At 48.5% G+C, this 115,343-nt stretch carries 95 protein-coding genes (2 of these 95 running past the window's edge); 61 read left to right on the plus strand and 34 right to left on the minus strand.

The window, feature by feature from the left end; translation table 11 throughout:
- Nucleotides 1-126, minus strand: partial view of an NACHT domain-containing protein gene (locus FPG75_RS21055; RefSeq protein WP_143309628.1) — the beginning only. The gene continues 2,334 nt to the left of window position 1, outside the view; only the first 126 of its 2,460 coding nucleotides appear in the window; its start codon is at nt 124-126; its stop codon lies off the left edge, out of view.
- A gap of 751 nt (nt 127-877) precedes the next feature.
- Between FPG75_RS21055 and FPG75_RS21060 the strand changes: the two genes are divergently transcribed.
- The 3 genes from FPG75_RS21060 to FPG75_RS21070 all read left to right on the plus strand — a co-directional run bounded on the left by FPG75_RS21060 (nt 878) and on the right by FPG75_RS21070 (nt 19,889).
- The gene (locus FPG75_RS21060) at nt 878-16,687 is read left to right on the plus strand and encodes an Ig-like domain-containing protein (protein ID WP_143309630.1); all 15,810 of its coding nucleotides are present in this window, start codon (nt 878-880) and stop codon (nt 16,685-16,687) included.
- Nucleotides 16,688-16,768: 81 nt separating this feature from the next.
- Nucleotides 16,769-17,773: a PorP/SprF family type IX secretion system membrane protein gene (locus tag FPG75_RS21065; protein ID WP_143309632.1), complete on the plus strand. Its 1,005-nt coding sequence runs from the start codon at nt 16,769-16,771 to the stop codon at nt 17,771-17,773.
- Between the two features lie 58 nt (nt 17,774-17,831).
- On the plus strand, nt 17,832-19,889 hold the full coding sequence (locus tag FPG75_RS21070) for an OmpA family protein (RefSeq protein WP_143309634.1): 2,058 nt from the start codon (nt 17,832-17,834) through the stop codon (nt 19,887-19,889).
- Nucleotides 19,890-20,046: 157 nt separating this feature from the next.
- Here the strand turns inward: FPG75_RS21070 and FPG75_RS21075 are convergent, their stop codons facing one another.
- A complete protein-coding gene (locus tag FPG75_RS21075; protein WP_161596869.1) occupies nt 20,047-20,544 on the minus strand; it encodes a hypothetical protein in 498 nt (165 codons plus the stop codon).
- A 463-nt stretch (nt 20,545-21,007) separates the two neighbouring features.
- Here FPG75_RS21075 and FPG75_RS21080 point away from each other — a divergent pair, with 463 nt between their 5' ends.
- Nucleotides 21,008-22,423, plus strand: a complete 1,416-nt coding sequence (locus FPG75_RS21080; RefSeq protein ID WP_236652864.1) for an MATE family efflux transporter — start codon at nt 21,008-21,010, stop codon at nt 22,421-22,423.
- An 86-nt stretch (nt 22,424-22,509) separates the two neighbouring features.
- Nucleotides 22,510-23,433: a PfkB family carbohydrate kinase gene (locus tag FPG75_RS21085; protein ID WP_143309638.1), complete on the plus strand. Its 924-nt coding sequence runs from the start codon at nt 22,510-22,512 to the stop codon at nt 23,431-23,433.
- A gap of 84 nt (nt 23,434-23,517) precedes the next feature.
- Here FPG75_RS21085 and FPG75_RS21090 read toward each other — a convergent pair whose 3' ends face one another.
- On the minus strand, nt 23,518-24,309 hold the full coding sequence (locus tag FPG75_RS21090) for a S1/P1 nuclease (protein ID WP_143309640.1): 792 nt from the start codon (nt 24,307-24,309) through the stop codon (nt 23,518-23,520).
- Between the two features lie 100 nt (nt 24,310-24,409).
- On the opposite strand from FPG75_RS21090, the gene uvrB reads away from it, so the two are divergent.
- The 4 genes from uvrB to FPG75_RS21110 all read left to right on the plus strand — a co-directional run bounded on the left by uvrB (nt 24,410) and on the right by FPG75_RS21110 (nt 30,335).
- Nucleotides 24,410-26,464: an excinuclease ABC subunit UvrB gene (gene uvrB, locus FPG75_RS21095; protein ID WP_143309642.1), complete on the plus strand. Its 2,055-nt coding sequence runs from the start codon at nt 24,410-24,412 to the stop codon at nt 26,462-26,464.
- A gap of 399 nt (nt 26,465-26,863) precedes the next feature.
- Nucleotides 26,864-28,252, plus strand: coding sequence for an ammonium transporter (locus FPG75_RS21100; protein ID WP_143309644.1), 1,389 nt, complete (start codon nt 26,864-26,866; stop codon nt 28,250-28,252).
- Between the two features lie 284 nt (nt 28,253-28,536).
- Nucleotides 28,537-29,622 carry a porin gene (locus tag FPG75_RS21105; RefSeq protein ID WP_143309646.1) on the plus strand — a complete coding sequence of 362 codons (1,086 nt, stop codon included), beginning with the start codon at nt 28,537-28,539 and terminating at the stop codon, nt 29,620-29,622.
- A gap of 53 nt (nt 29,623-29,675) precedes the next feature.
- Nucleotides 29,676-30,335 (plus strand): DUF2461 domain-containing protein, encoded by a 660-nt coding sequence (locus FPG75_RS21110; protein ID WP_143309648.1) that lies wholly within the window; start codon nt 29,676-29,678, stop codon nt 30,333-30,335.
- 82 nt (nt 30,336-30,417) lie between these two features.
- On the opposite strand, the gene FPG75_RS21115 is transcribed toward FPG75_RS21110, so the two are convergent.
- Entirely contained in the window at nt 30,418-30,636 is a 219-nt protein-coding gene (locus FPG75_RS21115; protein ID WP_143309650.1) for a hypothetical protein, read from the minus strand.
- A 348-nt stretch (nt 30,637-30,984) separates the two neighbouring features.
- Nucleotides 30,985-31,974 (minus strand): aspartate-semialdehyde dehydrogenase, encoded by a 990-nt coding sequence (locus FPG75_RS21120; protein WP_143309652.1) that lies wholly within the window; start codon nt 31,972-31,974, stop codon nt 30,985-30,987.
- A 368-nt stretch (nt 31,975-32,342) separates the two neighbouring features.
- Here FPG75_RS21120 and FPG75_RS21125 point away from each other — a divergent pair, with 368 nt between their 5' ends.
- Both FPG75_RS21125 and FPG75_RS21130 read left to right on the plus strand, forming a co-directional pair.
- On the plus strand, nt 32,343-33,020 hold the full coding sequence (locus tag FPG75_RS21125; RefSeq protein WP_143309654.1) for a DUF5606 family protein: 678 nt from the start codon (nt 32,343-32,345) through the stop codon (nt 33,018-33,020).
- A 113-nt stretch (nt 33,021-33,133) separates the two neighbouring features.
- Complete coding sequence (locus FPG75_RS21130) at nt 33,134-34,855, plus strand: M3 family oligoendopeptidase (RefSeq protein WP_143309656.1); 1,722 nt, start codon at nt 33,134-33,136, stop codon at nt 34,853-34,855.
- Between the two features lie 73 nt (nt 34,856-34,928).
- Here FPG75_RS21130 and FPG75_RS21135 read toward each other — a convergent pair whose 3' ends face one another.
- Nucleotides 34,929-35,363, minus strand: a complete 435-nt coding sequence (locus FPG75_RS21135; RefSeq protein ID WP_143309658.1) for a Fur family transcriptional regulator — start codon at nt 35,361-35,363, stop codon at nt 34,929-34,931.
- 16 nt (nt 35,364-35,379) lie between these two features.
- On the minus strand, nt 35,380-36,006 hold the full coding sequence (locus FPG75_RS21140; protein WP_143309660.1) for an SCO family protein: 627 nt from the start codon (nt 36,004-36,006) through the stop codon (nt 35,380-35,382).
- A 214-nt stretch (nt 36,007-36,220) separates the two neighbouring features.
- Between FPG75_RS21140 and FPG75_RS21145 the strand changes: the two genes are divergently transcribed.
- The 3 genes from FPG75_RS21145 (at nt 36,221) to FPG75_RS21155 (ending at nt 40,402) form a co-directional block, all read left to right on the plus strand.
- Nucleotides 36,221-36,622: a MerC domain-containing protein gene (locus FPG75_RS21145; RefSeq protein WP_161596870.1), complete on the plus strand. Its 402-nt coding sequence runs from the start codon at nt 36,221-36,223 to the stop codon at nt 36,620-36,622.
- A gap of 12 nt (nt 36,623-36,634) precedes the next feature.
- Nucleotides 36,635-37,819, plus strand: a complete 1,185-nt coding sequence (locus tag FPG75_RS21150; protein WP_143309664.1) for a GTP-binding protein — start codon at nt 36,635-36,637, stop codon at nt 37,817-37,819.
- 132 nt (nt 37,820-37,951) lie between these two features.
- Nucleotides 37,952-40,402 carry a TonB-dependent receptor gene (locus FPG75_RS21155; RefSeq protein WP_143309665.1) on the plus strand — a complete coding sequence of 817 codons (2,451 nt, stop codon included), beginning with the start codon at nt 37,952-37,954 and terminating at the stop codon, nt 40,400-40,402.
- On the opposite strand, the gene FPG75_RS21160 is transcribed toward FPG75_RS21155, so the two are convergent.
- Genes FPG75_RS21160 through FPG75_RS21170 form a run of 3 tightly spaced genes read right to left on the minus strand, consistent with a single transcriptional unit; the run spans nt 40,399 to nt 42,465 of the window.
- Entirely contained in the window at nt 40,399-41,061 is a 663-nt protein-coding gene (locus FPG75_RS21160) for a hypothetical protein (RefSeq protein WP_143309667.1), read from the minus strand. The two genes, FPG75_RS21155 and FPG75_RS21160, sit on opposite strands and share 4 nt — an antisense overlap.
- A gap of 44 nt (nt 41,062-41,105) precedes the next feature.
- Nucleotides 41,106-41,675, minus strand: coding sequence for a phosphoribosylglycinamide formyltransferase (gene purN, locus FPG75_RS21165; RefSeq protein WP_143309669.1), 570 nt, complete (start codon nt 41,673-41,675; stop codon nt 41,106-41,108).
- A 34-nt stretch (nt 41,676-41,709) separates the two neighbouring features.
- Nucleotides 41,710-42,465: a copper resistance protein NlpE N-terminal domain-containing protein gene (locus tag FPG75_RS21170; protein ID WP_161596871.1), complete on the minus strand. Its 756-nt coding sequence runs from the start codon at nt 42,463-42,465 to the stop codon at nt 41,710-41,712.
- Between the two features lie 495 nt (nt 42,466-42,960).
- Between FPG75_RS21170 and FPG75_RS21175 the strand changes: the two genes are divergently transcribed.
- The 16 genes from FPG75_RS21175 to FPG75_RS21250 all read left to right on the plus strand — a co-directional run bounded on the left by FPG75_RS21175 (nt 42,961) and on the right by FPG75_RS21250 (nt 59,504).
- Entirely contained in the window at nt 42,961-44,187 is a 1,227-nt protein-coding gene (locus tag FPG75_RS21175) for a c-type cytochrome (protein ID WP_236652921.1), read from the plus strand.
- Nucleotides 44,188-44,313: 126 nt separating this feature from the next.
- Nucleotides 44,314-47,370 carry a TAT-variant-translocated molybdopterin oxidoreductase gene (locus FPG75_RS21180; RefSeq protein WP_143309673.1) on the plus strand — a complete coding sequence of 1,019 codons (3,057 nt, stop codon included), beginning with the start codon at nt 44,314-44,316 and terminating at the stop codon, nt 47,368-47,370.
- Nucleotides 47,371-47,485: 115 nt separating this feature from the next.
- Nucleotides 47,486-48,922, plus strand: coding sequence for an NrfD/PsrC family molybdoenzyme membrane anchor subunit (gene nrfD / locus FPG75_RS21185; protein WP_143309676.1), 1,437 nt, complete (start codon nt 47,486-47,488; stop codon nt 48,920-48,922).
- Nucleotides 48,923-48,970: 48 nt separating this feature from the next.
- Entirely contained in the window at nt 48,971-49,564 is a 594-nt protein-coding gene (locus tag FPG75_RS21190; RefSeq protein WP_143309678.1) for a DUF3341 domain-containing protein, read from the plus strand.
- An 84-nt stretch (nt 49,565-49,648) separates the two neighbouring features.
- Nucleotides 49,649-50,266, plus strand: a complete 618-nt coding sequence (locus tag FPG75_RS21195) for a c-type cytochrome (RefSeq protein ID WP_143309680.1) — start codon at nt 49,649-49,651, stop codon at nt 50,264-50,266.
- Between the two features lie 43 nt (nt 50,267-50,309).
- Nucleotides 50,310-51,515: a quinol:cytochrome C oxidoreductase gene (locus tag FPG75_RS21200; protein ID WP_143309682.1), complete on the plus strand. Its 1,206-nt coding sequence runs from the start codon at nt 50,310-50,312 to the stop codon at nt 51,513-51,515.
- A gap of 141 nt (nt 51,516-51,656) precedes the next feature.
- Nucleotides 51,657-52,616, plus strand: coding sequence for a cytochrome c oxidase subunit II (locus FPG75_RS21205; protein ID WP_236652866.1), 960 nt, complete (start codon nt 51,657-51,659; stop codon nt 52,614-52,616).
- A gap of 112 nt (nt 52,617-52,728) precedes the next feature.
- Complete coding sequence (locus tag FPG75_RS21210) at nt 52,729-54,543, plus strand: cytochrome c oxidase subunit I (RefSeq protein ID WP_143309686.1); 1,815 nt, start codon at nt 52,729-52,731, stop codon at nt 54,541-54,543.
- A 131-nt stretch (nt 54,544-54,674) separates the two neighbouring features.
- Entirely contained in the window at nt 54,675-55,556 is an 882-nt protein-coding gene (gene cyoE, locus FPG75_RS21215) for a heme o synthase (protein WP_236652868.1), read from the plus strand.
- Between the two features lie 17 nt (nt 55,557-55,573).
- Nucleotides 55,574-56,137: a cytochrome c oxidase subunit 3 gene (locus tag FPG75_RS21220; protein ID WP_143309688.1), complete on the plus strand. Its 564-nt coding sequence runs from the start codon at nt 55,574-55,576 to the stop codon at nt 56,135-56,137.
- A gap of 27 nt (nt 56,138-56,164) precedes the next feature.
- On the plus strand, nt 56,165-56,839 hold the full coding sequence (locus tag FPG75_RS21225) for a cytochrome c oxidase subunit 3 (protein ID WP_143309690.1): 675 nt from the start codon (nt 56,165-56,167) through the stop codon (nt 56,837-56,839).
- A gap of 74 nt (nt 56,840-56,913) precedes the next feature.
- Nucleotides 56,914-57,321 carry a cytochrome C oxidase subunit IV family protein gene (locus tag FPG75_RS21230; RefSeq protein ID WP_143309692.1) on the plus strand — a complete coding sequence of 136 codons (408 nt, stop codon included), beginning with the start codon at nt 56,914-56,916 and terminating at the stop codon, nt 57,319-57,321.
- A 117-nt stretch (nt 57,322-57,438) separates the two neighbouring features.
- Entirely contained in the window at nt 57,439-58,068 is a 630-nt protein-coding gene (locus tag FPG75_RS21235; protein ID WP_161596872.1) for an SCO family protein, read from the plus strand.
- Nucleotides 58,069-58,146: 78 nt separating this feature from the next.
- The gene (locus tag FPG75_RS21240) at nt 58,147-58,719 is read left to right on the plus strand and encodes a DUF420 domain-containing protein (RefSeq protein WP_143309696.1); all 573 of its coding nucleotides are present in this window, start codon (nt 58,147-58,149) and stop codon (nt 58,717-58,719) included.
- Nucleotides 58,720-58,780: 61 nt separating this feature from the next.
- Complete coding sequence (locus FPG75_RS21245) at nt 58,781-58,996, plus strand: hypothetical protein (RefSeq protein ID WP_143309697.1); 216 nt, start codon at nt 58,781-58,783, stop codon at nt 58,994-58,996.
- A 34-nt stretch (nt 58,997-59,030) separates the two neighbouring features.
- Nucleotides 59,031-59,504, plus strand: coding sequence for a GNAT family N-acetyltransferase (locus FPG75_RS21250; RefSeq protein ID WP_143309699.1), 474 nt, complete (start codon nt 59,031-59,033; stop codon nt 59,502-59,504).
- 26 nt (nt 59,505-59,530) lie between these two features.
- Here FPG75_RS21250 and FPG75_RS21255 read toward each other — a convergent pair whose 3' ends face one another.
- The 3 genes from FPG75_RS21255 to FPG75_RS21265 all read right to left on the minus strand — a co-directional run bounded on the left by FPG75_RS21255 (nt 59,531) and on the right by FPG75_RS21265 (nt 61,067).
- A complete protein-coding gene (locus FPG75_RS21255; RefSeq protein ID WP_143309701.1) occupies nt 59,531-60,145 on the minus strand; it encodes a MarR family winged helix-turn-helix transcriptional regulator in 615 nt (204 codons plus the stop codon).
- 70 nt (nt 60,146-60,215) lie between these two features.
- Nucleotides 60,216-60,473 (minus strand): DUF2024 family protein, encoded by a 258-nt coding sequence (locus tag FPG75_RS21260; RefSeq protein WP_143309702.1) that lies wholly within the window; start codon nt 60,471-60,473, stop codon nt 60,216-60,218.
- A 36-nt stretch (nt 60,474-60,509) separates the two neighbouring features.
- Complete coding sequence (locus FPG75_RS21265; protein WP_143309704.1) at nt 60,510-61,067, minus strand: protoglobin domain-containing protein; 558 nt, start codon at nt 61,065-61,067, stop codon at nt 60,510-60,512.
- A gap of 144 nt (nt 61,068-61,211) precedes the next feature.
- On the opposite strand from FPG75_RS21265, the gene FPG75_RS21270 reads away from it, so the two are divergent.
- On the plus strand, nt 61,212-62,474 hold the full coding sequence (locus FPG75_RS21270) for a chloride channel protein (protein ID WP_143309706.1): 1,263 nt from the start codon (nt 61,212-61,214) through the stop codon (nt 62,472-62,474).
- Nucleotides 62,475-62,606: 132 nt separating this feature from the next.
- Here the strand turns inward: FPG75_RS21270 and FPG75_RS21275 are convergent, their stop codons facing one another.
- From FPG75_RS21275 to FPG75_RS21290, 4 genes are all read right to left on the minus strand, one after another.
- Nucleotides 62,607-62,933 (minus strand): DMT family transporter, encoded by a 327-nt coding sequence (locus FPG75_RS21275; RefSeq protein ID WP_143309708.1) that lies wholly within the window; start codon nt 62,931-62,933, stop codon nt 62,607-62,609.
- Nucleotides 62,934-63,102: 169 nt separating this feature from the next.
- Nucleotides 63,103-63,765: a DNA alkylation repair protein gene (locus FPG75_RS21280; protein ID WP_143309710.1), complete on the minus strand. Its 663-nt coding sequence runs from the start codon at nt 63,763-63,765 to the stop codon at nt 63,103-63,105.
- A gap of 1 nt (nt 63,766) precedes the next feature.
- Nucleotides 63,767-64,669, minus strand: coding sequence for a methylmalonyl Co-A mutase-associated GTPase MeaB (gene meaB / locus FPG75_RS21285; protein WP_143309712.1), 903 nt, complete (start codon nt 64,667-64,669; stop codon nt 63,767-63,769).
- Nucleotides 64,670-64,715: 46 nt separating this feature from the next.
- Entirely contained in the window at nt 64,716-65,765 is a 1,050-nt protein-coding gene (locus tag FPG75_RS21290; protein WP_143309714.1) for a glycosyltransferase family 4 protein, read from the minus strand.
- Between the two features lie 145 nt (nt 65,766-65,910).
- Between FPG75_RS21290 and FPG75_RS21295 the strand changes: the two genes are divergently transcribed.
- The 4 genes from FPG75_RS21295 to FPG75_RS21310 all read left to right on the plus strand — a co-directional run bounded on the left by FPG75_RS21295 (nt 65,911) and on the right by FPG75_RS21310 (nt 69,198).
- Nucleotides 65,911-66,546 (plus strand): LON peptidase substrate-binding domain-containing protein, encoded by a 636-nt coding sequence (locus tag FPG75_RS21295; RefSeq protein WP_143309716.1) that lies wholly within the window; start codon nt 65,911-65,913, stop codon nt 66,544-66,546.
- Nucleotides 66,547-66,712: 166 nt separating this feature from the next.
- A complete protein-coding gene (locus FPG75_RS21300) occupies nt 66,713-68,008 on the plus strand; it encodes a hypothetical protein (RefSeq protein WP_143309718.1) in 1,296 nt (431 codons plus the stop codon).
- 87 nt (nt 68,009-68,095) lie between these two features.
- Nucleotides 68,096-68,707, plus strand: coding sequence for an LPS export ABC transporter periplasmic protein LptC (gene lptC / locus FPG75_RS21305; RefSeq protein ID WP_161596873.1), 612 nt, complete (start codon nt 68,096-68,098; stop codon nt 68,705-68,707).
- A gap of 152 nt (nt 68,708-68,859) precedes the next feature.
- The gene (locus FPG75_RS21310; RefSeq protein ID WP_143309722.1) at nt 68,860-69,198 is read left to right on the plus strand and encodes a tRNA-binding protein; all 339 of its coding nucleotides are present in this window, start codon (nt 68,860-68,862) and stop codon (nt 69,196-69,198) included.
- 649 nt (nt 69,199-69,847) lie between these two features.
- Here the strand turns inward: FPG75_RS21310 and FPG75_RS21315 are convergent.
- Nucleotides 69,848-71,986 carry a S9 family peptidase gene (locus FPG75_RS21315; RefSeq protein ID WP_143309724.1) on the minus strand — a complete coding sequence of 713 codons (2,139 nt, stop codon included), beginning with the start codon at nt 71,984-71,986 and terminating at the stop codon, nt 69,848-69,850.
- Nucleotides 71,987-72,291: 305 nt separating this feature from the next.
- Between FPG75_RS21315 and lysS the strand changes: the two genes are divergently transcribed.
- The 3 genes from lysS to FPG75_RS21330 all read left to right on the plus strand — a co-directional run bounded on the left by lysS (nt 72,292) and on the right by FPG75_RS21330 (nt 75,560).
- Complete coding sequence (gene lysS, locus FPG75_RS21320) at nt 72,292-73,800, plus strand: lysine--tRNA ligase (RefSeq protein WP_143309726.1); 1,509 nt, start codon at nt 72,292-72,294, stop codon at nt 73,798-73,800.
- Nucleotides 73,801-73,943: 143 nt separating this feature from the next.
- A complete protein-coding gene (locus FPG75_RS21325; RefSeq protein ID WP_143309728.1) occupies nt 73,944-74,777 on the plus strand; it encodes a universal stress protein in 834 nt (277 codons plus the stop codon).
- A gap of 39 nt (nt 74,778-74,816) precedes the next feature.
- A complete protein-coding gene (locus FPG75_RS21330; protein WP_143309730.1) occupies nt 74,817-75,560 on the plus strand; it encodes a DUF4197 domain-containing protein in 744 nt (247 codons plus the stop codon).
- 75 nt (nt 75,561-75,635) lie between these two features.
- Here FPG75_RS21330 and FPG75_RS21335 read toward each other — a convergent pair whose 3' ends face one another.
- Together FPG75_RS21335 and FPG75_RS21340 are read right to left on the minus strand one after the other, a co-directional pair.
- On the minus strand, nt 75,636-76,520 hold the full coding sequence (locus tag FPG75_RS21335; protein WP_143309732.1) for a flavin reductase family protein: 885 nt from the start codon (nt 76,518-76,520) through the stop codon (nt 75,636-75,638).
- A 3-nt stretch (nt 76,521-76,523) separates the two neighbouring features.
- On the minus strand, nt 76,524-77,537 hold the full coding sequence (locus FPG75_RS21340) for a fumarylacetoacetate hydrolase family protein (protein WP_143309734.1): 1,014 nt from the start codon (nt 77,535-77,537) through the stop codon (nt 76,524-76,526).
- A 109-nt stretch (nt 77,538-77,646) separates the two neighbouring features.
- Between FPG75_RS21340 and FPG75_RS21345 the strand changes: the two genes are divergently transcribed.
- Nucleotides 77,647-78,891, plus strand: coding sequence for a serine hydrolase (locus FPG75_RS21345; protein ID WP_143309736.1), 1,245 nt, complete (start codon nt 77,647-77,649; stop codon nt 78,889-78,891).
- Nucleotides 78,892-79,040: 149 nt separating this feature from the next.
- Nucleotides 79,041-79,700: a sterol desaturase family protein gene (locus FPG75_RS21350; protein ID WP_143309738.1), complete on the plus strand. Its 660-nt coding sequence runs from the start codon at nt 79,041-79,043 to the stop codon at nt 79,698-79,700.
- A 25-nt stretch (nt 79,701-79,725) separates the two neighbouring features.
- Here the strand turns inward: FPG75_RS21350 and FPG75_RS21355 are convergent, their stop codons facing one another.
- The 6 genes from FPG75_RS21355 to FPG75_RS21380 all read right to left on the minus strand — a co-directional run bounded on the left by FPG75_RS21355 (nt 79,726) and on the right by FPG75_RS21380 (nt 84,707).
- A complete protein-coding gene (locus FPG75_RS21355) occupies nt 79,726-80,070 on the minus strand; it encodes a hypothetical protein (protein ID WP_143309740.1) in 345 nt (114 codons plus the stop codon).
- Nucleotides 80,070-81,011: a DUF6263 family protein gene (locus tag FPG75_RS21360; protein ID WP_143309742.1), complete on the minus strand. Its 942-nt coding sequence runs from the start codon at nt 81,009-81,011 to the stop codon at nt 80,070-80,072. The genes FPG75_RS21355 and FPG75_RS21360 overlap by 1 nt, the downstream gene beginning before the upstream one ends.
- 18 nt (nt 81,012-81,029) lie before the next feature.
- A complete protein-coding gene (locus tag FPG75_RS21365; protein WP_143309744.1) occupies nt 81,030-81,803 on the minus strand; it encodes a TIGR02757 family protein in 774 nt (257 codons plus the stop codon).
- 171 nt (nt 81,804-81,974) lie between these two features.
- The gene (locus tag FPG75_RS21370) at nt 81,975-83,114 is read right to left on the minus strand and encodes a cystathionine gamma-synthase (RefSeq protein ID WP_143309745.1); all 1,140 of its coding nucleotides are present in this window, start codon (nt 83,112-83,114) and stop codon (nt 81,975-81,977) included.
- A gap of 297 nt (nt 83,115-83,411) precedes the next feature.
- Nucleotides 83,412-84,017, minus strand: a complete 606-nt coding sequence (locus FPG75_RS21375) for a DUF2911 domain-containing protein (RefSeq protein ID WP_143309747.1) — start codon at nt 84,015-84,017, stop codon at nt 83,412-83,414.
- A 96-nt stretch (nt 84,018-84,113) separates the two neighbouring features.
- Nucleotides 84,114-84,707 (minus strand): acyl carrier protein phosphodiesterase, encoded by a 594-nt coding sequence (locus tag FPG75_RS21380; protein ID WP_143309749.1) that lies wholly within the window; start codon nt 84,705-84,707, stop codon nt 84,114-84,116.
- A gap of 308 nt (nt 84,708-85,015) precedes the next feature.
- Between FPG75_RS21380 and FPG75_RS21385 the strand changes: the two genes are divergently transcribed.
- Nucleotides 85,016-85,468, plus strand: coding sequence for a hypothetical protein (locus FPG75_RS21385; RefSeq protein WP_143309751.1), 453 nt, complete (start codon nt 85,016-85,018; stop codon nt 85,466-85,468).
- Nucleotides 85,469-85,564: 96 nt separating this feature from the next.
- Nucleotides 85,565-86,539 carry a deoxyhypusine synthase family protein gene (locus tag FPG75_RS21390; protein WP_143309753.1) on the plus strand — a complete coding sequence of 325 codons (975 nt, stop codon included), beginning with the start codon at nt 85,565-85,567 and terminating at the stop codon, nt 86,537-86,539.
- A gap of 58 nt (nt 86,540-86,597) precedes the next feature.
- Here the strand turns inward: FPG75_RS21390 and hemW are convergent, their stop codons facing one another.
- On the minus strand, nt 86,598-87,722 hold the full coding sequence (hemW, locus tag FPG75_RS21395) for a radical SAM family heme chaperone HemW (RefSeq protein WP_143309755.1): 1,125 nt from the start codon (nt 87,720-87,722) through the stop codon (nt 86,598-86,600).
- Between the two features lie 106 nt (nt 87,723-87,828).
- On the opposite strand from hemW, the gene FPG75_RS21400 reads away from it, so the two are divergent.
- From FPG75_RS21400 to FPG75_RS21440, 9 genes are all read left to right on the plus strand, one after another.
- Nucleotides 87,829-88,899 carry a DUF4271 domain-containing protein gene (locus tag FPG75_RS21400; protein WP_143309757.1) on the plus strand — a complete coding sequence of 357 codons (1,071 nt, stop codon included), beginning with the start codon at nt 87,829-87,831 and terminating at the stop codon, nt 88,897-88,899.
- 36 nt (nt 88,900-88,935) lie between these two features.
- Nucleotides 88,936-89,727 carry a uroporphyrinogen-III synthase gene (locus FPG75_RS21405; RefSeq protein WP_143309759.1) on the plus strand — a complete coding sequence of 264 codons (792 nt, stop codon included), beginning with the start codon at nt 88,936-88,938 and terminating at the stop codon, nt 89,725-89,727.
- A 183-nt stretch (nt 89,728-89,910) separates the two neighbouring features.
- On the plus strand, nt 89,911-91,956 hold the full coding sequence (locus FPG75_RS21410; RefSeq protein WP_143309761.1) for a thioredoxin domain-containing protein: 2,046 nt from the start codon (nt 89,911-89,913) through the stop codon (nt 91,954-91,956).
- Between the two features lie 267 nt (nt 91,957-92,223).
- Nucleotides 92,224-93,510, plus strand: coding sequence for a T9SS ring complex lipoprotein PorK/GldK (gene porK, locus FPG75_RS21415; RefSeq protein ID WP_236652869.1), 1,287 nt, complete (start codon nt 92,224-92,226; stop codon nt 93,508-93,510).
- 144 nt (nt 93,511-93,654) lie between these two features.
- Nucleotides 93,655-94,401, plus strand: coding sequence for a type IX secretion system motor protein PorL/GldL (gene porL / locus FPG75_RS21420; protein WP_143309763.1), 747 nt, complete (start codon nt 93,655-93,657; stop codon nt 94,399-94,401).
- A gap of 54 nt (nt 94,402-94,455) precedes the next feature.
- Nucleotides 94,456-95,997, plus strand: a complete 1,542-nt coding sequence (porM, locus tag FPG75_RS21425) for a type IX secretion system motor protein PorM/GldM (RefSeq protein ID WP_143309765.1) — start codon at nt 94,456-94,458, stop codon at nt 95,995-95,997.
- A 230-nt stretch (nt 95,998-96,227) separates the two neighbouring features.
- The gene (gene porN, locus FPG75_RS21430; RefSeq protein ID WP_143309767.1) at nt 96,228-97,043 is read left to right on the plus strand and encodes a type IX secretion system ring subunit PorN/GldN; all 816 of its coding nucleotides are present in this window, start codon (nt 96,228-96,230) and stop codon (nt 97,041-97,043) included.
- 75 nt (nt 97,044-97,118) lie between these two features.
- On the plus strand, nt 97,119-97,694 hold the full coding sequence (locus tag FPG75_RS21435; RefSeq protein ID WP_143309769.1) for a Crp/Fnr family transcriptional regulator: 576 nt from the start codon (nt 97,119-97,121) through the stop codon (nt 97,692-97,694).
- Nucleotides 97,695-97,759: 65 nt separating this feature from the next.
- Nucleotides 97,760-98,350, plus strand: a complete 591-nt coding sequence (locus tag FPG75_RS21440) for a DinB family protein (protein WP_143309772.1) — start codon at nt 97,760-97,762, stop codon at nt 98,348-98,350.
- Between the two features lie 9 nt (nt 98,351-98,359).
- Here the strand turns inward: FPG75_RS21440 and uvrC are convergent, their stop codons facing one another.
- The 3 genes from uvrC to gpmI form a co-directional block, all read right to left on the minus strand.
- The gene (gene uvrC, locus FPG75_RS21445; protein WP_143309921.1) at nt 98,360-100,177 is read right to left on the minus strand and encodes an excinuclease ABC subunit UvrC; all 1,818 of its coding nucleotides are present in this window, start codon (nt 100,175-100,177) and stop codon (nt 98,360-98,362) included.
- Nucleotides 100,178-100,179: 2 nt separating this feature from the next.
- On the minus strand, nt 100,180-100,755 hold the full coding sequence (locus FPG75_RS21450) for a hypothetical protein (RefSeq protein WP_143309774.1): 576 nt from the start codon (nt 100,753-100,755) through the stop codon (nt 100,180-100,182).
- Nucleotides 100,756-101,038: 283 nt separating this feature from the next.
- Nucleotides 101,039-102,562 carry a 2,3-bisphosphoglycerate-independent phosphoglycerate mutase gene (gene gpmI / locus FPG75_RS21455; RefSeq protein ID WP_143309776.1) on the minus strand — a complete coding sequence of 508 codons (1,524 nt, stop codon included), beginning with the start codon at nt 102,560-102,562 and terminating at the stop codon, nt 101,039-101,041.
- Between the two features lie 290 nt (nt 102,563-102,852).
- Between gpmI and FPG75_RS21460 the strand changes: the two genes are divergently transcribed.
- From FPG75_RS21460 to FPG75_RS21475, 4 genes are all read left to right on the plus strand, one after another.
- Nucleotides 102,853-103,263 (plus strand): DUF4783 domain-containing protein, encoded by a 411-nt coding sequence (locus FPG75_RS21460; protein WP_143309778.1) that lies wholly within the window; start codon nt 102,853-102,855, stop codon nt 103,261-103,263.
- 117 nt (nt 103,264-103,380) lie between these two features.
- Nucleotides 103,381-104,232: a carboxylating nicotinate-nucleotide diphosphorylase gene (gene nadC, locus FPG75_RS21465; RefSeq protein ID WP_143309780.1), complete on the plus strand. Its 852-nt coding sequence runs from the start codon at nt 103,381-103,383 to the stop codon at nt 104,230-104,232.
- A gap of 9 nt (nt 104,233-104,241) precedes the next feature.
- A complete protein-coding gene (locus FPG75_RS21470) occupies nt 104,242-105,123 on the plus strand; it encodes a diacylglycerol/lipid kinase family protein (RefSeq protein WP_161596875.1) in 882 nt (293 codons plus the stop codon).
- Between the two features lie 18 nt (nt 105,124-105,141).
- On the plus strand, nt 105,142-105,477 hold the full coding sequence (locus FPG75_RS21475; RefSeq protein ID WP_143309784.1) for a translation initiation factor: 336 nt from the start codon (nt 105,142-105,144) through the stop codon (nt 105,475-105,477).
- 39 nt (nt 105,478-105,516) lie between these two features.
- On the opposite strand, the gene FPG75_RS21480 is transcribed toward FPG75_RS21475, so the two are convergent.
- Both FPG75_RS21480 and FPG75_RS21485 read right to left on the minus strand, forming a co-directional pair.
- A complete protein-coding gene (locus FPG75_RS21480; RefSeq protein WP_143309786.1) occupies nt 105,517-106,509 on the minus strand; it encodes an aldo/keto reductase in 993 nt (330 codons plus the stop codon).
- A gap of 82 nt (nt 106,510-106,591) precedes the next feature.
- Nucleotides 106,592-107,533, minus strand: a complete 942-nt coding sequence (locus tag FPG75_RS21485) for a helix-turn-helix domain-containing protein (RefSeq protein ID WP_143309788.1) — start codon at nt 107,531-107,533, stop codon at nt 106,592-106,594.
- A 326-nt stretch (nt 107,534-107,859) separates the two neighbouring features.
- On the opposite strand from FPG75_RS21485, the gene FPG75_RS21490 reads away from it, so the two are divergent.
- Entirely contained in the window at nt 107,860-109,404 is a 1,545-nt protein-coding gene (locus FPG75_RS21490; protein WP_143309790.1) for a glycosyltransferase family 39 protein, read from the plus strand.
- On the opposite strand, the gene FPG75_RS21495 is transcribed toward FPG75_RS21490, so the two are convergent.
- Nucleotides 109,405-110,148 (minus strand): biotin--[acetyl-CoA-carboxylase] ligase, encoded by a 744-nt coding sequence (locus FPG75_RS21495; protein ID WP_143309792.1) that lies wholly within the window; start codon nt 110,146-110,148, stop codon nt 109,405-109,407. It lies immediately after the preceding gene.
- Between the two features lie 201 nt (nt 110,149-110,349).
- Between FPG75_RS21495 and rsfS the strand changes: the two genes are divergently transcribed.
- The 4 genes from rsfS to FPG75_RS21515 all read left to right on the plus strand — a co-directional run bounded on the left by rsfS (nt 110,350) and on the right by FPG75_RS21515 (nt 114,346).
- Nucleotides 110,350-110,712, plus strand: a complete 363-nt coding sequence (gene rsfS / locus FPG75_RS21500; RefSeq protein WP_236652871.1) for a ribosome silencing factor — start codon at nt 110,350-110,352, stop codon at nt 110,710-110,712.
- Between the two features lie 74 nt (nt 110,713-110,786).
- A complete protein-coding gene (ftsH, locus tag FPG75_RS21505) occupies nt 110,787-112,814 on the plus strand; it encodes an ATP-dependent zinc metalloprotease FtsH (protein ID WP_143309795.1) in 2,028 nt (675 codons plus the stop codon).
- An 8-nt stretch (nt 112,815-112,822) separates the two neighbouring features.
- Complete coding sequence (locus tag FPG75_RS21510; RefSeq protein ID WP_143309797.1) at nt 112,823-113,458, plus strand: LutC/YkgG family protein; 636 nt, start codon at nt 112,823-112,825, stop codon at nt 113,456-113,458.
- Nucleotides 113,459-113,536: 78 nt separating this feature from the next.
- Nucleotides 113,537-114,346: a UDP-2,3-diacylglucosamine diphosphatase gene (locus FPG75_RS21515; protein WP_143309799.1), complete on the plus strand. Its 810-nt coding sequence runs from the start codon at nt 113,537-113,539 to the stop codon at nt 114,344-114,346.
- Here the strand turns inward: FPG75_RS21515 and recO are convergent.
- On the minus strand, nt 114,325-115,062 hold the full coding sequence (gene recO, locus FPG75_RS21520) for a DNA repair protein RecO (RefSeq protein WP_143309801.1): 738 nt from the start codon (nt 115,060-115,062) through the stop codon (nt 114,325-114,327). The two genes, FPG75_RS21515 and recO, sit on opposite strands and share 22 nt — an antisense overlap.
- A 128-nt stretch (nt 115,063-115,190) precedes the next feature.
- Here recO and FPG75_RS21525 point away from each other — a divergent pair, with 128 nt between their 5' ends.
- On the plus strand, nt 115,191-115,343 hold the beginning of the coding sequence (locus FPG75_RS21525) for an efflux RND transporter permease subunit (RefSeq protein ID WP_143309803.1). It continues 2,256 nt past the right edge of the window; 153 of the gene's 2,409 nt are visible here — the first part of the coding sequence; it begins with the start codon at nt 115,191-115,193; its stop codon lies off the right edge, out of view.

The following is a 115,343-nucleotide window of genomic DNA, read 5'->3' on the forward strand; positions in this document are numbered from 1 at the left end:
GTCTTTATATTGACAGTACTGGGACAAGGTATTGAGGGTATACCTTGAAAAGCTGTGCTGTGCCACGGCAAATCCGAACACTCGTTTGAGCGTCGTTTCGCTGACCAGCTTAGTGGTATCGTCCAATATGGACTGAGAGAGATGTTTGCAATCTCCCGGCAACATGACTTCAACACCAAATCTGCGTAAGACTTCTTTCTGCAGAGTTATGATAAAGTCATAGGATAGATCTATCATAGGGGACAATAATGGATTATGGAATTTTACGGTACAAGGTTAATTACGTAGTGGTCAGGGGTTTAGATTTTACAAAGGCAAAATGAACAAAATGAACAGGGGATATTAAATTGAATTACATATGTTGTATTTTTTAATGTAATAGAATATTTTATAGATAGATATCATATATAAATATGAGATAGGCAGTAAGATGCCAGAATAAAGTCCAACAATCACCCTAGCCCTCACATCTCCTGTATTCAGGCTTGGCGCTGCCAGAAAAAAAATGAAAATTTTTTTCAATTGCTTGTTTTTCCTGCCACAACAGTTTATTCATTTTTTCAGGGTAATCCACACGCTAAATTGAACAAACTGAACGGAAAAAAGACAAACTGAACAAGATGGTTGTGCTGAATCAAATGAACAAAAAGAACCTTTCGATAACGCCAGTATCCATTTACTTTCGTACTCGCTGTAACAATATTTTAACATTTTTCCAGAGAAGAAAAAGTCGCCAGATAGTGGACAACACGAATGGGTAATACTGTACTGAACGGTGAAAATATCTTTCTCGCTTGTTGCACCTCATAACCTCCTGCCTGCCTAAGAGTTCTTGAAACAAGGACATTAAGAATGCTTTATAAAACCCACTATTGCTATGCATCCTATCTTTACTCCTAAGGGGTCATCAAGGGCTTTCTCTTTATTATTTATCTTCCTCTCGCTGATTATTTCAGCAAGCGGAGCGATCTACGCCCTGGGAACAAAAACTGTTCCTGTTGCACATGGCAATCTGAACAACGGAGGGTTTAACTTCCTGGGAACTTATCTCAGGCAGCACCCTAACGCACCACTGAATCCCAACAGGATGGCCACTGGCCAACTGGCTGCAGGGCCCTTGTGGAGCTTCGCTTCCGGACAGAGCCAGGTTACTACTGGCGGCTGTTTGTTGTGCACCATCAATAACCCGCAACTGGCAATAGATGGGGATACAACTACCGCATCTACCCTCGTATTGGCTGCAGGCGTAGTAGGCAGCATAGGGCAGAAATTGCAATTCTCCGGCTCGTACCTGGCCGGCGACCAGGTAGCAATAGACCTGGAAATCCCTAACCAGATCTACACCAAACAATTATTATCTGCGGTACAAATACAGACATTCAATGCCGGTGTTGCCAATAATGATCCGGTTACACTGGACAATGCATTGGTGAGAGTACAGGTGTTGGGCATCGGCTTGGGCACTACCAATAAATTCCGTGTAGTAGTGCCGATCGCAAAAGATTTTGATGCCGTGCAAGTGAGCCTGTCGGCCCTGTTTGCCGAATTTGGCTCTTTGAGAATATATGAGGCCGCTGCTATCATTCCGGTAACAGTGCCCACACCACCAGTGATCCCCGTAGGCGGTAGCACCACGCTGAATGCCTCTATGCCGCGTATACCCGGCGCCACATTCAAATGGTACAGCACACCGGCAGGTGGCACGCCACTATCCACCAGCAGCTCATTTACTACACCGGCACTGAGCAGAAGCACCACCTATTATGTAGAAGCATCTACCGGCACACCCGGGTTACAAAGTTATGTACGCACACCGGTGCATGTAACAGTGAGCGGCGGAAACGGCGCACTGTGGAGCTTTGCATCGGATCAGCAAAGTCCGATCACCAGCGGCCTGGCCTGTGCATTGTGTTTTGTGGACTATCCGGAACTGGCAGTCGATACCGACACCAGTACTGCATCCAGGATTGTGTTGCCCGCAGGTATTGCAACTTCTGCCGGTCAGCGCCTGATCTTCTCCGGTTCATATAAAGCAGGCGATAATATCGCGCTTGATCTGGAAATTCCGAATAAATTTTACACTAAACAAGCGCTCTCCGGTATTCAGATAGAAACATTCAATAACGGAGTTTCCAATGGCGACGCCACCAATATAGGTACTGCATTGCTACGCTTGCAGGCGCTCGGTATAGGGCCTGGAGGTATCAGTAAATTCAGAGTGATATTTCCTGTAACGAAAGATTTCAATGCTGTGCAAGTGAGCCTCTCTGCGTTATTCGCAGAGTTTGGCGCATTAAAGATCTATGATGCTGCCGCATTTATTCCGGTGAAAGTATCGCAGGATACTGTTAGTATCACTTCAGGTCAAACCGCTAATCTCACAGCATCCATCGATCCGCGTATGGCCGGCGCTACCTTCGCCTGGTACGCCGATTCTGTTGGCGGTACCCCGCTTGCTACCGGGCCGTCTTTCACCACACCTGCGCTCACCACTTCTACCAATTATTATGTTGAGGCCACCACCCCGGATGGCCTGCACAGTTTTGTGCGTACACCCGTGAACGTTAGTGTTAGCGGTGGCGCCGGCGCTATCTGGAGTTTTGCCAATAGCCAAACAAGCCCCATCACTGGCGGTATTGCCTGCGCATTGTGCTTTGTAGACAGCGCTGCCCTGGCGGTGGATGGCGATACCACTACTGCATCTAAACTGGTGCTGCCAGTGGGCGCCGTTACGTCTATCGGTCAGTTGCTGAAGTTCCCCGGCAGCTATAAAGCGGGCGACAATATCGCGCTTGATCTCCAGATACCGAATGCGATCTATACCAAACAATTGTTATCTGCCGTGAAGGTGCATACCTTCAACGGTGGCGTAGATAATGCCGATCCCGTTACATTGAACAGTGCATTGATACGTTTGCAGGCACTGGGCATTGGTATCGGCGGCACACCCAAGTTCCGGGTGATCATCCCTGTACAGAAAGATTTTGATGCCGTGCAGGTAGACCTTTCTGCGCTCTTCGCAGAATTTGGTTCCCTGCGCATCTATGAAGCATCTGCCTTTATTCCTGTCACAGTTACACCTGATTCCGCCATGGTAGTGCGTGGCGGCACCACCACGCTCAATGCGGCCATCGCCCGTGTGCCGGGAGCTACCTTCCAGTGGTTCAGCACTCCCAGTGGCGGCACGCCGCTGGGCAATGGAGCCAGCTTCACAACACCGGCATTGACTAACACTACTACCTATTATGTACAGGCAACCAGCCCTACCGGCAAATCCAGCTATGTTCGTACGCCCGTTACCGTTAATGTGGTGAATGGCGCCGGCGCTATCTGGAGCTATGCCGATCAGGAACAAAGTCCTATCACCAGCGGTGTAGCTTGTGCATTGTGCTTTGTAGACAGCGCTGCCCTGGCGGTGGATGGCGATACCACTACTGCATCTAAACTGGTGCTGCCCGTAGGCGCGCTCACCTCTGTTGGACAGTTATTGAAATTCCCTGGTAATTATAAAGCGGGTAATAGCATCGCGCTTGATCTTCAAATACCCAATACGATCTATACCAAACAGTTGTTATCTGCTGTGAAGGTGCATACCTTCAATGGTGGCGTCGACAATGCGGATCCCGTTACCTTGAACAGCGCTTTGATACGTTTGCAGGCATTGGGCATTGGTATTGGCGGTACGCCCAAGTTCCGCGTGATCATCCCTGTCCAGAAAGATTTTGATGCCGTGCAGGTAGACCTTTCTGCGCTCTTCGCAGAATTTGGTTCGCTGCGCATTTATGATGCAACGGCATTTATACCAGTAAAAGTTTCTCCGGATACCGCCAACGTGGTACGTGGCGGCAGCGTTACATTTGCTGCCAGCATCAACCAGATACCTGGTGCTACTATTCAATGGTTCAGCACTCCTACTGGCGGTACGCCGTTGAGCAGCGGCCCCAGTTTTACTACTCCTGCATTGAGCCGGAGCATCACCTATTATGCAGAAGCCACCAGCCCCGACGGCAAGAAGAGCTACGTGCGCACTGCTGTGCCAGTAACCGTTTCCGGTGGCGTAGGCCCGCTCTGGAGCTATGCTGATCAGGAACAAAGCCCGATCACCAGCGGCGTAGCATGCGCATTGTGCTTTGTAGACAGCGCCAACCTGGCCATTGATGGCGATACCACTACTGCATCAAAACTGGTGTTGCCAGTAGGCGCACTCACATCAGTAGGACAGTTACTGAAGTTCCCCGGAAGTTATAAAGCGGGCGACAATATCGCACTCGATCTCCAGATACCTAATACCATCTATACCAAACAGCTGTTGTCTGCTGTGAAGGTGCATACCTTCAATGGCAGTGTTGATAATGCCGATCCGGTTACGTTGAACAGTTCGTTGATACGTTTACAGCTATTGGGCATAGGTATAGGCGGCACGCCGAAATTCCGTGTGATCATTCCTGTGCAGAAAGACTTCGACGCCGTGCAGGTAGACCTCTCTGCTCTCTTTGCAGAATTTGGTTCACTGCGCATTTATGAAGCTACCGCGTTCATACCTGTTACCGTTACACCACCAGCGCCTACTACTACGGCTGGCGGCACGGTTGCGTTAACGGCAGGTATCGATCAAACAAGGATCAGTAATCCATCTTTCAACTGGTATACAACGCCAACCGGCGGCACACCTGTATTTACAGGCACTAACTTTACCACACCGCCACTGGCTCGTAATCAGACCTATTATCTGTCAGCTACCTCACCTGTTGATGGCCTGAACAGTTATGTTCGTACGCCGGTTTCGATTAAAGTGGCCGGTGGACCGGGCACCATCTGGAGCTTTGGCCAGGATCAGGTAAGTCCGATCACATCCGGTATTGCATGCGCGGCCTGCGTGGTCACCAATCCGCAACTCGCTGCAGATGGCGATACTACTACTGCATCTACCTTTACTACAGGCATAGGCGTAGGTACTACGCTCAGCCAGCAAGTAATAATGCCAGGCGTTTATCAACCTGGCGACAGTATTGTGCTTTTCATGGACCTGCCTGCAGATCCTATTCTGAATGCTCAATTGCTGCCAAATATCTCCGTACAAACTTTCAATAATGCCATCGCTGGCCCTGCAGTACCTAACAATGACCAGGTGTTCCTCAATAACACCGGGCTGGTAAGGTTACAGGCGCTGGGTCTTGGATTGAACGGCACTAATAAATTCCGCGTAACCATTCCGGCTACTAAAACATTTGATGCGGTACAGGTAGGACAAGGATCGCTGGCAGCATTGTCATCTTCCTTACATCTGTATGAAGTAGCAGCTGCTATTCCTGTAACGGTAACGCCTTCTCCTGCGACGGTTAATTACAACAAACCCGCTACGCTGAATGCGGCGATACGCGTGCCTAACGCCACCTTCCAATGGTTCACCACTCCAACGGGCGGTGCTCCGATCCCTGGTGGCGGCGCAACATTTACAACGCCTAATCTCACCCGGAATACTACTTACTTTGTAGAAGCAACCGATCCTGCCGGTACAAAGAGCTTTACTCGTACAGCCGTTACCGTTAAGGTGAGCGGCGGCAATGGCCCGCTGTGGTCATATGGTACTGACCAGGTAAGCCCCATCACCGGTGGTATAGCCTGTGCGCTTTGTACTGTTCAGGATTCGCTGAAGGCGATAGATGGCGATACTACTACTGCTTCCAAACTGATTGCACCAATCGGCCTGTTGGGATCTGTTAGCCAGAAGATCATCTTCCCTGGCGCTTACCAGGCTGGCGACAGTATTATCCTCTTCCTGGGATCTCCTGTTGATCTGCTTGCACAGGCAAGTGTGCTGAAGAGTATCTCTGTACAAACTTCCAAAGCTGGCGTAGAGAATGGTGATATTACGCCGCTTAACCAAAATGTTATAGGCCTTAATGTGCTGGGATTGGGAACAGACGGTTCGCACAAATATCGTGTGGCAATACCTGCAACGAAACCGTTTGATGCCGCGCAGGTGAACCTGGGCGGACTGGCCACTGTGAGCAATTCATTGAATGTTTATGAAGTGGCTGCCAGCATCCCGGTTACAGTAGCAGTTACACCAACTGATACCACCGTGAATGTAGGACAAACAGCTACTTTCAATGCATCTATACCGAGAATACCGGATGCTACTTTCACCTGGTATGAAACCCCGACAGGCGGTACTGCGTTGGCTACCACCAACAGCTTCACCACTCCGCCGCTCACACAGGGCAAAACATATTATGTAGAAGCTACTTCTCCATCTGATGGACTGGTTAGCTTCCAGCGTACAGCCGTTACCGTTAGAGTTAACAATGCGCCTACAAATGCCAGTCTGGCCTGCGGTGCTGCGAAAACCCAAACGTGGGGGCCAACAGGTATTTGCTTGCTCTGTTCCGTGGATTCTGCTGCCAATGCAGTAGATAATTCCATTTACACCGCATCTGCTATCCACACTGTGATAGGTGTACTTGGCGGAGAACAACAAACGCTCAGCTTCGGAAAAACCGGAAAAGGAACAGACAGCATCCGCATCAAGATCGGTATCCCTGCTTCCCTGATCGATGCCGGTATATTGAGTAATATATCCATTACTACCTATAACGCTGGTGTTGCCAAAGTCACCACCCCATTGAGCGGCGGCTTGCTGACGCTTACGCTGTTAGGAACAGAACAGGTGGGAACCTTGACGATACCGGCCGGTCAACCTTTTGACGCTGTACAAGTAGGCGTAACAGGACTGGCCTCTGTTGCCACTACCGTGAAGATATACTATGCCAGCATTGTTACGCCAAATGCGGCTGTTACCAATAGTAATGTGAATGTTTGTACCGGCGCTACCGCTACGCTTACCACCAGTGGTCCTGCCGGGTACTCCTTCCGTTGGTATAACCAGGCCGTTGGCGGCACGCCGATCGGCTTTGGTCCTTCCTTTACAACGCCTGCCCTGACTGCCGATGCGAACTACTATGTAGAAGCGATCACACAGGATGCAGATAGCTGTGCCAGCAGTGTTCGTACACTCGTTTCCGTTAGGATCGGTCAGCCAACAGTAGCTGTTACGCCAGCTTCTGCACAGGTAGCACAGGGCGCTACTCCAACCTTCAACGTAGTAAGCCCGGTAGCTACCAATAAATACAACTGGTATACAACGCCAACCGGCGGAACACCTGTGTTTGTAGGGCCTACCTTCAGTGTACCGCCTGTAACAGGCAATATCACTTATTATGTTGAATCCACAGATGCTACCGGTACTTGTAAGAGTCTGAGAACACCGGTGGCTATCACCCTTACCGGTGGTGGAGGACCATCATCACCTGGAGATATTGATTGCGGTGGCGCTACCAGCCAGCTCAGTTACGCGAGTGGTTTGTGCGTAGGATGTTATGTTGAAAAACAAGATTCTTCTGTAGATAACAGTACTGCTACAGCATCGGTGTTACATACCATCCTGGGCGTGCTGGGTGCTTATACTCAGCAGACGCTGATCTTCCCAACACCTGGTAACGCTGGCGACAGCGTGCGGGTGGGATTGTCTGTAAACACCGGATTGCTCGATGCAAGTGTATTGGGCAGCATAGTGATCGGCTCTTACAATGGTTCAACATCTAACAACGACAGTATTGCACTCAATAGCGCACTGATTAAACTGAACCTGCTGAGTGGCAGCCAGCGTGCTACCATCGCCTTCAAGCCTGCCGGTAATTTCGACAGGATATTTGTAAGGCTCAACTCAGGCGTGGCTACAGCGCTTACTTCGCTGAACCTGCACTATGCACAGATATTCACCGGTACGCCTACTGTTGAAAAAGACACTGTGTATGTATGCTCCGGTCAGACCGCAACACTCAAAGCAACCGGCCCGGGCAGCAGCTTCCGCTGGTACAACCAGATAACTGGCGGTACGCCGCTGGCAACTACTGCTACTTATACGGTTCCTAACGTTACCGCAAATGCAGTATACTATGTAGAATCTGTATCCGGACCGGGTTGTACCAGCCCTGCCCGTAAAGCAGTGAATATAATAGTAGGATTACCAACAGTGATCGTTGCTCCGCAAACAGTTAGTGTAAACAGCGGCAGTACGGCTACCTTCACCATCACCAATCCTAACCCGGCTTATCAGTATAACTGGTATGATGCACCGGCGGGAGGTACACAGGTAGCTGCCAATAAAACATCATTCACTACTCCACCGCTTACCGCTGCGAAGATCTACTACGTGGAAGCATTTGATCCGGTAGCAAGTTGCGCCAGCTCTCAACGTACGAAGGTGATTGCGAATATTAACATGTCGCCTGAACCAACACCATGCAGCTATGCAAACCAGCAACAGAGCCCGATCATCTCCGGCGTATGTGTGCTGTGCGGGGTTAGCAATCCTGGTTTGGCAGTAGATACCAACGCCAACTCTGCCTCCACGATCAGCGCTACACTCGGCGCGCTGGGCTATGTGGGTCAGTTACTGCAATTCCAGAATACGTATGCAGCCGGCGACAGTGTATCCGTTGATATGGAAATACCAGGACAGTTGGTGACAGCAGCATTGCTGGGTGGCATCAGGTTGCAGACATACAACGGCGCTACTCCGAACAATGATATGATCACACTGAACAGTGGCCTTGTTCATCTCTCCTTGCTGAGTACAGGTAACAGGTTCAGGGTAACGATACCAACAACCAATGCATTCAATGGTGTGCTGGTGAGCATCAATGGAACGGTTTCCTTGCTCACCGACCTCAATGTATACTTTGCAGCCGCCTTCCCGCCAAGGCCAACATTGTCACAAACCAGCTTCAGTACTTGCGCAGGCAAGCCGGATACCCTCACGGTAACTGCTCCTGCCAACGCTGACATCAAATGGTTTGATGCAGCCATCGGCGGTAACCAGGTGGGCAGTGGTTACACATTCATCACACCTGCGCTTACTACTACCACTACCTACTATGCCGAATCCGGCAAGTTTGGTTGTGCGAATCCTGTAAGAGTGCCGGCCATTGTAAACGTAGGCGCGGGCCCTGCTGCGCCAACAGCGCCAGGCGTTAGCCTCTGCGCAGGTGGTAAGGCTACATTGGTAGCTTCCGCTCCGGCAGGCGTACAGTTCCACTGGTATAGGAGCGCTACCGATACCGCAGTTCTGGCTACAGGTACCTCATTTGTAACGCCAGTGCTGACAGCCGATACCGCTTACTATGTGGCATCTGATAACAATGGCTGTATCAGTACGCGCACAAGGGTGCCAGTAACATTAGGCGCTGTACCGGGAGCATTCACCGTAACGCCTCAAAATACTACAGTAAGCAGAGGCCAGGGTGCTATCATTAACGCTACTGCCACCGGCGCCGGCGTTGTGTTCAAGTGGTATACCGCCACTGGCGACAGCATCTTTGTAGGCCCGAGCTTTAATACGGGACCATTACAATCAACATCCACCTATCTTGTAGAAGCAGTAGGGCCTAATGGTTGCGCTACTGCACGGCAAACAGTTACTGTAACCGTTCTTAACAGCAACGGCAATGACGTACCTTGCGACGCTGCTAATGATCAAACTAATACCGTCAACGGTATCTGCGTAGGTTGCTATGTAGACAATCCGGCACTCGCGGTAGACAGTTCTGTTTCTACTTCTTCAACGCTTCATGTAATAGCCGGCCTGCTTGGCGGTTATGTACAACAAACCCTGATATTCCCATCACCCAGCATTGCCGGTGATAGTGTGAATATCCTGCTCAACTTCCCGGTTGGACTGACAGATATAAGTCTGTTGTCGTCCTTACAGGTAGCAACTTACAACGGCGCTACCTTCAATAACGACCGTTTGTCTGTTGGCAGCACATTGCTGACATTAAGATTACTCAGCGGTAATCAGCAAGCAATGCTGACCTTCAAGCCAACGGCAACATTTGACCGTGTGGAAGTTCGCCTTAACTCTGGCGCTGCTACCCTGCTCACAGCGGTAGGCATCAATTACGCCAGCCGACTGGTAGCTACGCCACAGGTAGCCAGCGATTCCGTAACCGTTTGCTCTGGCGATTCTGCAAGAATGGCCGTGAAGAACCCGGTAAGCGGCGTTACCTACAGATGGTACAACCAGGCCAATGGCGGCACCGTACTGGGTACAGGCACCAGCTTCACCAGCACACCTGTTTCTGCTGCTACTACTTTCTATGTAGAAGCCAGCAAGACGCTCAATGGTTGCGCGAACCCGGTTCGCACAGCTGTTAAGGTGAATATGACTACACCGCCGGCAACCCCGGGTCAGCCTTCATCTGTAACGATCTGCGCTGGCGCTACCGCCGTACTGGCAGTACCAACACCTGATACTACGCTGCGCTATAACTGGTACAACGTAGCAACAGGTGGCGCCAAACTCAATACAGACAGCGGCTTTACGTTCAAGGCAGCCAATATTACTACAGATACCACCTTCTATGTGGAAGCAATGAACAAATGTGGTGCAGTGTCTGCAAGACAGTCTGTAAGTATCCATCTGGGCTCATCATTACAAACACCGGTGATCACACCATCTCCTGATACAGTGTTTATCAATCAACAGCCGGTATTACGTGCAACGCCACCGGTAGCCAACGCGGTTGTCGCATGGTTTGCATCCAATACTGCTACAGATACGCTGTTCAAAGGCACCACCTTTGCTCCGGCAGCTTCTACTACCGCTGGTACTGTGACCTATTGGGCACAGGCTATCATCTCCGGTAGTTGCGCATCTGCAAGAGTACCGGTGAATGTGGTAACGATCTCAGGTCCTGGTCCGATACCTGTTCCATGCGAAGGCGCTACTACCCAAACTGTTGGCGGCAACGGATTGCTGGTATTGGGTAATGTGTACAACCCGCAACTGGCAGTAGATAATGATCAAACCACGGCATCATCTCTCGTAATAAATCTCGGTGCATTGAATGCAAGCGTTTGGGAACGCGCAGGCTTCAACGGATTGTCTGCACCTGGCGACAGCGTACGTGTACTCTTGTCCAGCCCGAACCAGATACTCTCTGCCGCATTGCTGGCCAGCGTTCAGCTGACTACTTACAATGGTAGTGCGCCGCAGGATTCCGTGCTCACCAGCAACCCGCTCCTGTTCGTGAAACTGCTGGGTGGCGGCCGTCAGGCAGAACTGACCTTCCTGCCTGCTCATCCGTTCGATGCAGTAGAAGTGAAACTGAAATCCGGAATTGTTGGAGCGCTCACCGAAGTAGACTTTAACTACGCACGCCGTATTATGGCAGCGCCACAAGTACAGGCATCCAATGTGAGCGTCTGCGGAGGCAGCACGGCAACTCTCAACGTGGCGAACCCTGTAACCGGTATCACTTACCGCTGGTATACTTCCAATGGTACTTACCTGCCGGGTAAAGATGGCAACAGCTTTACTACAGGAGTATTGACCAAGGATAGCGTATTCTATGTAGAAGCATTCAGAGCTGCCACCGGCTGCGCCAGCAGTACCCGCACAGCAGTGAATGTATCAGTGGGGGCTATCCCTGTAGCACCGGCTGTATTGGCCGATACTGTTGCGGTATGCCCAGGCGCAGATGCTGTACTGGCTGTGTCCAACCCTGTGAAAGGCTATAGCTATGGCTGGTTCAACACACCAACTGGTGGCACACAACTGAATACCGACAGTGGTTTTGTTTACAAAGTGACGAATGTAACAGCACAAGCGATCTACTACGTACAAGCGAAGAACGATAGCTGTAACACTGTATCTGCTAACAGAACAGCGGTGTTGGTACAAACCGCGAGCAGCCTCGCTGCGCCAACGGTAACACCGTCGCCAGCCAGAGTAGACACCGGTCAACAGGCTATACTCACTGCATCTGCTGCTACAGCAAATGCATCCTTCACCTGGTTCCGTTCACAAACCGGAGCTGATACCCTGGCGAAAGGCGCTGTATTTACACCTGCCATCAGGCATGCAGCTGCTGTAGATACCTTCTGGGTAGAGGCATCATTGCCAGGTGCTGTAATGTGTAAGTCAGCACGCACCTCCGTGCTCGTGATCACATCGCCGGTACCTGTTGATGTAGTACCGTGCGAAGGCGCTACCAGTCAAACAACAGGAGGCAGCGGCCTGCTGGTAATGGGTAATGTTTACAACCCGCAACTGGCAGTAGATAATAATACCAATACTGCATCTTCTCTCGTAATAAACCTGGGCGCACTGAACGCCAATGTATGGGAACGTGCTTACTTCAATGGTCCATCTGCCATCGGCGATACTGTTAAAGTAATGCTCTCCAGCCCGAGCCAGATCCTCTCTGCCGCTCTGCTGGCCAGCGTACAGCTCACTACTTATAACGGCAACATACCAGGTGATTCCGTAACGCCGAGCAACCCGCTGGTGAACCTGAAAGTGCTCTCTGGTACAAGAGGCGTACTGCTGTCATTCGTTCCAACGAAGACATTCAATGCGATCGAAGTGAAACTGAAATCAGGAGTAGCAGCCGCATTGACCGCAGTAGACTTTAACTACGCACAACGTGCGATCGCTGCGCCAACAGCCACCGCAAGCGGCGACTCTACTGTCTGCGTTGGCAAGTCAGCTACCTTGTCTGTAGTGAACCCGCAACCGGGCCTGACTTACAGCTGGTACGACAGTAAAGGCGCACACCTGAAAGACAGCGTGGCCTTCGTTACTCCGACTACCCTGGCTGCCGGCAGCTATGGATATACCGTGAGCGCATCCAGGAATGGCTGTACCAGTGCAGCATCTGCACCGGTTAACGTAACCGTACAGGCAGTACCAGCGCCACCGGTAGCCGATAGCAGCAACCCGGCTGTAGTATGCGCAGGCAAGCTGCCGGTAACATTGAAAGTGAAACCAGTGGCTGGTATAACTTTCAACTGGTTCGATGCAAACGGCCAGCAGATCGCTACCAACAGCGCTACTTATACAACACAAGCAAACCTCATCGCAGGTAATTATACCTTCTTCGTAGTAGCTGCCAATACCAATGGCTGCTCTAACGACAGCGGTCGTACGAAGATTATGCTGAAAGTGGATAGCGCAGCTACCGCAGCCAGCATCAATATCAGCGATATAACAATCTGCGCAGGCGATACAGCGATACTGAAACCGACCAGCGCAATCAGCAACCCGGTATTCAAATGGTATGCAGATGCGAACAAAGTAACACCAATCACTACCGGTGTGAATACCGCGACAGGCGTACTCTCTATCCCGGGTCTTGCTACTGGCACTTACACCTACTATGTAAGCGTGAGCGATTCTGGTACCTGCGAAAATGCGGCCGGTGCGCTGAAGAAAGTAACGGTGAATGTAGGCAACAGAGCTACTGCGGCAGATATCACTGTCACAGGTGCTACTACTACCTGCCCGCAAACGACGGTTACCCTTACCGCCAGCAGCACCACCGTTACCAACCCGGTATTCAACTGGTACAGTGATTCCAAACTCACGCACCTCTTACATACCGGCGCTACTTACACTACCGACACATTGAATGCGGCTACCACTTACTATGTGAGTGTAACAGGCAGCAACAAGTGCGCTAACATGGCTGATTCCGGCAAAGCAGTTACTATCAATGTGAATGCTATCACAGTGCCGGTTGTAGCGCCTGTGGCCATCTGCAGCGGTCAAACAGCAACGCTGAGCGTATCCAACGCAGATGCATCCGTGACCTACACCTGGTATAACAACATGCTCCGCAGCAGCATCCTGCAAACCGGCAGCACATTCACTACCGGCGCGATCACCAGCGACACCGCCTTCTATCTCGAAGCGAAGAAAGGCGCCTGCGTACTGCAACTGGTGAAAGTAATGGTAACTGTAAACGGTGCACCATTACCAGTGGTAGACACAGTACAGGCAATATGTGCCGGCCAGCGCGCAACACTGAGCATCAAGACGCCAGTGGCAGGTATCACTTACAAATGGTTTAATGTAGCTACCGGTGGCACACCGTTGAACACCGACGCTGGTACTACCTTCATCACCGATACATTGCGTACCACTACCATATTCTACGTAGCGGCAGTAGGTAACGCAGCCTGCGTCGGCACATCCGCAAGGGTACCCGTTACAGTAACGATATCACCGCTGCCAGCAGCACCGCAACTGGTATCTGCTACACAAACAGTATGTGCAGGTAATGGCGTAATATTCCAGGTACTCAACCCTGATCCGAACATGACCTACCGCTGGACCAACAGCGCAGGTGTACAGATCGGCGCAGGACCGATAGATACTATCCCGGGTGTTACCACCACTGGCGACTACTACGTAACAGCGTTCAACAAGAATGGCTGTGGTGGCGGAGGCAGCAGCACTAAAGCACACGTAGACGTGAGCGGCTCACTCGTGAACCCGATAGTTGGCGACACTTCTATCTGCCGCAACCAGCCGGTAACACTGCAAGTGAAGAACATCACCGCAGGCGCCAGCTACAGCTGGTACAGCGCAGCAACAGGCGGACAGCTCCTGTCAAATGCAGCTACCTTCACAACAGGCACATTGTCCAGTGATACAGCCTTCTATGTACAGGCATCTAACGGTACATGTACCTCTGTTTCACGCACGAAAGTGAATGTGTTTGTAGGCAGCGCACCAAAACCAACTGTCGACAACAACAACAAACAAGTATGTGCGGGTAGCAGTGTAACCTTCACCATCACCTCTGCTACAAATGGTGTGACCTACAAGTGGTACAACGTGGCCACTGGTGGTACGCCACTGAACACAGATAATGGTGCAACCTTCACCAGCGGCGCACTCAGCGCATCTGTAACATACTATGTGGAAAGTGTAGCGGCCCTGAGCTGTGGCACGGCAGTATCTCCGAGAGTAGCCGTAGCAGCCACTGTACAACCGGCGCCGGCAGCACCACAACTGGTAACTAACAGCCAGCATGTATGTGGAGGCGGTAACGTTACCTTCAATATCAACAACCCGGATCCGTCACTCACCTACAACTGGTATGACGCAGCTGTAAACGGTACGCTGAAAGGCACCGGCACTTCCTTCACCGCCAGCGGTGTAACGGCCAGTGTGACTTACTATGTGGCCGCATTCAACAGCGCAGGTTGCAGCAATACCGGCGGCAGAACAGCAGCAGCGATCATCGTAGACGCTGCACCAGGTGCACCGGTAGTGACTATCCCGGCACAAACAACTTGTCTCAATAACATCGTAACATTCAACATCAGCAATCCTGATCCGGCCTTGACCTATAAATGGTACAACGCAGTAGGCAACGACAGCGTAGCCGTTGGTACATCCTTCACCACCGCTAAGCTCACCGCCACTACGAACTACTATGTAATAGCTCAAACCATCGGAGGCTGCAACAGCCTGTCACGTACCAATATCTCCGCTACCGTGGTGGATTCTATCAGCACGCCGAATGTAAATGCAACACAAACAGTATGTGTGGGTACACCGGCAACGCTGAGCGTGATCAACCCGAACAGCGGCCTGGTATACCACTGGTACCATACTGCTACTGATGCAACACCATTTGCTACCGGCAGCCAGGTACAGGTAACAGGCCTCACCGCTAATGCTTCCTTCTTCGTGGATGCACAGGTAGCGAACGGCACTTGTGTAAGCACCGGCAGAGCAAGAGTGGATGTAACAGTAAGCACCGTACCGCCAGTACCAACAGTGAAGAGCGCGAACGTGTCAACCTGCACCGGCGGCAATGCTACCCTGCAGGTACAGAACCCGAACCCGGCATTCACTTACACCTGGTACACTGCACCGCAAGGCGGCGCCAAAGTAAACACTGGCGACAGTGTAACCGTAGGCCCGATCAACGCGAACCAGGTTTACTATGTAGAAGCAACGAACGCCGGTGGCTGTGCAAGCCCGACACGCGCACTCGTGAATGTATTCGCAGGCGTTGCTCCTGATGCGCCAAGTGTAACAGGCAACGAGCCTGGTCAATGCCCGGGCAGCACTTACACGCTCACGGCTACTTCTACAACGCCAGGCGCTGTATTCAACTGGTACACCACCGCAACAGGCGGCGCGCCAGTGGCAACAGGTGCTACATTCATCACACCACAGATCAACGCAGATGTGACCTACTATGCAGAAGCAGCTATCGGTACCGGTTGCGCAAGCGCCAGCAGAACAGCGGTGAACATCGCCGTACTGAAACCGCTCGCAACACCAGTAGTAGATACAGCTAATACCACTGCTACCAGCATCACGTTCACATGGCAGCCGGTACCAGGAGCAACGCACTACGAAGTAACGCTCGATAACGGCGTGACCTTCATACCGCCTAGCTCCGGCGCTAACGGCACTACCCATACAGTAACCGGATTGCAGCCGAACCAAAGCGTAACGATTCGCGTAAGGGCGCTGAGCGATAAGGCTTGCCAAACCAGTGCACTCTCTAACGGTATCACCGATAAGACAAGGAACCCGCAAGGCAACAACATCTTTGTGCCAAACCTGTTCAGTCCGAACGGTGATGGTGTGAACGATATCCTGTACGTATACGGTACGTCCATCGCTCAACTCGAATTCAGGGTGTACAATCAGTGGGGTCAGCTGGCATTCCAGTCCAAAGACCAGCATATCGGATGGGATGGTACCATGGGTGGTCAGAAACAGCCGGTAGGCGTGTATGTATGGCAGCTCCGCGCAGTAATGCAGGATGGCACTGTGATCATCAAGAAAGGTAACGTAACCATAATGAGATAAAATTCTAAAACACAAGCCGGGGTGCTGGCGATCCCATCACCCGTGCCCCGGCTCTTCTTTGAACAAGTAAAAAATGTTCCTATGAAAAGGATCTTTATAGCCGCAATAACTTTAGCGAGCAGTTTGCTGCCCAGGTTAGCAGTAGCCCAGGTAGACCCTCACTTCTCGCAGTACTACGCGTATCCGCTGTGGTTAAACCCTGCGCTCACAGGCATTATAGACGGCGACTACCGCATCAGTGGTGATTACCGTAACCAGTGGGCCAACTATGGTAAACCATTTTCCACTGCCGGCGTATCCATTGATGCCGCCACCGATAAAAATATCGGCGTTGGTTTGAACGTAATAAATATGTCTGCCGGCGATGCAGGCTATAATCACCTCAACGCAATGGCCAGCGTATCTTATAGCGGTGTGAAATTTGGTAAAACAAAAACTACCATGTGGGTATTTGGTATCCAGGCAGGTATTATCAACAGAAGACTGGACCCCGCTAAATTCCAGACTGGTAGCCAATATAGCCCCACTATTGGATTTGATCCGAGCATCTTCAACGGAGAAAATGTGAGAACTACCTCTTCCAATTCCTTTGATGCAGGCGCCGGTACCGTTTTGTTCGATGGCAATCCTAACCATCGTTTCAATCCATTTGTAGGTTTTGCAGCAACACACCTTACTCAGCCTAAAGACGCTTTTTCGGCAGAAGGCAACCGCAACCTGCCTGTACGCTACCTCGTACATGGTGGCGCCAAGATCAAGCTTACCGACCAATTAAGCATTACGCCCACTGGCCTCTATATGCACCAGGGTAATGCAGAAGAAACAGTGGCTGGTGTGTACGCACAGCTGGCCGTGAATCCCGAATTTGATTTTCTCGTAGGCGGTAACTACCGATTCAACGATGCCGCTATACCCTTTGCTGGTTTCCACTTCAAAAATTTTGTGCTGGGCCTCAGCTACGACGCCAATACGTCCAGCCAGCGCCGCCTGGTGAATGGCAGCCAGAGTTTTGAAGTATCACTATCCTTTATCAGTCGTAAAAGAAGAGTGCTGAACGAAGAATACTTTATTTGTCCAAGATTGTAATACTTCGCCCAGCAACTAGAAGGGAGAAAATTTATACAGAAAAAAGAAATGGACCCTCATGAAAAAAATTACACACTGTTGGCTGATTGTTATCTTCACGGGAATAATAAGCGCTGCGCAGGCACAGTATGTTTATGACTATAAACATACTGCTGATGTTTACTACAATGCGAGAGATTATTATTCCGCAGCGCAGTATTATAACAAAGCGCTGGGCACCTTCAAAGTGAAATCAGAACAGATATTGCCCTATGCCGTTGCCGGGGCTGCTCCCCCTTCCGGTAAAATTAAAGACTATCAACAGGTAGTGGCCAAACTGGCGGAATCTTACCGCATGTATAATGATTTCGGTAATGCCGAAACATGGTACTCGCAACTGGTAGGGTTCAACAATCCACAGTTCGCACAGGCGCGCTACTGGTACGGTGTGTGCCTCCGCGCTAATGGTAAATACCAGGATGCGCTGGATCAGTTCAATAAATTCAAACAAAGTTATACCGCTTCTGACGAGATCTCTACACGTGTTCCTCTGGAAATCGCTAACTGCGAATTTGCAATAGCAGAAGCCGCCAAACAACCACGTTTCACTATCGCAAAAGTATCCGGTAATGTGAATGAGGGCGGCGCTAACTACGCGCCTGTAGTACTGGACCCGCATACGCTCCTGTTCACCTCTTCCCGGCCGGAAACGCCACCATTGCCTGCCACAGCCAAACAACCGGCAGAAAAGAACAAGAATAAAAATGGTAACCCCTATGTAAACGACCTCTATACAGCTACCGGAAGCGATAACAATTACGATAACAGCCAGAAACTGAAGATACCCGTTGCTAAAGGTTATGATCAGGGTGTATCTGCCATCTCCCCGGATGGTAAAAGTATGTATATTACCCGATGGACCGTTAAAAATGGTGTGAAACAAGCTGCTATCTATATCAGCAATCGCCTGAACGGCGCATGGTCTGACCCCAAACCATTAGGCAACAATGTAAACGTAGAAGGCTACAGCTCCATGCAGCCTTTTGTTACAGCCGATGGAAAATATTTGTTGTTTGCTTCTAACAGACCTGGGGGTATGGGTAAGAATGATCTTTGGTATTGTGTGATGTCTAACGGTGTGCCGGGCAGCGCGCGCAATATGGGTACCGCCATCAATACAAAAGATGAAGAACAGGCGCCTTTCTATGACGCAGAAAAGAACCTGCTGGTATTCAGTACTGATGGCCGCGTAGGCCTCGGTGGTCTTGATTTCTTTTCCAGTGAAGGCGATTTCGGCACCTGGTCTACCCCGGTGAATATGGGCCTGCCGCTCAACTCTCCCAAAGATGATATCTATTATTCTGCACTGGATAATACGCATCCTTTTGCTTCAGGCTTTATCAGCTCAGACAGAGAATCTGTATGCTGCCTCGAAGTATTCAGTGTGAAAAGGGTACGTAAACTGGCCAGTGGCCTTGTGATCGACTGTGACACGCATCTGCCGCTGGAAGGCGCTACCGTCACGCTTTCAGACAGTGCCCGCCAGAAAACGATCAATAAAGTTACACTAGGAAAAGATGGTCGCTATTCGTTTGAAGTAGATCCCAAACGTTCTTATAAAATAGTAGCAGAAAAAGAAAACTATTTTACCAAAACACTCAGCTTCAAGACCGATGGACTGGATAACAGCGACTCGCTTGATAATCCAACACTGTGCCTGCGCCATTATGAAATAGAAAAACCAATCGTACTGAATAATATCTACTACGATTTTGCTAAGGCCACCTTACGTCCTGAGTCGAAGGCCGTGCTGGATACTGTAGTGGATATCCTCAACGACAATCCGAAACTCACGATAGAAATGAGTGCGCACACCGATAGCGTTGGCTCCGTGAAATTCAATGATAAACTGTCGCAGGCCCGCGCGCAATCATGCGTGGATTACCTGATCAGCAGAGGTATTTCGCCCAGCAGGCTTACAGCTAAAGGCTATGGTAAATCAAGACCGATCGCACCAAACTCTCTGCCTAATCATAAAGATAATCCTGCAGGACGTCAGTTGAACAGGCGTACTGAATTTAAAGTACTCCGCCGCCAGGTGGTAGTATTGGAAGGAAAAAATGCACAAGGGCAATAACATAACTTCTCCGGATATATCCGGACTTCCATATCCTGTCAAATAACCGTATCTGAAAAATAGCCGGCGCAAAAGCCGGCTATTTCTTTTCATCACTCTTTACAAAATAAGAGCTACCCTCCTAACAAAGGTTGCTCTTCAACCTTTAACAGTAGTATTAGTTAGTTTTACCGTAGTTGCCGATAGCGAGTGTATCTTTTGCATTTACGATCACTTTCACGTAAGCGGCATACTTAACAGCACCGTCGTATTTGAAAGTGGTATCTTTCGGTCCGGTAGCGGTTTTCAGCGTGATCTTGTTCACTTTCTTGAACAGGTCAATGTTCATAGCAGCGCCAGTACCGGTAGCTGAAGTAACGTTCAGTGTATCAGTTTTAGGTGCAGTCATAGTACCACCAATGAAGTAGATGACGTTGTTTGCATCTTTGGTGTTTTTAGTCAGAGAAACAGATACATTGATAGTGCTGTCGCTGTTTTCTGTTACAGTGATGGCGCCTACTTTGTTGGCGGCGTCAGCGCCTACACCTTTCAAATCGAAGCTGGTACTGCGTGGAGCCGGAGGCGCTGGATCATCATCTTTCTTACAGGCAGTAAAAGTAACACCCATAGCAATAGCGAGCATGGCTCCTGTTTTAAGAGCATGTTTGTTGAACATAAGCATGATTTCAGTTTTAATAAAGGTTTTAGATCAAGATTACTTATCAGTAATTTTTGGATTATAGGTTTTCAGCGCTTACTGTGATGTTAAACGGAACTTAAAAACAAAAGTTACACTTACAGGTAAAGAATTTTTAAAATGCTTGTGCCCGATCGATGAAACCCAATGCTGTAGCTGGTTTTAAACAATCCGGGATTTATTTCATGATAAGACGGTAGCCCTAACTTAAACTCGTGTTACAACATTTTTAAAATTTTATTTTTTGCAATGATGATTTTGATGAATGAAAAATTCGATTACATTTGTAAGATGTTAGAAGATGCCAAATCAACACTTATGAAAATGTAATCAGACAACGGTACTTCCGTTACGTCGCCCCTTTCACTTTCTTATATGTCTCTGTAGCCCGGAGTGAGCTATTATTGCAATACTTTATTGTTTACGACCTTATTTTTTGTTTATGACTATGTCATCAGAACCACTGTCGCGTACCGGCAGGTTTTTCAGATTATTACGTATAGCCATTACCGGTAGTGAGAAAGAATTTACTACTGGTAGTATTAACCGCGCTATCTTTTTACTATCACTGCCTATGGTGCTCGAAATGGCCATGGAGTCGCTGTTTGCAGTGGTGGATATATTTTTCGTCAGTCATCTTGGTATCAACGCCATTACTACGGTAGGCCTTACAGAGTCCGTGCTGTCATTGTTATATACCGGTGCAGTAGGACTCAGTATTGCCGCTACGGCCATGGTGGCCAGGCGCATTGGTGAAAGAGAACCTGATGCGGCCGCGCATGCCGCCACGCAGGTGCTGTACCTCTGTGTGGCCTTCGCTGTAGTGATCGGCGTTATCGGTGTTTTCCTCTCCAAAGATATCCTCGCTGTCATGGGAGCCAGCAAAGAAGTAGTGGAATACGGTCACGTATATACGAAAATTATGCTGGGCGGCAATATCGTGATCCTGTTGCTCTTTCTGATCAACGGTATCTTCCGCGGCGCGGGCGATGCCGCTCTTGCCATGCGCTCCCTCTGGCTGGCGAATGGCCTCAACATCATCCTTTGCCCGCTGCTGATCTCAGGTTTCGGCCCCATACCGGCGCTGGGCCTGAAAGGCGCTGCCATCGCCACTACCATCGGACGCGGCGCAGGAGTATGCTATCAGCTGTGGCACATCTTCAGCGGAAAAGGGATCATACACATCATGCGCAAGCATCTCAAGCCCGCGCCGGCCATGATGGTATCTGTCCTGAAACTGGCCGCCGGCGGCTCTTTGCAGATGCTCATCGCTTCCGCCAGCTGGATATTCCTGGTACGCATCATCTCTTATTTTGGTAAGGATGCCGTTGCAGGGTACACCGTAGCGATCCGCGTGGTGATCTTCACCATCCTGCCGGCCTGGGGAATGGCCAATGCTGCGGCTTCGCTGGTAGGACAGAACCTGGGCGCGGGCCAGCCCGACAGGGCCGCTACCTCGGCATGGCGGGCCGCCTTCTTCAATATGATCTTCCTGGGCATTGTATCGATATCCTTCCTGGTGGCCGCAGAGCCTATTATACGGCTCTTTACCGGTGAAGAACAGGTGGTGTTGTATGGCAGCCAATGCCTGCGGTTCATGAGCCTCGGATACGTTTTCTACGCCTATGGCATGGTGCTGATGCAGTCGTTCAACGGCGCCGGCGATACCCGTACGCCTACGCTCATTAACCTCTTCGGCTTCTGGATGCTGCAACTGCCGCTGGCCTACCTGCTGGCTATCTTCCTGAAGCTGGGCCCACAGGGCGTTTTCTGGGCCATCGCCATCTCAGAATCGTCGATCGCCATCATCGCCATCCTCCTTTTCAGGAGAGGCGCCTGGATGAAGGTTAAAATTTGATGGAGAACCCGCTATTTCATATTAAGTAGTTACCTTTGCGAGGTTTTGCATTAAACATTAACCTAATAAACCAGTAACAAAAAAATATGTCGCTAACTGTCGTAGGCACCATGGCGTTTGACGAAATTGAAACGCCGTTCGGAAAATCAGGAAAAATCATCGGTGGCTCCGCTACCTTCATCGCCTGGGCTGCATCCAATTTTGTAAAGCCTATCAACCAGGTATCCGTAATAGGCGCCGACTTCCCACAGGCTGAACTGGATGCCCTCACTGCCAAAGGCGTGGTGCTCGAAGGTGTACAGATCAAGAAAGATCAGAAGTCTTTCTATTGGTCCGGCAAATATCACATGGATATGAACACCCGCGATTCCCTGGTGACCGATCTGAACGTGCTGGCCGATTTCCAGCCGGTGATCCCCGACAGCTACCAGGGCAGCGAATTTCTTATCCTCGGCAACCTCACGCCACAAGTGCAGATGAGCGTGCTCGACCAGCTGAAAACAAGGCCTAAGCTGATCGTCATGGACACCATGAACTTCTGGATGGAAGTAGCCCTGGAAGACCTGCTGAAAGTGCTGAAAAGAGTGGATGTACTGATGGTAAATGACAGCGAAGCCCGTCAGCTTAGCGGCGAATACTCACTGGTAAAGGCTGCCCGCAAGATCATGACCATGGGCCCGCGTTATCTCATCATCAAAAAAGGTGAACACGGTGCGCTCCTGTTCCATGAAAATCATGTATTCTTCGCTCCCGCTATGCCGCTGGATGATGTATATGATCCAACCGGCGCCGGCGATACCTTCGCTGGTGGTTTCATCGGTCACCTGGCTAAAACCAAAGACCTCTCCTTCGAGAACATGAAAACCGCCATCATCGTAGGTTCTGCCATGGCATCTTTCTGTGTGGAGAAATTCGGTACCACCCGCCTCCGCGAAATAACGCCGGAAGAAATTACCGCCCGCCTGGAACAATTTGTTCAACTGGTGAACTTCGATATCGACCTCGTTTAAATAATTAATAATTACGAATTAAGAATTACGGCCCACCCGGTAGATCTACCAGGTGGGCCGTAATTCTTAATTCGTAATCCGTAATTATTTAAAGATGCCGTTCAACACCGCTGCCAGCCTCAATCCGCCCTTCAGCAACTGTTTGTTCAGATCGTTGATAAATACATAATTGTAACGGTAGCTGAGTTTGGAATCCGGTTTCGTATAGCCGTAAACTTTATCCGCCAGCTCGTGTGATTCAAACATCCAGTCAGCGATTGTGCCCGCCTGGTAAGCCTTTACCTGCTCCGGAGAGGCAATGTCAATAGCTTTGGTGTACTCCGTATAGCTCAGCTGCTGGAAGTCGATCAGCTGCTCATCCCACACGTGGTGCAGGTTAGACGGCTGATTGAACCACTGCACACTGATCTTGTTGCCGCCCTGGTCTTCATCATGGCCTACGTGCAAAGGTTGATGCATATCGCCCAGCATGTGCACGAGGAAAGACAAGGCAAACTGTTTTTGATCCTTAGGCAAGGAACGGTTTTTCAGTTCTTTGATCATAGCCTGTGTTTCCACGTATAGATTCTCGCCGGTAGCGGCTTTGAGCAGACTGTCAAATTCCGCGCGACTAACGCCTCCCGGAAAATCCAGGTAATGCCAGGTGTTGGTATGATCGTACCGGTGCGTGGTGTCTGATTTGATGAAGTCAGGCCAGTTGGCGATCATGGCAAGGCTCTCGCGTCCGAGTATGGCGGTAACAGCCTGTCGTGCTTTAGGCGTGAGATGCTGCCAGGCAATCTCCGCTACCACACGGTGGCCGATAGGCCCCCAGGCAAAGCTGGCAAAAGGTAAGAGGAAGCCGAGCGCCAGGCCCAGCACAAATTTTTTCATCATAAGTATCCTTGATTGAAGCAACAAAAGTAAAGCATCTTTTTTTAACACTTTAGCTCACACTTCTTTAGTATTTTTACATACTGCTCAAAGAAATTTACATATGCCTTTCAAGATACATGCACCCTACGCTCCCGCTGGCGACCAGCCGGAAGCAATCAGACAATTGACCGAAGGATTAAAGGAAGGAGAACCCTATCAAACCCTGCTGGGCGTTACCGGCTCCGGTAAAACCTTTACCGTGGCCAATGTGATCCAGAATGTACAGCGCCCCACATTGGTGCTTACACATAACAAAACCCTTGTAGCCCAGCTCTATGGCGAGTTACGGCAGTTTTTCCCGGAAAATGCCGTGGAATATTTTGTGTCTTATTACGATTATTATCAACCAGAGGCCTACATGCCCGTGAGTGATACCTATATCGAAAAAGATCTTGCCATCAACGAAGAGCTGGACAAACTGCGCCTGAAAGCCACGTCCAACCTGCTTTCCGGCCGGAGGGATATTATTGTGGTAGCCAGCGTGTCCTGCATTTATGGTATGGGTAACCCTACAGATTATGAAAATGGTATCATCCGTATCCACCAGGGACAAACATTAAGCAGGAACACCCTCTTGCACGGGTTGGTGAATTCCTTGTACTCCCGCACCACTGGCGACTTTAGCCGCGGTAACTTCCGCGTACAGGGCGATACGGTAGATATCAACCTGCCCTACGTGGATTATGGCTACCGTATTACTTTTTTTGGAGATGAGATTGAAGAGATAGAAAGTTTTGATGTACAGAACGGGAAACGCATAGGCAAGATGGACAATGCCGCCATCTTCCCCGCTAACCTGTACCTGGCGCCGAAAGACATGATGCAGCAGATCATCTATGAAATACAGGACGAACTGCATGCACAGGTAGAATATTTCAAAGCAAACGGGAAACTCATCGAAGCGCAGCGCCTTTCCGAAAGGGTGAACTATGATGTAGAGATGATCCGGGAACTAGGCTACTGTAGCGGCATTGAGAACTATTCGCGTTTCCTCGACCGCCGTACGCCCGGCACAAGGCCGTTTACATTGCTGGATTATTTCCCGAAAGATTACCTCTTGGTGATAGATGAAAGCCACGTGACCATCCCGCAGATTGGCGGTATGTATGGAGGCGACCGCTCCCGCAAACTGAACCTCGTGGAGTTTGGTTTCCGTCTGCCTTCCGCGCTGGATAACCGCCCGCTGAATTTTTACGAGTTCGAGAACCTGGTGAACCAGGCCATCTTTGTAAGCGCCACCCCCGGCGATTACGAGCTCAAGAAAACAGAAGGTATCGTGGTGGAACAAGTGGTACGCCCTACCGGCCTGCTGGAGCCACCGATCGAAGTAAGGCCCAGCGTGAACCAGGTAGATGACTTGCTCGATGAAATCGATAAGCGCGTGCTGAAAGGCGACCGCGTACTGGTAACCACCCTCACTAAACGTATGGCCGAAGAAATGGATAAATACCTGAAACGCATCAACGTGAAATCAAGGTACATCCACTCCGAGGTAGATACGCTCGAACGTATCGAAATTTTGCGCGACCTGCGGCTGGGCAACATCGATGTACTGGTAGGCGTGAACCTGTTGAGAGAAGGTCTTGATTTGCCGGAAGTATCACTGGTGGCCATTCTCGACGCAGATAAAGAAGGCTTCCTGCGCGACGAGCGCTCGCTTACGCAAACGGCTGGCCGTGCCGCCCGTAACGTAGACGGTTTGGTGATTTTCTATGCAGATCATATCACGGAAAGCATGCAGCGCACCATCGATGAAACGGACCGCCGCCGCGAGAAACAGATAGCTTATAATATTGAACATAATATCACGCCGCGTACGGTGCGTAAAAGCAAGGAACAGATACTCGGTCAGACCTCTGTATTGGAGATCAAACATTTCGATGAATCATCGCCGCTGGCCGTACATGATGAAGTAACATTAGTGGCTGAAGATGCGATGACCTTCGCAAAATCATCTGCTGCGGAGGTGAAAACTATCCCGCAAATGGAGAAAGCGATCGGTAAGGTGAAGAAAGATATGGAGAAGGCGGCCCGCGATCTCGATTTTATGGAGGCGGCCCGTTTGCGCGACCAAATGTTTGCCCTGGAACGCGAATTACAGGAAATGAAACAATAGCCGCAACCATTATCACATATGTAATTATCTACGATGTGATAATGGTTTTTCTTTTTCACTTCAGGAAAAATTTCATTCGTAAGTTTCTTATTATGAATTATTTAATGTGAATTTCTTTCCGGTACTGTATCATACTGTTATGTCTTTTTTAAATTTTGTCAAGACGGAATTTATATCTCATTAAAATATTGATAATTAATGGTTTATATCGTTTTGTGCCACATGGCAAAGCTCTCATCCATCTGAAAATAATTATTTATATTATTATTTTATATAATACAATTGATTTAATCCCAAATATTCTCCCACTAATTCAAAAATTTCTATTTTTCATGGCTTCTATTTGACGTTTTGAATTTCATATCTACTTTTATTTAAGAAATTTAAAAATCGAATGCTATGAAGAAAAACTCATTTCAAGACTATCTACCGTTTATTTTTCTGACGGTAATTGCCATCATAGGAATTTTTATTCCAACGATCCCCAGTTTTTCGGATACCAGCAAATACAATTATGGTGACATTGCCTGGATATTGGTAGCGTCTTCCCTTGTATTTCTGATGACACCCGGCCTTTCATTTTTCTATGGCGGTATGGTGAACCGGAAAAATGTGATCTCTACCATGATGCAGAGCTTTATTGCCACCGGCATGATCAGTGTGATATGGGTGGTAGTTGGTTTTAGTCTGGCATTCGGTAAATCCTATCATGGTATCATTGGCGATCCCTCCACTTTCTTCATGTTCAGAAATGTGGGCTCAGGAGCTCCGTGGAGCCTGGCCCCCACTATTCCGCTGTTGTTGTTTGCGCTCTTCCAGATGAAGTTTGCGATCATCACGCCGGCGCTGGTAGTGGGCGCGGTAGCCGAGAGGATCCGTTTCACTTCTTATGTATTATTCATGGTGTTATTCAGTTTGCTGGTGTATGCGCCAATCGCGCACTGGACCTGGCATCCTGATGGCATCCTTTTTAAATTAGGCGTGCTTGACTTTGCAGGTGGTACCGTAGTACATATTTCTGCTGGTTGCGCGGCGCTGGCCGGTGCGCTGGTATTGAAGCGCAGAAAAGATCATATTGAGAAGAAAGAACTGCAACCCGCCAATATTCCTTTCGTATTGTTAGGTACAGGTCTGCTATGGTTTGGCTGGTTCGGCTTTAACGCCGGTTCTGCACTGGGCGCCAATATGCTGGCGGCTACCGCTTTCGCTACTACTAACACCGCTACTGCTGCCGCAGGTTTATCATGGGTGTTCTTTGATGTAGTACGCGGCCGCAAACCCTCGGCGCTGGGCTTCTGCATCGGGGCAGTAGTAGGGCTGGTAGCGATCACGCCGGCGGCGGGTTATGTAGCTATTCCGCAGAGTATCTTCATCGGTTTCGTTGCAGCGATCGTATCCAATATGATGGTACACTGGAAATCCAAAACCAGCATTGATGATACGCTGGATGTATTCCCTTGCCACGGTATCGGCGGTATGGTGGGTATGCTGTTTACCGGCATCTTTGCTACCAAAGCCATCAACGCAGGCGGCAGCGATGGCTGGTTTTACGGCAACTTCGAACTGTTCAAAAACCAGGTGCTGGGCCTCTTGCTGGTAGTGGCTTACAGCTTCACGGTATCTTATGGTATCTTCAAGCTGATCAACCTCATTCACCCCCTGCGCGTAACAGAAGATGAAGAAGCGCTCGGACTGGATGTTACACAGCACAACGAACATTATCATCCGGCTATGATGTCTGTAAACGGCCATGGTACGCTCAATGAAGAAGAGCTGGTTCATTCATGAACGGTTCCCCGCATACGCATAGCAAGCGATATTCAGTTCTTTGATCACGATCTATATCAACTATATTAAACGTACGTGTAGCCATGTACGTTAGAATGACCTGGAATGGATAACTGGTGAGTGAAACTGCCCATGTGATATCACTGGTTATCCATTCCTTCTATTGAAGAACCGGCACGCGAAACCGGCACGCTTTGTACTGTACACCACGTAACATTCTCTCCCAAAACGAGCGCAGAAAAGGCAGCATTTCAATTACCATTTTATCAACCAAACTCACGTAAATGAAACGAATGCTCATGACCTTATTTGCGGCAGGCAATGTAACGCTTGCCTGGTCCCAATCTACAGACACGATACCCGCCCCGGCCCTCAAACTTTCAGGATCTGCCGATGTGTATTACAAGTATAATCTCAACGGTAATGCCACCGATAATAAAACGAGCTTTACCAACTCCCATAACTCTTTCGAGCTGGGCATGGTATCGCTCAAGGTGGAACATGGGTTCAAGAAAGGGAGCATAGTGGCCGACCTTGGCTTTGGCCGCCGCGCGGCCGAATTTTCCTACAACGACGGGCCCGCGCAAAATAACAGCATGACCATGGCCATCAAACAACTGTATGTGTCTTATCAGCTTACAGAGAAAGTTAAGTTGAGTTTGGGCAGCTATGCCACGCACATCGGTTATGAATTGGTAGATGCTTACCTGAACAGGAATTACAGCATGAGCTATCTATTTAGTTATGGTCCTTTCTTCAATACCGGTGTCAAGGCAGATATTGCATTGAGCCCGTCGCTAAGCGCTATGGTAGGCGTTTTTAACCCTACCGACCTGAAATCAGTTACCCAAAACAATCATAAATATATCGGTGCACAATTAGGCTTTGCGCCGCAAGGCACGCCGCTTAAATTGTACCTGAACTATTTGGAAGGGAAAGATACCAGCAGTATACAAAACCACCAGGTGGACGTGGTAGTAACTTACCAGGTGAATACTGCGCTGGGATTGGGTTACAACGGCAGCTACAGTACTTACACGAATACGCAGCCGAAAAGCGAAGTACGTAAAAATGCCAGCTGGTGGGGCTCTGCGCTGTATGTGAATTATGATATTAACAACAGGATAGGCCTTACGCTGCGCGGTGAATATTTTAATGATAAAGATGGCCTGAAAGTATTTACCACGCCGGCTTACCCGGGAGGCGAAGTGGTGGAAGGCACGCTGTCGCTCAATTACAAGGCAGGAAACCTCACCATCATACCGGAGTTCAGGTTGGATAAGGCATCCAAAGATATCTTCAATAAATCCGATGGCAAACCGGGTAATGTTACTTCCAGTGTACTGTTAGCGGCGGTATATCATTTCTGATCTGTCTGGTTTTTATCTTCTTTTATAATGATTATCTTGGTGTAAAAAAAGTGATGTTACAATCTTCCACGTTAAAATTCCTGAAATCGCTGAAACAACACAATAACAAGCCCTGGTTTGATGAGCACCGCGATGACTATATGCTGGCCAAGTCTGATTTTGAGACGATGGTGCAGCAATTGATCGATGGCTTGCAGAAGCAAGACCCTTCGATGATGGGTTTGCAGGTAAAAGATTGTGTTTTTCGTATATACAAAGACGTTAGATTTTCAAAAGACAAGACACCGTACAAAGTGAATATGGCTGCCTCTTTTCAGGCAGGAGGTAAAAAGTCGACACTGGCCGGATACTATTTTCACCTGGAGCCGGGAGGCAACAGTATGGCGGGGGGAGGCCTTTGGATGCCGCCTGCGCCTGAACTGAAAAAAGTAAGGCAGGAGATCGATTATAATTTCGGTGAATTTGAAAGCATTATTTCCAATAAGGAATTCATCCGGCATTTCGGGAAGATAGAGGGCGAGTCGTTAAAAACGGCGCCACAAGGCTACCAGCCTGATAATCCGGCGATCGCTTATTTGAAATTGAAAAGCCTGGTAGTATCTCGCCCGGTAACGGATGAAGCTACTGTACAACCAGCATTGGTGAAAGATATATTAAAAACCTTCTCCATTATGCAGCCGTTCCTGCAGTTCATAAACCGGGCAATGGATTGAGCCATAGCCCGGTTTATTAGTTATATGAGGGTCAGAAATCTTGTTCTCCGGCGCCCTCATTACTAACTAATAAACCAGCAAATCAGTTCTTGTGAATCAGAAATTCAAACGGACGCGCTTTGCGGTTTTTCAACAGGTTTTCCTTGTCGGTACGCGCGTGCGCGAATTTCTGGTTGTAAACATTGGCCACTTCGATCGTTGGAATAATCCCGTCCAGTGTATCCTGCTGATCAACGATGTTCATGATCCTGGATACCTGTGAAGAAAAGTTTGAACTCCATTCTTCAGTAAACTTGTGCATCAACAAAAGCTCTCGATTGGTGTTGGTTTTCATAGGACTTAAAGGGTGTTTTTCAAATTAGACAATAGTGAAAAATGCATCTCTCTCGCTTCGAATCGGACATCTCTGTTTGTTAAGTTAGTTGGCATAGGATTATTACTACCAAAATTGAATTTTATCCTCCACAAATCAATACTACTTCCGTGTAATTTTTACATGTTGCATGTTATGCTTTTATGAAAAATATAAAAAAAAGCAAGCGGTAATACGCTTGCTTTTAATGAGTTATAAATATATTTTCGTATAGTCATCTCCGGTACTGCATTCCCGGGTCATTCCTGCCTGAAATTACATAGCACAACAGTATGATTACAGCCAGTTTTTAGCGGTCAGATATTCTGCGATTTGTACGGCATTGGTAGCGGCGCCTTTACGCAGGTTATCTGCTACGATCCACATATTCACTGTTTTAGGTTGTGTTTCATCGCGGCGGATACGGCCTACAAATACTTCGTCTTTATCGTGGGCATCTTTCGGCATGGGGTATTGCTGTTTAGACGGATCGTCTACAACTATTACTCCTGGCGTTTTTTCGAGGATGGTGCGCACATCTTTCAATTCGTACTCCTTATCAAATTCAATGTTCACAGATTCGCTATGGCCGCCCATTACCGGAATACGTACAGTCGTTGCCGTTACCAGTATGCTATCATCTCCCATAATTTTCTTCGTCTCGTTCACCATCTTCATCTCTTCTTTCGTATAGCCGTTATCGAGAAATACGTCGATCTGTGGGATCACGTTAAGATCGATGGGATAAGCATAAGCCATTTCACCCTGGATGCCTTGTCTTTCATTCATCAGTTGTGTAACGGCTTTTACGCCGGTACCGGTTACTGACTGATAAGTAGATACCACTACTCTTTTGATGCGATATTGTTCGTGCAGTGGTTTCAGTACCAGCACCATCTGGATGGTAGAACAGTTGGGATTGGCGATGATCTTGTCTTCCGGCGTGAGTGCGTCGCCATTTACTTCGGGCACCACCAGTTTTTTGGAAGGGTCCATTCTCCAGGCGCTGGAATTGTCGATCACGGTGATACCGGCAGCGGCGAATTTAGGCGCCCACTCGAGGGAGGTGCTGCCGCCTGCGGAAAAGATCGCCACGTTAGGCTTCATGGAAATTGCCGTATCTGCGTTCACCACCTTATAGCCCTTGCCCTTAAATGTTACTTCCTTACCTACGGACTTCTCAGAAGCCACGGGAATCAATTCTGTAACCGGGAAATTCCTTTCCTCCAGTACCTGTAACATTTTTGAGCCTACCAGCCCGGTAGCTCCTACTACGGCAACTTTCATTTTATTTTACATTTTAATTTTTAGGAAGACCAAAATTAATATATCATCGCGGGTTTTCATAGTTAATAACGCGTGATTTTTTTTAAATCACCGCTTGTGTTCAAGGGCTCCAGGGGCGGTAGCACCGCAGTAGCTATCGGTATCTTCCGGATATGATGAAAATAAAGTACTTTTGCCGGCAGGTATTTATATATTTTTTATCTAAATATTTGACCTCAAAGGCCTTGCCTGGAGCCGGAAACGGAGGAAAGTAATGGCATAAAAGTTGAGTTAAACTCAGCCCCCTGCGCCGGGAATTTCCAGGCGAAAATTTGTCAGCGGGCAATCTATTATAATTATTTATATTTGCGCTTCCTAAAAATTTGAACATGCAGTACAGAGAAATTGTTGCAGTAACCGGATTGGGCGGTTTGTTTCAGTTAGTTGCCAGTAAACAAGATGGCGCCATCGTTAGGTCACTGGAAGATAAGAGCACAAGGTTTGTGTCTTCCCGCGTGCATAATTTTACTCCACTGGAAAGTATCGAAGTTTTCACCACCGGTGAAAATGTAAACCTGGCGGAAGTTTTCAAAGCCATGGATGAAAAAGCCACTGCTCACCCACCGGTAGAAGCAAAGGCCGATAACAATGCGATCAAAAGCTATTTCAAGCAAGTGTTCCCTGAATTCGATGAAGAAAGGGTATACGTGAGCGATATGAAGAAAATGGTGAAATGGTTCGGCATTCTCAAAGCCAACGACTTGTTGAAGTTTGAGGAGATCCTGGCCGAAGGCAATGGTGAAGAAGAAGTAGTGGAAGAGGTAGCCGCACCAGCAACGGAGAAAAAGAAAAAAGCTGCCGCCACACCTGCCGCTGAAGAAGAAACTGAAGTAGCAGAAAAACCTAAAAAGCCACGTGCTAAAAAGGCCGCCAAAGAAGAAGGTGAAGATGCTGCTGAAGAAAAAGCGCCGAAAAAAGCAAAGGCTAAAAAAGAAGACGCTGCTGCCGATGGTGAAGAACCTAAGAAAGCTGCCGCCAAGCCACGCAAGAAGAAAACAGAAGAATAAGCTGTTGCTTGCCTAACAAAATATCAAAATAAAAAAATAACAAAATAATCCAGGCTGCTGTAACCAGGTAATTTACCTGCCTGCGGAAGCCTGGAATTTTTTATTTTAGTAAGATGAAGCATTTAAGCGCAGATATACAAAAACTCCCCCGTCACTTTTTACCGGAAGATTTTCATGTGACCACCTGGGAAACCTTGCAGCCCTATTACGAAGCACTGCAACAAAGGCCAATCACTCATGTGAAAGACCTGGAACAATGGCTGAAAGATATCAGCGAACTGGAAGCCGTGATCAGCGAAGATGCCGCCTGGCGGCAGATCCGCATGACCTGCGACACTACAGACAAATCGCTCGAAGAGGCATTCGCCTACTTCTGCATGGAGATACAGCCCAAACTGCAACCCTATGCAGATGCCCTCAATAAAAAGCTCCTCGAAAGCCCCTTCACCAAAGAGCTGGACCAGGAACTTTATCACACCTACCTCCGCAGCGTGCGCAAACAGGTAAAACTGTTCCGCGAAGAAAATATTCCGCTACAGGCAGAACTCAGCGTGATGGCCCAGCAATACGGCATGGTTGCCGGTAAAATGACCATCAGTATTAACGGTAACGAATACACGCTGCAACAGGCCGCCAAATTCCTGGAAAGCAGCGACCGCAACCTGCGTGAAGAAGTGTTTTCCAAAACGGCCGCCCGCCGCTTGCAAGACCGCGATACGCTCGACAAACTCTACACTGACCTCGTATTGAAACGCGATCAGGTAGCCAGGAACGCCGGCTTCGCCAATTACCGCGACTATAAATTTGAAGAGCTGGGCCGCTTCGACTATACCAAGGAAGACTGCTTCCAGTTTCATGATGCCGTGAAAGCGCACATCGTGCCGCTGTTGCAGCAGCTCCTCGAAAAACAACAACAAAAATTACAGCTCGATACGCTCAGGCCCTGGGATACCGATGCAGAGCCAGTAGGCGTGGAACCTCTCTCTCCTTTCCACTCTGGCGAAGAGCTGGTAACAAAGGCCATCGCTACTTTCGATGAGTTAGGTCCCTTCTTCGGCAACTGCCTCCGCGTGATGAAACAGATGGGCCGCCTTGACCTTGAAAGCCGCAAAGGCAAAGCGCCCGGCGGTTACAACTGCCCGCTCGCTGAAACCGGCGTGCCTTTCATTTTCATGAATGCGGCCGGACAGATGAAAGACCTCATCACTATGGTACATGAAGGCGGTCACGCTGTGCACTCGTTTCTCAGCCACGACCTGGCCCTCAGCGCTTTCAAGGAATACCCGATGGAGATCGCAGAAGTAGCCAGCATGAGCATGGAACTCTTTACCATGGATCATTGGCACATCTTTTTCGATGATGCCGATCAACTGCGCCGTGCACGCCTGCAACAGCTGGAACGCGCCATCAACATCTTCCCCTGGATCGCCACTATTGATAAATTCCAGCATTGGGTATACGAACATCCGCAGCACACCGTGGAAGAGCGTACCGCAAAATGGAATGAGATCATGAGCGAGTTTTCGCCTGCAATTGTTGACTGGAAGGGATTTGAGGCATACCGCTCCTCTTTCTGGCAGAAACAACTCCACCTGTTTGAAGTGCCTTTCTATTATATTGAATATGGCATTGCGCAACTCGGCGCCATCGCAATGTGGAAGCAGTACAAAGAGAACAAACAACAAGCCCTCGATAATTATGTGGCAGCCCTGAGTGCCGGCGCTACCAAAACGTTGCCAGCGCTATATAAAACCGCAGGCATCCGGTTCGACTTCTCCCCTGCTTACGTGAAAGAGCTGGCTGATTTTGTGAAAGAACAAATAGATTTGTTGTAGGATATGCAAGATGAAAGCCCTTGAAGCGCTCAAAGCGTTTCAAGGGCTTCTTCATTTTTTAATCGCTTTAATTTTATTTACAGGATTTGCAAACCCCGCTCACGACCACTTCTACATTATGCGCTGCAAACCCTTTAGGGAGGTGGATTTCAGGCACATCGGTATCGTCGAGGCAAATGGTATTGCCACAATGCTCACATTTGAAATGTACGTGATGATCGTGATGGTCATGCTCCGAACATTCCGACTTGCACACGGCATAACGCACGGAAGTGTCGGTAGTCGGTATCTTATGGATGATGCCTTTATCGAGGAAGGTTTGTAAGGTGCGGTATACAGTTACCCGGTCAAATGATTTGCCGGCCAGCTTTTCAAAGTCGCTGTGCTCCAATGCGCCATTACTTTTCATAAACAGTTCCAGTATTTTGGTCCTGGTTTCTGTTACGCTCAGTTTACTGTCTCTCAGTAAGGTCGCTATCCTTTCTGCTATTTGTTGTTTGTTGCCCATGATGAAAAAAACTCCTTTATTCTTTCATTAATCGGTCAATGTCGTTAATAAGTTTAAATACATCCTGTTGTTTGGTGCCTTCGTACAGGCCACGGATCTGACCATTTTTATCGACCAGTGCAAACCATTGGGTGTGCACAAAATCCTCGTCGCCACCGGGTGTGCCATCGTCTACCAGGTACCCCTGGCGGGCAAGGCGGTACAGTTGTTTTTTATCGCCGGTGAGGAACCACCAGTTCTTTGCATCGGCATTGTGTTTCTGCGCATAGGCTTTCAGCACAGGAACGCTGTCGTGTTCCGGATCTACTGTATGCGACAGAATGAGAAAGTCCGGGTTGTCTTTATATTTCTCATACACCTTATCCATATTGGCATTCATCTTCGGGCAAATGCCGGTGCAGGTGGTAAAGAAGTATTCCGCAACATAAGTTTTGCCTTTTACGTCGGCTTGTGTTCTGGTCTTTCCTTCCTGGTCGGTGAAGGTAAACCCTGGCACCGTATGGCCTGGCGCGCCCAATATGGGCAGCTTCTCTACGCCGAAAAATGTTCCGCGTTCCCCTTTGATCACATAGCCTGCATATCCCAGAAAAGCCACGCTTAATATCGCAAAGAATATCGTTAAAATGATCGCTTTCTTCGACATAACCTTTATTCCAAAATTTGTTCAATATACAAAGGTAGTGCATACAGAACAGATGCCCAGCAATACCATTTTACTATAGCCCCTTTTTATTTACACACAACAATTTACAGTTGGTGAAATAAATTATCTCTCACAATACAAATTTACGTAAAAAATTATTTGCAACATTGTTGCAAAATTATATAGTTTTGTGAAGATTGAAATTCGGGATATGATGAGAGTAAGATTACCGGGCCGGATGAACCTGGATGCGTTGGGTATCGGCGCTTCGTTGCTATGCGCTATTCATTGTGCGCTGCTGCCATTGCTGATGACGGTATTGCCGCTGTTAGGCGCGGCTATTTTTGAGAACGCGACAGTAGAATATGCTTTGCTGGGCGCTTCTTTCCTGATCGGGTGCCTGGCGCTGGGCCGCGGCTACTGGCGTACGCACCGCCGTTTGTTGCCCTTGTTATTGTTTGCGGGCGGTTTCAGCCTGCTGGTATTCGGGCATTTTATGCATGCGGGCAACTGGATACCGCCAGTGATCATCACCGTGGGGGCGGTGGCTATCATCACCGCACACCTGCTCAACCTGCGGCATTGCAGGCCGGGCGTTCCACACAACCATTCTTAAATAATTATACATATGAAAAAATTGCCAGTAACGGTGCTGAGTGGATTCCTCGGCGCGGGAAAGACTACTTTGCTCAATTATGTGCTGCACAATCGCGAAAATCTTCGTGTAGCCGTGATCGTGAATGATATGAGTGAAGTGAATATTGACGCGCGTTTGGTGAAGAATGAAAACACCCTGCACAAAACGGAAGAACGATTGGTAGAGATGAGCAACGGCTGCATTTGCTGCACGTTGCGGGAAGACCTGTTGAAAGAAGTAGAGCAGCTGGCGCGCGAGCAACGCTTCGATTACCTGCTGATCGAGTCTACAGGCATCTCGGAGCCGCTGCCCGTGGCGCAAACCTTCTGTTACCAGGATGAAGCCAATGGCATCGACCTGAGCGCCGTGAGCCAGCTGGATACGCTGGTGACCGTAGTAGACGCCTACAATTTCCTGCGCGACTACAGCAGTGTGGACCTGTTGCGCGACAAAGGCCTCACCGAAGATAACGGCGACGCACGTACGATTGTAAATCTCCTTACAGACCAGGTGGAATTTGCCAATGTGATCGTGCTCAACAAATGCGACCTCGTTACCCAAGCAGACCTGGGCGCGTTGAAGTCCGTACTGCGCAAACTCAACGCCAGCGCCAGGATCGTAGAGGCCGTGAAAGGCCAGGTGCCGCTCGCCGATATCCTCAACACCGGCCTGTTCGATTTTGAAACTACTTCTCAAAGTGCAGGCTGGCAGGCAGAACTGGAACAGGAGCATACGCCTGAAACAGAGGAGTATGGCATTTCATCATTTGTATACCGCAGCCGCAAGCCTTTCCATCCAAAACGTTTCTGGGAGTATCTCAACGAACGCTGGCCAGGTAATATCATCCGCAGTAAGGGATTGTTCTGGCTGGCCTCCCGCCCCAAAGTAGCGCTCAACTGGAGCCAGGCCGGCGGCTCGCTCCGCGCCGAAAAGGCCGGCTACTGGTGGTGCGCCATCCCGCGGGAACGCTGGCAGATGGACGAAGAAACCTATCAACTCGTTACCACCCGCTGGGACGAACGCTTCGCGGATCGCTATAACGAATTGGTGATCATTGGCCAGGACCTCGATGCACACGCGATCATCATGGACCTGGAAAGCTGCCTCTGTACAGAGAAAGAGATACGGCAGTACCAGGTAGGTTATGCTTTCTATGATCCGTTTCCTTTGGATTAATTTAGACTAACCTAAAAAATAATTAAAGTATGTTTAAAAAATATCTTCTAGCTTTGTAAAAATATTATTCCGAGAACCCATTGTTACTATCCTGAAAACCTGACCCTGTCAACTGTTTTTTAAATAATGCTAATGAAGAAGATTTTTACATCGCTACTATTGTTGTATTGCATTTCGGCAAGCGCACAACAGCTGGTGATCAAGGGTAAAATACTGAGCCATGGCAAGCCCCTGGCCTTTGCCAACGTGGCCATCCCCGCCCTGCATGCCGGCGCCATCACTGATGAAAAAGGCACTTTCCAGATACAACACATTACCCCCGGCAACTATGAGATCCGGGTATCCATGCTGGGATACCAAACACAGATCATTTATAAAAACATGACGGCGGGCACTGTGATCTTACCGGACATCTACCTGGAAGAAGACCAGTCGAAGCTCGAAGAGATTGTAGTAACGGGCGTTTCGCGCGCTACGGCGGTTCGCAAAAATCCGGTTCCCATTGCCGTGATCGGCAAACGGGAAATGAATATGAATGTCAACAATAACCTGATCGATGCCATCACCAAAGGAGTGCCCGGCGTGAGTGCCGTTACCACAGGGCCTAATATCTCCAAACCCTTTATCCGCGGACTTGGCTACAACCGCGTGCTCACCCTCTTCGACGGCGTAAGGCAGGAAGGGCAGCAATGGGGAGATGAACACGGTATAGAGATAGACCAGTATGGCGTAGGCCGCGCGGAAGTGGTGAAAGGCCCTGCCAGTCTTACTTACGGCTCCGATGCTCTTGCCGGCGTGATCAATATGATACCGGATATTCCCAATGTAGCTTCAGGCGCCTTGAAAGGCAGCTTCCTCGCCGATTATCACACCAACAATGGAATGATCGGATCATCGCTGGGCCTGGCCTGGCGTACGGGCGACTGGAAATACGCGGCCAGAGGCACTTACAAGGCGGCGCATAATTATCAGAACAGTGTGGATGGTTATGTATATGGCACCGCTTTCAGGGAGTATAATCTGTCGGCCCTCGCGAGGGTCGATAAATCCTGGGGCCATTCGCAATGGGGCGCTACTTTGTATGACAACATGCAGGAAATCCCCGACGGCAGCCGCGATTCGCTCACGCGCAAATTTACGCGGCAGGTAAAAGAATCCGGCGCCGATGATATCCGCAACCGCCCCATTGTGCCGGATGATGAATTGCATACCTATCGTATCAACCCGCTGCATCAGCGCATACAACATTACCGTGTGTACAATCACACGCAATACGACAACCTTTCGTTTACGCTGGGCGCACAGCAGAGCATCCGCCGGGAGTATAACCATCCCGAAGTACCCGTGCAGCCTGGCTTGTACGTGGTGCTCAATACCTTCAACTACGATGTGCGCTATAATCTTCCTACGGTGTCGGGCATTGAAACAACGGTGGGCGTAAATGGAATGTATCAATCCAACAAAAGTAAAAACGCTACTGATTTCCCTATTCCGGATTATCATCTCTTCGATATCGGTGGATTCTTTTTTGCAAAGAAAACCTTTGGAAAGGTAGATCTGTCGGGAGGTTTGCGTTATGACCACCGCTATATCAACTGGAAAGATTTTTATGTGGGAGAGAACAAGCAGCATGGTTTTGACCAACATGTGCAACTCCCTGATACAGCGGGCGCGCGCTTGCAGTTCCCGGCTTTCCGGCATACTTATACCGGTATCTCCGGTAGTTTGGGCGCCACCTGGAACATTACAGAGCGTGTATTGCTGAAAGCAAATATTGCGAGAGGCTACCGCGCGCCGAACATCACGGAGATCGGCTCCAATGGCCTTGATCCCGGTGCGCATATTGTATATCTTGGCAACCGTAACTTCAAGCCGGAGTTCAGCTTGCAGGAAGATATAGGCTTGCTCGCTTACCTGCCCGATCTGGACCTGAGTGTAGAGGTCTTTAATAATAACATCGACAACTACATCTACCAGGCACGCCTATACGATAATAATGGTGATCCGGTGGTGATCGTACCGGGCAATACTACTTACAGCTACCAGCAATCACGGGCGCGGCTTTATGGTGCGGAAGTGAGTGTGAACCTGCATCCGCGGGTGCTGAAGTGGCTTAGCTGGAATAACAGTGCCGCCTATACGGAGGGGCTGAACCGCAATGATGCATTGATAAAGAAAAACGGCGATGCCGCGCGTTACCTGCCTTTCATACCGCCATTCCATTTCCGCTCCGAGCTGCGGGCTACCGCCAGTGGCAGCTATGGCATCTTTTCACATGCTTATGGCCGTGTAGAGCTGGATGCTTTTGCAGCACAGTCGCATTTCTACGGTGTGGACCGTACAGAAACCTACACCCCCGGTTACACGTTGATCAATGTGGGAGCGGGTTCCGGCATTATTAACAGGAAAGGGAAAAATCTCTTTGATATCTTCTTACAACTGGATAATGTGTTCGACGTGGCTTACCAGGCCAATATGAACAGGCTGAAATATTTCGAATATTACAGCGCCTCTCCCAACGGCCGTTCCGGCATTTACAATATGGGGCGCAATTTCAGTGTGAAGGTGATCGTGCCTTTTTAGTGGAGGTTCATCCCGATCTTCACGCCTATCTGCAAGCTGGGGAGTACGCTTACCATAGTGCCGTCGTTGAGCTGCACGGCGCCATTGTTATCGTGGTAGGAATGGTAGGTGTACACCTTGCTGCGGACGCCGATGCCAACGAAGGGATCGATGATGAGTTTGTCTTTCGTGAACTGGCGGCCCAGCAGGATTTGCAGGCCGTATACGTTTTTATCGCCGGAGTTGGTATAAGTGGCCCTGTTGATGGTAACGTCTTCGTTGGGATAAAAAACTCTTTTATAGAAAAGGATCGGTTCGAAGTAGGTGCCGGCAGCGCGGGAGGGCGCGGTTTCGCGGGAGATGAGGTACCAGCGGATACCAGCGCGGAAGCCAAGTCCGCGGCCATCCACGAATTGCCCGGTGCTGAGATCGGGTTTCTTCTGTCCGAAATCTATTTTTTTCGTGAGCACATAATCCGGATAATCTGTGTAGATACCACTTACGCCCAATTCGAGGCTGATCTTGCTGGTGAGTTCCTGTTCGAGGTAAACATCCAGCTCATTGATGAGGGTAGTTGGATTGACCTTGATATAGGTGTTTCTGTGGAAACGTTTATCGTCCTGCGCGTAGGTATGAAGGAGCGAACAACAGCAAATCAAGAGGAGTAGTATCTTTTTCATACAGTTGTAAGGGTTGGGTAGTTTGTAACAGCAGAGAAAGGTCTCTATAAACTTTTCAATAATCGTTCCACAATTACCGGGAACCACTGATGTTCGAGTAGCTGTACCTTGCGCGCAACGGATTCGGGCGTATCTTCTGGTGTGATGGTACAGCGTTCCTGCAGGATGGTTTCGCCATCATCATATTTTTCATTGACGAAGTGGATGGTGATGCCGCTTTCTTTTTCGCCGGCGGAGATCACTGCTTCGTGTACGAAATGGCCATACATGCCTTTGCCGCCGAATTTAGGCAAGAGGGCAGGATGGATGTTGATGATCCGGTTGGGGAAAGCCTGCACCAGGTTGGCGGGAATTTTCCAGAGGAACCCTGCCAATACGATCAGGTGCGCCGGAATGGCTTTCAGTTGTTGTACATATACATCGGAATGGAGGAAGGCTTCTCTTTCGATCAGCAGCGTTGGTATGCCTTCCCTGGCAGCGATCTCCAGAACGCCCGCCCCTGGCTTGTTACAAACGATGAGCGCTACCCTGGCTATATCGGAGCCCCTGAAATGATCGATGATCTTTTGCGCGTTACTTCCTGCACCTGATGCGAATATGACAATATTTTTCAATGTACCTGTTTTGAAATCCGCTGCAAAAGTAGAATTAATTATGCATCAGATGTTCCCCACAGCCACGATAAGTGTGATCTTTTATTTTCACCTCCACAGTATTCGGTCTCATTACGCCGCTCATATCATCGGAGCAGGCAGTGTTGCGGATGCTGACGGTGATAGCGGGTGTGGTATATACTTTTAAGGTGTCGGTATTGGGCCTGGGCGCTGGCAGCGCTGCGAGGATGCTGTCGCCATTGGCGGACTTATAATGTATACTTTTTTTATCGAGGTCGAGGGTCCAGAAGGGTTCGTTGCCGCTGGCGGTGAAGGTGATGCCGGCTTTTGATTTTTCGGCGTTGATGCTGCGGCGGTCGCCGCCTTCTACGGGTTTGAGTTCGTAGTTGCTGGCGAGTACGCCTTCGATGCGTTTGCCGGCACGGTCGAGCAAAATGAGTTTGCCTGCTGCGGCGAGGAAGGAGCTGCTGTCGGTCTTCTTCCGGATCAGTACTATGGAATCGTTCAATTGTTTCCAGCTGCCGTTGCTGACGGTGGCGATGCCTCCGCCCCTGCCCTGGTAGGCAGTGAGCTCACTGAAGGTATGGTCATCGTAAAGGCTGATCTGGTAGTCGATACCGGGGCAGTCTGCACAGGGGATGGTTCCCTGGAAGGTGCCAGTAAGACGGGGCGCCGCAGGAGCTGTGGTGGTAGCGGTTTTGGAGCTGTCTGCCTGGTGGCCCGGCGTGGTATTGTTGTTACAGGCGGCCAGGGAGATCAGGAGTATGGCAGAAAAGTACAGTGAGCGCATGGGAATGTTTTTTAAGGATGTATTGAACATTCTGTCCGGTAGCAGGTTATTATTTGGTAAAAATAAGCATCCGGCGGATATAAATTGTCGGGAAGAACACATATATTTAATATAGGTGTAGGGAGGATATAAGTGGTCACTATCATTTTTCCATCTTTATATATTAATCTTATATCCTTTGAAACCGCCCGCCATCTTGGGTGTGACTGTGTTGAAGCAGACCTTGCGAACTTTCAATCAAAATAATAAGTTTTGAAAGCAAATATTGGGTAATGTTCTGAGAATAGCCAGCAGAGAGGGTTTTAGCTGAATCGAAGCTCGGAAAATAGGAAAAAAAAGCGATTATTTACGGTAAGAAATTTTTTTAATTGTTGATAAATTGTCAACATTCTGTCTTATTTTTGCTGGCACTTTTAAGAAACTTTAGGTCAAATCTAAACTATATAGGCTGTGTATCGTCGTGTTTCCATTCTTTTGCGCAAGCATTTTGTGAGTGTGCTTATTCTATGCGCTAGTATAGTAATTCCGTTTTCTTCCGTTAAGGCTGCGGATCCTGCGAAGGGTAAGGCACTGTTCCAACAAAATTGCGCTTCATGTCACAATGTCCACAAGAGGGTGACAGGTCCTGCACTGAAAGGGGTTGAAGACAGGTGGCCCGATAAGAAATTATTGCACCAGTGGATTCATAACTCCGCTTCTGTTCTCGCATCTGGCGACAAGTATGCCAATGATCTCTTCAACGAGTACAACAAAACAGCCATGACGGCTTTTCCTGCGTTGTCCAATGAAGAAATCGACGACATCCTTGCATTTATCAAGGTAGAAGGCGAGAAAGAGCCTGGTGGCCAGAAAGCTGGCGCACCGACAACAGAAGGCGCTAAAGAATCAGGCAGCGACAACAGCCTGCTCTTTGGTATCATCACCCTGATCCTCGCGGTGGTGGCGCTGATCCTGATGCAGATCAACAGTAACCTGAACAAGCTCGCTGGCGATAAAGAAGGCGTAGCTACTCCGGAACCTGTTCCATTCTACAAAAACAAAGCTTACATCGCACTGGGTATCCTGGTGTTATTTATGGTAGGCGGTTACTTCACTATTAACGGCGCTATCGGCCTGGGTCGCCAGAAAGACTATATGCCTGAACAGCCGATCTTCTACAGCCACAAAGTGCACGCCGGTATTAACCAGATCAGCTGTCTGTATTGCCACGCCGGTGCAGAGAAGAGCAAACATGCCATGATCCCTTCAGAAAATATCTGTATGAACTGTCACAAGGCTATTAAGGAATACTCCGGCCCTGAACTGTTCACTGCAGAAGGAAGGAAGATCGATGGTACTGCAGAAATCCACAAATTATACGATTACGTAGGCTGGGATCCTGAAGCGGGTAAATATACCAAACCAGGTAAACCTATCGAATGGACCAAGATCCACAACCTGCCTGACCACGTTTACTTCAACCACTCACAGCACGTTGTAGCTGGTAAACAACAATGCCAGACCTGCCACGGTAACATCACCGAGATGGATGAAGTACACCAGTTCGCCGACCTGTCTATGGGTTGGTGTATCAACTGCCACCGTACTACCAAAGTACAGTTCGCAGATAACAAATACTACAGCATCTTCGAACAACTTCATCAGGATATTAAAGATAAGAAGATCGATAGCGTGACTGTTGAAATGGTAGGTGGTACTGAATGTCAAAAATGTCACTACTAGAAAGGATTTAGAATTTTGGGATTTCTTGATTTACGGATTTTTGAATTAAATCCATAAATCCAAAAATCAAAAAATCCGAAAATGATTAGGGTATCAAATTTTAAAAACGTAACTCGTTAATATAACATGGAGCAAAAAAAGTATTGGAAAGGCTTGGAGGAGTTGCACAATACCGATGCGCATCAGGAGATTGTGAAGAACGAATTCAGTGAAGAATTGCCGTTCGAGAGTGAAGGCCTGTTGAATGCTACAACCCCCCGCAGGGATTTTCTGAAATACCTCGGGTTCACCACGGCGGCTGCTACAATTGCTGCCAGCTGTGAAACACCGATCAAAAAAGCGATTCCTTACGTTAACAAACCAGAGGAAATTACGCCCGGTGTAGCTAACTATTATGCTTCTTCTTACGCGATCGACGGTGAATATATTCCTTTGGTGGTGAAAACCCGCGAAGGCCGTCCCATCAAGATCGAAGGAAATACTTTATCATCTATCACCCAGGGTGCTACCACCGCTAAAGCACAAGGCGCGGTACTCAGCCTGTATGATACTGCCCGTCTCCGTTACCCGTCTATCGGCGGTTCGGAAACAACCTGGACAGAACTGGATAAACAAGTAACTGCAGCACTGGCCGGTTTAGGCGGTGCTCCTGTTGTTTTATTAAGTTCCACTATCCTCAGCCCGAGCACTAAAAAAGTGATCGGCGAGTTCCTCGCAAAATATCCGAACTCACGCCACGTAACATATGATGCAGTATCCTACTCTGGTATGCTGCTCGCCAACGAAGCTGCCTATGGTAAAAAAGTGATCCCTTCCTATCACTTCGAAAATGCGAAGACCGTAGTGAGCCTGGGCGCCGATTTCCTCGGTACATGGCTGAACCCTGCAGAATTCCAGAAACAATTTGCGCAAACACGTAAGATCAATGCCAAGAAACCGGAGATGTCCAAACACTTCGTATTCGAAAGCACCATGAGCCTTACCGGCGCTAACGCAGATGAAAGATATACGCACAGGCCTTCTGAAGCCGGCGCCGTAGCACTGGCCCTGCTCGCGGCAGTAGGTGGCAGCGTAAGCGCCCCCAAACTGGACGACAAAGTAGCAGCAGGTATCCAGAAAGCAGCAAAAGAACTGAAAGCCAACAGCGGTAAAGCCCTGGTGGTAAGCGGTTCTAACGATGTGAATGTACAGGTGATCGTAAACGCTATCAACAACATCATTGGCGCTAATGGCACTACGATCGACTGGGCCGCTCCGTCTAACTACCGTCAAGGTATCGACAGCGATATGACCAAACTGGTAAGCGACATGAACGCAGGCAGCATCGGCGCTGTACTGATCTATGGCGCCAACCCCGCTTACGATTACTTCGAAGCCGGCAAATTCGCTGAAGGTCTGAAAAAAGTGAAACTCGCTGTTTCCTTCAACGACCGCAATGATGAAACCACTGAACTGTGCAAGTTCATTGCGCCTGATCACCACTTCCTCGAAAGCTGGAATGACCAGGAAGGCAGAACAGGCTACTACAGCTTCACACAGCCTACTATCAGCCCGCTGTTCAAAACACGCGCTGTACAAGATACACTGCTCACCTGGGCTGGTAATACCACGCCTTGGGCCGACTATCTGAAAAATGAGTGGATGGGTAAACTCGGCGGCCAGGAAGGTTGGGATAAAGCCCTCCAGGACGGTATCGTAGAACCAGCCACGGCTCCCGCGCTCGGCGGTGCTTCTTTCGCAGGTGATATTGCAGGTGCTGCCAGCAAAATCAACAGCGCGAAAAAAGGCGGCCAGAAAGAACTGGTGCTTTATGAAAAAGTAGCTATCGGTAATGGTAAACTGGCTAACAACCCTTGGTTACAGGAAATGCCGGATCCTATCACCCGCGCTACCTGGGACAACTACGCGATCATTTCCAACACCTTCGCTAAAACTTTCTCTGTTCAACTGGGCGATGATTACGAAATCAACGCAGACAAGAAAGTGCTGAAGATCAAAGCAAATGGTAAGGAGATCGAACTGCCTATGCTGGTGCTGCCAGGTATTCATCCTGACGTGATCGCGATCGCAGTAGGCTACGGCCGCAGCGCCAATACTGGTAAGGCTGCCGGCGGTATCGGTAAAAATGCTTATCCTTTCGTGAGCTTCAATGGTCAGACCTTCGATTACTTCGTTACTGACGCCGCTGTTGAAGCTACCGGCGCTAAATATCCGCTGGGTAACACACAAACCCACAACAGCTACGAGGGCCGTCCTATCATCAAGGAAACCACGCTCAAAGAATTTATCAAAGAACCTAAGAAAGTAAATGAAGACAGGGAAGAGCTGAACAAGTTTGGTAAAGACTTCCGTAAAGATGCTACCCTGTATCCTAACTATACTTACCCTGGTATCAAATGGGGTATGTCTATCGATCTTAACACCTGCTTTGGTTGTGGTGCCTGCACCATTGCCTGTCAGGCTGAGAACAACGTTTCTGTAGTTGGTAAGGAAGAAGTGGTGAAAGGGCATGAAATGCACTGGATCCGTATCGACCGTTACTTCAGCGGCGATGAGAATAACCCTGAAGTGGTGTTCCAGCCGATGCTGTGCCAGCACTGTGATAACGCGCCTTGCGAAAACGTTTGCCCGGTAGGTGCTACCAACCACAGCTCTGAAGGTATCAACCAGATGGCTTACAACCGTTGCATCGGTACCCGTTACTGCGCTAACAACTGTCCGTATAAAGTTCGTCGCCTCAACTGGAGAGACTGGAACGGTGCTGACAGCTTTGAAAATAACCTCTACGATGTAGCTGATATGAACGATAACCTCACCCGCATGGTGCTGAACCCTGATGTAGTGGTTCGCAGCCGTGGTGTGATGGAAAAATGTTCTTTCTGCGTACAGCGCTTGCAGGATGCTAAACTGACCGCCAAAAAAGCTGGCCGCCCGATGAAAGACGGTGAAGCTAAAACAGCGTGCCAGCAGGCTTGCGCAGCTGATGCTATCGTGTTCGGTAACGTGAACGACAAGAACAGCGAAATCTATAAGATCCGTAACGAGGAACAAACTGAGAGAATGTACTATGTGCTGGAAGAAACCCACACATTGCCTTCTATCAACTACCTGGCAAAGATCAGAAACAAAGATGCCGCGAAAGAAGCAACACCTGCTCACAAAGAAGAAGCGCATCACGCATAAGATCTTTTAACAGGTCATCGTTAAGGGAAAAAGAAAGTAAGAGTTACAGAATCTGAGATCATAACAATAGACAAGGGCTAGTAGCTAGAAGCTAGCAGCTAAAAGCTTATAGAATATGCATTTAAAATACGAATCCACACTGAGAGAACCTTTAGTAGACGGGGTTAAGGATTATCACCAGGTTACGGAAGATATCATTAGTCCTATCGAGGCTAAGCCTGGAAAACTGTGGTATGTAGGCTTTTTTATATCACTGTTACTGTTGGGCTTCGGCGCATTTTCAGTGTTTTGGCAGATTTATTTCGGTGTGGGTGTTTGGAACCTGAATAAAACGATCGGTTGGGGTTGGGATATTACCAACTTCGTGTGGTGGGTAGGTATCGGTCACGCCGGTACGCTGATCTCCGCCATCCTCCTGCTGTTCCGTCAGGGATGGCGTACAGGGGTGAACCGTGCGGCAGAAGCGATGACCATCTTTGCGGTAATGTGCGCCGGCCAGTTCCCGATCATTCACATGGGACGTGTATGGATGGCCTTCTTTATCCTGCCTTATCCCAACACCCGCGGTCCGGTATGGGTGAACTTCAACTCGCCGCTGCTGTGGGACGTATTTGCGATCTCTACTTACTTCACTGTATCACTGTTGTTCTGGTACTCTGGTCTGATTCCTGACTTTGCTACCATCCGCGACAGAGCCAAAACTAAATTACGTAAACGTTTATACGGCCTTGCTTCTTTTGGCTGGACTGGCTCTACCAAACACTGGCAACGTCATGAGGCACTGTCGCTCGTACTGGCAGGTTTATCTACTCCGCTGGTACTTTCCGTACACACGATCGTATCTTTCGACTTTGCTACCTCTGTAATTCCTGGTTGGCACACTACCATCTTCCCTCCTTACTTCGTGGCGGGTGCGATCTTCTCCGGATTTGCGATGGTACAAACACTGCTGATCATCACCCGTAAAATATTGAAACTGGAAGAATACATTACCGTTGGCCACATGGAAGCCATGAACAAGGTAATCGTACTCACTGGTTCTGTAGTAGGTTGCGCTTATCTTACCGAGCTGTTTATGGCATGGTACGGCGCTAACCCTTACGAGTTTGCTACTTTCTTCAAATACCGCGCTGCCGGTCCGCTGGGCTGGTCTTACTGGATCATGATGACCTGTAACGTAATCTCTCCGCAGGTGTTCTGGTTCCGCAAAATGAGAAGGAACGTAGCTGTAACATTCTTCATGTCCATCATTGTGAACATTGGTATGTGGTTCGAGCGTTTTGTGATCATCTGTACTTCTCTGTACCGCGATTACCTGCCATCCAGCTGGTCTTACTATCGTCCGTCCTGGCCTGAAGTAGGTTTCTATATGGGTACATTCGGTCTGTTCTTCACCTGCTACTTCCTGTTCTCTAAATACTTCCCGGTAATTGCAGTAGCTGAGATCAAGGCTATCCTGAAAACTTCCGGTGAAAGCTTCAAAGAGAAAATGGAAGTGTATGAAGAAGAAAGTGCCGAGAAATTTGCTCACGATGTAGCGCACGCACACTAAAAGACGAATTGACAGAATCTATTACAAGGACTTTGAATTTTTAAATATATGGCTGTTAAAAATTTTGTTGTAGGATTGTTTGATGACGAGGCGGTGTTGTTTCCGGCGGTAAAGAAAGTACGTACCGCAGGTTACAAGTTGCACGATGTGTACACACCCTTCCCTATCCACGGTCTGGACCACGCGATGGGCCTGAGGGAAACCAGCCTGCACACAGCCGGTTTTATCTATGGTATCACCGGTACTACAACGGCATTAACATTTATGAGCTGGGTATTTAATGTAGACTGGCCGCTGAACATCGGCGGTAAGCCTCACTTCCCTTTACCGGCTTTTATTCCTATCACCTTTGAGTTGACCGTACTCTTTGCAGCGGTAGGTATGGTGATGACTTTCTGTTATCTCTGCCAGCTGATGCCGGGTGTGAAAAAACACATCTTTCATCCGCGCCAGACAGACGACAAATTTGTAATGGTGATTGAGCTGACAGAAAAGACCAATGCCGAAGAAGTGAAGAACTTCCTTTCTGCAGCAGGTGCGCATGACATCAATGAGCAGCAGGCAGAAGCCGGCTGGTGGTACGGCAGGTTCGACAAAGACGACGAACCTTACCTCCGCAAGGCAAAACCGGTAAACGCGTAATAATAATAACAGCAAAACAATACAGTGGCCTCACATTAGGAACACGCAAGCAAGGACTAATGAAAGCCAGATAAATAATTTCTGATGAAAAGGACTTCCAACATATTGATTGTAGCCGCATTGGCAACTGGAGCTTTCCTGGCAGCCTGTAACAGGGGGGAGCACAACAGAAAGCCGGGCAGGATTTATATGCCAGACATGTATGAATCCCGTGCGTATGAATTTTACAATGCTCGCTTGGCAGGGATGAAACCAGTGGAAGGAACAGTAAAAAGAGGAGAAGTATTGCCATACCATCTGAAAGAATCAGATACTGCATTGGCTAACCTGGTAAAGAATCCGCTGACGATTACCGCAGCTGATCTGAAAGAAGGTGAACGTTTATTCAATATTTACTGCGGCATCTGCCATGGCACCGCAATGGATGGTAACGGCCCGCTCTACAGAGGCGGCGACGGTCCCTACCCTGCTGCTCCTGCTAACCTGGCAGCCGGTCCTAAAACAGCCTACACCGAAGGCCGCCTGTTCCACGTAATGACCTACGGTTATAACGCAATGGGTAGCTACGCCAGCCAGCTCGACAGAGAACAACGCTGGAAAGTAGCAGCTTACATCAAGAGCAAACAGGCCGGTGGCGCAAAACCAGCTGAAGTCGCTCCTGCTAAAGACAGCGCAGCCGCTAAAAGCGTAGCCGCTAAATAAGAGAGTTAAACTGAATTTCAATCAAGTATTTTAATATACAGTAATGAAAGACCAATTTGTAGTACCGGCAAGATTAAAAAGGACCAGCTTCGTGTTAATGGGCGTGGGCTTGCTGACGTTATTGATCGGATTATTTGCATTCCAAGGAGAACACGCTACACGTTTCTGGGCCGGTCTGTTGCAAAATAGCAGCTTCTTTTTGCTGATTACATTGGCCAGCACCTTCTTTATAGCTGCTACAACCCTGGCACATGGTGGTTGGCAAATTGCTTTCCGCCGCGTACCTGAAGCTATTTCCATGGCAGTGCCTGTACTGGCCGCCATCCTCTTTCTGGTGGTGATGATCATCGTTTTCGGAGGAAAAGATGAGATCTACCACTGGGTAAATGCACATCACGTGCATGAAGATCCCATCCTCACCTGGAAATCAGCTTTCCTGAACAAAGGCTTCTTCACTATCGCTACCATCATCACCCTCGGCCTCTGGGTATTCTTTACCCTGAAGCTGCGTAAAATGTCTATCGAAGAAGATGGATGGGACCTCAAACCTGAAACTGGTAAAAAACTCATTTGGAGAAATACAGTAGTTTGCGGTGGCTTCCTCGTAGTGTTCACCCTCAGCGTAGGCTCTACCACGCCATGGCTCTGGCTCATGAGCATCGATGCTCACTGGTTCTCTACCATGTATAGCTGGTACACTTTCGCGAGCACCTGGGTATCTGGTCTGTCCCTGATCGCACTGTTCGTGATCTACCTAAAAAAACAAGGCTACCTGCCTTATGTGAATGAAGAACACCTCCACGATCTGGGTAAATTCATGTTCGCCTTCAGTATCTTCTGGACTTACCTCTGGTTCTCCCAGTACATGCTGATCTGGTACGCCAACATGCCTGAAGAAACTGCCTACTTCCAGCCACGCGTATGGGGCGAGTGGAGACCGATCTTCTTCCTCAACCTCCTCATCAACTTTATCACACCGTTGCTGTTCCTGATGAAAAGGGATACAAAACGTAACTATACTGCCGTTGTATTCATGGCTATCGTGATCATCGCCGGCCACTGGATGGATTTCTGGCAGATGGTATACCCCGGCACCGTGAAACACCTCGTGTTCCCATGGTTTGAACTGGGTATCGGTGCAGGATTCGTGGGACTGATCATCTTCCTGGTATCCAACCAGCTGACTAAAGCTGCACTGGTTCCGAAGAACCACCCTTACCTGAAAGAGAGTATCATTCACCACACCTGATCAGGTGAGAAAGGAGATTAGGCAAAAGAAAAGCATTAGATAACTTAATTATTTCATATAGCAATGTCAGGATTTTTAGCAGTCTTAGTTGTTGTTCTCATATTCATAGTCATCTTCCAGATTGCGAAGGCGAGCGAATATGTGTCCATATTGAAGGGAGAAAAGAAAGCGCGCCAGCAAAGTAACCGTATAAATGGTTTTCTGCTGATAGCATTCCTGGTGCTGGGGCTTATCGCAGTTTACTACTGTAACGATCTGCTGAAAGGCAAGATCCTGGGCGATTCTGCATCCGTAGAGGGTGAAGGCGTAGATACCTTGATCTATGTAACCCTGGCGATTACGGGTGTTGTATTCGTTATTACTCAGGTCCTTTTATTCTACTTCGCATTCAAATATCAGGAGAAAGAAGGCCAGAAAGCATTTTACTTCCCGCATAACAACAAACTGGAAGTTATTTGGACTGTAATCCCTGCCATTGCGCTGACTGTACTGGTAGCCTTCGGTCTGAAACACTGGTTCCGCCTCACTTCCGAAGCGCCAAAAGATGCTGCGATCGTTGAGATCACCGGTAAACAATTCAACTGGCTGATCCGTTACCCGGGTAAAGACGGTCAACTCGGTCGCCGCGATTTCAAACTGATCGATCCTGCCGCTTCCAACGAGCTGGGTATCGACTGGAACGACCCGCTGAGCAAAGACGATTATCAGGCTACTGAAGTACACCTGGTAGTAAACAAACCCGTAAAATTTGTGATCGGTTCCCGCGATGTGATCCACGACGTTGGTTTACCTCAGTTCCGCATGAAAATGGATGCGGTGCCCGGTATCCCTACTACCCTGTGGTTCACACCCAGATTCACCACCAAACAGATGAAGGAAAAAACCGGTAACCCGGATTTCACTTACGAAATTTCCTGCGATCAGATGTGTGGTTCCGGTCACTACTCTATGAGAGGAGTGATTGTTGTAGAAACACAGGCGGAATTTGACGCCTGGGTAGCTAAACAACCTACACAATACAGCCTGGCGCATCCTGCTGCTACACCTGCCGCTCCTGCTGCAGACAGCACACAAAAAACGGTAGCAGCCAATATCAAGTAAGCTGTAATTTTGTGTTGTAGATTTTTTTGACGGAGTACATTTTAAATTAAAAAGATAAACTGACCAACGACGATACTTCCCGGAAGTCAGTTAATAATAAATTGAACCGATTATGAGTAACGAAGCAACATTGCACAGTCAACAGGAGGTAATGCACGGCGCGGGGGCGCATGATCATCATGATCATGAGCACCATCATGACAGTTTCATTTCAAAGTATGTGTTCAGCATGGACCATAAAATGATCGCCAAACAATTCCTCATCACTGGTATTGTGTGGGCCATCATTGGTGCTTTCTTTTCTGTACTGTTTCGTTTGCAACTCGGCTATCCGGATGCTACTTTCCCTTGGCTGGAAAGCATCCTGGGCCACTGGGCCAAAGGCGGCCGTATCACTCCTGAAGCTTACTATGCGCTGGTAACCATGCACGGTACCATCCTGGTATTCTTCGTATTGACTGCCGGCTTGAGCGGAACCTTCTCTAACCTGCTCATTCCACTGCAGGTAGGCGCACGCGATATGGCTTCTCCTTTCATGAACTGCCTGAGCTATTGGTTCTTCTTCCTGGCCAGCCTCGTAATGATGGCATCTCTGTTCGTTCAAACAGGCCCCGCTTCCGGTGGTTGGACCATGTATCCGCCGCTGAGCGCACTGGGAGACGCTTCTATCGGTTCTAAAATTGGTGTGGATCTCTGGCTTACCAGCATGGCGCTGTTCGTTGTTTCACAGCTGCTCGGTGGTCTGAACTATATTTCTACTATCCTGAACATGCGTACCAAAGGTATGAGCATGACTAAAATGCCGCTTACCATCTGGTCGTTCTTCTTCACCGCTGTTCTGGGTGTACTGTCTTTCCCTGTGCTGCTCTCAGGTTTCATCCTGCTGCTCATGGATCGTCACGCAGGTACCAGCTTTTACCTCTCTGATATCTTCATCGCTGGTAAAGCGCTGGCTAACGAAGGTGGTAGCGCTATCCTGTATCAACACTTATTCTGGTTCCTGGGTCACCCGGAAGTATATATCATCATCCTCCCTGCGATGGGTATGGTATCAGAAGTACTGGCTATCAGCTCCCGCAAGCCTATCTTCGGTTACCTCGCGATGATCGGTTCCCTGTTCGCCATCTGTATCCTGGCCTTCCTGGTTTGGGCGCACCACATGTTCGTAACAGGTCTGAATCCTTTCCTGGGTGCCTTCTTCGTACTCCTCACCTTATTGATTGCAGTACCATCTGCCATCAAGGTATTCAACTGGATCACCACCATATGGAAAGGTAATATCCGCTTTACGCCGGCTTCCCTGTTCTCTATCGGTTTCGTGAGCACTTTCATCTCTGGTGGTCTGACCGGTATCTGGCTGGGTAACTCTTCTATCGATGTTCACCTGCACGATACTTACTTTGTAATTGCGCACTTCCACATTGTAATGGGTGTGTCTGCATTCTTTGGTATGTTTGCCGGTATCTATCACTGGTTCCCTAAAATGTATGGCCGCTTCATGAACAATACCCTGGGCTATATCCACTTCTGGATCACGCTTGTGGGCGCGTACCTGATCTTCTGGCCTATGCACTACGAAGGTATGGCCGGTATGCCGAGAAGGTATTTCGATTACAGCAGCTGGGCTTCTTTCAACCAGTTCCAGCCGCTCAATGCATTCATCAGCTTTGTGGTGATCATTGTTTTCGCTACACAGCTCCTGTTCGTGTTCAACTTCTTCTATAGCATTTTCAAAGGAAGAAAACTGACCGTACAGAATCCTTGGGGTGCAACTTCCCTGGAATGGACTACGCCGATCCACGCTGGTCACGGCAACTGGCCTGGCGAAATTCCGGAAGTATACCGCTGGGCTTACGACTACAGCAAGGATGGAAGAGATTTCATCCCGCAAACGGAGCCTATCGGTCCTAACGAATCAGAGCATTAATAAACAGGTTCCGGCGGGCAAAAATGCGCTTACCGGAATCTGCATAACTGTGATGTTTGTAAATTTGTCCCGAATGATTAAAAATCCGGGATGTGGCTAGAAAAAACATGTTGCAAGAAAACTCCATAAAATTGTCGACATCTTATGCAGTAGCAAGCAAGGTGAAGGATTACTCTCAGCTGATGAAGTTTAACCTCACCTTCATGGTAGTGTTCTCCTGTGTAGTGGGCTATCTGCTGGTGCCGGGAGTGGAGTTTAACCTGGTAAAAGTTCTTTTATTATTTGCAGGTGGTTTGCTGGTTTCAGGATCAGCCAATACCATCAACCAGATATGGGAAAGGAATACAGACAAGCTGATGGCCCGCACGGCGCCACGCCCCTTGCCTTCCGGCCGTATGTCTGAAGGAGAGGCGATCGCTGTAGCGGCAATCACCGGCGTAGCGGGTATCCTCGTAATGGGGTATTGCTTTAACTGGTTGAGCGCTATCCTGAGCCTGTTTTCACTGGTGATGTACGGCTTCGTATACACGCCCTGGAAAAAATGGAATTCACTGGCAGTGCTGGTGGGTGCTATCCCGGGCGCGCTGCCCCCGCTTATCGGATGGGCAGCCGGCGCCAACAACCTCGCTGAAGGCGGCTGGTCTTTGTTCGCTATCCAGTTCCTCTGGCAGTTCCCACACTTCTGGGCAATCGCCTGGATTGGCTATAAAGACTATACCAGGGCTGGTTTCAAGCTGTTGCCTGCTAATGGTGAGCCCAACAAGTTCACTGCCATGCAGGCCGCTTTGTATACCTTATTGCTCATCCCTGCAGGTGTGGCGCCTTATCTGCTCAAGATCACCGGCGGTATCTCCGCTATCGTGGCCATTATCGCAGGTGTGTTCTTTTTCTGGCGCGCAGTAAACCTGTACAGAAAAAATGATGTGCCCGCAGCACGCAAGCTCATGTTCGGTTCTTATATCTACCTGACCGTAATGCAGCTGGTGCAACTGCTGGATAAAGTACGAGTATAAACGAAATTGGAGGAGTGATGCAAACAATGAGCGTACAACGTAACAAAATACACCCGCACAAATATTCCCTGTGGATAGCAATGGGCAGCATTACCATGATGTTCATCGGGTTTACGAGTGCTTATGTTGTGAAGAGATCGCAAGCCAACTGGCTCGCCTTTGAATTGCCACATATCTTTTGGATATCCACTGCCGTGATCCTGCTCAGCAGCCTCACCATACACCTGGCCCTGAAGCAATTCAAGGAAAGGAATATGCAACGCTACAAACAGTTAATAACTGTTACGGCTATACTGGGCGTAATTTTCGCAGCCTGTCAGTGGACTGGCTTCATGCAGATGAAAGCCAACGGATTGCCCCTCAACGGGCCGGTATCCGCGTCCTTTATTTATGTGATCGTAGGCGTGCATATGTTGCACGTACTCGGCGGTGTGGTTGCTTTACTGGTGATGTTCGCCAGGGCTTACAGGACCCGCATCCGCACCTATAGCGCAGTACCTATCGAAGTAGCCGCTACCTACTGGCATTTCGTAGATATACTGTGGATTTACCTGTTAATTTTTTTAAGTATCGCCAGATAAACTTTGTAAAATCTTATAAAACAAACAATGGATACAGCAGTTACAGCGAAGAAAAAATGGTGGGCCGGAGGATATTCTCCCTTTAATGTGAGCTATGGCAAGTTGATGATGTGGTACTTCCTGATGTCAGATGCGTTCACTTTCGGCGCGTTGTTGATAGCATATGGTACCATCCGGTTTTCCAGCACCTCCTGGCCTGATCCGAATGAAGTGTTCCGCTCTTTCCCTGGTATGGGCCACGCCAATATGCCACTGGTATTCGTGAGCTTGATGACCTTCATCCTCATCATGAGTTCTGTTACAATGGTACTGGCTGTACACGCCGGCCATATGAGAGATAAAAAAGCCGTAGCTAAATGGCTTACCTGGACCATCGTTGGCGGTATCGCCTTCCTCTCCTGCCAGGCCTGGGAATGGACACACCTGTTCCACGAAGGCGCATGGTGGGGCCGTAACCCTTTCCCTAACGTAGACGGCACCGTTGCTTCTACCAACTTCACTAACTTCTTCTTTACCATCACCGGTTTCCACGGCTTGCACGTAACTTCCGGCGTGGTACTTAATATCGTGATCCTCGCCAACGTACTGAAAGGTACTTATGAAGACAGAGGTCACTATGAAATGGTGGAAAAAGTAGGCCTTTACTGGCACTTTGTAGACCTGGTTTGGGTATTCGTATTCACCTGCTTCTACCTGCTGTAAGCACCAGTGAAACCATACAAGGTTTGTTTTTATTTGGAATCTGATTTTTGGAATTTATTTAATTAAGATAAGTAATGGAACATACACAAGCTGTAGGACACGAACAAGCACACGCTGATTCATCTACCAAAAGCATCTGGAGAACCTTCTGGATCCTGCTGTGTATCACAGTGGTGGAAGTTGGCCTCGCATTCCTGCACCTGGAAACAGGCGTACCTAACAGGTTGCTCCTCAACTCCATCTTCATCGGCCTCACCGTCGTGAAAGCCTTCTATATCGTTTCTGAATTCATGCACCTCGGTCATGAAATCAAAAACCTCATCCTGACCATTCTGATACCTTTACTGCTGTTCGTTTGGTTCATCATCGCCTTCCTTTATGATGGCGTTTCCTGGAGAAACCTGAGGAAAGACCTCGCTCCCGGTACCAAAGTAGAAGCGCCTAAAGCTCCGGTGAAAGAAGAAGGACACGGACATTACTAGTATTTACAACGGCTAAATTTTACGATCATTTCCCGCAGGGCTATTATAGGAGTTTTATTGGCGATATTGGTGCCGCTTACAGGTTATCTGATTGTAGATCACTATGGTAAAAATGCTGTGCCCATCCCCCGATACTTTATCCCCGAGAGGATCGATACAGTTGTAAGAGATGGTAAAACCAGCGTGGATACGGTGTTTCACACCATCAGCGACTTTGAAATGACCAACCAGCTTGGCAACAAAGTAAGCCTGAAAGACATGGAAGGAAAAGTATTACTCGTTGATTTCTTCTTCACTTCCTGCCCGAGCATCTGCCCTACACTCACCAAAAACCTGAGAACCATCCAGAGTGCCTATGTAAAGAACGATACGTTACTACAGATACTCTCCTTCTCGGTTGATCCAGTCAGGGATTCGGTCGACAGGCTGCGTAAATACGCATATGAACACCAGGTGAATCCCGACAACTGGTGGCTGCTCACCGGCGATAAGAAAGAAATCTACGACCTCGCCCGTCACCAGTTCTTTGTTTCCGTAACAGAAGGCGATGGCGGTCCGGATGATTTCGTTCACACCGAAAAACTTGTGCTGATCGATAAAGACAAACATATCCGGGGATACTACAACGGCCTTGACTCCAACGATATCAAAAGGGCAGCGACAGACATCGCCATCCTTCACCTCGAGAAAGACAAGCACCGTCCGGGTTTCCTCAAGTTCCTGAAGAAACTGTTCTCGGGTAGCTGATAAAAGTAATTGTTGTGAAAGGTGAATAAAGAAAGGGCGTTCACCTTTCTTTATTCACCTTTCGTATTTTTGTGCATCATGGAATTGAAAAATAAAAACCTGAATCTTCCTATAACAATCGTTTCTATCGCCATTCCGGTGGTGGTAGCATTGTTGTTCTTTTTACCGAAACCGGAAATGCATCCGGGTTTTGATATCAGGATATTGCCGCTTTTCCATGCCATCCTCAATTCCGCTACTGCCGTACTGTTGCTGGCCAGCCTCTATTTTATCAAAAATGGCCATGTGAAAGCCCACAAGATCGCTAACCTCGTTGCAGTGACACTGTCGGTGCTCTTCCTTGTATCATATGTAACCTATCACGCGATGGCGCCTGAAACCCGCTTCGGTGATGTAGACCACAACGGCGTTGTAGATGCTGCCGAAAAAGCTTCTCTCGGCGGTATCCGTTACCTGTATCTCTTTCTGCTGCTGACCCATATTGTACTGGCTGGCGTTATCGTTCCGCTGGTGCTGTTCACCTTGTTGCGCGGCTTCCAGAACGATATCCCGCGCCACCGCAAGATCGCCCGCATCACCTGGCCCATCTGGTTTTATGTGGCCGTTACCGGCGTGATCGTTTATATTATGATCTCTCCCTATTACCATTGATGTAGTTGGTAAGCATTTTTAAACAGGATGGCTTAATTTTGCAGGATCAAAAGATAGTGATATGAAGCAACTGAGCGCGTTATTACTGACTGGCTGTTTACTGGCCATGAGCCCATCGCTGATGGCACAATGTTCCCTGTGCACCAAAACGGCACAACAGCTCGGAGAAGGCCCCGCAAAAGGACTGAATAACGGTATCCTCATGCTGGCGCTTACCCCGCTGGTGATCATTGGCTTCCTCGCCTATCGCTGGTGGCGCAGTAATAAGGAAGCCTGACAGTTGGCATCGCTAACAACTTCCTTTTATAACTATGATAACCTACAGACAAGCAGACATTGCTGATATCCCCGTTGTTTCCCGACTGCGCCTGCAATTCCTGCAGGAAGTATATCCCCAGGCGGATACTTCCAAAAATGATATCCTGTTACAACAGCTTGATGCCTATCTCCGCGAACACCTCCCCAAAGGCGATTTCGTTAATTGGCTCGCGCTCGACCGCAACGAAGTAGTGGCCAGCGCCGGTATCGTATTCTATAACCAGCCCCCGCTCTATCATAATCTCGAAGGAAAAGTAGCCTATATACTCAATGTATTTACGTTGCCCGCCTATCGCCGGAGAGGCATAGCCCACGGGCTTTTTGAGAGAATAGTGGAAGAAGCGCGCCGCCGTAATACCGGCAAGTTAAGCCTGCATGCAACACCCGATGGCCGTTCTTTGTACGAACAGTTCGGCTTCCTGGCAGGTGATAATGAAATGACCTGCCAGATGAGCCGTATACAATAAGGTTGTGGATAGGATAATAGGATAAATCAGGCTTCTTCACTTAACTCGAACTGCGGACAATCTACACGCAGATCTGAAGGCTTCATTGAAAGACGGAACAAGTTGCAATAATGCCCTTTCTTGTTGGTGCTGTAGTGCTGACAATTAAAGCACATCTCTTGCGTGGAAGTAACTTCCTGCTGATTGAGTTGGTAAATGAGCTGCATCAGCTGCTCCAGCAATACGCCTTGCTCCTTCTCTGAAGTCAATGCTGCGCTGTCTTGCAAAGGCTGCGCAAAACGTTCTACCTTCCTGGCAATAGCCTTGCCTTCCTTCACCAGCTGCAAACTGTGGCTGCGGGTGTCGGTGGCGCTGGCCTTTCTCACAAGATACTGCTTCTGTTCCAGCGATTTTACCGCATCACTGATCGTGGCCTTCGTCATATTGAAATAGGAGGCCAAGGATGTGACAGTGCGCTTCTCTTCCGGATAATGAAGCAGGAATGTAAGTACCTGGATCTGTATAGGACTTAACCCATACTGTGTGGCCTCTTGCCATAATAGCACTCTAAAGGCTTCTGATAATCGCTCCAATGCAACCACAACTTTACTTGAAGTGTTGTCGGTTTGCTGCTCGGGACTGAATGTGGATACTTTCCCCATGATTTTTTAAGTGGCTGTCCTTATTAATCGGGGCAAGGTACAATATTAAAATATCGGTGTAAATAGCATGTTAGTGACATCCTTGTAATTCATGGATATGGTACCCCCGCTGGCTGATATCCCTTTCCCAACGAGGTATCATCTCCTCCGTATGGCAAAACCGGCAATCCTTGTAGGATACGAAACCCTTATCCGGCCTGGATTGCAGCCATTCGTTGGCATAGGCGCGCACCGCCTCCACCTCCGTAACGGCCGGCGCTATCACGTAAAAATGAAGAAACCCGCCTCCGGGCAACTTCGCATAAGTGTCATAAACTGCTGCTAACATGACAAGATCATTTCCGGGCTAACGGTAACGGTTATACTAAATCAGCGTAAACCCGCCTTTTTCCTGGTAACTCCACAGTACCACGCTGAGACTCACTGCTTTAAACCAGGCTTCCTCCATTCGCTTCACCTCGGCGGCGCTATGCCCCGCCGACGCCAGCAAGTTATTGGCCGCCTGCGTTACGGGATACACAAACGTGGTCAGATAACGGAGAAACACCGGCGGAATACCCGGCAACACATCCTCTTTCTTCAACTGTAAAGCAATCCGCTGCTCAAATTGCTGCCAGCGCCCGTCCTCATTACGCGTACACAATTGTGTTATCCACTCGCTGAACCGCGGCGACAAAGCATTTACCAGGTTGATACCCGTGGAGAAGTATTGAGATAGGTAATCATTGGCCAGTATATAGGCCTGCCAGGCATTCAGCAGGTCCTGTTCATGGCCTTGAAGAATAGCGGCTGCCTTGTTCAGGTATTGCTCATCTTCCTGCGTCAGCAACAACATGCGCTTCAGCATCACCAGTTCCTGCGGACTGATAGAAGAGCCGCCTGTACCAGTGTTTGCAGGTGCCCGCTCTCCGGCATTACTCATACATTCACATGTTTTTGTTAGGGGATTCACAAATATAATGAGGTTTCCTAACTATAAAAATTTTTATAAGGGCTTAGTACGCAGTGCTAATACATGTATATGATTTTATTGCATGATGGTTAAATTTCATATAGTTTTGGAGAGATGAAGAACCACCTGTACTACTTTAACCGGAGCGGCCTTCCCTTAATACCTCCTGTTGCCGTGACGGACGAAACGCCCGTGAATAGCGGCTTTGGAAGAGCGCTCTACCTCAGCGCCTGGTCGGTGGCCGGCGCTGTTGCCGGCTGCGCCCTGACCTATGGCATTACCTGGCTGATACAGCAGATCACCAACCTCGCATTCAACGGAGAGCTGTCGTCGCATGCCTGGCTACCGGAACAAAGCGGCCTCGGGCCGGCCATCGCACTGATTCCGGTAATAGGCGCTATCGCCTGGTGGCAGCTGCGCCAACGCTCGCCGCTGGCCAGCGCAGCAGGTATGATCATTGGCACCGGCGCCGGCGCGCCACTCGGCGCAGAAGGCGCCGCCATGTACAGCAGTAGTACTGGCATACAATACCTCTCCCGCAAATGCGGCCTCAATACTTCGGAAACAACTATCGTGAGCAGCGCTGTTATCGCCGCGGTGATCACCTGGTGCTTCGGAAGCCCCCTTGCTGCTATCTTCCTGGCCATAGAGCTGTTCTTGCCGGTACTGGCCCTCTCCACCTTGCTGCCGCTCGGCTGCGCGGTGGCGGTAGCTGCTGCCGGCGTATGGCTTTGGCGCCAGCCACAGTATGATGTGAGCGCTGCCACGCCCGCCACTCTCTCACTGTTAGGCATATACGTAGTAATAGGACTTTTAACCGGAGGGCTGTCGGCATTGCTGATACGCAGCACCGCCCGCATGAAACGCCTGCGCGAAAAACTCAACGGCCAGCGCCGCTGGTGGCTGCTCCTGGGGCCGGTAGCCACGGGGCTTATCGGATGGTGGGCGCCTGAAACTTTAGGGCCTGGCACAGCCATATGGCACGATCTGCTGCATGCAGGTGTTACCATGCAAACGATGATGGCGATAGCTTGTCTGAAATTATTGTCGTGGTGGTGTTATAACATTGCCCTGGAAACCGGTACCAGCGTTCTTACGCTGTTGTCGATCGGTGGCGCCTGGGGGCTTACTATCGCTTTCATTTTCCAGGTATCCCTGGACGGTATCACCGTCAATCCTGCCATGGCGGCAATAGTGGGCATGTTCGCATTATTTGCCGGCGCGTCAAGGGCGGTGCTGGCATCGGTGATATTTGCACTGGAAATATCACACAGCGGCCACCTGGCATTGCCCGTGCTGCTGGCCTGTTCTGTCGCTTATTTCGTGTCATCTTTCACGCAAAGCGGCGTAAGGCGCAAAGCCGCGCTTCGCGCGTAAGAAAATCGCGTAAGAAAATAATGTGATCATCTGCGGGCGAAGCCCGCCTTTGCGTCTTTGCTCCTTATGCTGCTTTGCGTGATGCTGCTTTGCGTGATGCTGCTTTGCGTGATGCTGCTTTGCGTAAAAAAATTATTCTCCGCCGGAAACAAATTTCAATCCTGCAATAGAGCCAATCAGCATGATCAGGAAGAAGATACGCCAGGCCGCTGCTGGTTCTTTAAAGAACAGAATACCGGCGAGGGCAGTACCAGCCGCGCCAATGCCCGTCCATACTGCATAAGCGGTGCCTATCGGCAGCCCGCTGTTGATCGCCTTGTTCAGGAAAAGAAAACTCAATGTGATCGCTACAAAGAAACATACAGAAGGCCACAATCTGCTAAAGTTTTCGGAATACTTCAGGGAAATAGTAAAGCCCACTTCAAACAAGCCTCCAATGATCAGGAATAGCCAAGCCATAATAACCAGGTTTAATAGGTGATGAAAAATTAGATGATACTAAAGAAGGACAGGCATGAAACGCCCTACAGCCAAGGATTAATGGCCGTAATTAAATACCGCGTAAACGATTAATATACCGATAGAGATAGTACGCATATACGCGAAGATACAAAAATTCTCCGGGGGCTCAGAGCCGCCGCAAAGCTTCACGTACGCTTAACGCAGCAAGGGGATGCGCGCCCACAAAGCGCTTTACCGCTTCGGGACTGGTTTTGGCGTACTCCCGCAACGACCACCCGATGGCTTTCTGGATAAAAAATTCTTTCGAACCGCTGCAATGAAGGATATACCGGAACAATAAAGCCTCGTCCGTATCTTTCTTATAACCATTCTGAAAAGTGATAGCTGCACGTTGCAACCACATATCATTGCTTTTGATCCACTGATCGGTAGTAGCGGGTTGTAAGGCCGGAAACCGCTTCAGGAGCGGCGCTACGAGATAAGAGATGGTATTGTCCACTGTTTCCCACCATGATTTATGCACCATCATCCATTCAAACAGTTCAATATGCGCTGCTGTCCACTGTTTGGGCATCTTTTGCATGATATCGATGGCGGCATATTGATATTCCCGCTCCGGCAACATCCACAATGCGTTGATGAGTGCGGGCATCTCTGCAATAGGCGGATAGCCGTGGGCCTTCATCATCTCGCTGATCATCTGCCGCCGCGCAGGCGTTTTGATACCCAGATGGGCAAACTGATTTTTGAGATACTGCGTCATGGCCACTGCATCGGCAGGATGGGCGGCCTTTTCGAAAGTGCTGGTGATCAGGCCCAGGTAGTCCATACTATTTTTTTGAGCGGATATAACGGTAAAGGTTAAACGATTTTTCCTGCATGTGCTGCCTGATCTCTTCCTGTAGTTGTTGTTTATTCACATCGTGCATGCGGCGGTGCTGGATCAGCTGGTAGGCTTTCTCTGCCAACAGTTGTGCATGGCGTTGCGGCTGATGCAGGATATTGGCCTGGTGTTGCTTTACGGCTGCTACAATTTCGTGTATGCCTTGCTGTTGGGTGGCCACCGATTTGACAACAGGTATCTCCCATCCTCCATGGTGGCGGCTGTGCGCCAGCATACGCAGGTTTTTTACAAATTCGTCGGCATTGGCACGGTCGGATTTGTTAACGATAAAGATATCTGCGATCTCCATCAATCCGGCTTTCATGGTTTGTATTTCGTCGCCGGCTTCGGGCACTACCACTACCATGGTGGTATCGGCAATGCCTGCGATCTCTACTTCGCTTTGTCCTACGCCTACAGTTTCTATGAATAGGTAGTCAAAGTTTGCCGCCCGGATCACATCGCTCACTTCAATGATCTTGGGGCTAAGCCCGCCCAGGGCGCCCCTGCTGGCCATCGACCGGATGAATACCTGCGGATGATTAAAATGCTGGCTCATTCGGATACGGTCGCCCAGCAGCGCACCAAAATTAAAGGGAGAAGAAGGGTCTACAGCGATGATGGCTATACGTTGTTGCTGTTCCAGCAGGTGGGTGATGAAAGCATTTACCAATGTGCTTTTCCCGGCGCCCGGCGGACCGGTGATGCCGATCACCTTAGTGGAACTGTTGCCCGGCAAGGATTCCAGCAATTGCTCATAGCCGGCTGCTTCGTTCTCTACCAGCGAAATACATCTCGCCAGCGATTTAATATCGCCGCTTATCAATCCGGATAAATACTGCTGGTACATGTATGCTGATGGAGTGGTTTAAGTGCAAAAATAGGGATATCTCCTTTTAACCAGCCAGCGAACGATAGATACGGAGGTATTGCGCCGCAATATCATCCCAGCGGAAAGCGTCGGCATGCTTGCGGATAGCGGCTGCCGTCTGGTATTGCGCGTAATGCGCAAGCCCTTTGCGGAAAATTTCCTGCATATCGGCGGGTTCAAAATTGCTGAAGTAGTAGGCCAGCGAGCCGCCCACTTCCGGTAAACTGGTTTTGTCCGACAGGAACACCGGCTTGCCGAAGTGCATAGCTTCAATCACAGGTATGCCGAAACCCTCTGCCACGGAGGGAAACGTAAAGGCGGTGCAATTGGAGAGATACCAGTATTTATCTTTTTCATTCACCGGCCCGATGATCTTCACACGGTCCTGCACGCCGTAGATAGCAGCTTCCTGCAGGATGCGCGCCTTGTAGGCTTCATTCACATTGCCCGCGATCACCAGTTCATAGGCATTGTTTGCTAACAGGCATGGCAGTACGTGAAAATTCTTTTTAGGCAGCACCGTCCCGATGGAAAAAAGGAAACCGCCTGCGGGCCTGTATTTCGGGGCATCGAAGCCGGGAAACTCTTCCACATGGCAACCATTGTAGATCACACTGATCGGTTTGTTACCGATATGCAGGTGTTGCATGATATCGTCTTTCACATATTTTGATATCACCACCAGGTGATCTGATTGATCAACCGTGCGTTGTACCTTGGCGAGCAAACGATCTTTTTTATGCACATGGTTATCTTCATATAAAAAATTGAGATCGTGCAAAGTGAGCAGCCGCTTCACTTTCCGGTTGCCCGGCGCATAATCTGATGATTGGTAGGTAGTATGCCATACATCAAACTGCTGCCGGTAAGGCATGAATATTTTATGCCAGGATTGTTGGGCAAGATAATGTGCTTTGGGTCCGAAATGCGCGCCGGCTTTGGATGGCAGATAATAGTAAACGGCTTCGCCGGCATTCGCCTGTTTCAATATGGCTTTACCTAGTTCGCTGCAATAGGTGTACAGTCCTGTATTCGGATATTTCATTCTTTCGCAGTCGATAAGGAATCGAGACATAAAGGCAACAGTTGCTAGGTTGATTGAATTAATTTTTCCCAAATATAAGCAGGTCAATCAGAAATAAAAGCATATTTGTTTTGATGGCTCAGTGCGTGAAAGGCTTGTCTGTATTAATTCGCACTAATTTTATAACTTAGGGATTATGACTAATTTCATTGCAATATTTCCGCTGAGTGTGGTGGCTTATCCGGGCGAGCAACTGAACCTGCACGTGTTTGAGCCGCGCTACAAGCAGCTGGTAGCGGAGTGTGTGGGTGAAAGTAAACCATTTGGTATTCCTTCAGTGATCGATAAAAAAGTGATGGAGTATGGCACACTGATGCAGGTAGAGCGGGTGGAAAAGTTTTATGATAACGGGGAGATGGATATTGTGGCCCGTGGCCTGAGCGTTTTCCGCACATTGGAACTAATCCAGCAAATACCGGATAAACTATATGCCGGCGCGATTGTAAATTACCCTGATAGTAACGAAGCCGGCAGTCCGCGCCTGTTGCAGGAAGTGTTGCACGCTATCCGCGAGCTGCATGCTATCTTGCAGGTGCATAAAACATTCCGCAAGAACGACGAAGACCTGCGCGCCTACGACGTAGCACATCATGTGGGCCTTTCCCTGGAAGAGGAATATGAGATGCTGCACCTGTTCTATGAAGTGCAGCGGCTTGAGTACCTGAAACGCCATCTGCACAAGGTTATTCCCATGATGGCAGAAATGGAACGGCTCAAAGAACGCGTAAAACTCAATGGCCATTTCCGGAATCTATCTGCCGGGGATATTTAATTTTTTATTAAGATGATGATCTGTAGAGGATTTTGAAAGATAAAATCCGGAACTTTAACGCCTTTTTAACAGGGCGGAATTTGGTTTTTTTTGCTTCCCGCATTAAAAAGTAGATATTTGCAGACCTAAATTTTTAGTACTAGGCTTAAACTCAATTGGATACTAAATGCATTGGACAAAAGTCAGCATTCTTTGCTTTCTGGGAGCCCTGTTTCTCGTGGCAAATAATGCTACCGCACAGGATAACTCACCATACTCGCGTTACGGATTGGGAGATCTGAACAACAACCAGAATATTGTCAACCGCGGTATGGGTGGCGTATCTCAGGCCTACGGTGATCCTCAGTCGGTGAACTATATCAATCCGGCCAGCTATTCCAACCTGGTACTGACCACACTGGATATCGGTGTGGAAGGCGGTTCACGCAGCATCAGGGACAAACAAGCCAGCTTCAACTCCGGCTTCGGTACCCTCTCTTATCTGCAATTGGGCATCCCCCTGAAGAAAAAATGGGGCATGAATATCGGTCTCCGCCCGGTAACCCGTGTATCCTACAACATACAACAGCCTGTACAACACACTTTCTTTGATACCACCAAACTGCCCGTCTCCGATATCTTTGAAGGAAGCGGCGGCTTGTACCAGGTATACCTCGGTACCGGCGTAGGTATCGGCAACTTCAGCATCGGTGTGAATGCCGGCTACCTCTTCGGCAGCATCGAAAACAACAGCCGCGTAATATATCCGGACAATACCATCTTTGCATCCAGGCATATGTCGCGCATCAGCTATAGCAGCTTCTTCTATAAAGTGGGCGTACAATACAAGGCCAAACTGAACAAGGAAATGGACCTTTCCTTTGGCGCCACCGGAAGCCTGAAACAGAGTATGGGCGCTCGCCAGGAGTCGCTTACAGAAACATTGCTGTTCAACGGTTCCACCAACGACTATACGAACCAGGATACCGTAAAATATGCGAAAGGCGAAAACGGTAAAGTCATCTACCCCGCTGAATTTGGCGGTGGTATATTGCTGCGCAAACTGGATAAATGGTCTCTTGGTGTAGATTTCAATACAACCCAATGGGGCAACGACTTCCAGACCTATGGCCGGAAAGATTCAGTGCAGAACTCCTGGAAACTGGCCATCGGCGGACAGTTCGTGCCTAACATCAACGCGCTCAGCGGCTACTGGAACAGAGTAGCTTACCGCCTCGGTGCTTACTACGGTCTCGACTATGTGAAATTATACGGTCAGAACATGCCAGCCCTCGGCTTCACCCTGGGCGCCGGCCTGCCCGTACGCAGAATGCCCTACTCTAACCAGTACAGCATGATCAACGTAGCCTTCGAAGTAGCGCACCGTGGTAATACCAATACCGTGCTGCAGGAAAATGTGTACCGCGTATCCCTCGGCTTCACATTGAGCGACAGATGGTTCATCAAGCGTAAATATGATTAACGCACCTCGTGCATGATCCATAAAAGCATTCTATATTTTCTTATAGCCGTTACCGTTAGTAGTTGTGAAAACGACATACAAACGGTAATGTCTTTTGATTCCAAAAAGGCCGCCGTAGAAAATGGTACAGATATCACGATCATTTTCAGCCAGAATGGACGGGTGAACGCCAAACTTACCGCGCCGGCACTGGAACGCAGCCTCGACAGGCCCTCCTACGTGGAATTCAAGCGCGGCCTCAAAGTGTACATGTACGACACTACCCTCGCACTCTCCAGTACGCTCTCCGCCAAACACGGTAAATATCTTGAAGAAGAAGGTAATGTTTATCTCTCCGACAGTGTAGTCGTGATCAACGCTAAAGGCGAACGCCTCGATTGTAATGAGCTTAACTGGGACCCTAAACGAAAAGTGTTCTACTCCACCAAAGAAGTGTTTATCCAATCACCTACCGCTACTTTGCATGGCTGGGGATTGGAAGCCAATGAAGACTTTACAGAAAAGAAAATACTCAAGGTAAGTGGCCCGATGACGGTGGAAGACAGCACCTCGATGGCGCATGATACTACCGTAAATGCGGTACCGGCGCCCGTTGCGCCCAAGCCTGCCGGCAATACGCCTGCCATCAAAGCACCGGTGGCCGCACCGCTTATTACACCGCCTGCAAGAACATCCCGGCAGGATTCAGTTAAACCATAAACTAACGTAATAGCATAAACGAAAGAACCCTACCTCTGCAGGTAGGGTTCTTTCGCTTTAACCTATTTTTTAACCTAAAATTTGGTAATATTAGAACCAATAATTATGCCAAGTGCCGGTATTTTGATTATATTTAAAAGAAACAGGAAACTATGGAATCAATCAACTGGCAAGACTTTGAAAAAGTAGAAATGAGAGTGGGCACTATCCTCGAAGCAAATGATTTTCCCAAGGCCCGTAACCCGGCATACCAACTCATGATCGATTTCGGTGAAGAAACAGGTATTCGCCGTTCCTCTGCACAAATTACAAAATTATATAATAAAGAGGAGCTCATTGGTAAGCAAGTAATCGCCGTTGTCAATTTCCCGGTAAAGCAAATTGCCAATTTTATGTCCGAATGTTTGGTACTTGGAGTGGTTGGTAACGATAAGGAAATTGTATTGCTCACCCCCGATAAAAAGGTGGAAAATGGCTTCCGAATAGGCTAAAAATAGGGATAAATTGATATATGTTTACCTGTAAGTGCCTGTATATCAAATAAGTATTTAGCTAAATTTAAATCAATTTTATTAATTTATAATATTGCAAATATCTTAATATAATAGCTCATTCACCATTATCCGATGTTCACGAACTAATTCATGACGTTCACGGAAATGAAAATTGAAACCTGGTTCGGGACTATATCTTTGTATCAGGTTTTTCATAGGATATGGTTAAAATTATTACAAGGGCGGTATTCTTACCACCCTTTTTTATTTCTCTCCTTTTCAGCGTTCCTGCGGGCCTTTTTCAGTAACTTTTTGTATACTCTCTTAATAATCAATAAATTAGTATTGAAAATCAAATATTTGTATTATTATAAAGTATTTTTCAACTCCATGCGTTTAACGTCAGTTTCCGTACGTTAACCGAGAAAAATACACCATTCACAAAAATGAATGCGCACATAATCAAAAAAAGGATCACCTTTGGTGTAGGTTTTTCAATAAAGATATGGTTAAAATTTTTCGGGGCTGTAGTCTTGCAGCCCCGTTTCTTTTTTATAGACCTTTCCATTCGCATCGTTGTAAACTAATAATAAATAAAAAAGCCCCCGCGCTATTAGCGTGGGGGCTTTTCTTTTGGGCTGCCTGCTTATTTTTCGCTGAAGGCTGCCGGGAAAGATTTATTCAATAAGTTATTATAGATAAAACGATAGGCTTCGCTGGAAGAGTGCTGCGCCTTGATGCCGCGCCATCCGTGGCGTTCGCCGGGATAGAGCATGAACTCGAAATGTTTATTCAGGTTCTCCAGCTTGTCGATCAGCTGAATACAGTTCTGCATGTGCACATTATCATCCATGGTGCCATGGGTAATACGGAGCAGGCCCCTGTATCTGTCGGCATAGGTCATCACGGCCGTTTGTTTGTAACCTTCCGGATTTTCGGCCGGGGTATCCATGTAGCGCTCCGTGTAGTGGCTATCATAGAGCTGCCAGTCGGTAACGGCGAAATTAGCCATGCCATAATTGAATACCGATGCGCCATAAGTAAGCGCCATGCAGGTCATATAACCGCCGAAACTGCCGCCGGTGATACATATCCTGGATGTATCAACCCAGGCCTGGGAACGCAGCCAGGAAGCGGCATCCATATAATCTTCAATTTCATGGATACCCAGCTTGCGGTGGATATAGTTCATCCCCATCTTGCCCAGCTGGCCGCTGCTGCGATTGTCGATCACCACCTGTATCACGCCTTCCTGCGCCCACCACTGTTGGGTGAGAGAAGGCTTCCAGGTATCGAACACCTTGCCTGCATCCGGGCCGCCATAGATATCGATGAGCACCGGGTATTTTTTACCGGCCTCCATATGAAGCGGCATCATGATAGTCATCGGTAACTCAAGGCCGTCGCGGGTTTTGTAATACTTCAAAGCGGCGGTGGCTACATTGTATTTATCGAAATCCGCGCCCTTGCTATCGCCCAGCTCACGGATCATTTTACCATTATTATCTACCAGCGCCATTTTAGCCGGCGTTTGCAGGTTGGAATAGGTGTCAATAAAATATTTACCATCTGGTGAAATGCTCACCTGGTTATCGTAATTGCCGGAAGTGAGGCGGGTGATAGCGCCCGACTGCAAACTCACTTTGTAGAGATCAAAGCGGGTAGAGGCCTCTTTACGTGCAGTGAAATAAACGATCATATTTTTCTGATCGATGTGCACTACGTCTTTTACGGTCCAGTTGCCGGAAGTCAATTGCTTTTTAAGCGAGCCGTCGGTACTGTGCCAGTAGAGGTGCGCCCAGCCGCTCTTGTCGCTTTTCAGCAGGAAGCCTTTATTATTATCGAGGAAAGGCACGGCATCGAACCAGTCGATCCAGGTTTTTTGTTTCTCATCGTAGATCTCTTTCCTGGCGCCGCTTTCCGGGTTGATGCTATATATTTTCAGGTTATCCTGGCCACGGTTCATCCATTGTATCCAAAGGCTTTTACTATCGGCGGCCCAGAAAGGCGTACCGAAATACTGGTCATCATTTTCGTTGAAATCAGCCCAGGTAGTGGCGCCGCCGCTAACCGGCACAATGCCCAGCTTCACGGCCGGATTGGGATCGCCTGCTTTGGGATAACGGGTATTTTCGAGATAGCCATGTTGCCCCTTTTCGCTGTAGATGGGGAACACCGGCACTTTGGTATCATTGAAATGCATGTAAGCAATGTGGCGGCTATCAGGGCTCCACCAGAAAGCGCGGTATTTGGAAGGGCGGCCCAATATCTCTTCATAATACACCCAGGATGCCCAACCATTGTAGATCACATCTGTGCCATCGTTGGTATAGCGGATTTCTTTGCCAGTGGCCACTTCCACGCTGTAAAGGTCATTATTGCGGGTAAAGGCTACATATTTTCCGTTGGGCGACAGGGTAGGATTTTTTTCTGTTGCGGCATCATTGGTAAGCCGTGTTTCTTTGCCATCGGGCGTTTTATAGAATATGTCATTATCTTTTACCTGCACGCTGGGGCCATCTACCGGTGCGGTATAGATGGTGGCCTTTCCGCTGCGGGCGTCTACCGACCAGGCCTGCAGGCGGCCGGTAGCAGTATCAGGGCGCATTTCCAGGTAATGTTCTGCATCTGCCCAATCCCTGATCATAGGTAAAGGTTTGGAGATATTGAGCGGCTTACCCCTGAATGCCTGTTCAAAAGTAATATCCTGCTTTTGTTGCGCCTGTGCGGCCGGAAGCCATAGTAACAGCAAAGAGGCGGGTTTTAACCATTGTACACTTCTCATAACTTGTATTAACGGGTGATTTGTTGGTTGTTGGCGGGCGAAAATACGTATAACTGCCAAACAGCACTCGATAATTTGTATAAACGGCCCTTCTATAATCACCATTTGTAATGTGATTGCTGCCAGTTATTCGGAATTTCCCTGCAACGAGGAAGTATAGCTGGAAATCGCAGTAGTGGCGCGTACTTTTATACCGGTTTTCATAGGATATGGTCAAAAAAGTAAGGGGCTGTAGTCTTGCAGCCCCTTTCCCTTGTTCCTTCTCTATTATTCAGTTATTTTTGCACTCCAATTTGGATTTACACATGACACAATTATCTGAGCAAGAGATTATACGCCGGGAAAAATTGCAGGAGCTGCATAAACTGGGCATAGATCCCTACCCCGCCGCCGAATATCCGGTAAATGATACTTCCGTTAATATAAAGACCAATTACTCGGAAGCCACCAAAGAGCAATTCCAGGATGTATGCCTGGCAGGCCGTATCATGAGCGTACGCGATATGGGCAAGGCTGCATTTGTGGTGATACAGGATAATGTAGGCCGTATCCAGTTGTATATCCGTCAGGACGATATCTGCCCGGGCGAAGACAAAAGCCTGTACAGCACCGTTTTCAAGAAACTCACCGATATAGGAGATTTTATCGGGGTGAAAGGTTATGCCTTCATCACCAAAACCGGTGAAACCTCCGTACATGTGAGGGAACTGAGCATCCTCGCCAAAGCACTGCGCCCGCTGCCGGTGGTGAAATCGGTAGATGGCCAGGTGTTCGATGAAGTGACCGATCCCGAATTTAAATACCGCCAGCGTTATGTAGACCTGGTGATCAATCCGGAGGTGAAAGAGGTGTTCGTGAAACGCACGAAGATCATGCAAACCATCCGTGATTTCTATAACAACCTCGGATATCTTGAGGTGGAAACGCCCATCCTGCAAGCTATTCCGGGTGGCGCAGCCGCACGCCCGTTCATTACGCATCATAATGCGCTGGATATGCCGCTTTATCTGCGTATCGCCAACGAACTGTACCTCAAACGCCTGATCGTAGGCGGTTTTGAAGGAGTATACGAATTTGCAAAAGATTTCCGCAACGAAGGGATGGACCGTACGCACAATCCGGAATTTACCGTGATGGAAATGTATGCCGCCTACAAGGATTATGAATGGATGATGAGCACTACCGAAACCCTGCTGGAAAAAGTAGCCCTTGCACTGCATGGCACTACACAGGTACAGGTGGGTGAAAAAAACATCGACTTCAAAGCGCCCTTCCGCCGTGTAACTATGTACGAAGCCATCCAGGAGCATACCGGCATCGATATCTCTCAAATGGATGAAGCCCAGCTGCGCGATGTTTGCAAACAGCTGAACATCCCCGTTGATCCCAAGATCGGTAAAGGAAAACTGATCGATGAAATCTTTGGTGAAAAATGCGAAGGCCACTACATCCAGCCTACCTTCATCACCGATTACCCGGTGGAGATGAGCCCGCTCACCAAAAAACATCGCAGCAAACCCGGTCTGGTAGAGCGTTTTGAACTGATGGTAAATGGTAAGGAGATCGCCAACGCTTATAGTGAGCTCAACGATCCCATCGATCAGCGCGAACGTTTTGAAGAACAGGTGAAATTGATGGAACGTGGTGATGATGAAGCCATGTATATCGATTACGACTTCCTGCGTGCACTGGAATACGGCATGCCGCCTACTTCCGGCATCGGTATCGGCATTGATCGCCTGACCATGCTGATGACCAACCAGCCATCTATCCAGGACGTGCTGTTCTTCCCGCAAATGAAACCAGAGAAATAATTTAGAGATTTCTTGATTTACGGATTTTTTGATTGAGAGATTTTTGATGGAAGCCTTCAGGCAAACCCAATCAAAAAATCCCTAAATCAAAAAATCCGTAAATTAAATTGCGCTAACTTTAAGTAGGTCTTAAAATTAGCTATATGAAAACGATCATTGTTCCCACCGATTTTTCAGATACCGCCTACAACGCCGCGACCTACGCACTCAAACTGGCAGGAGAACTAGGTACTACCCGCATTGTACTTTATCACGCATATGAGCTGATCGTTCCCATTCCGGATGTACCATCCGCCGTGCCGATGGTAAATTCAGACGACCTCAAAGCCGCCAGCCTGGAAGGTTTGGAGAAGATGAAAAATGAATTGTCCAGCCTCTTGCCCGCTGGCAGCACCTTGGTAACCCGTGCAGATAATACGCTTCTTCCCGCTACCATCAACGATGTATGCAAAAACGAACAGGCGGACCTCATTGTGATGGGCATCACCGGCGGCAGCAAAATGGAAGAAATACTTGTTGGCTCCAACACCATTGATGTGGTGAAACACACCAATACACCGGTGCTGATCATCCCCGCCGATGCGCGGTTCCGCCGTATTGAAAAGATCGTGTTTGCCTGCGACCTCCGGAATGTAGCAGAAACCACGCCCATGGCCCCACTCAAGAAATTGCTGGATGTATTCAAAGCAGAATTGCACGTCATCAACATCGATCATGAAAGCAGGCACTTCACCACGGATACGCCTTTTGAAACCCTCATGCTGGACACCCTGTTGGAAGGGTACCATCCACAATATCATTTCATCGATAACCCGCATGTAGTAGCAGGTATCGTAGAGTTTTCCGAAGAGATCAAAGCAGATCTTATTCTCACCATACCTAAAAAACATGGATTGTTCGAAAGTATCTTCAAACGCAGCAGCACATCCAAACTGGTCTATAAAACGCATATTCCCTTGCTGACCATACACGAATAAATTTTTATACATTTGATCATCAACACTCATCATAACACTATGCTTAAAAGAACACTGTTAGTATTGCTGGGCGTTTTTTGCCTGCAAGCCAGCCAGGCACAGCTTTTGGACAAACTGAAGAAGATCGCGAAAACCACTACTGGAACGGATTCCAACAGCAGTGTTGGCGGTAATTTCACAGAGGCAGAAGCCGGATCAGCGATCAAGGAAGCGCTTTCAAAAGGAGTAAGCGCAGGTATCGCGAAGCTCAACAAGAAAGACGGATTTTTTGGAAGCGATGTTTACAAAATGCTGCTGCCGCCAGATGCCGTAAAGATCGGTAATACCCTTCGCGCAATAGGTCTCGGCAGCCTCGTAGATAAAGCCATCCTTCAGATCAACCGCTCTGCGGAAAAGGCCGTAGGATATGCTGCCCCCATCTTCGTAGATGCCATCAAACAAATGACCCTCACCGATGCGCTTAATATCGTAAAAGGTGGTAGCACCTCTGCTACTGATTTCTTCAAAAGCAAAACCACGGATAAGCTGAAAACTGCTTTTTCTCCGGTCATCAAAAGCTCGCTCGACAGTACCAGCGCTACCCGCTATTACGGCGATATCGTTACTAAATACAACAGCTTGCCTACCACTTTCAATAAAGTGAATCCTGACCTGCAAGACTATGTGACCACTATGGCCGTGAATGCCCTCTTCGACCAGATCGGTAAAGAAGAAGCCAGTATACGCGCCAATCCTGCTGCACGTACTACTGACCTGCTGAAGAAAGTTTTCGGCGGTAAATAATCAAAAATTAATAAAAGGGCCTGTAGCATATCGCGCCAGCTGGCGCAATATGCTACAGGCCCTTTTATTAAATAGTTACGCGAGGCTGGTCAGCAGCACCTGCCACGCTTCCTGCACTTTGCCAGCCCGGAGCAGCTTTTGTGCATAAGTATGCAGTTCGCGCTCCATTTCATCAGGCGTGACGCTATAATATTGTATGATCTGTTTGAGATGATCATCAGAGAAAGAGGGATCCACTACCGGCATTTCATGTACATTACCCAGTTGGCCCAGGCAGTTACCCGTGAGGATATTACTGTTGCGGATAGATAACGGTAACGCATCTACGCCGATGCCCAATTGTGTATTGGGTTTGGCCACTTCAAAAACAGCGTCGCCGGAGGCGCGGCAGTAGAAGTCGCCGCCCATGCGGGCTACCAGGTCGATCTTATGCGGATCGATCCGGCCTTTGTTGTCAAGAATGTCGTCATTGATATGTACCATCACCGGCTCGCAGATCACGAGGTTGCCGGCGCCGCCCTGGTCGCCGGTTTCAATTACCTGCTTCACTATGCACTCCATTTGCACGGGGCTTTCGTTTACACGGAAAGGTTTTATTTTTTCGGATGGCAAAGGCGTGAAGCCCGCCTTTTCAAATTCACTTACGCCGGCCGGATATTCGCAGCTTGCGAGCGATGTTTGTTGCACCATCGCATAGTTCACCACGTTGATCACCACTTCTTTGGTGGCGTAGATATTTTCCAGTGTATGCTTCACCGTATTATCCCTAACGCGCCGTGAAGGCGAAAAGATCAGCGTAGGCGGATTGGAGCCGAAAATATTAAAGAAGCTGAATGGAGAAAGATTAGGTTGCCCGTCTTTATCAACTGTGCTGGCGAAGCAGATCGGCCGGGGCGCTACTGCGCCCAAAAGTAAAGCATGCAGCTCCGATGTTTTGATGGTTGAAGGTTGGATGCGCATGACCTATACATTTTTTTTGAGTGCCAGCAGGGAGAAGTTAAGATCTTCTGCCACGATGGTGTTGGTGAGGGTACCGAGACCGTCGATCTCCATTTCCACTACATCGCCGGCCTGCAGCCATTGTTCGGGGTAGTTGGGATCGTTCAGTTTACCGGTGCCGTTGAGTTCCAGGAAACAGCCGGTGCCTACGGTGCCGCTGCCGATCACATCGCCGGGAAGGATATTGGCGCCGTATGCGCAACGTTCCAGTATCTCCGCAAAGGTCCAGTCCATATCCGCCATATTGCCTTCACTCACTTGAACGCCATTTACTTTGCAGGTCATTTTCAGGTTATAGTTGTTGCCGGTATGGCCGGGTTTTGCCGGCACCAGCAAGTGTTCCAGTTCATCGGGCGTAACGAGCATCGGGCCTATTACGGTGCTGAAATCCTTGCCCTTGGCGGGTCCCAGGTTCAGTTTCATTTCTTCCATCTGAAGCGTGCGTGCGCTCATATCGTTCATGATCATGAAACCGCCGATATACTCATCCGCTTCTGCTGCGGTGATATTACGGCCTGCCTTGCAAACCACGATGGCCACTTCGAGCTCGAAATCCAGTTTGTTGAAGTGATCCGGCATACAGTGAATCGCGCCGGGGCCCTGGATGGCATTGTGGTTGGTGAAATAGAAGATCGGGTACTGATCAAATTCCGGGATCATCTCCACCTTGCGGTTGCGGCGCGCTGCCGCCACGTGCTGACGGAAGGCATAGCCATCACGACAGGAAGTAGGGAAAGGCACCGGCGCCAATATCTGCACACTATCATAAGGGACGCCGATCGCGGAACCTGGTTTGGTACCGGCTTTCAGCTGTGCATCGGCATGTAAGGCGATTTCGATCACATCTTCCCACATCAGCAGGAACATCTGCATATTGTTAGGCAGGTCGGGATGGAGATCTTGTGTATTGTATAATAGCCCATCTGCCAGGATGGCCAGCTGGTCGGCTTCTTCTCTTAAATAAGTAACAAGTTTCATGATCTGGTTTGTGTTCTGGTTGTATGAATGGTCAAATATAAGAAATGTGGGGAAGGGGATACCAGCTCCCGTTTAAATCTTTATATTTATACATCGAACCATTATCTATATGCGTAGTTGTTTGCTGGTATTGCTTTTGGGCTGTCGACTCCTGACCATGGCCCAGCCACATACAGACACATTTTTGCAGCGCCTGATCGCTGATCACGCCTCTCCTGCTTTGCAACATATCCTGCAGTATCCGGATTCTTTTCGCTATCAGTTGATCTATACGCAGATCGACCGGGATGCTGCCAACCGTCCGCACTTCAGGCATTATTATTTCAATGTGGATGCAAACAGTTACTTCAATCCTGCCAGCACAGTAAAGCTGCCCACCGCAGTGCTGGCCCTGGAAAAACTGCGCCAGCTGCACATTCCGGGCCTTACTATGTATACGCCCATGCTTACCGACAGTTCCTGGAGAGGGCAAATCAGCGTACATACCGATACTTCCGCCAAAAATGGCTTGCCTTCCATTGCGCATTATATCAAGAAAGTATTTCTGATCAGTGATAACGATGCCTATAATCGCCTGTACGAATTTTCCGGCCAAGAAGCCATCAATGAAAGGCTTTGGAATATGGGCTACAAAGATGTGCGCATCGTCAGGCGTTTTATGCCGCTTACAGAAGAGGAAAACCGTCACACCAACGCAATACGCTTCGTGGACCATGAAAAGCTCATCTACCGCCAGCCGCCGTTATACTCGCAGATCCCTTTTGATTACAGCCGCGAGGTACTGATCGGCAATAGCCACCTCGATAAAGACGACAAGCTGATACCACGCCCGATGGATTTCACGAAACATAATAACCTGCCGCTGGCCAGCCTGCAACAGATATTGCAGTCGGTGCTCTTTCCGCAATCAGTACCGCCATCGCAGCGTTTCCATTTACAGCCGGAAGATTATCGCTTCCTGTACCGCTACATGTCTGAATATCCTTCCGAATCAAAGTATCCGAAGTATGATACCGCTGAATACTTCAACAGCTATACGAAATTTTTTATGTTCAAGGCCGGCCGGCAACAGATACCATCTTACATTAGGGTATTTAATAAAACAGGCTGGTCATACGGATTTTTGACAGACGCTGCTTACATCGTCGATTTCAAACATAATGTTGAGTTCATGCTTACCGGTACGATCTATGTAAACCGCGACGGTATATTAAATGATAATAAATACGAATATGAAGAAGATGGATACCCCTTCTTCAAGGAAATCGGCGAGATCATTTACCAGTATGAATTACAGCGGCAGCGGCCCCGGAAGCCGGATTTAAAAGCGTTTAGAATGAACTATTCACAATAAATTTGCGGCGCAAGATTCTTGCGTTCGGTTTCATCGTTGTATTTTTGCGGGGTATTCCCAAATAAGCAGTACATTTTTTGTGGCGTAAGTCACGTATAGATTAAGATAGGTTTTATTCATTTCCCGTAATTAACTAAAAACAGGGAGTCATGAAGTTTGAAAAGATCAAGAACAAAGGACAGGCAAGGTTATTTGAAAGCCAGTACCTGGAGATGCTGACCAAAACGCATCCCCTGGTGATCTGGGGCATGTACTTACCCATTATCGGTTACATGCTGTATTACAGTCACGATACGCTCGGATTCAAGGTAGGCACAGTCGCAATGGTGTTCGTCGGCGCCATGCTTTTCTGGTCGCTGTTTGAATATATCATGCATCGTTTTCTCTTTCACTTTGCGAGCGATAGCCCCAAGGTGCAGCGTTTCATCTATGTGATGCATGGTAACCACCATGAATACCCGCGCGACAAACAGCGTTTGTTCATGCCGCCGGTGCCCAGCCTCATTTTGGCTTCCCTGATATTTGGCGGCCAGTACATCTTCCTGCGTCAATACACATTTATGTTTTTCCCTGGATTCCTGCTGGGGTATCTCATCTATGGCAGCATGCACTATGCGATCCATGCCTGGAATCCGCCTTTCAGGTTCATGAAACCTTTATGGCGTAACCATCACCTGCACCATTACAAGAGTGAGGAAAAAGGTTTTGGTGTGAGTTCGGCGTTCTGGGACCGGGTTTTCGGCACTTTCTTCGACCTGGAAAAAGAGAAGGAAGATAAAGAGAAGGTAAAAGAACTGATGTTCAAATAAACTAAAATGGTGAGAGGATATCCTCTCACCATTTTTCTTCGTCATCGTCGGGCTGGCGATTCCTGAATGCAGCCCTGGATTCAATCTTTTGTAGTTGTCGTTCAATGATCATCGCAGCAATAGCGCGGTATGGGCTGGCATTTACTGCTGCCGCATCTTCCAGTAGCTGCCGGATCTTCTTTTCAGAGATGTCAATGCGGTAAAGCAGGTAGACGAAATGCTGGAAGTCTTTGCTGATCAGCATTTCCAGCCTTGTTGCGAGCGCTTCTTCCAATGCTTCATAACTCACGGCGCCGGGTATACGTACTTCAAAGGTCTGTGCGGCCCAGGTGGCAGTTTCATTGAGATATTGTGCAGGGAAGGAAGTCATTATTTCATTTGTTTGATTTTGTAAGAGGCGTTGGTTACTACTTTCACCGGCACTTTGAGATCGCGTTTGAAACCTTTGGCCTTGTTGGCTTTATAGGTATATTGTCCGTTCATGTCGGTATTCTGCACACAAATGCTGGGCAGGCCGCTGCTGCGGTTAATGAGGTAGTTGGATTGTGTAGTGCCGCTGATCTCGGCAGTAGCCTTGATATCATCTTCCAGGGTGATCTCCTGCACCTTATCCGTTTTTATTTTGGCGGCGCCGCCTATTTTGGCGGTTTGTGAATCCCAGGTCTGCAGGTTCCAGTACAGGTCAATGCTGCCTATGAGGCCGCCGCGCATCGGGATATTCTCTTCCCATTGGGTACCGGTTTTGATGCCATGAGCCGGATACATGATCAGCAATTGTTCCAGCCATCCGCGGAATGCGCTGGTACCAAACTGGTCGGTCATCAGTTTTTTATATGCTTCCTGTTCGTCGCTTTTAAGGCTGCTGAAGGCATTTTCAGCATTGCTGAGGATATTGTCCAGGCCATCTACTTTGTTGATGATACCGGTGCTGGTGATTTCCACGGTGAAAGGCTGGTCCAGCATTTTCTTGAGGCCTGCCTGGAAAGGTTCTTTATCATTGGTCACTTTCGCGTCTACGAAAATGTTTTGGTTCTTGGCGTTGAAGTTGAACTTGAGGTCTTTGTAACGGAAGGTAAGCAATACTTTGCCGGGTTCTATGGAAGTGACTTCTATGGCGATAACGTTGTTATAGTCGCGGGTGGTGCGTTGCACGATATCGTTCACTGTCATGTAGGTTTCGCTGCGGCTTTTCTGCTCCAATTCAAACAGTTGGCCTTTTTCAAAGCGGTAATCGAGGGCTACATATTCCTGCGCGCTGGCGGTGAATGCGAGCGTCATCATCATGATCGTCAGTCCCAATAATTTTTTCATTTCTGCTATTTATTGTTGTCAAACATATTTTTCGATCACACCGAGGCCAAACAGTGCAAAGTCGTATTTGGCGGGATCTTCAGGGTCCAGCTGTTTTAGCTGGTGGGTGAGTGCCACCGCGGTTTTCCAGTCGGCCTTGGCATCCTGGATCAGTCCGAGCCGGGCGGCTACCCTGCTTACATGAACGTCTACCGGGCAAATCAATTGTGCGGGAGAGATGTGCTCCCACAATCCAAAATCCACGCCATTTTCGTCTTTCCTCACCATCCACCGCAGGTACATGTTCAGTCTTTTGCAGGCAGAATTTTTTGCAGGGGTAGAAAGATGTTTGCGGGTACGTTCTGGATGTTCGAGGGCAAAGAATACTTTGTGAAAGCCCAGCAATGCTTTTTCCACGTTCTCGTCTTTCGGCCCGAGATGGCTGCTGAAGGCAAATTCCAGCGATGTCACGTTGCTGTAGTAATGTTGCAGGAACTCCACGAAATACAGCAGGTCGAGGCCATTGAATGTACGGTGGCAGAAGTCCATCAGCTTCATTCGTTCCCTTGGCTCATGGTGCCGGATGTAGTCATAAGGTGCATTGTCCATCCTGTTCATCAGCTCCGTGCATTTTTTGATGATACTGGTACGATTGCCCCATGCCAGCACGGCGGCGAAGAGCCCTGCGATCTCTACATCCTGTAACAGGCTGAATCGGTGCGGAATTGATATCGGATCGTTAGCGATAAAATCGGGATGATCGTAATAATCCGCTTTTGCATCCAAAAAATCCTTGAGTTGCTGGATCTTCATACAGTTATCACATGTATCACAAACAGCCGGGCTGTACATGGAGTATACTGGGAGTATACAGGGAGCATACAGGGAGTATACAGGGAGTATCCCCATGTACAGCGCCTTACAGGCTGTGGATATGGTTTAGGCAGTAAAGATAATTCGTTACCGCGAGGTATTTTATAGTCTTTACCCGATCGCTTTGCGAAGGTCTTCCACGAGGTCGTCTGCATCTTCGATGCCTACGCTCAGGCGGATGAGTGAATCGGCCAGGCCGTTCTTGATGCGCTCTTCACGCGGGATGGAAGCATGCGTCATGCTGGCCGGGTGGCCGATGAGGGATTCCACGCCACCGAGTGATTCCGCGAGTGAAAACAGGTGTGTGCTGCTAAGCACGCGGTTGGCTGCTTCCAGGTTATCGTCTTTCAGCGTAAACGACATCATGCCGCCGAAGCCGCGCATCTGTTGTCTCGCAATATCATGGTTAGGATGGTCGCTGAAGCCGCACCAGTATACTTTATCCACTTTCGGATGATTACGCAGGAAATTGGCGACCACTACCCCATTTTCGCAGTGACGCTGCATACGCACATGCAGTGTTTTGATACCGCGCAGCACCAGGAAGCAGTCCTGTGGCCCCGGAACGGCGCCGCAGCTGTTCTGTATGAAATAAAGGCGCTGGGCCAGCTCCTCGTTTTTTACGATCACCGCGCCATGCACCACATCACTATGGCCACCGAGATATTTGGTGGCGGAATGTACAACGATATCCGCACCGAGGTCCAGCGGGTTTTGCAGGTAAGGCGAAGCAAAAGTATTGTCTACCGCCAGTATCAGTTCATGGTTGCGGGCGATCTGCGCGCAGGCGGCAATGTCAATAATATTAAGCAGGGGGTTGGTCGGTGTCTCGATCCATATCAGCTTTGTTTTAGCAGTGATATGTGCTTCAATGTTCCGGGCATCCTGCATACCGATGAAGGTGAATTTAATGCCGTAGCGTTCAAATATTTTAGTGAAGATGCGGTAGGTGCCACCGTATAAATCATTGGTAGCGATCACTTCATCGCCAGGATTGAGCAGTTTTAGCACAGCGTCGGTGGCGGCAAGACCACTACCGAACGAGATGCCATGCGTACCGTTCTCGATGGCTGCCAGGGCGCTTTGCAAGGCGTCGCGGGTAGGGTTCTGGGTGCGTGCATATTCATAACCTTTGTGCTGCCCGGGGGCAGATTGCACATAGGTAGAGGTTTGGAAGATGGGCGTCATGATGGCGCCTGTGGACGGATCGGGAGCTACACCTGCGTGTATGAGTTTGGTTCCCAGCTTCATGTCTTAAATATTTTAAAATGAATAATTTCTGGTGGTTGTCAAATATACCCAGATTTAAGATTCAGGAGAAGACGGATTGTTGGCAGGACTTTCAACAGGAAGATATCTTGATAAATTCACTTGTCCATTTTAGCTAATATTATAATATTATCGTATTATTTATTACGCTCACGAACATTTTTATATCGTTCACCAAATCCTGGCTGAGGGGAATGCATAATCGCGTTACATTCGTTGAGGTTTTTCATAGGATATGGTTAAAATTTTTAAGGCGGTATTCCTACCGCCTTTTTTATTTTACTTCTTTTTAGTCTTTTGAGCGGTAGCGCCTTCCGACCATTTCACTGGCAGGTTCACGCTTACCTTATCCCAGGCGATGATCAGGTTGGCTCCTGTTTCTGCTTTTTCAAACACCATTGTGAAGGCTTCCACTGGCGAATCCAGCGCTATCACCGGCAGCGGTACTCTTACCACGTCTTTGTCCTGATCGTATTTGAAAGCGCCCCAGATATCTGTTTCGCGGTTGATGATAATGGTCCATATTTTTTCAGTGGGGATGGCATACATCGTATAGCGGCCTTTGGCGATGCTCTTGCCGCCGATGATCACCGGTCTGAAAAATTCTATTTCAGTGGCCTCGTTGGCGCCCAGGCGCCATATTTTGCCATATTCTTCCAGGTTACCGAAGATCTGCCTGCCTTTGGTTTGCGGGCGGCTGTAGATCACACGGGCCACCAGCGGTCCGGCAGGTTCACCTTTCACTTTTACAACGTATGGATACATTACAGGATAGTAGGCCATATCCATGGGGCTCGCATCCAGCGGCGGGAGCTTTTTATCTTGCGCTACTGCGCTCAGGCTTACGATACCCATTACAAAGGCTGCTAACAGTGCTTTTTTCATTCCGTTTTTTCTTTTTGCTTAGATATGATAATTGAGGCTCAAACCTACCCATTTTTGTGCAATACTGAAAGAAGATAACCGGCTTTTAACAAGCTGTTAGCGGTTTTCGGTCAACAGTGTTTTTGTATAGGCTTCCAGTTCCGGGAAAAAAGCCTGATAGCATTCCTGTAAAGCGGCATAATGCTCCATGAATACGGCGAATATCAGCTCCGGTGAAGATTTGAGATAATGCGCCCTGCTGGCTACTCCGCGGATACTGCGGCCAATGCCCTCCACCGTATGATAATTATACAACCAGTTGAACTGCTGCATGTAATGAAACATGTCGAGGAACGCCGGCGGCAAGTGCTCCTGCTGCTCATTCACCTGCTTATAAACGTAACGGGCAAACGAAAATAATGCTTCATTAGTAAAACGGCTGGTATCACAGGCAAGGAAATGATCGAAGACCAGATCCGTAAATACGCCGCTGTAAAGCCCTGCGGCCGGTTTGAAATACTGCTTGGCCTGCGCGGTTACCGGGTGCTGGTCAGTAAAGGTGTCGATAGCGCGGTGAATGATGATGCCCCGGCGGATGCCAGGCGGCTGTGCCTCGAGCTGCTTTTTACCTTTTACAAAGTCGGCGATCAGGTTGCCGACGATTAACTCCGGTTCACGGAAAGAGAGATATGCATGTGCCAAATGATTCATGAAATGCGCTATAGGTCTGTTGCATGACAAAAATAACGATCATCCGCCAACCCCTCAATTTTCATCCTATTTAACAAAACCTTAACGTCGACCGATGCAACATTGGCAAACTAGTGCCAAAAACGTTACTGCTAAAGGTCTGCATGGCCGTATGTCCGCTATTGGCGGGGCGGACGTCCGATATCGGATACGTTAAATTATCATGATAGCCCATCAGTAAATAATGCCTTGACCATCAGGCCCACATGGTGCTAGCTTTGGGGTATCAAAGTAAAAATTTTATTCACCCCCGATAAAAATTGACCGCCATGAAAAAGTTTTTTTTATTAGTAGTTGCAGCTGTCATGCTGAGTGCTTCCACCCTTTTTGCAGAAGCTTATGAAACCACTGTAAGTTATAAGATCAAAGCAGCTTTCGATGAGTCATTCACCGGCGCTAAAGATGTGAAATGGTATACTGAAGATAACAAGACCTTCACCGCCAAATTCACCATCAGCAATAACAAGGTAACGGCCTTCTTCGACACCAACGGCGATCTGCTGGCCACCAGCCGCTATATCCAACAGGAAAATCTGCCATTGCAGGTGATCAACAGCATGATGAAGAAATATCCGGACAACAATGTTTACTGCGTAGTGGAATATACCTCCGGTACCAATGTAGTATACATGATCACCCTGGTAGATGACCAATACTGGACCGTACTGAGAGCCGATACTGCCGGTAACCTCAAGCAGTTCAGCCGCCTGAAGAAAGCATAACAATTTTGTAGTGGTCCCCGGTGCAAATTTATCTTAACTTTGCCCCCTGTTAAGGCTTTATAAGCCAGGCTGTTAATGTATAAATGATTAAATGACATGAATAAGGGACCTGTTTCTCAATTTATCCAGCACCATTACCGCCACTTTAATGCTGCTGCATTAGTGGATGCTGCCAAAGGATATGAAACACATTTGCTGGAAGGTGGCAAAATGATGGTGACGCTGGCCGGCGCCATGAGTACGGCCGAGCTGGGCATTTCTTTCGCTGAAATGATCCGTCAGGGTAAAGTGGATATCATTTCCTGCACCGGTGCAAACCTGGAAGAGGACATCATGAACCTGGTAGCGCACACACACTACAAAAGAGTGCCTAACTACCGCGATCTGAGCCCACAGGAAGAATGGGACCTGCTGGAACAAGGCTTCAACCGCGTTACAGATACCTGTATCCCTGAAGAAGAGGCCTTCCGCCGCATCCAGCAACATATCTACAAAATATGGAAAGACGCCGACACAAAAGGTGAGCGCTATTTCCCGCACGAATTCATGTACAAGCTGCTCCTCAGCGGCGTAATGAAAGAAAGCTACGAGATCGATCCAAAGAACAGCTGGATGCTCGCTGCCGCTGAAAAGAACATTCCTATCATCGTTCCAGGATGGGAAGACAGCACCATGGGAAATATCTTTGCTTCCTACTGCATCAAAGGTGATCTGAAAACTTCTACCATGAAGAGTGGTATCGAATACATGGTCTTCCTGTCTGACTGGTACCGTAAAAACTCCGCTGGTAAAGGCGTTGGCTTCTTCCAGATCGGTGGCGGTATTGCGGGCGACTTCCCGATCTGCGTGGTACCGATGATGTACCAGGATCTGGAATGGACTGATGTGCCTTTCTGGAGCTATTTCTGCCAGATATCCGATTCCACTACTTCCTATGGATCTTATTCCGGCGCTGTTCCCAACGAAAAAATCACCTGGGGCAAACTGGATATCCATACACCCAAGTTTATCGTAGAGTCAGATGCTACCATTGTAGCGCCGCTGATATTTGCGTATATCCTTGGCTGGTAGTACCAATATTTTTTTCAGAAAGAAGTCGTTCTGCGGTCGTAGAGCGACTTTTTTATTTTCAGTGGAAGAGATCAGCTGCGATACCATCTGCAAATAACCTGCCCGCCTTGGTGAGGCGCAGTACAGGGCCTTCCTGCACCATCCATCCTTTGGCCATGAACTGCCTGCTTTCCTGCATTAATTTTTCTGCATAAGCAGCGTCAAATTTTTCAGCCACCCATTCCAGGTTACAGCCTGCGGCGGTGCGCAATGAAGTCATGATGTATTCATTAAACACCATATCGGTAGTGAGCGATTCCAGCTCAAAAGGTACGGCGCCCGCCTGTATACTCTTGATGTACTGTGCATTGTTGGCCACATTCCACTGCCGCGAATGGCCGTTGAAGGAATGTGCCGACGGCCCCAAACCCAGGTAGGACTTGCCTTGCCAGTAACTGCTGTTATGCCGCGAATGCCATCCCGGCAAAGCAAAGTTGGAAATTTCATAATGCTCATAACCGGCCGCTTCCAGCCATTGCATCAGCTGCTCAAAATGACGGGCGGCCTTGTCGGCATCCGTGGGCGCCATCTTTTTCTTCTGAATAAAATGATCCAGCGCGGTACCGGGTTCCACTGTGAGCGCATAGCACGACAAGTGAGGGATACCCAGTGCGATGGCCTGCTTTATATTCTGTTCCCAGCCTTCGTCGCTGAGGGTAGGCCCGCCGTAGATCAGGTCGATGGTGATATTGTTGAAACCCGCGGATTGCGCATTGGTAATGCATTCCAGCGCCTGCAGGCTGTTGTGCGCACGGTTCATCCAGCGGAGATCTGTTTCATGGAATGACTGCACGCCGATGCTGAGCCGGTTGATGCCGGCGGCTTTCAGCATTTGCAGTTTGGGCATATCGAGATCATCGGGGTTGGCCTCCAGCGTGATTTCCGCATCGGCCGCTACCGGAAAGGTCTGGTGCAGGGCTGCTAACAAGGAATGTAGTTCTTCCTCGCTTAACAGGCTGGGCGTGCCGCCGCCGAAGTAAATGGTTTGCACGGTTTCTCCCTGGAGATAGTCCCGCTGTAAGTCGATCTCCTGCAGCAAACCCGCTACCAGCGCACTTTTCTGCGCCAGTGAAGTCGAGAAATGGAAGTTGCAGTAATAGCAGGCTTGCCTGCAAAAAGGAATATGTAGATAAATACCGGCCATCGGTCAACTATGGACTATTTTAATATCTTTGCAAGCATCAAAATTACGTTTCCGTTTTGTTATCTGAGCAGGGAAGCGTTATATTGAAAAGCCGTTTATAAAATCATTGAAAATATATTTCCTGGTGCGCAACTGGTTATTGTTTTTATTCATATTGAGCTATCTGCCGCTGGCAGCACAAACTGTGGATTCAGGCGCTGTGAAAAAGCCTGCGGCTCCTAAAAAGCCGGTTGTTACCCGTCATGCATCGGATAGTACCCGCCCGAAGCCCCGGCCAGTGAGGCTCAAAACAGATTCATTAAAACAACATGCGATCAGGCGCGATACGGCTGCATTAAAGAAAACAGCCATTACGCCTGTTGATACTACGCATCGCAGCGATACCACGCTGGCAGCGGCTCCCAAGCCCAAGGCGGTATCTGCCTATGATATCTACCTGAAAAAAATTGAAGGAGAAAACATATTGCTGAAGCCCGGTCGCCCGGTGTTTTACGACACCAATCCCATGCGGCCTTACCGGGATATGGATTGGTTGGTGTACCTGATGGGCGGCGTATTGCTGGTATTGAGCGTAGTACGTTTGTCTTACCGGAAATATTTCTCTGACCTCTTCCGCGCGTTCTTCAATCCTACTCTGAGTCAGCGCCAGTTGAAAGATCAGCTGTCGCAATCGCCGTTTCCGAATTTATTGCTGAATATTTTCTTTTCCATTGCATTGGGATTATATCTCTACCTGGTATTGTACCGGCAGCAGGTGTTTCCGCAGGCGGAGCCATGGCTGCTGATCCCGGGCCTGGTGGCGTTGGTAGCGATCGTTTATGGAATTAAATATGTGATGCTGCGTTTTTGTGGCTGGCTCTTCGGCAATGTGGAGCTGGCGGATGCTTACATTTTTATTTTGTACCTGATCAACAAAATATTGGGTGTGTTACTGGTGCCTTTCCTGGTGATCATGGCCTTCTGCAAGCCGGAAATAGCCAGAACTTTTCTTTATATTTCTATCTTTTTTATTATATTATTGATTGTTTACCGGTATATAAGATCATATTCATTGGTAAGGCAATACCTATCTTTCAGTAAATTGCATTTTTTTCTTTACCTTTGCGCATTCGAGGTAGCGCCGGTATTAATACTAACGAAGGTGCTCCTGAATATCTGGTTAACTGGTAATCCCTGATTACCGCCTATTGTTAACACAAGAGCTTAAAAAAGTATGATAAAAGGCGGGCCAAAAAAAGATTTGCAAGGTAAACAAATTCAGTCAATCCTAATTTCTCAACCTAAGCCTGAAACAGAAAAGTCTCCTTATTTCGATCTGGCAAAGAAGTTCAATGTAAAGTTGGATTTTTTCCCGTTCATAAGGGTGGAAGGCTTGCCTGCAAAGGAGTTCAGGAAACAGAAAATTGACATCCTGAACTACACTGCGGTAATTTTTACCAGTCGTAACGCGGTGGATCACTTTTTCCGGATCTGTGAAGAAATGAAGATTAAAGTGTCGCAGGATTGCAAATACTTTTGTATTACAGAAGCCGTGGCACTGTATCTCCAGAAATTCATCCTCTACCGTAAAAGGAAGGTGTTTTATGGAGCAGACGGATCTACCAAGGGTGTACTGGAAGTGATGAACAAGCACCGTGATAATGAGAAATTCCTGTTTCCCAGCTCTGACAGCCAGAAAAAGGATATTGAAGAGTGGTTGAAGGCGAACAAATGTGAATATGCGACCGCAACCCTTTACAAAACGGTTTCTAACGATGTAAAGGAAGTGTTGTCAAAGCATGCTTACGACATGATCGTGTTCTTCAGTCCGTCCGGTGTGAAATCATTATTTGAGAACGTGCCGGCATTCGAACAGAATGGTACACGAATCGGTGCTTTCGGTCCTACTACCTCAGCAGCCGTTGAAGAAGCCGGATTAAGACTGGATGTAAAAGCTCCTGCGCCACAGGCGCCCTCTATGGTGGCCGCGCTGGAACAGTATCTTGCCTCGGCCAACAAGAAATAAGCGCGTTATAACGCTACAAATTATTACCAGGGATGGCATCAGGTCATCCCTGTTTTTTTCCTGCAACCTGAACGCATCAACGAAGATCATCCAAAAATAATTCGGGGAAATTCCGAAAAATAAATTTCTTTGTAACAGATTTATTACCAATCTTTCTATTCCGGTCTAACATCAAGGGGAGCCATGAACAAGCTAATCGGCGAAACAAGTCCTTATTTGTTGCAGCACGCACACAACCCGGTGGAGTGGTATCCCTGGGGGGAAGAGGCTTTGCAGAAAGCGCAGCAGGAAGATAAACCAATCCTGGTGAGCATCGGCTATGCGGCTTGTCACTGGTGTCACGTAATGGAGCGCGAAAGCTTTGAGAACGAAGCTACCGCGCGTATCATGAACGAACATTTTGTGAATATCAAGATAGACCGTGAAGAGCGTCCGGACCTGGATCACATCTACATGGATGCGGTACAGGCGATGACCGGCGCAGGAGGATGGCCGCTCAATGTGTTCCTGACACCTGGCAGGAAGCCGTTCTACGGAGGCACTTACTTTCCGCCCAAACAGCTGTACAACAGGCCATCCTGGACGGATGTGCTGCTGTCGCTCGCAGATGCCTTCCGCAAGCGGCGTGATGAAATAGAAACGCAGGCGGATAATCTTACACAACATATTCATCAGTCGAGCCAGTTCGGCATGCAAGCAGGCATCAACCTGAAAGTGCCGCTGGAAGAGCTTTTTACCAAAGCGCAATGCGATACGATCTGTGACAATATATTGCAGCAGGCAGATAGGGAATGGGGCGGTTTCGGCCGTGCGCCCAAATTTCCGCAAACGTTTACCATCGCTTATTTGTTGAGATACCATCATGCGTATGGAAAACCGGAAGCCTTGCAGCAGGCCTTGTTATCGCTCGACAAAATGTTACAGGGAGGCCTCTATGATCAATTGGGTGGCGGCTTTGCGCGTTATTCCACGGATGAGAAATGGCTGGCGCCTCACTTTGAAAAAATGTTGTACGACAATGCGCTGCTGATAGATACCCTCTGCGATGCCTATCAACTAACGCGCAATGAAACATATGCGCAAACGCTGCGGGATACGCTTGCCTTCATCAGCCGTGAAATGACGGCGCCGGAAGGAGGCTTCTACGCCGCGCTGGATGCGGACTCTGAAGGAGTAGAAGGAAAGTTCTATGTCTGGAGTAAAGCAGAGATACAACATATTCTCGGCGAGCAGGCCGCTGTTTTCTGTGAGTATTATGATGTGAGCGAGCATGGCAACTGGGAAGAAACAAATATCCTCTGGGTTCAACAACCCTTGGTGCAGTTTGCCGCTGCGAAAAATTACGATCCTGCGGTGCTGGGCGCTACGTTGCGCAATTGTCGTGAAAAATTGCTGGCTGTGCGTAATCAACGTATCAGGCCGGGTTTGGACGATAAGGTATTACTCGGCTGGAATGCGCTGATGGTGCATGCCTGTTGTAAGGCCTTTGCGGCGCTCGGCGACGGGCACTACCGCGAAATGGCTATACGAAATATAGAATTTTGCTTGCAGCATTTCCGTGAAAATGGCCAGGGCGCAGCGTTTTATCATACCTGGAAGAATGGCCAGGCCAGGTATCCAGCTTTTCTGGATGATTATGCCTGCCTGATAAGGGCGCTGATCGCGCTGCAGGAAATTACGGGCAACACCACCTATCTGTATACCGCAAAAGATATTACGGCCTATGTGATCGAACATTTTATGGATGATAGTGGCCATTTCTTCTACTATACAACAGATACGCAATCTGATGTGATCGTAAGAAAAAAAGAAATTTATGACGGCGCCGTACCTAGCGGCAATGCGATTATGGCGCAGAACCTTTGGTATCTTTCTGTTGTTTTTGATAACAGGCAATGGGCGGATATGGCTGTGGGTGCAGTTTCCAGCCTGGCGCAAACGGTGGTGCGTTATCCAACTTCTTTCGGCGTGTGGGCGCAACAGTTATTGCAGCTGGTGAAAGGAACGCCGGAGATAGCCGTAGTTGGAAAAGATTTTTTACTTCGGATGAATGAAGCGGGAAAATGGTTCCTGCCTTTCAGAATTTTGGTAGGTGCAGAAAAAGATGTCAGTGATATTCCATTGTTGGCAGACCGTGCGCGGGAGGGGGATACTCTGGTGTACTTATGTAAAGATTATCATTGTATTAAACCAGTATTTTATATAGAAGAAATAATTAATTTAATATAATATTTATGTAACTTGCAGCCTATAAGGGTGGAGGTGATATAGATAAATGTTATTCCTCTTATATAATAAAATGTTAAAAAATACGTTTAAATTAGTTACCTGCTGGTGGTATGAGGAATTGAAAAAGTTGGGTAAAAAGTAACTACGGATTAAAATTAATTATTACATTTGCTATCTTTCATATAAACAAAGCGGGTGATAATATGAGAAACGTGTTTCCTTCATGCTGGCAAAACACCTGGCTGGTTAATAGAAAAACATATTCTGATGAAAGCTACCCTTATGAAGCTTAACTTTTCAAGAGGTCTGTTGGCAGTTTTGCTGGTTACCCTGCTGGCCAGCTGTGGCGGTAGTAAAACCCCCAAGAACGCACAAGGGCAACTAATTGGCGTAAGCCCCAGGCCAAAGTATTATCCTCCTGTACCTTATGGAATGGTATACGTACCTTCCGGAACTTTTCACATGGGGCCCAGTGATGAGGATGTGAACTATGCCTTTACTGCGCGTAACAAGGCGATCTCTATTTCCGGCTTCTATATGGATGCAACGGAGATCACCAATAACGAGTACCGTCAGTTTGTGCAGTGGGTGCAGGACTCCATCGCGCATATCCTGTTGGGCCATGTTAAGCAGGATGATGGTCATGATATTATTGACTGGAAGCAGAAGATCAACTGGCGCGACAAAGGCACCGTTGAGAAACTGGATGCCATGATATATGCCGAAGCTGACCGTTTGTACGGCAGAAAGGATATTGACGTGGGAAAACTGATTTATCACCAGGAAACTTTCAACTGGGACAAGGCCAAGTTGAGGGAGAACTTTGGTAAGCCCCGTTCAACGTTCATCGTTAAAAAGGATGTACCTATTTATCCGGATACCCTCTGCTGGATCAGGGACTTTTCATATGCTTACAATGAGCCGATGACCCGTATGTACTTCTGGCATCCGGCCTTCGACAACTATCCTGTAGTAGGCGTAAACTGGCACCAGGCCACTGCCTTCTGCGAATGGAGAAGTAAGTTCTGGGAAGACTACCGCAACTCCAAGAAGTTGTTCACTGAAGATAAATTCCAGCTGCCTTCCGAAGCACAATGGGAATATGCAGCGCGCGGCGGCAGGGAGCAAACTCCTTACCCTTGGGGTGGTTACTACATCCGTAACAAAAAAGGTTGCTTGCTGGCCAACTTTAAACCCGGCCGCGGTAACTATCCTGAAGATGGCGGCTTCTACACGGTACGTGCAGATGCTTACTGGCCCAACGATTACGGCTTGTATTGCATGGCCGGTAACGTAGCCGAATGGACGCAGGATATCTTCTACGAAAATGCCTATTCATTTACATCTGATATGAACCCTTATCTGAGAATGGATGTTCCGGATGATGCACCACCAAAAATGAAACGTAAGGCGGTGAGAGGCGGTTCCTGGAAAGATATCGGTTATTTCCTGCAAACAGGTACCAGGTCATACGAGTACCAGGATAGCTCGAAATCCTATATCGGCTTCAGATGTACGATTGCTTTGAGTAAGAGAAGAATAGGTCATCACTAGACTAAACAAATGAAGATCAGCAAGTAATTAATATAACAAGAAAAACCTTTTTATATGATGAACACTATCTGCAAATCGTTGAGTAACAACTATTCCATACAGTACTTTAACACTAATCACTTTAACCAGATTAAATTTTAACCTATGGCTATGAATCCTAACAAAGCTAAATGGCTGAACTTTTTCGTATGTATTGCGGCTTCTGTTGTAATTATTGGAGCATTATTCAAACTGCAACACTGGCGCGGAGCTGACATTGCTTTGATCTTAGGTCTGAGCACCGAGGCGCTCATCTTCTTTGTTTATGCTTTCGTACCTGATTCCGGCGCCTCTCATGCAGAAGGCGGTGCAGTAGCAGTTGTGGGTAGCCCTGCTGTGGCTGGTCTCGACAAAATGCTGCAAGAAGCAGATATCACTCCTGCTAATCTCCAGCGCCTGAGCGAGAACTTCCAGAAATTAGGCACTACTGTAGATAAAATGAGAGACATCAGCGATGTTGTAGCTGCTACCGGCGACTACACACAAAAAACAAGAGAAGCTGCCAGCGCTATCGGTAATGTTGCCAACGCTTACACTACTGCCGCTTCCGCTGTATCTTCTTTCAACAGCGCTTCTGAATCTACCAAAGAATTCCATGTTCAGATGCAGGGCATGACCAAAAACCTGGCTTCCCTCAATGCCATCTACGAACTGGAACTGCAGGACACTAACAACCACCTGAAGGCCATGAACACCTTCTATAGCAACCTGCAGAACACTTCTGCTGCAATGAGCGGTAGCATCGAAGACGCCAAGAAAACACAGGAACAAATTTCCCTGCTGGCTAAAAACCTCAGCAACCTCAACGCGATCTATGGTAACATGCTGAGCGCTATGCACGGAACCAGATAAGGTATAGCTATTAGTTTTTGAGTAATAAACATTCATTAAATCTGAAAACAAACTATGGCACTACCTAGAGATCCCAGGCAGAAGATGATCAACATCATGTATCTGGTCTTGACGGCCATGCTCGCGTTGAACGTCTCTGCCGAAATATTGAATGCATTCAGTATCGTTAATAATTCTATCAATACATCCAACAAATCTCTGGCTGATAAGAACCAGTTCATCTATGATCAGTTCAATGAACAGATGAAGAATGATGCTGGTAAAGTAGGCCCACTGAAGGCAAAAGCAGAAAAGGTAAAACAGATCTCTGCCGATGCTTATAACTATGTGGAAAATCTGAAAAATCTTATCATCACGGAGAGTGGCGGTCGCACAGAAGACGGCGATATCAAAGATAAAGCCGGCCTCGATGCTCCTACCCGCGTAATGGAGAATATGAAGAAAGGTGATGAACTGGAGCAAAAACTGAAAGACCTCCGTACACAATTATTGACTTACGTAGATCCTAAGAAAAAAGATCAGTTCGAAAAAACTTTACCACTGAGAATAGAAGTAGGCAAATCAGCTACCGACCGCGAAGTTGGCGCTCCTAAAAGCTGGTCTACTTACCACTTTAACATGGTGCCTGTAATCGCAGCCGTAACCATCCTGGGTAAATTCCAGAATGATATTAAAAATTCCGAGTCTGCCATTATTGATGATCTGTTCCGTCAGATCGATGCACAGTCTTTCAAATTTGATAAAGTAAGACCGTTCATTTCACTGAACTCCAAAAACCTGATGGAAGGTCAAACCGTTACTGCACAAATCGCAGTAGGCGCTTACAGTTCAACTGTAAATCCTACCATCACTGTAAACGGACAATCTGTTCAGGCGAAAGATGGTCTGGGTACCTTTACCGCCACTGCTGCCGGCATCGGCGAAAAAACGATCTCTGGTACTATTACATTGCCTAGCCCTACCGGCGGCCCTGCTGAGTCCTTTCCCTTTTCCGAAACTTATAATGTAGGTGCCTCAACCACCTCCATCTCTGCCGACAAGATGAACGTATTGTATATCGGCCTGAAAAACCCGATATCCATTTCTGCCGCAGGCGTACCTGCTGAAGCAGTATCTGCCTCTATCAGCGGTGGTAACATCGCTAAAAAAGGCTCCGGTAACTATGAAGTAACTGTTAGCCAGCCTGGTAAAGCAGTGATCAACGTAGTAGCTAACATCGACGGCAAAACCAAATCCCTGGGCCAGAAAGAGTTCCGTGTAAAACGTGTACCAGATCCAGTGCTGAAAGTAGGTATGAACAAAGGCGGCAGCATGAAAGCAGCTGACTTTAAAGTACAAGGTGGCTTGCGTGCTGATCTCGAAGACTTCGAATTTGAAGGCGTAAAATATGAAGTGGTAGGCTATCGTATCGGCGTAGATTCAAAAGGACACGAATACCAGGAAGGCGACGCCAACAGCGCTTACTTCCCTGCCAGCGTTGCCGCTTCGATCCGTGGCTTACGTCCGGGCGACCAGGTATACATTGAAAACGTGAAAGTAAAAGGACCCGATGGCGTGGTACGTTCAATGCCTAGCACAATATTTAAATTAAACTAACAGGTCATAAATTACTGAATTATGCGTGCAGTAATATTTAACAGAATTGGTTGGTGTACTTTGTTGCTGGTAATGCTGGCAACAGCTGCTGAGGCGCAGCGCCGTGGAGGCACTACCCGCCGCAGAACAGCTACACAAGCCACTCAGCAGGATCCTAATGCGGTAGTAAATCCCGCTACAGGAAATGCTGTTGCGCCACCCCTGCCGCCCCTCCTACCCCCAACGCCCCGATGGGATCACCGCTGCTCCGTTTCGACACCCCGCGTAAATCATTGCGCGTAGATGGCGTGGTGGAAAGGAACCTTGCAAGAGAACGCGTACCTATTACCTACGATTACATCCGTGAGGATGACAGGTTCTGGGAAAAACGTATCTGGCAGGTAATCGACGTAAGGGAAAAAATGAACCTCCCCTTCCAGTACAACGTGGAAGATGAGGCTGGCACAAACCAACTGTTCATCAATATTCTGCTCACCGCAATCAAAAACAAAGAGGTGGAAGCCTTCAATCCTATCGATGACCGCTTCACCACTGTAATGCCCTACTCCGAGATCCTTAACAAGATCAGCGGCGAAGAAAGGACCGTACGCAGCATCGACCCGGTTACCAACGAAGAAAAGATGGTAACCACCCGCGACGACTTCGATCCCCGTACTATCAAACAGTACAAGATCAAAGAAGTATGGGTATTCGACAAAGAAGCATCTGCGCTGAAAGTACGCATCCTCGGTATTGCACCCATGGTATCCCGTATGAACGACGATGGCAGCGTGCGCGCCTCCATCCCCCTGTTCTGGGTGTACTATCCTGATATGCGCCCTGTACTGGCCAAATACGACGTGTATAACCAGAACAACGACGCATCTACTATGAGTTGGGAAGACCTCTTCGAGATGCGCTTCTTTACCAGCTACGTGATCAAGGAAAACAATACCTACAACCGCGAGATCAAGGATTACATCAAAGATGGCGTAATGCGTCTCCTGGAAGGCCAGGCCATCAAAGACCGCATCTTCAACAAAGAGCAGGACCTCTGGCAGTATTAATCTATCTACGGTCTAACCGATCATATAAGGAAGGCAGTCAGTTCGCTGATTGCCTTTCTTTTTTTATCTTTCGGTATGGCCACCGACCTTTTAAAAGAAGCCGTTTTCCGCATCATGCCCTTGCCCCAGGCAGAATGGGACGCATTTGCAGCTGCCTGGATACCGGTAACGTATAAACGAAAAGTGGTGATCACCCCTGCCGGCGAAATTGAGCGTTACATCTATTTTGTGCTGGAAGGCGTGCAGCGCCTTTTCTGCCTGGAAGGCGATAAAGATTCCACCATCATCTTTTCCTATACCGGCTCCTTCTCCGGCGTAATGGACTCTTTTCAACTACAATGTCCTTCGCCTTATTGCCTGGAAACGCTTACCAACAGCCGGATGCTGCGTATGTCGTACGCAAATTTTGAAGAGTTGATCAATACTTATACGCTAATAGAAAGATGGGTAAGACTAGCCTCCGTGGCTGCGCTCCATGGCGTGCTGGAACGGCATCGGGAACTGTTGTCTTTCAGTGCTGAACAGAAGTTCAGGATACTGCTCACCCGCAGCCCGCATGTGCTGCAAATCATCCCGCACAAATATCTCGCCTCTTATCTGGGTATCGACCCAGCTACTTTTTCAAAATTACTGGGCGCCGTGAAGCTGTAAAAATGTTGATCTGCGCCAAGATTTTTTATTGATGACCAGCTTAGTTTTGTGAGAAATAAAGCAAGATGCCGGTTAACAGCGATATATTTCTGCAACAGTTGCGCCAACAGATTATAGAGGTAAGAACCGCCGTGGAAACGCGTTTCAGCGGAAAAAATGATGCCAGTTTGCAACTGGCGCCAGCGCCCGGAAAATGGAGCGCTATCCAGTGTCTCGAACACCTCAACACTTATGGCCGCTACTACCTGCCAGCCTTGGAACGTGCGATAGAGCAAGCACTAAAGAATGGCGACAAGGCCACTCCTCGGTTCCGCAGCGGATGGCTGGGCGCCAAATTTACCAAAATGATGCAGCCGCAGGAGAATGGAATGCCGGCTACAAAAATGCAATCGCCCAGAGGCTACCGCCCGGCACTCAATCTGCCGGTAGCGCCGGTGCTGGCGGAGTTTATCGAGCAGCAACGGAAGATGGAAGCCTTGCTTGTAAAGGCAGGCAGCGTGAACCTGATGCGGTCTAAAGTGGCTACTACCCTTTCGCGTTTTATCCGGATGTCGGTAGGAGATACCTTCGGGTTTATGACAGCGCATATCCGCCGTCATGTAGCACAGGCGGAAAGAGCGCTTGCTGCGGCTAGCGAACATACCGTTAGCGTATAGCCGTAAGCGTTATTGCGCGTTATTGCCGCCATGAAAATGTTCCCAGATCAGCTTGGCCTTGGCAGCGCCTACTTCTTTGGTCAGGTCTTCCTGCGATAAGGCTTTCACTTTGTTCACGGAGCGATATGTTTTCAGCAGTTGCGTGGCGGTATTTTCCCCGATGCCTTTGATGCTCTCCAGTTCATTTTTGAAAGTGCCCTTGCTGCGTTTCTGGCGGTGGAAGGTGATACCAAAGCGGTGCACTTCATCGCGCACGCGGCGTATTAGTTTGAGGCTTTCGCTGTTAAACGGCAGTTTGATACTTTCCGCATCTCCCGGGAAAAATATTTCTTCTTCATTTTTAGCCAGGCCTACTACGGTCATGCTGCCAATAAGATTCAGCTCCCGTATGCTTTCCATGGCGGCCCCAAGCTGGCCTTTACCACCATCGATGATCACCAGCTGCGGCAATGGCTCCGCTTCGGCCAGCAGGCGGTTGTAGCGGCGGAACACAATCTCCTTCATGGAAGCGAAGTCGTTGATGCCCTGTACCGTTTTGATATTGAAATGACGATAATCTTTTTTAGAAGCTACCCCGTCTTTGAACACTACGCAGGCAGCCACAGGGTAGGCGCCCTGGAAGTTAGAGTTATCGAAGCATTCGATATGCGTAGGCAGCACGGGCAACTCAAGATCGGCTTGCAACTGGTAAAGCACCTGTTTACGTTCGCTGTCGCTCTTGCCTTCAAGATGCAGTATCTTTTTGCGGTAGAGGTCTTCTTTGAAGTAGTTCACGTTCTTTTCCGAGAGGTCCAATAACTTCTTTTTATCGCCGCCTTTAGGAACGGTAATGGTGACATTACTTTCCGGATATTCCACCGGAAAGGGAACAATGATCTCGTTGGTAATACTTTTGAACACGTCTCTCAGGTAGGCGATCGCATAGGTGAGCACTTCTTCTTCTCCTTCTTCCAACTGTTTTTCGAGCGTAACAGTTTTGGTGTCGGCGATGGTGCCATTGAGGATGCGCAGGTAGTTTACATAGGCATGGTTACCTTCACTGATGATGGTGAACACATCGGCATTGCCCATGCGGGTATTGACGATGGTGGATTTAGCGGAATATGCATTCAGGCTTTCGATCTTTTTACGCGTGATCTCGGCCTTTTCAAATTCCATATTGGCGGCCTGCGCCTGCATCTGTTCTTTAAATAGACTGAGCACCGGCGCGAGATTCCCCTTCAGTACATTCTTCACCTGTTGCAGACCTTCACGATAATCTTCTTCTGTTTGCAATCCTTCACAAGGGCCTTTGCAATTGCCGAGGTGGTATTCCAGGCATACTTTGAACTTGCCTTTACGTATATTCTGCTCCGTTAGGTTCAGGGTACAGGTGCGCAGCGGAATATTGTAGCGGATTACTTCCAATATCTCGCGCACGCGGCCTACGGAGGTAAATGGCCCGAGGTACTCGGAACCGTCTTTCACAATGTTGCGTGTCAGAAACACCCGTGGAAAGGGCTCTTTCTTGATCACGATATACGGATACGTCTTATCATCTTTCAGATTGATATTGTACCTCGGCTGGAACTGCTTGATGAGCGAGTTTTCCAGCAGAAATGCATCTTGCTCTGAATCTACGATGGTAAATTCGATATGATGTATGTGCTCAACGAGCTTACGTGTTTTGTAGTTGTCGTGGTTCTTTACAAAATAGGAACTCACACGTTTACGCAGGCTTTTGGCTTTTCCCACATATAGCAGGGTGCCTTTTTCGTCGTAATATTTGTAGATACCTGCTTCTACAGGTATGGTATGTGATATCTGCTGAAACTCCGCTCCTGTCATGGTCACATCTGGTTTTTAGTTACAGTGATTTCCAGGTCTTTAGGTGCGAGGAACGCGATCTTCTGATGGCTGGCGATCCGGATACTGCGGTCGCGCAGGTAGGTAAGTTGTTGCCTGAATTCATACACCATATTGCTGGTGTAGGATTGTATGCTTACTTGCTGGATGGTACCATTTCTATCAATCTCCAGTATGATCTCTTCCGGGTTGGTTTGTTTGCCTTTTGATTTATAGATAACAGTTTTGTTACCGGAAAACTGGTCGGTCATGGTGTTGCTATCATATTCATCACGGAGAGATGGTTTGTTAAGGTCCATATCTGCGAAGGGCTTGAGGAGGTCTTGCAGGGCGCTGCTATCCTTGCTGTTGATGGTGGCGGTATCGGTTTGGCCGTTGATGGTAACTGTTTTATGCAGGGTGATGCCGGCATTGCGGAGGCGTTGTTTTTCCCCTGTAAAATAGGCTGGCAGGTTTTCGTACTTATCTTGTGAGAGGTGTTTAATCCCTTTAGTATCAGGCTGACAGGCCATCAGGCTGAGTATGGTCAATATCACCGAAGCGTAGCGGTATTTTTTCATTCCGTAAAATTAATACTTAAATATGGGTCATAAAAAATGCGCCGTAAAAACGGCGCATCGATGCATGAGCAAATCTGTCGAGAGCACTAAAAATATAAAGATCAGTCTTGTCGACTGAGACCTAAATCGGTTTATTGGTTGTTAAACGCGGGCCGCGTGTAAATGTTACAGTCTGAATAAAAAGAAGTTCAGTTTTAACATTTTATTTTAACATAAAGATAAAAAGCAGCAGACAGAATATTTTCCGTCTACTGCTTTTGTGGAAGATGTTGATGATAACCGGCTATACGAGCAGATTACCGGTCATTTCCTTCGGAACGGGCAGGCCCATGAAGTGCAGGATGGTAGGAGCGATATCACCCAGTTTGCCATCTTTCACGGCGCCTTTGAAGTCTTTACTGATGATAAAGAGGGGCACCAGGTTGAGGGTATGGGCGGTATTGGGGGTACCATCGCTGTTGATCATGAAATCTGCATTACCGTGATCAGCAGTGAGGAAAATAGTATAATCGTTGTTGAGGGCGGCAGTCACTACGCGTTCAACGCAGTGGTCAACTGTTTCCACCGCTTTCACTGCTGCTTCAAAAACGCCGGTATGGCCCACCATGTCGGCATTGGCGAAATTGAGGCAGATGAAGTCGGCGGTTTTGTTTTCAATTTCCGGAACGATGGTGTCAGTGACTTCATTGGCGCTCATTTCCGGTTGCAGGTCATAGGTGGCTACTTTCGGAGAAGGCACCATGAGTCTGCGTTCGCCCTCAAACTCCTTCTCACGGCCGCCGGAGAAGAAGAAGGATACGTGCGGGTATTTTTCTGTTTCGGCAATCCTGATCTGTTTAAGACCATCTTGCGCCAGCACTTCGCCGAGGGTCATGTTCAGGTTGTCGTTCTCAAAGATAACATGAACATTTTTATAAGTTTTGTCATATTCTGTCATCGTGGTGTAGTACAGGTCCAGCGGCTGCATGCCGAAGTCGGGAAATGCTTCCTGGGTCAGCACTTGCGTGATTTCGCGGCAGCGGTCTGTACGGAAATTGAAGCAGAGCACTGCGTCACCGTTCTGGATGGTAGCAAGGGGCTGGTTCTGTTCATTCACTGCGATGATGGGCTTGATAAATTCGTCGGTCACGCCTTCGGCATAAGAGGCCTTCACAGCGGTGATCAGGTCGTGCGTAGGGGTACCGATACCATTTACCAGTGCATCGTAGGCGAGCTTCACACGTTCCCAGCGTTTGTCGCGGTCCATGGCGTAATAGCGGCCGGTGATGGAGGCTATTTTACCCGTAGTTTTTTGCAGGTGCGCGGAGAGATCTTCAAGATATCCCAGTCCGCCCTTCGGGTCTGTATCACGGCCATCGGTGAAGGCATGGATGAACAGTTGCTCTACGCCATTGTCTTTGGCGATCTGTGTCAATGCTTTCAGGTGATTGATGTGGGAGTGTACGCCGCCATCGCTGACAAGCCCTATGAGGTGGAGTGCTTTGTTATTGTTGCGTGCATGGGCCAGGGTATCGAGCAGCACCTGGTTTTTCGCCAGTTCGCCATCTCTTGCGGCTACGTTGATTCTTTGCAGCTCCTGGTATACGATGCGGCCAGCGCCGATGTTCAGGTGACCTACTTCGGAATTGCCCATTTGCCCGTCGGGCAGGCCTACCGCCTCACCGCAGGTAACCAGGTGGCTATGCGGATATTGCTTGTATAGGCCGCTCACAAACGGTGTTTTGGCGTGTGCAATCGCATCGGCTGCAGGAACTTTGCCTTCGCCCCATCCATCCATAATTACGAGAATGGCTCTTTTCTTTTCCATATCCAATCTGGTTAGTTGTTATTTATGGACGTGAAAGTAATTATTATGCCTCTAAATACTTTCTAAAAATTTTGCAAAATGAGACTTCGGAGAAAGGGGATGTTATGAGGCTAATTATACACATTTAATCTCTCTTGTATTTGTTTGAAAATATATGTTATCTCTCCGTTATTATTTATAGATTCATTGCTACCACTATGATGTGATTTTGTTGAATTACAGTGCGTTTGGCATAATTTTGGCTTTTAATTTGAGTTGGAATTTTCACATTTTTAATCAAATAACTGACAATGAGAAAGCTATTGATTGTGCTGGGGATATTGTTGGGAGGATTTATTTCGGCATTTGCGCTTTCGGCAGGTTCATCGGAAAATTTACTGGCAGGGCCGTTTGATGACGTAGTGGGAGCAATCAGGCAAGGAGACGTGAGCGGCTTATCCCGCTACCTGGACAATACCGTTGAAATAAACATTTCTGGGAAATCTAATTCCTATAGCAAAGCACAGGCAGAAATTATATTGAAAGATTTTTTCGCCAAAAACCAGGTGAAATCATTTGAACTCTTACACCAGGGCGGCGAAGGCTCTAAATTTGGCATCGGCACGCTGGCCACTTCCGGCGGCAGTTTCCGGCTCTCGTTCTTTCTGCAGAAGAAAGGCGCTTCAATGGTATTAAACGAATTGAGGTTTGAGAGCAAATAAAAACACACAACATAAAATAATTGAAAAACCTTGGTGCTCCGCATTTAATTGCGGGGCACTTTTTATTTTTGCACGCGGGCTGTAAGCCCATCCGGGAGAATAAAAAAATCATTCGGTATGTTAGAAGAAGCAGCACTCCAGGCATTCATCAGAAGCGCACTGGCAGAAGATATAGGCAGCGGCGATCACTCTACGCTCGCCAGCATTCCACCGACCACCAAAGGCCAGGCACGCCTGAAGATCAAGGAAGACGGTATCCTTGCCGGCATGCAGGTAGCGGAAGCGGTCTTTAAATGGCTGGATATGTACACCGTTTTCAAGCCCTTCAAGCAAGATGGAGCATCCATGAAATCCGGTGAAGTGGCCTTTGAAGTGGAAGCCGCCATCCATACGCTCCTCATGGGCGAAAGACTGGTGCTCAACTGCATGCAGCGTATGAGCGGCATCGCCACCCTCACCCATCAATATGTGGAAAAGCTCAAAGGCTATCATACCCGCGTGCTGGATACCCGCAAAACCACTCCTAACTTCAGGATGCTGGAAAAAGAAGCGGTTCGTATAGGCGGTGGCGTGAATCACCGCATGGGATTATACGATATGGTGATGCTGAAAGATAACCACATCGACTTTTCCGGCGGCATCACCACAGCCGTTACCAAAACAGTGGCGTATTTGAAGGAACGTAATCTCCCGCTGAAAATAGAAGTGGAAGCCCGTAACCTCGAAGATGTGAAAGAGGTGCTGGCAGTAGGACATGTAGACCGTATCATGCTGGACAACTTCACACCGGAGCAATTAGCAGATGCGATGGCGCTCATCAACGGACGCCTCGAAACCGAAGCCTCTGGCGGCATCACGCTGGATACCATCGAAGCGTATGCAAAAACCGGCGTCGATTTTATCTCTGTAGGCGCTATCATTCATCACGCTGTAAGCCTGGACCTGAGCCTGAAAGCGATCATTATATAACGCATTATTTTGAAGAAGATCCTCTTTATCATCAACCGCAAAGCCGGCACCGACCGTGAAAAGCGCCTGGATAGCGCTATCCGCCGGCATTTTCCTGCCGACCGTTATGAGGTCAGCATCACGCATCTCCAATACCTTGGACATGGCGCCGATCTGGCCCGCGAAGCGGTAGGTAATGGCGTACATACCGTGGTAGCGGTTGGCGGCGATGGTTCTATCAATGAAATCGCGCAAGGCCTTGTTGGCAGCAATACGGCCATGGCTATCGTGCCGCTGGGCAGTGGCAACGGCCTCGCACGCGCACTCAAAATACCGCTGGACGTAGACAAGGCGCTCCGCCTTATTGTAGACGACCGCCAGCGCCCGGTGGATGTAGGTTACGCAAACGACAACCTCTTCCTCAGCAATGCCGGCGTAGGCTTCGATGCACTGGTAGCAGACCAGTTCCGGCACACCAAAAAACGCGGGCTTTACGGCTATGCCAAGCTGGTACTGAAAAGCTTCAATACCTATCAGCCGGGGGATTTCAACATCAGCATTGATGGTAAAACATTGCAGGAGAAAGCATTCCTGCTTACGGTAGCTAATGGCAACCAGTTTGGTTATGAATTTAAACTGGCGCCGGGCGCCAATGTATTCGATGGCCTGCTGGATCTCTGCATTATGCCCCCCGTCAAATTTTATCACCTCCTCCCGGTAAGTATTTACTCTTTATTGGGTAATATTGATAAAACAAGATACCTGAAACATTACACAGGCAAAGAGATCATCATCCGCAGCCCGTCATTGCAATACCTGCAGGTGGACGGCGACGCGGTGCCGCTCGCTGAAGATGGCGTGGTACGCCTGCGGGTACACCCACAGGCTATCAGGGTAGTAGTGAATAATTAACCCTTCAATTGTAGTAAGATGTCTAAGAAGAAGATGAACAACAACGGGATCGTTTATTCCACGGATCCCAGCTTTTCGTTCGAGCCAGCACATACAGACGATGTAGCCACCCTCTCTCCGGCCGAACAGCTGCTGAGGGTAAAGCTGGATACCAAGCAACGCGCCGGTAAAGTAGTAACACTGATCGATGGCTTTGTTGGTAAAGAAGAAGACCTGGAAAAACTGGGTAAAGAACTGAAAACAAAATGTGGTACCGGCGGTAGTGTGAAAGACGGCCAGATACTGATCCAGGGCGATTATAAAGAGAAAGTGGTGAAGTGGTTGCTGGACTGGGGCTACAAAAAAACGAAATAATATTTTCTCCCCCGGAACTTCCGGGGGAGAAAATACCGATTAACGGTTTACTAATTTCATACTGAATTCTGTATAGCGCTGGCCGGCTACGGCATGCTGTTTCAGTAAATCATCGATCGCCTGAAGTTCGGCCTGGCTCAGCTGAATATCCGCAGCTGCGGCGTTTTCTACCAGGTATTTCCTGCGTTTGGTGCCAGGGATCGGGATGATGTCTTCACCTTGCGCCAGTACCCATGCTAACGAAAGCTGTGCGGTGGTAATACCTTTTTCTTTCGCAAATTTTTCAAGCGCATTTACGGTCTGAAGGTTCTGTTCAAAATTATCTCCCTGGAAGCGGGGCAGCCCTTTGCGGAAATCGCCGTCGCTTAATTGACCCATATCGGTAATGGCGCCGGTGGAAAGGCCACGCCCGAGCGGGCTGTAGGCCACGAGCGATGTACCGCCTTCGCGTGCTGCCTTCAGGATATCTCCTTCTACATCGCGGGTGAACAGGGAATATTCACTTTGCAGGGCAGCGATCGGATGTACGGCATTGGCTTTTCTCAGCGTTTCTGCGCTGGCTTCAGAGAGGCCGAGGAATCTTACCTTACCTTCTTTTACCAGTTCTGCCATCGCTCCTACTGTTTCTTCAACAGGCACGGTATCGTCTATACGATGTGAATAATAAAGATCGATCACATCTGTGTTAAGACGCTTCAAACTGGCTTCACAAGCTTGTTTCAGGTACTTCGGAGAAGCGTCTACATAAAAAGATTTATCTTCTTTTACCCGAAAACCGAATTTAGTAGCAAGAAACACCTGATCACGTTTGGTAGCCAATATTTTCGAGAGCAGGATTTCGTTAGCTCCCTGTCCGTACATGTCGGCGGTATCCCAGAAATTGATGCCGAGTTCCAATGCCTTTTCCAATGTAGCCAGTGATTCTTCTTCATTAAAATCCTGGCCACTGCCATAGGCAAACGACATACCCATGCAACCCAGTCCTATTGCGGAGACATTCACGCCTGTTTTTCCCAGTTTTCTGTACTGCATATTGATCTTTGTTTTAGTGATACAAAATTAGGTACAGGCGTACGGATAAAAATTGTAATACTCAAAGAGATACTTGTAAAAATCAAAGTACTATTGCGCGGTATTCATACGGCGACTGTCCGCTGTGGTTACGGAAGAAATGCGTGAAATTACCAGGGTCTTCAAAGCCAAGGCACCAGGCTATTTCAGCGATCTGCCAGTCCGTGTGCATGAGCAACAGCCGCGCTTCCAGCAGGAGGCGCTGGCGGATATGCTCGCTCACTGTGCGGCCGGTCGTGTGTTTCACGCAGGCGTTCAGGTGGTTGGGGTGGGTATTCAGTATGTTCGCAAATTCTTTGGCTGTTTTTAATGCAATCTGTTCGGTGGTATGTTCAATCGGGAACTGCTTTTCCAGTTTATCGGTGAAGCGGTGCGACAACAATTGCGCAGCGGTAAGGCTCCTTACCGGGCCCGCGGCCTGCGCAATACGTTTACTTTCCAGCATCAGCAATTTGAGATAGATGAGGATCGCTTCCTGTTTAAAAGCGGCATTCTCTTTATACTCTTTCAACAACTGGCGGAAAATAGATTGCAGGTATCCGCTCTGTTCTTCTGTGATGCTGAACACGCCTTGCGCGCCGAGCTGCAACAGCGGATATTGCAACAGCTCATGGTGTTGCGGTTCAAAAAGTTTCTCTGTAAAAATACAATAGTAGCCGTCCTGTTCGGATGAAGTGGCATGCCAGGTTTTCACTTCCTGCGGATGCAGGAATATCAAGGTAGGCCCATTGATCTCATAGCGGCGCTCGCCGGCAGTATAAGTGCCGGTTCCTTTTGTGATCAGGCTGATCTTGTAATAATCGCGGCGACTGGCAGATACATCCTCCTTGATAGGATAATCTTTCCGGGAGTGTACTGCAAAACAGCCATGGGCGGGTGCTTGCGGGCGTATCTCCCTGGGGGCGTATAAAAGCAGATCGTCGTTGAAATCCTCCATCCTCATGGTACGGATGGGAGTTGATTGCGCAGATTTATATGAAGGCATACCCAAATTTAATTATTCCTTAGATAACTTTATTTGCCCCAATGTTATCTTTTTAGAAGAAGTCATGCGCCGAAACCCTTGCAGATACTGGCTTGTTCTAAAAAATGAAACAATGTTGCGTTTTTATATTTGATTTTTTTGAAAAGATTTTACAATTTGTTAACGCCTTTATCAACCAAAATCTTGTTATCATCAGCCCTGATGATATGCTTATGTAGAGCGGCCTGCCACATATGTTACGAACAAGATATTATTTTTTTAGAGCGGAAATATGATGCGTTTTCACGTGCATATTTCCGCTTTTTTGTAGAGATACCACCTATGATATGCAAATGAAAACACAACGCTCCCCTCTCTGGATATTCGCCACATTGCTGGTGTTGAAAGCAGTGGTGCAGTGGATAGCGGTAAGTCCGGCCTACGATCTGCAACGCGATGAATACCTGCACCTGGACCTGGCCAATCATCTGGGCGCCGGTTACCTCTCTGTACCGCCATTTACGGCGTTTAATTCCTTGTTGATCGATTACTTGGGTGGTGGTGTTTTCTGGGTGCGTTTTTTTCCGGCTTTGTATGGCGCGCTTACAATGCTGCTCATCTGGAAGATGGTGCAAAGGCTTGGTGGTGGCTGGTTTGCGCAGGTGTTGGCCGGATTGCTGTATATCTGTTCCGGGTATTCGCGGTTGAACATGCTGTACCAGCCTAATTCTTTTGACGTGCTTTCCTGGACCTTGTTGTTTTGGTTGTTGTTGAAATATATCGATGAGCAGAAGAACGTGGACCTGCTCTGGATGGGGGTGGTAGCGGGTTTCGGGATATTGAACAAATACAATATCTTCTTTTTGCTATTGGGACTGGCGGCCGCGCTGTTATTATCGCCGCAACGAAAAATATTCCGCAACAAGTACCTGTACTTCGGGCTGCTGCTTGCATTGCTGATCATCTCTCCTAACCTGCTATGGCAGGTCAGGCACGGGTTTCCGGTGATACATCACATGCAGGAGCTTACGGAAAAACAGCTGGTGCATGTGAACAGGATCGCGTTCCTGGCGGATCAGCTGATCTTTTTCCTGCTGGGTTGTTTTGTGGTCATTGCGGCCTGGCTGGGCTTATTATTGCACAAGCCTTTCCGGCCATACCGGGTGATATTGCTCACTTATTTGCTGGTAATGCTGCTGTTCACTTACATGCAGGCAAAAAGTTATTATACCCTTGGCTTGTATCCCGTACTGCTGGCGTTTGGCGCGGTGTACTGGGAGCGGATCTTCACGCACGACTGGACCAGGCATCTGCGTTGGGGATGGCTGGCGTTGGTAGTGATTCCTTTTATCTTCCTGTTCAATGCCATATTCCCTGTAATGTCGCCGCAACAGATACAGGTGCGCTCGGGCAAGTTCCGGGCACTGGGACTATTGCGTTGGGAAGATGGCAAAGACCATCCCCTGCCGCAGGATTTTGCGGATATGTTGGGCTGGAAGCAGCTGGCGGCTATTACCCTGCAGGCTTATGAGCTGGTGCCGGCTTCGGCGCGGCCATACACATTGGTGCTTTGCTCGAACTATGGCGCGGCAGGAGCTGTAAACTATTATAACCGCGGCAAAATGCCGCTGGCCGTATCTTTCGACGCAGACTATGTTTTCTGGTTCCCCCGGATGGACAGTATTCAATACATCATCAAGGTGGGCGAGGCGCCTGGAAAGGATATTTTACCTTATGTCGGCAAAGTATTGCCGGTAGGGCAGCTGCGGGATTCGCTGATGCGTGAAGATGGTTCAGGGGCGTACCTCTTGTCGGACCTGTCAGCCGAAGTGCCAGGCAGATTACGTAAACGCATATACGAAAAACAACTGCAATACCGCGGAATGCCTTAACTAGCGGGCGTGTACGAACTCCACTTCACCGAAGCCCAGCTGCAGGATGGAGCCATCCCTTTCAAGGCATAGATGACCATCGGGCAGTACGTCGCGGATGGTGCCCTGGAATATCTCTCCTTCTTTTTTGTAGAGGGCTGGCTGTTGCCAACGGAATAGCCTGCTTTTAAATTCTTCGAGAATATTGTCGTAATTGTCAGGTGAAAGGTTAGAGAGGCGTTTGTCGAGGTAGCTGCATAGTTCCTGTGCGAGGGCGGCGGCGTCCCAGGTTTTGCCGGTGATCTGCCTCAGGGAAACAGGATTGGTGAGGTGTTCGGGGAAGCGGGCCTGGTTAAGGTTAATACCGATGCCGATAATGGCATATTGCCATACACTGCCTCTCAGGACGTTCTCAATGAGGATGCCCCCTGCCTTTCTGTCACGCCAGTAAATATCATTGGGCCATTTAATGAGGGTTTCATCTCCGGCGTAGGAACCATAGAAATCGGTGGCTGCCAATGCAACTGCCATGCTGAGTATGAATTGGCGGGAAAGCGGCAATGTGGCTGGTTGCAGGGCGATGGTAAGGGCGATGATATCGCCACGTTCGGCGAGCCATTGTTTGCCGCGGGTGCCTTTTCCGGCCGTTTGGTTCCATGTAAACCAGGCTGTGCCTGATGTCACCTGCCCTGTGTTTACCTGTTCCATGGCATAGTTATTGGTGCTGTCGACTTTGTCTAAAATATGAAACGGGTGTCCTATCACGTGAATCCTTTTTAGTCTGTTTTTCGGCCCGAAAAGTAGTTCATTTTATTATTTTCTTAACAAATTGGACAACCCCGGCGGTATATTTCTCAGCGTTATATTACTGCTTGTTTAGTAACTTTGACAATTAAAGTTTATTTTTAACAAAAACGTGATTTATTGGCACCCTTAACCGTTCTGAGCACGAGGAAAAAGGCGCAGATGCGTCTGACCAGAGAAAGTGAAATTTTTACCACCATCATTAAGGCCATACAGGAAAAGAAGGGGGAAAATATCGTATCCCTGGATCTACGCCAGATTCCTGAAGCCGTGGCCGATTTCTTTGTTCTATGTGAAGCAAATTCCAATACACAAGTGAGAGCCATTGCCGACTTTGTCGCAGATGAGGTACAGAAGCATGTGGGGGAAGCGCCGTACAAGCACGAAGGGCAGACCGCTCAACAATGGATATTGGTAGATTATGTGAATGTGGTTGTGCATGTTTTTCAGCCGGAGACCAGGAAGTTCTATAATCTCGAAGAAATGTGGAGCGACGCTGACAGGATGGAACACAACGATAACTGAACAAAGCAGTTGTTTTAAATATTAATATTATATATTTCTGATTGTAATAAACATCCGTAAAGGAGCGTAAGATTATGGAAAAAGGAGGCAATAACTTCAACAGGGGTTCAGAAAAATCGCCTAAGAAAGGACCGAAGTTCAATATATACTGGGTGTATGCCTTTATCGGTATCGCTCTGCTTACCATGCAATTTCTTGATTTTGGATCCCACCCTAAAGAGATCAGCTTCCAGGAATTTCAGGTTAAGTACCTGAAACCAGGAGATGTTGACAAGCTGGTCGTAGTAAACAAAAAATATGTAGAGGTCTACATAAACAAAGACAGTTTAAAACTCGCCAAATTCACAGACGTTGCCAAGAATAAACTGGGCAGCGAAAATCCCGGACCGCATTTCCGTTTCACAATTGGTAGTGAGGAAAGTTTCAAAAAAGATATCGACCTGGCACAGGAAGGCGTGCCGATGGAAAACCATGTGAAGATCACGTACGATGAGCGTCAAAGCTGGTTTGAGCCTATCTTCCAATTGCTCCTGCCTATCATCCTGATCATTGGTTTGTGGATACTGCTGATGCGTAAAATGGGAGGCCCTGCCGGCGGCAGCGGCGGCCCTGGCGGCATCTTCAACATCGGTAAGTCAAAAGCCACCCTCTTCGATAAAGGCACCCGCGTAAACATCACCTTCAACGATGTTGCCGGCCTCGACGAAGCAAAAGTGGAAGTGATGGAGATCGTAGACTTTCTGAAGAATCCGAAGAAATATACTTCCCTCGGTGGTAAAATTCCTAAAGGCGCGTTGCTGGTAGGTCCTCCGGGTACCGGTAAAACCTTGCTGGCCAAAGCAATGGCAGGCGAGGCGCAGGTGCCGTTCTTCTCCATGTCCGGTTCTGATTTTGTGGAACTGTTCGTGGGCGTGGGCGCTAGCCGTGTGCGTGACCTCTTCAAACAGGCACGTGAAAAAGCGCCCTGTATCATCTTCATCGATGAGATTGATGCGATTGGACGTGCAAGAGGCAAGAACGTAATGATGAGTAACGACGAACGCGAAAACACCCTTAACCAGCTGCTCGTGGAAATGGATGGTTTCGGAACAGACAGCGGTATCATTATCCTGGCTGCCACCAACCGCCCCGATGTGCTGGACAGCGCGCTGCTGCGCCCGGGCCGTTTCGATCGTCAGATCTCTATTGATAAACCAGACCTGGCCGGAAGAGAGACCATTTTTGAAGTGCACCTGAAGCCTATCAAAACCTCTCCCAACCTGGATGTGAAGAAACTCGCCTCCATGACCCCCGGTTTCGCCGGCGCCGATATCGCCAACGTATGTAACGAAGCCGCGCTCATCGCCGCCCGTAAAGGCAAGACCGAAGTGGAAATGGACGATTTCAACGATGCGGTAGACCGTGTGATCGGCGGCCTTGAGAAAAAGAACAAAATTATCTCTCCGGAAGAAAAAGAAGTGATCGCTTACCACGAAGCCGGACACGCTATCTGTGGCTGGTACCTGGAACATGCGAACCCGCTGGTGAAAGTGACCATCGTACCACGTGGTGTGGCGGCGCTGGGCTACGCACAGTATCTTCCGAAAGAACAATATCTCTACAATACCGAACAACTGATGGACGATATCTGCATGACCCTCGGCGGCCGCGCAGTTGAAGAGATCGTATTCGGCAAAATCTCCACTGGCGCACAAAACGACCTGCAGGTGATCACCCGCATGGCCTATGCCATGGTAACCGTTTACGGTATGAACGATAAAGTTGGTAATGTATCTTTCTACGATCCTAACAGCGATCAATCTTTCACCAAACCTTACTCTGAAGAAACATCCAAGATGATCGACGAAGAAGTAAGAAAACTCATCGAATCCGCTTATGTGAGAACCAAACAACTGCTCACAGAAAAGCTGGAACAGGTGAAAACCCTGGCGAAAGAACTGCTGCAAAAAGAAGTATTGTACCAGGCAGACCTGGAAAGACTGATCGGCAAACGCCCTTGGGATGCGCATAAAGAGCATCACCTGGGCAAAGAAGGAATGACAACTGATGGCGTACATCCTGCCGATATCATCAATCCTTCACCTTCACCTGCTAATGCATAATCAGTGATATGAAAATTTCTCCTGCCAAGGAAAATATTCTGAAGCGCGTACGGAATGCTTTAAGTCAGTCAGTACAGTTGCCCTTCCCTAACTCGGAGGGCAACACTTCTGTGTTCAAGACCGAGAGCGAAGGAATGGAGATCAAGTTTGCGGAAGAATTTACCAAGCTGCAAGGGAAATTTGTTTTCTGTTCAGGTAAATCAGAGCTGATCGAAAACCTGCGCGCACTGTGCGATAACAAGGAATGGCGCAATATTTTTTGTCAAACGCCGTCTTTGTTGAAATCATTGCACCAGGATGATCTGCCGATATTGAACCATGGCAACATGCACGAAGCGGATGCCGCTATCACTGATTGCGAATACCTGGTAGCCCGCACCGGCACCGTGGTGCTGAGCGCTGCACAGCCTAGTGGACGGGCATTACCCGTATATGCGCCCGTACACGTGGTGATTGCTTACACACATCAGATGGTATTTGACCTGAAAGATGCCTTGCATAAGCTGAAGGATAAATATGGTAATGAGCTGCCCTCCGCGATCTCTTTTGCGACAGGCCCCAGCCGTACCGCCGATATCGAGAAAACGCTGGTAGTGGGCATTCATGGCCCTAAAGAAGTATACGTTTTTTTAGTAGACGAATAAAGTATCTAGCTGCGTAGATATTGGCTTTTAGCGATCTTCGCCAAAAGTCGATATTTACGCAGCTTTACAATTTTAAGCATGGACATCAATCTACCCGCTAACAAGAAAATATATTTTGCTTCCGATTTCCACCTCGGTGCGCCCGATGCGGCTGTGAGCCGGCAACGCGAGCGGCTCATCATCCAATGGCTGGAACAGGCGGAGCAAGATGCTGCGCACATTTTCCTGGTGGGCGATGTCTTTGATTTCTGGTTTGAATACAAGCATGTGATCCCGAAAGGATATGTGCGTATCCTCGGTAAACTGGCCGCATTAAGAGACAAGGGTATTGGTATCTCTGTATTCATCGGTAATCACGATATGTGGATGGATGGCTATTTTGAAGACGAGCTGGATATCTCTGTATATTACGAACCGCAAACCTATAACATCGCCGGAAAAAAGTTCTACATCGGCCATGGTGATGGCCTTGGGCCTGGCGACCATGGTTATAAATTCCTCAAGAAGGTGTTCCGCAATCCGGTATGCAGAACATTGTTCTCCCTTATACATCCTTCCTGGGGTATTGCGCTGGCCAATTACTTCAGCCGTAAAAGCCGCGCTGCTACCGGCCAGGAGCAGGAGCTGGAGCATTTCCTCGGTGAAGACCAGGAGTGGCTGGCAATCTACAGTAAAGAGGTGTTACAACGGGAACATTTCGATTATTTCATCTTCGGACACCGTCATCTTCCCCTCGATATCAAAGTAGGGGAAAACAGCCGCTACATCAACCTGGGCGACTGGCTCAATTATTTTTCTTATGCTGTATTTGACGGACAGCAGACTTCTCTTAAATTTTTTACAGCAGCCGGCGAACGCGCTGCCGCTCAGGCATCCAGGATTTCGTGAAGAATGGGTGGCGAGTGCAGCTCGGTGAAATCCGCCAGGTGAAGCCGGAGGAAATCGAGGTAGGCGTACAACAGCTTGCGACGTCTTTCTTTCGGCATGCTGATAGCCGCCAGCTGTGCAGCTTCCTGGCATTGGAACAACTGATCTGTGAGTTCACTGTTATCAGGGTCCAGGTGGTTGACATGATGCGGCGGTAAATCGGTGTAATGGCCTTCTAACAGATCGAGATAGGGCGTGTATTCCGAAAAGCGGCCATTGAGCCGGAACCCGAGGTATTCTGCCACTTTCAGTGTAAAGAACAAGGGCAGGTTGGCGGCAACGGGCATGGGAGCTGTATCCAGCAGCTGTAGCGCATTTTCGGCGAAGTAGTATAGATCAAGGTGCTGTTCCGGCTGCTTCAGGCATTTTTGCAGCAGCTCGATCATATAGAGCGCTACCGTATTTTTTACCACATTGAAATGCAGTGAGCTGTAAATGAAGCCCAGCTTGAATTCGGAGATGCGTTGCAGGTTTTTCACCTCCTGGTGATATACGACCAGTTCCAGGATATTACCGGGCTGCAGGAGGTTGCCCCTGGCTGCCTTGGGTTTGGAAGATCGAACGCCATTCACGATATACGATTGCTGACCGAACAGTTCCGTGAAAATGCTCACGATGATGCTGGTATCTCCATACTTCACTGTACGCAATACGATGCCGCGTGTTTTATGTAACATGTGCCGGATTAAGATCGCAATTTAGCTAAAATGGTTTTATCGATATAGCCGCCTCTTTCGACGATCACATTCACAGCCAATAGCTATTTTAATTACCTTTACGCCCTTACTAAATTGAAGCATCCTTTATGTGGCAACGCTTAGCCGGCTTTGTGCTCAAATACAGATTACCACTCCTTATTCTTTTGCTGATCAGTACCGGCGTAATGGCCTGGTTTGCCAGTAAGGTGCAACTATCATATGACTATGTAGCTACCATCCCGCACGATAACCCGAAATTT

This window comes from Chitinophaga vietnamensis (genome assembly GCF_902167635.1).
In the GTDB taxonomy this organism is placed as follows: domain Bacteria; phylum Bacteroidota; class Bacteroidia; order Chitinophagales; family Chitinophagaceae; genus Chitinophaga; species Chitinophaga vietnamensis.

Excerpts from the sequence above, each read along its gene's own strand:
- FPG75_RS21370 (WP_143309745.1), bottom strand. The coding sequence starts at position 83,114 with ATGAAGCTGGGAACCAAACTCATACACGCAGGTGTAGCTCCCGATCCG.
- FPG75_RS21220 (WP_143309688.1), top strand. The coding sequence starts at position 55,574 with ATGCAAACAATGAGCGTACAACGTAACAAAATACACCCGCACAAATAT.
- FPG75_RS21300 (WP_143309718.1), top strand. The coding sequence starts at position 66,713 with ATGCATTGGACAAAAGTCAGCATTCTTTGCTTTCTGGGAGCCCTGTTT.
- hemW (WP_143309755.1), bottom strand. The coding sequence starts at position 87,722 with ATGGCCGGTATTTATCTACATATTCCTTTTTGCAGGCAAGCCTGCTAT.
- FPG75_RS21345 (WP_143309736.1), top strand. The coding sequence starts at position 77,647 with ATGCGTAGTTGTTTGCTGGTATTGCTTTTGGGCTGTCGACTCCTGACC.
- FPG75_RS21170 (WP_161596871.1), bottom strand. The coding sequence starts at position 42,465 with ATGCGCTCACTGTACTTTTCTGCCATACTCCTGATCTCCCTGGCCGCC.
- FPG75_RS21350 (WP_143309738.1), top strand. The coding sequence starts at position 79,041 with ATGAAGTTTGAAAAGATCAAGAACAAAGGACAGGCAAGGTTATTTGAA.
- FPG75_RS21110 (WP_143309648.1), top strand. The coding sequence starts at position 29,676 with ATGTTACAATCTTCCACGTTAAAATTCCTGAAATCGCTGAAACAACAC.
- FPG75_RS21325 (WP_143309728.1), top strand. The coding sequence starts at position 73,944 with ATGAAAACGATCATTGTTCCCACCGATTTTTCAGATACCGCCTACAAC.
- FPG75_RS21100 (WP_143309644.1), top strand. The coding sequence starts at position 26,864 with ATGAAGAAAAACTCATTTCAAGACTATCTACCGTTTATTTTTCTGACG.
- FPG75_RS21115 (WP_143309650.1), bottom strand. The coding sequence starts at position 30,636 with ATGCACAAGTTTACTGAAGAATGGAGTTCAAACTTTTCTTCACAGGTA.
- lysS (WP_143309726.1), top strand. The coding sequence starts at position 72,292 with ATGACACAATTATCTGAGCAAGAGATTATACGCCGGGAAAAATTGCAG.
- FPG75_RS21195 (WP_143309680.1), top strand. The coding sequence starts at position 49,649 with ATGAAAAGGACTTCCAACATATTGATTGTAGCCGCATTGGCAACTGGA.
- FPG75_RS21210 (WP_143309686.1), top strand. The coding sequence starts at position 52,729 with ATGAGTAACGAAGCAACATTGCACAGTCAACAGGAGGTAATGCACGGC.
- FPG75_RS21295 (WP_143309716.1), top strand. The coding sequence starts at position 65,911 with ATGACTAATTTCATTGCAATATTTCCGCTGAGTGTGGTGGCTTATCCG.
- FPG75_RS21315 (WP_143309724.1), bottom strand. The coding sequence starts at position 71,986 with ATGAGAAGTGTACAATGGTTAAAACCCGCCTCTTTGCTGTTACTATGG.
- FPG75_RS21180 (WP_143309673.1), top strand. The coding sequence starts at position 44,314 with ATGGAGCAAAAAAAGTATTGGAAAGGCTTGGAGGAGTTGCACAATACC.
- FPG75_RS21515 (WP_143309799.1), top strand. The coding sequence starts at position 113,537 with ATGGACATCAATCTACCCGCTAACAAGAAAATATATTTTGCTTCCGAT.
- FPG75_RS21225 (WP_143309690.1), top strand. The coding sequence starts at position 56,165 with ATGGATACAGCAGTTACAGCGAAGAAAAAATGGTGGGCCGGAGGATAT.
- FPG75_RS21460 (WP_143309778.1), top strand. The coding sequence starts at position 102,853 with ATGAGAAAGCTATTGATTGTGCTGGGGATATTGTTGGGAGGATTTATT.
- FPG75_RS21190 (WP_143309678.1), top strand. The coding sequence starts at position 48,971 with ATGGCTGTTAAAAATTTTGTTGTAGGATTGTTTGATGACGAGGCGGTG.
- FPG75_RS21075 (WP_161596869.1), bottom strand. The coding sequence starts at position 20,544 with ATGTTCAACAAACATGCTCTTAAAACAGGAGCCATGCTCGCTATTGCT.
- FPG75_RS21475 (WP_143309784.1), top strand. The coding sequence starts at position 105,142 with ATGTCTAAGAAGAAGATGAACAACAACGGGATCGTTTATTCCACGGAT.
- FPG75_RS21080 (WP_236652864.1), top strand. The coding sequence starts at position 21,008 with ATGACTATGTCATCAGAACCACTGTCGCGTACCGGCAGGTTTTTCAGA.
- rsfS (WP_236652871.1), top strand. The coding sequence starts at position 110,350 with ATGCGTCTGACCAGAGAAAGTGAAATTTTTACCACCATCATTAAGGCC.
- FPG75_RS21105 (WP_143309646.1), top strand. The coding sequence starts at position 28,537 with ATGAAACGAATGCTCATGACCTTATTTGCGGCAGGCAATGTAACGCTT.
- FPG75_RS21120 (WP_143309652.1), bottom strand. The coding sequence starts at position 31,974 with ATGAAAGTTGCCGTAGTAGGAGCTACCGGGCTGGTAGGCTCAAAAATG.
- ftsH (WP_143309795.1), top strand. The coding sequence starts at position 110,787 with ATGGAAAAAGGAGGCAATAACTTCAACAGGGGTTCAGAAAAATCGCCT.
- FPG75_RS21355 (WP_143309740.1), bottom strand. The coding sequence starts at position 80,070 with ATGACTTCCTTCCCTGCACAATATCTCAATGAAACTGCCACCTGGGCC.
- FPG75_RS21060 (WP_143309630.1), top strand. The coding sequence starts at position 878 with ATGCATCCTATCTTTACTCCTAAGGGGTCATCAAGGGCTTTCTCTTTA.
- lptC (WP_161596873.1), top strand. The coding sequence starts at position 68,096 with ATGTCTTTTGATTCCAAAAAGGCCGCCGTAGAAAATGGTACAGATATC.
- FPG75_RS21270 (WP_143309706.1), top strand. The coding sequence starts at position 61,212 with ATGAAGAACCACCTGTACTACTTTAACCGGAGCGGCCTTCCCTTAATA.
- FPG75_RS21130 (WP_143309656.1), top strand. The coding sequence starts at position 33,134 with ATGAAGCATTTAAGCGCAGATATACAAAAACTCCCCCGTCACTTTTTA.
- FPG75_RS21390 (WP_143309753.1), top strand. The coding sequence starts at position 85,565 with ATGAATAAGGGACCTGTTTCTCAATTTATCCAGCACCATTACCGCCAC.
- FPG75_RS21490 (WP_143309790.1), top strand. The coding sequence starts at position 107,860 with ATGCAAATGAAAACACAACGCTCCCCTCTCTGGATATTCGCCACATTG.
- nrfD (WP_143309676.1), top strand. The coding sequence starts at position 47,486 with ATGCATTTAAAATACGAATCCACACTGAGAGAACCTTTAGTAGACGGG.
- FPG75_RS21150 (WP_143309664.1), top strand. The coding sequence starts at position 36,635 with ATGAAAAAATTGCCAGTAACGGTGCTGAGTGGATTCCTCGGCGCGGGA.
- FPG75_RS21200 (WP_143309682.1), top strand. The coding sequence starts at position 50,310 with ATGAAAGACCAATTTGTAGTACCGGCAAGATTAAAAAGGACCAGCTTC.
- FPG75_RS21335 (WP_143309732.1), bottom strand. The coding sequence starts at position 76,520 with ATGCGCATCCAACCTTCAACCATCAAAACATCGGAGCTGCATGCTTTA.
- FPG75_RS21255 (WP_143309701.1), bottom strand. The coding sequence starts at position 60,145 with ATGGGGAAAGTATCCACATTCAGTCCCGAGCAGCAAACCGACAACACT.
- FPG75_RS21160 (WP_143309667.1), bottom strand. The coding sequence starts at position 41,061 with ATGAAAAAGATACTACTCCTCTTGATTTGCTGTTGTTCGCTCCTTCAT.
- FPG75_RS21375 (WP_143309747.1), bottom strand. The coding sequence starts at position 84,017 with ATGAAAAAAGCACTGTTAGCAGCCTTTGTAATGGGTATCGTAAGCCTG.
- porN (WP_143309767.1), top strand. The coding sequence starts at position 96,228 with ATGGGATCACCGCTGCTCCGTTTCGACACCCCGCGTAAATCATTGCGC.
- uvrC (WP_143309921.1), bottom strand. The coding sequence starts at position 100,177 with ATGACAGGAGCGGAGTTTCAGCAGATATCACATACCATACCTGTAGAA.
- FPG75_RS21330 (WP_143309730.1), top strand. The coding sequence starts at position 74,817 with ATGCTTAAAAGAACACTGTTAGTATTGCTGGGCGTTTTTTGCCTGCAA.
- FPG75_RS21440 (WP_143309772.1), top strand. The coding sequence starts at position 97,760 with ATGCCGGTTAACAGCGATATATTTCTGCAACAGTTGCGCCAACAGATT.
- porL (WP_143309763.1), top strand. The coding sequence starts at position 93,655 with ATGGCTATGAATCCTAACAAAGCTAAATGGCTGAACTTTTTCGTATGT.
- FPG75_RS21380 (WP_143309749.1), bottom strand. The coding sequence starts at position 84,707 with ATGAATCATTTGGCACATGCATATCTCTCTTTCCGTGAACCGGAGTTA.
- FPG75_RS21485 (WP_143309788.1), bottom strand. The coding sequence starts at position 107,533 with ATGCCTTCATATAAATCTGCGCAATCAACTCCCATCCGTACCATGAGG.
- FPG75_RS21240 (WP_143309696.1), top strand. The coding sequence starts at position 58,147 with ATGGAATTGAAAAATAAAAACCTGAATCTTCCTATAACAATCGTTTCT.
- FPG75_RS21480 (WP_143309786.1), bottom strand. The coding sequence starts at position 106,509 with ATGCAGTACAGAAAACTGGGAAAAACAGGCGTGAATGTCTCCGCAATA.
- FPG75_RS21365 (WP_143309744.1), bottom strand. The coding sequence starts at position 81,803 with ATGAAGATCCAGCAACTCAAGGATTTTTTGGATGCAAAAGCGGATTAT.
- FPG75_RS21275 (WP_143309708.1), bottom strand. The coding sequence starts at position 62,933 with ATGGCTTGGCTATTCCTGATCATTGGAGGCTTGTTTGAAGTGGGCTTT.
- FPG75_RS21135 (WP_143309658.1), bottom strand. The coding sequence starts at position 35,363 with ATGGGCAACAAACAACAAATAGCAGAAAGGATAGCGACCTTACTGAGA.
- recO (WP_143309801.1), bottom strand. The coding sequence starts at position 115,062 with ATGTTACATAAAACACGCGGCATCGTATTGCGTACAGTGAAGTATGGA.
- FPG75_RS21070 (WP_143309634.1), top strand. The coding sequence starts at position 17,832 with ATGAAAAAAATTACACACTGTTGGCTGATTGTTATCTTCACGGGAATA.
- FPG75_RS21250 (WP_143309699.1), top strand. The coding sequence starts at position 59,031 with ATGATAACCTACAGACAAGCAGACATTGCTGATATCCCCGTTGTTTCC.
- FPG75_RS21410 (WP_143309761.1), top strand. The coding sequence starts at position 89,911 with ATGAACAAGCTAATCGGCGAAACAAGTCCTTATTTGTTGCAGCACGCA.
- FPG75_RS21245 (WP_143309697.1), top strand. The coding sequence starts at position 58,781 with ATGAAGCAACTGAGCGCGTTATTACTGACTGGCTGTTTACTGGCCATG.
- uvrB (WP_143309642.1), top strand. The coding sequence starts at position 24,410 with ATGCCTTTCAAGATACATGCACCCTACGCTCCCGCTGGCGACCAGCCG.
- FPG75_RS21310 (WP_143309722.1), top strand. The coding sequence starts at position 68,860 with ATGGAATCAATCAACTGGCAAGACTTTGAAAAAGTAGAAATGAGAGTG.
- FPG75_RS21360 (WP_143309742.1), bottom strand. The coding sequence starts at position 81,011 with ATGAAAAAATTATTGGGACTGACGATCATGATGATGACGCTCGCATTC.
- FPG75_RS21510 (WP_143309797.1), top strand. The coding sequence starts at position 112,823 with ATGAAAATTTCTCCTGCCAAGGAAAATATTCTGAAGCGCGTACGGAAT.
- FPG75_RS21340 (WP_143309734.1), bottom strand. The coding sequence starts at position 77,537 with ATGAAACTTGTTACTTATTTAAGAGAAGAAGCCGACCAGCTGGCCATC.
- FPG75_RS21125 (WP_143309654.1), top strand. The coding sequence starts at position 32,343 with ATGCAGTACAGAGAAATTGTTGCAGTAACCGGATTGGGCGGTTTGTTT.
- FPG75_RS21140 (WP_143309660.1), bottom strand. The coding sequence starts at position 36,006 with ATGTCGAAGAAAGCGATCATTTTAACGATATTCTTTGCGATATTAAGC.
- gpmI (WP_143309776.1), bottom strand. The coding sequence starts at position 102,562 with ATGGAAAAGAAAAGAGCCATTCTCGTAATTATGGATGGATGGGGCGAA.
- FPG75_RS21265 (WP_143309704.1), bottom strand. The coding sequence starts at position 61,067 with ATGAGTAATGCCGGAGAGCGGGCACCTGCAAACACTGGTACAGGCGGC.
- FPG75_RS21450 (WP_143309774.1), bottom strand. The coding sequence starts at position 100,755 with ATGAAAAAATACCGCTACGCTTCGGTGATATTGACCATACTCAGCCTG.
- FPG75_RS21230 (WP_143309692.1), top strand. The coding sequence starts at position 56,914 with ATGGAACATACACAAGCTGTAGGACACGAACAAGCACACGCTGATTCA.
- FPG75_RS21145 (WP_161596870.1), top strand. The coding sequence starts at position 36,221 with ATGAGAGTAAGATTACCGGGCCGGATGAACCTGGATGCGTTGGGTATC.
- FPG75_RS21090 (WP_143309640.1), bottom strand. The coding sequence starts at position 24,309 with ATGATGAAAAAATTTGTGCTGGGCCTGGCGCTCGGCTTCCTCTTACCT.
- FPG75_RS21405 (WP_143309759.1), top strand. The coding sequence starts at position 88,936 with ATGATAAAAGGCGGGCCAAAAAAAGATTTGCAAGGTAAACAAATTCAG.
- FPG75_RS21260 (WP_143309702.1), bottom strand. The coding sequence starts at position 60,473 with ATGTTAGCAGCAGTTTATGACACTTATGCGAAGTTGCCCGGAGGCGGG.
- nadC (WP_143309780.1), top strand. The coding sequence starts at position 103,381 with ATGTTAGAAGAAGCAGCACTCCAGGCATTCATCAGAAGCGCACTGGCA.
- porK (WP_236652869.1), top strand. The coding sequence starts at position 92,224 with ATGAAAGCTACCCTTATGAAGCTTAACTTTTCAAGAGGTCTGTTGGCA.
- FPG75_RS21290 (WP_143309714.1), bottom strand. The coding sequence starts at position 65,765 with ATGTCTCGATTCCTTATCGACTGCGAAAGAATGAAATATCCGAATACA.
- meaB (WP_143309712.1), bottom strand. The coding sequence starts at position 64,669 with ATGTACCAGCAGTATTTATCCGGATTGATAAGCGGCGATATTAAATCG.
- FPG75_RS21435 (WP_143309769.1), top strand. The coding sequence starts at position 97,119 with ATGGCCACCGACCTTTTAAAAGAAGCCGTTTTCCGCATCATGCCCTTG.
- FPG75_RS21280 (WP_143309710.1), bottom strand. The coding sequence starts at position 63,765 with ATGGACTACCTGGGCCTGATCACCAGCACTTTCGAAAAGGCCGCCCAT.
- porM (WP_143309765.1), top strand. The coding sequence starts at position 94,456 with ATGGCACTACCTAGAGATCCCAGGCAGAAGATGATCAACATCATGTAT.
- FPG75_RS21155 (WP_143309665.1), top strand. The coding sequence starts at position 37,952 with ATGAAGAAGATTTTTACATCGCTACTATTGTTGTATTGCATTTCGGCA.
- FPG75_RS21085 (WP_143309638.1), top strand. The coding sequence starts at position 22,510 with ATGTCGCTAACTGTCGTAGGCACCATGGCGTTTGACGAAATTGAAACG.
- FPG75_RS21065 (WP_143309632.1), top strand. The coding sequence starts at position 16,769 with ATGAAAAGGATCTTTATAGCCGCAATAACTTTAGCGAGCAGTTTGCTG.
- FPG75_RS21385 (WP_143309751.1), top strand. The coding sequence starts at position 85,016 with ATGAAAAAGTTTTTTTTATTAGTAGTTGCAGCTGTCATGCTGAGTGCT.